Annotated in this window: 87 protein-coding genes and 2 pseudogenes (1 of these 89 running past the window's edge); 53 read left to right on the top strand and 36 right to left on the bottom strand. The window is 72.1% G+C overall.

Features of this window, described 5'->3' with window-relative positions; genetic code table 11:
- Nucleotides 1–131 precede the first annotated feature (131 nt).
- Together ABD324_RS01770 and ABD324_RS01765 are read left to right on the top strand one after the other, a co-directional pair.
- A complete protein-coding gene (locus ABD324_RS01770; RefSeq protein ID WP_344411721.1) occupies nt 132–1,001 on the top strand; it encodes a SigB/SigF/SigG family RNA polymerase sigma factor in 870 nt (289 codons plus the stop codon).
- A gap of 218 nt (nt 1,002–1,219) precedes the next feature.
- A complete protein-coding gene (locus ABD324_RS01765) occupies nt 1,220–1,717 on the top strand; it encodes a DUF6328 family protein (RefSeq protein WP_344411720.1) in 498 nt (165 codons plus the stop codon).
- Between the two features lie 10 nt (nt 1,718–1,727).
- Here the strand turns inward: ABD324_RS01765 and ABD324_RS01760 are convergent, their stop codons facing one another.
- The 4 genes from ABD324_RS01760 to ABD324_RS01745 form a co-directional block, all read right to left on the bottom strand.
- Nucleotides 1,728–2,270 (bottom strand): type 1 glutamine amidotransferase domain-containing protein, encoded by a 543-nt coding sequence (locus ABD324_RS01760; protein ID WP_344411719.1) that lies wholly within the window; start codon nt 2,268–2,270, stop codon nt 1,728–1,730.
- Between the two features lie 64 nt (nt 2,271–2,334).
- On the bottom strand, nt 2,335–2,493 hold the full coding sequence (locus tag ABD324_RS01755; protein WP_344411718.1) for a hypothetical protein: 159 nt from the start codon (nt 2,491–2,493) through the stop codon (nt 2,335–2,337).
- On the bottom strand, nt 2,490–2,813 hold the full coding sequence (locus ABD324_RS01750) for a PASTA domain-containing protein (protein WP_344411717.1): 324 nt from the start codon (nt 2,811–2,813) through the stop codon (nt 2,490–2,492). The genes ABD324_RS01755 and ABD324_RS01750 overlap by 4 nt, the downstream gene beginning before the upstream one ends.
- A complete protein-coding gene (locus ABD324_RS01745) occupies nt 2,810–3,820 on the bottom strand; it encodes a TIGR03557 family F420-dependent LLM class oxidoreductase (protein ID WP_344411716.1) in 1,011 nt (336 codons plus the stop codon). The genes ABD324_RS01750 and ABD324_RS01745 overlap by 4 nt, the downstream gene beginning before the upstream one ends.
- Before the next feature lie 87 nt (nt 3,821–3,907).
- Here ABD324_RS01745 and ABD324_RS01740 point away from each other — a divergent pair, with 87 nt between their 5' ends.
- From ABD324_RS01740 to ABD324_RS01725, 4 genes are read left to right on the top strand one after another with little or no spacing between them, the layout of a single operon-like run.
- Complete coding sequence (locus tag ABD324_RS01740) at nt 3,908–4,312, top strand: DoxX family protein (RefSeq protein WP_344411715.1); 405 nt, start codon at nt 3,908–3,910, stop codon at nt 4,310–4,312.
- A gap of 41 nt (nt 4,313–4,353) precedes the next feature.
- Nucleotides 4,354–4,959: an NAD(P)H-dependent oxidoreductase gene (locus tag ABD324_RS01735; protein ID WP_344411714.1), complete on the top strand. Its 606-nt coding sequence runs from the start codon at nt 4,354–4,356 to the stop codon at nt 4,957–4,959.
- Nucleotides 4,959–6,779, top strand: coding sequence for a thiamine pyrophosphate-requiring protein (locus ABD324_RS01730; RefSeq protein ID WP_344411803.1), 1,821 nt, complete (start codon nt 4,959–4,961; stop codon nt 6,777–6,779). The genes ABD324_RS01735 and ABD324_RS01730 overlap by 1 nt, the downstream gene beginning before the upstream one ends.
- Nucleotides 6,780–6,795: 16 nt before the next feature.
- Complete coding sequence (locus ABD324_RS01725) at nt 6,796–7,455, top strand: HAD family hydrolase (protein WP_344411713.1); 660 nt, start codon at nt 6,796–6,798, stop codon at nt 7,453–7,455.
- A 204-nt stretch (nt 7,456–7,659) separates the two neighbouring features.
- Here ABD324_RS01725 and ABD324_RS01720 read toward each other — a convergent pair whose 3' ends face one another.
- Nucleotides 7,660–8,709 (bottom strand): AI-2E family transporter, encoded by a 1,050-nt coding sequence (locus ABD324_RS01720; RefSeq protein WP_344411712.1) that lies wholly within the window; start codon nt 8,707–8,709, stop codon nt 7,660–7,662.
- Between the two features lie 583 nt (nt 8,710–9,292).
- On the opposite strand from ABD324_RS01720, the gene ABD324_RS01715 reads away from it, so the two are divergent.
- Genes ABD324_RS01715 through ABD324_RS01705 form a run of 3 tightly spaced genes read left to right on the top strand, consistent with a single transcriptional unit; the run spans nt 9,293 to nt 13,442 of the window.
- A complete protein-coding gene (locus ABD324_RS01715; RefSeq protein WP_344411711.1) occupies nt 9,293–11,989 on the top strand; it encodes an ABC transporter ATP-binding protein in 2,697 nt (898 codons plus the stop codon).
- Nucleotides 11,986–12,840, top strand: coding sequence for a DUF4397 domain-containing protein (locus ABD324_RS01710; RefSeq protein WP_344411710.1), 855 nt, complete (start codon nt 11,986–11,988; stop codon nt 12,838–12,840). The genes ABD324_RS01715 and ABD324_RS01710 overlap by 4 nt, the downstream gene beginning before the upstream one ends.
- A complete protein-coding gene (locus ABD324_RS01705; protein WP_344411709.1) occupies nt 12,837–13,442 on the top strand; it encodes a class F sortase in 606 nt (201 codons plus the stop codon). The genes ABD324_RS01710 and ABD324_RS01705 overlap by 4 nt, the downstream gene beginning before the upstream one ends.
- 2 nt (nt 13,443–13,444) lie before the next feature.
- Here the strand turns inward: ABD324_RS01705 and ABD324_RS01700 are convergent, their stop codons facing one another.
- The gene (locus tag ABD324_RS01700; protein WP_344411708.1) at nt 13,445–13,783 is read right to left on the bottom strand and encodes a phosphatase PAP2 family protein; all 339 of its coding nucleotides are present in this window, start codon (nt 13,781–13,783) and stop codon (nt 13,445–13,447) included.
- Between the two features lie 302 nt (nt 13,784–14,085).
- Here ABD324_RS01700 and tatA point away from each other — a divergent pair, with 302 nt between their 5' ends.
- The 4 genes from tatA (at nt 14,086) to ABD324_RS01680 (ending at nt 16,825) form a co-directional block, all read left to right on the top strand.
- A complete protein-coding gene (gene tatA / locus ABD324_RS01695) occupies nt 14,086–14,319 on the top strand; it encodes a Sec-independent protein translocase subunit TatA (protein WP_344411707.1) in 234 nt (77 codons plus the stop codon).
- A gap of 8 nt (nt 14,320–14,327) precedes the next feature.
- On the top strand, nt 14,328–14,723 hold the full coding sequence (locus ABD324_RS01690; RefSeq protein WP_344411706.1) for a twin-arginine translocase TatA/TatE family subunit: 396 nt from the start codon (nt 14,328–14,330) through the stop codon (nt 14,721–14,723).
- Between the two features lie 64 nt (nt 14,724–14,787).
- Entirely contained in the window at nt 14,788–15,660 is an 873-nt protein-coding gene (gene tatC, locus ABD324_RS01685; protein WP_344411802.1) for a twin-arginine translocase subunit TatC, read from the top strand.
- A 211-nt stretch (nt 15,661–15,871) separates the two neighbouring features.
- Complete coding sequence (locus tag ABD324_RS01680) at nt 15,872–16,825, top strand: ferritin-like domain-containing protein (protein WP_425565704.1); 954 nt, start codon at nt 15,872–15,874, stop codon at nt 16,823–16,825.
- A 69-nt stretch (nt 16,826–16,894) separates the two neighbouring features.
- Here ABD324_RS01680 and ABD324_RS01675 read toward each other — a convergent pair.
- Together ABD324_RS01675 and ABD324_RS37100 are read right to left on the bottom strand one after the other, a co-directional pair.
- Nucleotides 16,895–17,514: pseudogene (locus tag ABD324_RS01675) on the bottom strand (PP2C family protein-serine/threonine phosphatase).
- Entirely contained in the window at nt 17,423–18,154 is a 732-nt protein-coding gene (locus ABD324_RS37100) for a GAF domain-containing protein (protein ID WP_425565703.1), read from the bottom strand. Before ABD324_RS37100 ends, ABD324_RS01675 begins: the two are co-directional and overlap by 92 nt.
- Nucleotides 18,155–18,584: 430 nt before the next feature.
- Here ABD324_RS37100 and ABD324_RS37465 point away from each other — a divergent pair.
- Nucleotides 18,585–19,644 (top strand): annotated as a pseudogene (locus tag ABD324_RS37465) (carboxylate-amine ligase).
- A 73-nt stretch (nt 19,645–19,717) separates the two neighbouring features.
- Nucleotides 19,718–20,455, top strand: a complete 738-nt coding sequence (locus ABD324_RS01665; protein ID WP_344411704.1) for a hypothetical protein — start codon at nt 19,718–19,720, stop codon at nt 20,453–20,455.
- 82 nt (nt 20,456–20,537) lie between these two features.
- Here ABD324_RS01665 and ABD324_RS01660 read toward each other — a convergent pair whose 3' ends face one another.
- Nucleotides 20,538–20,720, bottom strand: a complete 183-nt coding sequence (locus ABD324_RS01660) for a YegP family protein (RefSeq protein WP_344411703.1) — start codon at nt 20,718–20,720, stop codon at nt 20,538–20,540.
- 443 nt (nt 20,721–21,163) lie between these two features.
- Between ABD324_RS01660 and ABD324_RS01655 the strand changes: the two genes are divergently transcribed.
- Complete coding sequence (locus ABD324_RS01655) at nt 21,164–22,246, top strand: IS110 family RNA-guided transposase (RefSeq protein ID WP_344411702.1); 1,083 nt, start codon at nt 21,164–21,166, stop codon at nt 22,244–22,246.
- A gap of 399 nt (nt 22,247–22,645) precedes the next feature.
- On the opposite strand, the gene ABD324_RS01650 is transcribed toward ABD324_RS01655, so the two are convergent.
- Together ABD324_RS01650 and ABD324_RS37090 are read right to left on the bottom strand one after the other, a co-directional pair.
- Complete coding sequence (locus tag ABD324_RS01650; protein ID WP_344411701.1) at nt 22,646–24,007, bottom strand: transposase; 1,362 nt, start codon at nt 24,005–24,007, stop codon at nt 22,646–22,648.
- A complete protein-coding gene (locus tag ABD324_RS37090) occupies nt 23,953–24,309 on the bottom strand; it encodes a transposase domain-containing protein (RefSeq protein WP_425565705.1) in 357 nt (118 codons plus the stop codon). Before ABD324_RS37090 ends, ABD324_RS01650 begins: the two co-directional genes overlap by 55 nt.
- 498 nt (nt 24,310–24,807) lie before the next feature.
- Between ABD324_RS37090 and ABD324_RS01645 the strand changes: the two genes are divergently transcribed.
- The 9 genes from ABD324_RS01645 to ABD324_RS01605 all read left to right on the top strand — a co-directional run bounded on the left by ABD324_RS01645 (nt 24,808) and on the right by ABD324_RS01605 (nt 31,920).
- Nucleotides 24,808–25,326: an Rv3235 family protein gene (locus ABD324_RS01645; RefSeq protein WP_344411700.1), complete on the top strand. Its 519-nt coding sequence runs from the start codon at nt 24,808–24,810 to the stop codon at nt 25,324–25,326.
- Between the two features lie 414 nt (nt 25,327–25,740).
- The gene (locus tag ABD324_RS01640; protein WP_344411699.1) at nt 25,741–26,046 is read left to right on the top strand and encodes a hypothetical protein; all 306 of its coding nucleotides are present in this window, start codon (nt 25,741–25,743) and stop codon (nt 26,044–26,046) included.
- On the top strand, nt 26,043–26,444 hold the full coding sequence (locus ABD324_RS01635; protein ID WP_344411698.1) for a ParB/RepB/Spo0J family partition protein: 402 nt from the start codon (nt 26,043–26,045) through the stop codon (nt 26,442–26,444). Before ABD324_RS01640 ends, ABD324_RS01635 begins: the two co-directional genes overlap by 4 nt.
- Nucleotides 26,357–27,253: a hypothetical protein gene (locus tag ABD324_RS01630; protein ID WP_344411697.1), complete on the top strand. Its 897-nt coding sequence runs from the start codon at nt 26,357–26,359 to the stop codon at nt 27,251–27,253. The genes ABD324_RS01635 and ABD324_RS01630 overlap by 88 nt, the downstream gene beginning before the upstream one ends.
- The gene (locus ABD324_RS01625) at nt 27,238–27,474 is read left to right on the top strand and encodes a hypothetical protein (protein WP_344411696.1); all 237 of its coding nucleotides are present in this window, start codon (nt 27,238–27,240) and stop codon (nt 27,472–27,474) included. Before ABD324_RS01630 ends, ABD324_RS01625 begins: the two co-directional genes overlap by 16 nt.
- A gap of 168 nt (nt 27,475–27,642) precedes the next feature.
- On the top strand, nt 27,643–28,548 hold the full coding sequence (locus ABD324_RS01620) for a bifunctional DNA primase/polymerase (RefSeq protein ID WP_344411695.1): 906 nt from the start codon (nt 27,643–27,645) through the stop codon (nt 28,546–28,548).
- 134 nt (nt 28,549–28,682) lie between these two features.
- Complete coding sequence (locus ABD324_RS01615) at nt 28,683–29,189, top strand: hypothetical protein (RefSeq protein ID WP_344411694.1); 507 nt, start codon at nt 28,683–28,685, stop codon at nt 29,187–29,189.
- Nucleotides 29,190–29,632: 443 nt separating this feature from the next.
- Entirely contained in the window at nt 29,633–30,886 is a 1,254-nt protein-coding gene (locus ABD324_RS01610; RefSeq protein ID WP_344411693.1) for a DUF932 domain-containing protein, read from the top strand.
- A 626-nt stretch (nt 30,887–31,512) separates the two neighbouring features.
- On the top strand, nt 31,513–31,920 hold the full coding sequence (locus ABD324_RS01605) for an effector-associated constant component EACC1 (protein WP_344411692.1): 408 nt from the start codon (nt 31,513–31,515) through the stop codon (nt 31,918–31,920).
- A gap of 744 nt (nt 31,921–32,664) precedes the next feature.
- On the opposite strand, the gene ABD324_RS01600 is transcribed toward ABD324_RS01605, so the two are convergent.
- A complete protein-coding gene (locus ABD324_RS01600; protein ID WP_344411691.1) occupies nt 32,665–33,108 on the bottom strand; it encodes an RrF2 family transcriptional regulator in 444 nt (147 codons plus the stop codon).
- A 545-nt stretch (nt 33,109–33,653) separates the two neighbouring features.
- On the opposite strand from ABD324_RS01600, the gene ABD324_RS01595 reads away from it, so the two are divergent.
- From ABD324_RS01595 to ABD324_RS01545, 11 genes are all read left to right on the top strand, one after another.
- Nucleotides 33,654–34,553, top strand: a complete 900-nt coding sequence (locus tag ABD324_RS01595; protein WP_344411690.1) for a TauD/TfdA dioxygenase family protein — start codon at nt 33,654–33,656, stop codon at nt 34,551–34,553.
- Nucleotides 34,554–34,620: 67 nt separating this feature from the next.
- Entirely contained in the window at nt 34,621–35,547 is a 927-nt protein-coding gene (locus ABD324_RS01590; protein ID WP_344411689.1) for a TauD/TfdA dioxygenase family protein, read from the top strand.
- Nucleotides 35,548–35,581: 34 nt separating this feature from the next.
- A complete protein-coding gene (locus ABD324_RS01585; RefSeq protein ID WP_344411688.1) occupies nt 35,582–36,622 on the top strand; it encodes an ABC transporter substrate-binding protein in 1,041 nt (346 codons plus the stop codon).
- Nucleotides 36,619–37,413 carry an ABC transporter ATP-binding protein gene (locus ABD324_RS01580; protein ID WP_344411687.1) on the top strand — a complete coding sequence of 265 codons (795 nt, stop codon included), beginning with the start codon at nt 36,619–36,621 and terminating at the stop codon, nt 37,411–37,413. The genes ABD324_RS01585 and ABD324_RS01580 overlap by 4 nt, the downstream gene beginning before the upstream one ends.
- The gene (locus ABD324_RS01575; protein ID WP_344411686.1) at nt 37,410–38,237 is read left to right on the top strand and encodes an ABC transporter permease; all 828 of its coding nucleotides are present in this window, start codon (nt 37,410–37,412) and stop codon (nt 38,235–38,237) included. Before ABD324_RS01580 ends, ABD324_RS01575 begins: the two co-directional genes overlap by 4 nt.
- Complete coding sequence (locus tag ABD324_RS01570) at nt 38,234–39,577, top strand: LLM class flavin-dependent oxidoreductase (RefSeq protein ID WP_344411685.1); 1,344 nt, start codon at nt 38,234–38,236, stop codon at nt 39,575–39,577. Before ABD324_RS01575 ends, ABD324_RS01570 begins: the two co-directional genes overlap by 4 nt.
- Nucleotides 39,570–40,916 (top strand): LLM class flavin-dependent oxidoreductase, encoded by a 1,347-nt coding sequence (locus tag ABD324_RS01565; RefSeq protein ID WP_344411684.1) that lies wholly within the window; start codon nt 39,570–39,572, stop codon nt 40,914–40,916. Before ABD324_RS01570 ends, ABD324_RS01565 begins: the two co-directional genes overlap by 8 nt.
- Nucleotides 40,913–42,520 carry an FAD-dependent oxidoreductase gene (locus ABD324_RS01560; protein ID WP_344411683.1) on the top strand — a complete coding sequence of 536 codons (1,608 nt, stop codon included), beginning with the start codon at nt 40,913–40,915 and terminating at the stop codon, nt 42,518–42,520. Before ABD324_RS01565 ends, ABD324_RS01560 begins: the two co-directional genes overlap by 4 nt.
- Complete coding sequence (locus tag ABD324_RS01555; RefSeq protein WP_344411682.1) at nt 42,517–42,912, top strand: 4Fe-4S binding protein; 396 nt, start codon at nt 42,517–42,519, stop codon at nt 42,910–42,912. The genes ABD324_RS01560 and ABD324_RS01555 overlap by 4 nt, the downstream gene beginning before the upstream one ends.
- Nucleotides 42,909–43,835, top strand: coding sequence for a TauD/TfdA dioxygenase family protein (locus tag ABD324_RS01550; RefSeq protein WP_344411681.1), 927 nt, complete (start codon nt 42,909–42,911; stop codon nt 43,833–43,835). Before ABD324_RS01555 ends, ABD324_RS01550 begins: the two co-directional genes overlap by 4 nt.
- A complete protein-coding gene (locus tag ABD324_RS01545) occupies nt 43,832–45,028 on the top strand; it encodes an iron-containing alcohol dehydrogenase (RefSeq protein ID WP_344411680.1) in 1,197 nt (398 codons plus the stop codon). The genes ABD324_RS01550 and ABD324_RS01545 overlap by 4 nt, the downstream gene beginning before the upstream one ends.
- A 26-nt stretch (nt 45,029–45,054) precedes the next feature.
- On the opposite strand, the gene ABD324_RS01540 is transcribed toward ABD324_RS01545, so the two are convergent.
- Nucleotides 45,055–45,261: a hypothetical protein gene (locus tag ABD324_RS01540; RefSeq protein ID WP_344411679.1), complete on the bottom strand. Its 207-nt coding sequence runs from the start codon at nt 45,259–45,261 to the stop codon at nt 45,055–45,057.
- A 148-nt stretch (nt 45,262–45,409) separates the two neighbouring features.
- On the opposite strand from ABD324_RS01540, the gene ABD324_RS01535 reads away from it, so the two are divergent.
- Entirely contained in the window at nt 45,410–46,435 is a 1,026-nt protein-coding gene (locus ABD324_RS01535) for an IS481 family transposase (RefSeq protein WP_344411678.1), read from the top strand.
- Between the two features lie 517 nt (nt 46,436–46,952).
- Here the strand turns inward: ABD324_RS01535 and cuyB are convergent.
- Together cuyB and ABD324_RS01525 are read right to left on the bottom strand one after the other, a co-directional pair.
- Nucleotides 46,953–47,678 carry a cysteate racemase gene (gene cuyB, locus ABD324_RS01530; RefSeq protein ID WP_344411677.1) on the bottom strand — a complete coding sequence of 242 codons (726 nt, stop codon included), beginning with the start codon at nt 47,676–47,678 and terminating at the stop codon, nt 46,953–46,955.
- A gap of 5 nt (nt 47,679–47,683) precedes the next feature.
- Complete coding sequence (locus ABD324_RS01525; RefSeq protein ID WP_344411676.1) at nt 47,684–48,823, bottom strand: Glu/Leu/Phe/Val family dehydrogenase; 1,140 nt, start codon at nt 48,821–48,823, stop codon at nt 47,684–47,686.
- Between the two features lie 241 nt (nt 48,824–49,064).
- On the opposite strand from ABD324_RS01525, the gene ABD324_RS01520 reads away from it, so the two are divergent.
- Entirely contained in the window at nt 49,065–49,973 is a 909-nt protein-coding gene (locus tag ABD324_RS01520; protein ID WP_344411675.1) for a MurR/RpiR family transcriptional regulator, read from the top strand.
- Nucleotides 49,974–50,003: 30 nt separating this feature from the next.
- Here the strand turns inward: ABD324_RS01520 and ABD324_RS01515 are convergent, their stop codons facing one another.
- Nucleotides 50,004–51,308 (bottom strand): aspartate aminotransferase family protein, encoded by a 1,305-nt coding sequence (locus ABD324_RS01515; RefSeq protein ID WP_344411674.1) that lies wholly within the window; start codon nt 51,306–51,308, stop codon nt 50,004–50,006.
- Nucleotides 51,309–51,311: 3 nt separating this feature from the next.
- A complete protein-coding gene (locus tag ABD324_RS01510) occupies nt 51,312–51,704 on the bottom strand; it encodes a RidA family protein (RefSeq protein WP_344411673.1) in 393 nt (130 codons plus the stop codon).
- 180 nt (nt 51,705–51,884) lie between these two features.
- Here ABD324_RS01510 and ABD324_RS01505 point away from each other — a divergent pair, with 180 nt between their 5' ends.
- On the top strand, nt 51,885–53,189 hold the full coding sequence (locus ABD324_RS01505; protein ID WP_344411672.1) for an aspartate aminotransferase family protein: 1,305 nt from the start codon (nt 51,885–51,887) through the stop codon (nt 53,187–53,189).
- Between the two features lie 54 nt (nt 53,190–53,243).
- A complete protein-coding gene (locus tag ABD324_RS01500) occupies nt 53,244–54,674 on the top strand; it encodes an APC family permease (RefSeq protein WP_344411671.1) in 1,431 nt (476 codons plus the stop codon).
- Nucleotides 54,675–54,689: 15 nt separating this feature from the next.
- On the opposite strand, the gene ABD324_RS01495 is transcribed toward ABD324_RS01500, so the two are convergent.
- The 4 genes from ABD324_RS01495 to ABD324_RS01480 all read right to left on the bottom strand — a co-directional run bounded on the left by ABD324_RS01495 (nt 54,690) and on the right by ABD324_RS01480 (nt 59,329).
- Nucleotides 54,690–55,844, bottom strand: coding sequence for a M20 metallopeptidase family protein (locus ABD324_RS01495; protein WP_344411670.1), 1,155 nt, complete (start codon nt 55,842–55,844; stop codon nt 54,690–54,692).
- Nucleotides 55,841–56,983, bottom strand: coding sequence for an amidohydrolase family protein (locus tag ABD324_RS01490; protein ID WP_344411669.1), 1,143 nt, complete (start codon nt 56,981–56,983; stop codon nt 55,841–55,843). The genes ABD324_RS01495 and ABD324_RS01490 overlap by 4 nt, the downstream gene beginning before the upstream one ends.
- Nucleotides 56,973–58,280 (bottom strand): type I glutamate--ammonia ligase, encoded by a 1,308-nt coding sequence (locus tag ABD324_RS01485; RefSeq protein WP_344411668.1) that lies wholly within the window; start codon nt 58,278–58,280, stop codon nt 56,973–56,975. Before ABD324_RS01485 ends, ABD324_RS01490 begins: the two co-directional genes overlap by 11 nt.
- Nucleotides 58,281–58,426: 146 nt before the next feature.
- Nucleotides 58,427–59,329 (bottom strand): MurR/RpiR family transcriptional regulator, encoded by a 903-nt coding sequence (locus tag ABD324_RS01480; RefSeq protein ID WP_344411667.1) that lies wholly within the window; start codon nt 59,327–59,329, stop codon nt 58,427–58,429.
- 258 nt (nt 59,330–59,587) lie between these two features.
- Between ABD324_RS01480 and ABD324_RS01475 the strand changes: the two genes are divergently transcribed.
- From ABD324_RS01475 to amaB, 6 genes are all read left to right on the top strand, one after another.
- The gene (locus ABD324_RS01475; protein WP_344411666.1) at nt 59,588–61,090 is read left to right on the top strand and encodes a sugar ABC transporter ATP-binding protein; all 1,503 of its coding nucleotides are present in this window, start codon (nt 59,588–59,590) and stop codon (nt 61,088–61,090) included.
- Complete coding sequence (locus ABD324_RS01470) at nt 61,087–62,145, top strand: ABC transporter permease (protein WP_344411665.1); 1,059 nt, start codon at nt 61,087–61,089, stop codon at nt 62,143–62,145. Before ABD324_RS01475 ends, ABD324_RS01470 begins: the two co-directional genes overlap by 4 nt.
- On the top strand, nt 62,142–63,275 hold the full coding sequence (locus ABD324_RS01465; RefSeq protein ID WP_344411664.1) for a sugar ABC transporter substrate-binding protein: 1,134 nt from the start codon (nt 62,142–62,144) through the stop codon (nt 63,273–63,275). The genes ABD324_RS01470 and ABD324_RS01465 overlap by 4 nt, the downstream gene beginning before the upstream one ends.
- Nucleotides 63,276–63,308: 33 nt before the next feature.
- On the top strand, nt 63,309–64,919 hold the full coding sequence (locus tag ABD324_RS01460) for an N-acyl-D-amino-acid deacylase family protein (RefSeq protein ID WP_344411663.1): 1,611 nt from the start codon (nt 63,309–63,311) through the stop codon (nt 64,917–64,919).
- 72 nt (nt 64,920–64,991) lie between these two features.
- Nucleotides 64,992–66,077 carry a saccharopine dehydrogenase family protein gene (locus ABD324_RS01455; RefSeq protein ID WP_344411662.1) on the top strand — a complete coding sequence of 362 codons (1,086 nt, stop codon included), beginning with the start codon at nt 64,992–64,994 and terminating at the stop codon, nt 66,075–66,077.
- On the top strand, nt 66,074–67,579 hold the full coding sequence (amaB, locus tag ABD324_RS01450) for an L-piperidine-6-carboxylate dehydrogenase (protein ID WP_344411661.1): 1,506 nt from the start codon (nt 66,074–66,076) through the stop codon (nt 67,577–67,579). Before ABD324_RS01455 ends, amaB begins: the two co-directional genes overlap by 4 nt.
- A 16-nt stretch (nt 67,580–67,595) precedes the next feature.
- On the opposite strand, the gene ABD324_RS01445 is transcribed toward amaB, so the two are convergent.
- The 4 genes from ABD324_RS01445 to ABD324_RS01430 are packed head-to-tail and all read right to left on the bottom strand — an operon-like array spanning nt 67,596 to nt 71,587.
- Nucleotides 67,596–68,042, bottom strand: coding sequence for a nitroreductase family deazaflavin-dependent oxidoreductase (locus tag ABD324_RS01445; RefSeq protein ID WP_344411660.1), 447 nt, complete (start codon nt 68,040–68,042; stop codon nt 67,596–67,598).
- A gap of 47 nt (nt 68,043–68,089) precedes the next feature.
- Nucleotides 68,090–69,529 (bottom strand): peptide MFS transporter, encoded by a 1,440-nt coding sequence (locus ABD324_RS01440; RefSeq protein WP_344411659.1) that lies wholly within the window; start codon nt 69,527–69,529, stop codon nt 68,090–68,092.
- Complete coding sequence (locus ABD324_RS01435) at nt 69,526–70,710, bottom strand: epoxide hydrolase family protein (protein ID WP_344411658.1); 1,185 nt, start codon at nt 70,708–70,710, stop codon at nt 69,526–69,528. Before ABD324_RS01435 ends, ABD324_RS01440 begins: the two co-directional genes overlap by 4 nt.
- 49 nt (nt 70,711–70,759) lie before the next feature.
- On the bottom strand, nt 70,760–71,587 hold the full coding sequence (locus ABD324_RS01430; protein ID WP_344411657.1) for a mycofactocin-coupled SDR family oxidoreductase: 828 nt from the start codon (nt 71,585–71,587) through the stop codon (nt 70,760–70,762).
- A 249-nt stretch (nt 71,588–71,836) separates the two neighbouring features.
- On the opposite strand from ABD324_RS01430, the gene ABD324_RS01425 reads away from it, so the two are divergent.
- A complete protein-coding gene (locus tag ABD324_RS01425; RefSeq protein ID WP_344411656.1) occupies nt 71,837–72,754 on the top strand; it encodes an LLM class flavin-dependent oxidoreductase in 918 nt (305 codons plus the stop codon).
- Between the two features lie 43 nt (nt 72,755–72,797).
- Here ABD324_RS01425 and ABD324_RS01420 read toward each other — a convergent pair whose 3' ends face one another.
- Complete coding sequence (locus tag ABD324_RS01420) at nt 72,798–74,633, bottom strand: flavin-containing monooxygenase (RefSeq protein WP_344411655.1); 1,836 nt, start codon at nt 74,631–74,633, stop codon at nt 72,798–72,800.
- Between the two features lie 184 nt (nt 74,634–74,817).
- Here ABD324_RS01420 and ABD324_RS01415 point away from each other — a divergent pair, with 184 nt between their 5' ends.
- The 6 genes from ABD324_RS01415 to ABD324_RS01390 all read left to right on the top strand — a co-directional run bounded on the left by ABD324_RS01415 (nt 74,818) and on the right by ABD324_RS01390 (nt 82,163).
- On the top strand, nt 74,818–75,417 hold the full coding sequence (locus ABD324_RS01415) for a TetR/AcrR family transcriptional regulator (protein ID WP_344411654.1): 600 nt from the start codon (nt 74,818–74,820) through the stop codon (nt 75,415–75,417).
- Nucleotides 75,418–75,714: 297 nt separating this feature from the next.
- Nucleotides 75,715–77,058, top strand: coding sequence for an MFS transporter (locus ABD324_RS01410; RefSeq protein ID WP_344411653.1), 1,344 nt, complete (start codon nt 75,715–75,717; stop codon nt 77,056–77,058).
- Complete coding sequence (locus ABD324_RS01405; protein WP_344411652.1) at nt 77,055–77,498, top strand: Zn-ribbon domain-containing OB-fold protein; 444 nt, start codon at nt 77,055–77,057, stop codon at nt 77,496–77,498. The genes ABD324_RS01410 and ABD324_RS01405 overlap by 4 nt, the downstream gene beginning before the upstream one ends.
- A complete protein-coding gene (locus ABD324_RS01400; protein WP_344411651.1) occupies nt 77,495–78,691 on the top strand; it encodes a thiolase family protein in 1,197 nt (398 codons plus the stop codon). Before ABD324_RS01405 ends, ABD324_RS01400 begins: the two co-directional genes overlap by 4 nt.
- Nucleotides 78,691–81,276, top strand: a complete 2,586-nt coding sequence (locus ABD324_RS01395) for a CaiB/BaiF CoA transferase family protein (protein ID WP_344411650.1) — start codon at nt 78,691–78,693, stop codon at nt 81,274–81,276. The genes ABD324_RS01400 and ABD324_RS01395 overlap by 1 nt, the downstream gene beginning before the upstream one ends.
- A 26-nt stretch (nt 81,277–81,302) precedes the next feature.
- A complete protein-coding gene (locus ABD324_RS01390; protein WP_344411649.1) occupies nt 81,303–82,163 on the top strand; it encodes an MBL fold metallo-hydrolase in 861 nt (286 codons plus the stop codon).
- Between the two features lie 58 nt (nt 82,164–82,221).
- On the opposite strand, the gene ABD324_RS01385 is transcribed toward ABD324_RS01390, so the two are convergent.
- The 10 genes from ABD324_RS01385 to ABD324_RS01340 form a co-directional block, all read right to left on the bottom strand.
- Nucleotides 82,222–83,796 carry an AMP-binding protein gene (locus tag ABD324_RS01385; RefSeq protein WP_344411648.1) on the bottom strand — a complete coding sequence of 525 codons (1,575 nt, stop codon included), beginning with the start codon at nt 83,794–83,796 and terminating at the stop codon, nt 82,222–82,224.
- A gap of 43 nt (nt 83,797–83,839) precedes the next feature.
- On the bottom strand, nt 83,840–84,727 hold the full coding sequence (locus ABD324_RS01380; RefSeq protein WP_344411647.1) for an alpha/beta hydrolase fold domain-containing protein: 888 nt from the start codon (nt 84,725–84,727) through the stop codon (nt 83,840–83,842).
- Nucleotides 84,727–85,560 carry an acetoacetate decarboxylase family protein gene (locus tag ABD324_RS01375; protein ID WP_344411646.1) on the bottom strand — a complete coding sequence of 278 codons (834 nt, stop codon included), beginning with the start codon at nt 85,558–85,560 and terminating at the stop codon, nt 84,727–84,729. Before ABD324_RS01375 ends, ABD324_RS01380 begins: the two co-directional genes overlap by 1 nt.
- Complete coding sequence (locus ABD324_RS01370) at nt 85,557–86,690, bottom strand: acyl-CoA dehydrogenase family protein (RefSeq protein WP_344411645.1); 1,134 nt, start codon at nt 86,688–86,690, stop codon at nt 85,557–85,559. The genes ABD324_RS01375 and ABD324_RS01370 overlap by 4 nt, the downstream gene beginning before the upstream one ends.
- Nucleotides 86,683–87,852, bottom strand: coding sequence for an acyl-CoA dehydrogenase family protein (locus tag ABD324_RS01365; RefSeq protein WP_344411644.1), 1,170 nt, complete (start codon nt 87,850–87,852; stop codon nt 86,683–86,685). Before ABD324_RS01365 ends, ABD324_RS01370 begins: the two co-directional genes overlap by 8 nt.
- Before the next feature lie 17 nt (nt 87,853–87,869).
- Nucleotides 87,870–88,643 (bottom strand): enoyl-CoA hydratase-related protein, encoded by a 774-nt coding sequence (locus tag ABD324_RS01360; RefSeq protein WP_344411643.1) that lies wholly within the window; start codon nt 88,641–88,643, stop codon nt 87,870–87,872.
- Between the two features lie 79 nt (nt 88,644–88,722).
- Nucleotides 88,723–89,451: a hypothetical protein gene (locus tag ABD324_RS01355; RefSeq protein WP_344411642.1), complete on the bottom strand. Its 729-nt coding sequence runs from the start codon at nt 89,449–89,451 to the stop codon at nt 88,723–88,725.
- Nucleotides 89,452–89,476: 25 nt separating this feature from the next.
- On the bottom strand, nt 89,477–91,399 hold the full coding sequence (locus ABD324_RS01350) for a flavin-containing monooxygenase (protein ID WP_344411641.1): 1,923 nt from the start codon (nt 91,397–91,399) through the stop codon (nt 89,477–89,479).
- Between the two features lie 198 nt (nt 91,400–91,597).
- A complete protein-coding gene (locus tag ABD324_RS01345) occupies nt 91,598–92,290 on the bottom strand; it encodes a TetR/AcrR family transcriptional regulator (protein ID WP_344411640.1) in 693 nt (230 codons plus the stop codon).
- 177 nt (nt 92,291–92,467) lie between these two features.
- Nucleotides 92,468–93,165, bottom strand: the 3' portion of a protein-coding gene (locus ABD324_RS01340; protein WP_344411800.1) for an alpha/beta fold hydrolase. Its footprint extends 298 nt past the window's final position; 698 of the gene's 996 nt are visible here — the last part of the coding sequence; the start codon falls outside the window, past its right edge; the stop codon is at nt 92,468–92,470.

The raw sequence follows: 93,165 nt of genomic DNA, 5'->3' as shown, positions 1-93,165 counted from the left end.
GGGACAACGAGGTCCGCGGCCGCTCGTCGATGACGCGGGCGCAGTTGGTGGAGGCGCTCGGGGAGCAGCTCGGCAGGGCGTCCTGACCGCTTCGCTCGTTTGACGATCCGGTCGATCGGGAACATCCGCAGGTGACCGCCCTCCTGGAGTCCCCCGGCGACCCGGCGCCGGTCTCGTCCTGCCGCACGGCTCTCGCCGACGTGCCCGCCCCGCCACCGACGGCCGACAAACCGCAGGCCAGGTCCGCGGAGTACGAGCACCTCATCCCGCTGCTGTTGCGCTACACAGCGCTCGCCGGGCCGGGCTCGGAGCGCGACTGGCTGCGCGAGGAGCTGATCCTCGGTTACGAGCCGCTGACCCGGCACCTCGCCCGCCGCCACGCGGGCCGGTTCCGCGACGTCGAGCCCGACCTGGTGCAGGTCGGGATGGTGGGGTTGATCACCGCGCTGGACAGGTTCTCCCCGGAGCGGCTCAAGGCCGACGGCGACCCGCTGTCGTACCTGATCCCGTGCATCCGCGGCGAGATCCTGCGCTGGTTCCGCGACAAGTCGTGGGCGATGCGGGTGCCACGGCGCCTGAAGGACCTCAGCGTCGCGATCAACCGGGCCACCGGTGAACTGACGGCCCGCCTGGACCGGGCCCCGCGCCCGAGCGAGCTGGCCGCCCACCTCGGTGTCGAGGTCGGTGAGGTGGTGGAGGCGCTCACCGCGCAGCTCGACCACAGCGCCACGTCACTGGACGCCGACACCGAACGTGAGGACGGCCGGTCGGCCGCCGAGACCATCGGCTTCCCGGAGAGGGCGTTCGACGCGATGGTCGACAGCATGTCGGTCAAGCCGCTGATCGAAGCGCTACCGGAGCGGGAGCGCGCCATCCTGCGGCTGCGCTTCTTCGAGGAGATGACGCAGTCGCAGATCGCCGCCGAGCTGGGTATCTCGCAGATGCACGTCTCACGGCTGCTGGCCCGCACCCTCCAGCAGCTGCGCACCGCGGTGGCCTGATCCCGGATCTCGCTCAGCCGGGAGCGTCCAGCGCGGACATCCAAATGCAGGCCCGAGGCGTCGTGGCGCTGGATCACGAACCGGGCCGCTTACCGGGCTGTCCGCCAGTGGGTTCCGGAAATCGCGGTGTCCCGCTTCGCGCGGTACTGGCGCAGCTTCTTGTCCGCCATTCTGGTCCAGTACCCGTCTGTCGCGTCGGCAATGCACAGGAGGAGCTCGTGGAACCGGACGCCGACTGGAACTCCGAGGCCCGGCCAGGGGAGACCGAGACCGAGCGTCTGGACCGCAACTGGGCGGACCTGCTGCAGGAGCTGCGGGTGGCCCAGACCGGTGTGCAGCTGCTGACAGGGCTGCTGCTCACCGTGCCGTTCCAGAGCAGGTTCACCGATCTGGTCGCCCACCAGCGGACGTTGTACCTGGTTACGGCGTGTCTGTCGGTGCTGGCAACGGGACTGCTGATCGCGCCGGTGCTGTTGCACAGGATGCTGTTCCGGCTGCACGCCCGCCGGGAGCTGGTCGTGGCGGCCCAGCGGTTCGCCGTCGCGGGGCTGGGCAGCTTGGCCCTGGCCGTGCTCGGTGTGCTCGGGCTGATCTTCGACGTCGTGCTCGGCGGCTGGGCGGGCTACGCCGCGGCGGGTGCAGGCCTGCTGGTGCTGGTCGTGCTGTGGCTCCTGGTGCCGCTCGGCATCCGCCGTGGCCTGTCGAAGGGTGCCTGAGCCTCAGGGGTCAGGTGGCCGCGAACTCCCGGACGATCGCGGCGCAGAAGGCGGGGAGGTCGTCGGGGTCGCGGCTGGTGACCAGGTTGCCGTCGATCACGACCTCCTGGTCGACCGCGTTGCCGCCGGCGTTGCGGATGTCGGTGCGCAGGCTGGGGAACGAGGTCAGCGTGCGGCCCTTGACCAGGTCGGCCTCGACGAGGGTCCACGGGGCGTGGCAGATCGCCGCCACGGGCTTGCCGGCGGACATCATGTCGCTGACCAGCTTGCGGGCGTCGTCGTCGAGGCGGAGGCGGTCGGCGTTGACGGTGCCGCCCGGCAGGATGAGAGCGTCGTAGTCGGCCGCGTTGGCGTCTGCGGCGGCCCGATCCACCGGGTAGGCCGCGCTGGGCGCGATGTCGGAGTTCATGGACCGGATGGCGGCGGTGTCGAGGGAGACGATCTCCACCGCCGCGCCGGCGTCGATCACGGCCTGGCGGGGCTGGGTCAGTTCCACCTCCTCGACGCCGTCGGTGGCGAGGATGGCGACGCGCTTGCCGTCGAGGGTTCCCATGGTGGTGCTCCTGTCGGTCGTTCGGTTCGTTGCGGGTTCGGAGCCGCCGGGCGGGGCCCCGGGCTCAGTCGGTCGGTTCGGGCTTCGGTTCGCCGTCGGGGGTGTCTTCGGGCGTCTGCTCGGCGTCCTCGTCGCGGGTCTGGTCGATCGTGTGGCCGAAGATCTTCTCCTCGAGGCGGTCGACGGTTCCTTCGGTGTCGTGGGGGTCGGGACGTCCGGTCATGCGGGTTCTCCTTCGCGGTCGTCGACGAGCCGGAGCGCGTCGGGCTTGTCGTGTGGATGGACCTCACCGGGCGCCTCGTCGGCGGGGGTGAGGGGTTGCGGGTCGACGGGATCCTCGGGGCCCGAGCGCCCGAACGTCACCCGTACCCTGCCGCCGGGCTCGATGTCGAAGCCGGCCTTCGGTTCCTGGTCGACGACGAGCGCGGAGACGTCGGCGGGGTCCCCGATGTCGCTGACGACGACCACACCGGACTCCAGCCCGAGCGCGACCGCCTCGGGGCCCGTGAGCCCCACCAGGGCGGGCACCATGGTGGCGCTCAAGAGGACCGCCGCACGGTGATCGCGGAGTCCTTGGGCTGCCCGTACTCCTCGCGCAGCGCGGGGAGCAGTGTCGTGCGGGCGAAGTCGAGATAGTCCGGCTGCATCTCCCCGCCGATCTCGACGAGTGCGACGTGCGTGAACCCGGCGTCGACGAAGGGCCGGACGGCATCGACGTGGGCCGAGACGTCCGGGCCGCAGGGGATCGCCGCGGCGACGTCCTCGCGGCGGACGAACTGCGTGGCGGCGTCGAAGCCGGCCGGCCCGGGGAGCTCGGCGTTGACCTTCCAACCACCACCGAACCAGCGGAACAGGGAGTGGGCGCGGTCGGTGGCCGCGTCGGCGTCGGGACCCCAGCTGGTGGGTAGCTGGCCGATCTTCGGCAGCTCTGCGCCCGCGGCGGCGTCCCACCGTTCCACGAGACCGGGATCGGGTTCGACGGCGACCATCGCGTCGGCCACGGGGGCATAGCGGTCGACGGACTGCGCGCCGGACACGGCGACGGCCAGGGGAACGCCGTCGTCGGGGAGGTCCCAGAGCTTGGCGGAGTCGACGCGGTAGTGCGGCCCCTCGTGGGTGACGTACCCGCCGCCGAGGAGCCGGCGGATGATCGTGACCGCCTCGTCGAGCATGTCCTGGCGGACGTCGGCGCTCGGCCACCCGCGCCCGACGACGTGCTCGTTGAGGTTCTCGCCGGACCCCAGCCCGAGGGTGAACCGGCCCTCGGACAGCAGCGCGACCGTCGCGGCCTTCTGGGCGACGACAGCGGGGTGGTAGCGCAGGATCGGGCAGGTCACGTAGGTCATCAGCGGGATGTGTTCGGTGGCCGTGGCAACCGCGCCGAGCACGCTCCAGGCGTAGGGGGCGTGGCCCATCTCGTCGAGCCAGGGGAAGTAGTGGTCGCTCATCACGGCGAAGTCGAAGCCCGCGCGCTCCGCCCCGACCGCGTCGGCCACGAGGTCCCGCGGTCCGCGCTGCTCGGTCATCAGCGTGTAGCCGAAGGAGGTCATACGGTCGGCTACCCGGACAGTGGCCGGTGTGAACGAGGGACTGGACGGGTATTTGGCGAGATCCATTGTCGACATCTGGAGGAACGCGTGGGTGACAGGCCCACCCGCGGTGAGGAGCTGGCCCGGTTCGGAGCGGGAACGGCCATGGCCTTCGCCGGGATCTCGCACCTGACCTTCGCCCGCGAGGAGTTCACGGCCCAGGTGCCGGACTGGGTGCCGATCGACGCCGACGACACCGTGCTGCTGTCCGGCGCCGTGGAGATCGCGCTGGGTCTGGGCCTGGTAGCCCTGCCGAAGGAGCGTCGGCGGATGGCGGGCCTGCTCACGGCGTTCCTGGTGGCGGTGTTCCCGGGCAACATCTCCCAATACGTCCACAAGCGGGACGGCTTGGGCCTGGACTCCGATCGCAAGCGGCTCGTGCGGCTGCTCGTGGAGCCGCTGATGTGGGCAGCCGCCCTGCACGCCGGTGGGCTGCTGCGCCGGAAGCGCTGAGGCCCTCGTTTGCTGCAACCGGGGGCGGGTATCGGAGCGGAATGCTGACCGCACTGGCGTTGAACTGCACGCTGAGCCCCTCGCCCGCCGAGTCGAGCACCCAGAAGATGATCGACGAGGTCCTGGCGGCGCTGGGGAAGCAAGACGTCACCGGGGACTCGGTCCGCGTCGTGGACCACGACGTCAAGCCCGGTGTCGAGGCGGACATGGGGCCCGGCGACGAGTGGCCCGCGATCCGGCGCCGGCTGCTGGCCGCGGACATCCTCCTCCTGGCCACCCCGACCTGGATGGGGCACCCGAGCAGCGTGGCCCAGCGGGTCCTGGAGCGGATCGACGCCGAGCTCTCCGAGACCGACGACCAGAGCCGGCCGCTGACCTTCGGCAAGGTGGCCGTCGTGGCGGTCGTCGGGAACGAGGACGGGGCCCACAAGATCGTGGCCGATGTCTTCCAGGGGCTCAACGACGCCGGATTCACCGTCCCGGCGCAGGGGTCGGTGTACTGGAACGGCGAGGCCATGCAGGGCGTCGACTACAAGGACCTCGACCGCACCCCCGATCCCGTCGCCGCCACCACCGCAACCCTCGCGGCGAACGCCGCCCACCTCGCCCGGCTTCTCGGCGAGAAGAAGTACCCCGGGCGGTCGTGATGGAGAAGCCCCGCACGGTAGGCGAGCACATCGCGCAGCGCCTCGCACGCTGGGGTGTGCGCCGCTTCTACGGCTACCCCGGCGACGGCATCGGCGGCATGGTCGCCGGGATCAGCCGGGCCGTGGCCGAGGGCGAGGCCGAGCTGGTGCAGGTCCGGCACGAGGAGACGGCGGCGTTCGCCGCCTGCGCGGACGTCAAGTACGGCGGCAGCCCGATCGGCTGCTGCGTCGTCACGTCGGGCCCGGGTGCGGTGCATGCGCTCAACGGCCTGTACGACGCGAAGATGGACCACATCCCGGTCGTGGCGCTGGTCGGGCAGTCGGCGAGCACGGTCCTCGGCACCGGCTACTACCAGGAGATCGACGCCGCGGCGCTCTACGCCGACGTGGCCGAGTGGACGCTGCAGGTCACCGATCCGTCGCAGGTCAACCATGCCGTGGACCGCGCGTGCCGGATCGCGTTGAGCCGGCGCACCGTCACCGCGCTGATCCTGCCCAGTGACGTGCAGCAGGCCGAGCCGGTGACCGAGCCGCCGTTCGCCCACGGCTATGTGCACACCTCGTCGGTCCCCAGCACCACTCCGCAGGTCCCGTCCGCGGCTGATCTCGACGGGGCCGCCGCGGTGCTGAACGCGGGGGAGCGGGTGGCGATCCTCGCTGGCGCTGGCGCCCTGCACGCCACCGCGGAGCTGACGGCGGTCGCGGACCGCCTCGGGGCGGGCGCGGCGAAGGCGCTGCTCGGCAAGACGGTTCTCGACGACCGCCTGCCGTGGGTGACCGGCGCCATCGGGCTGCTCGGCGCCCGCCCGAGCTGGGACCTCATGCAGGAGTGCGACACGCTGCTGCTGGTCGGCACGACCATGCCGTACGGCGAGTTCTACCCGAAGCCGGGCGCGGCCCGGGCGGTGCAGATCGACATCGACGGCGCGAACAACGGCCTGCGCTATCCGACCGAGATCAACCTCACCGGCGACTCCCGCGCCACCCTCGCGGCGCTGCTGCCCCTGCTGCACGCGAAACCCGACACGGCCTGGCGCGACCGCATCGCGGGCTGGAACCAGGCGTGGGAGGAGTACTCGGCGGAGCGGGTGGCTGCCGAGGCCGATCCGGTGAACCCCGAGGCCGTGGTGGCCGCGCTGTCGGACCGGCTCCCCGACGACGCCATGCTCGCCGTCGACTGCGGCACCGCCACCTGCTGGTTCGCCCGCGATCTCGCGCTGCGGCCCGGACAGCTCGCGTCGCTGTCCGGGACGCTGCTGAGCATGGGCGGCGCGATGCCGTACGTGCTCGCCGCGAAGACCGCGCACCCCGACCGGCTCGCGGTCGCCCTGATCGGGGACGGCGCGATGCAGATGAACGGGCTCACCGAGCTCGTGACCGTCGCCACGTACTGGCGAACCTGGACGGACCCGCGGCTGGTCGTGCTCGTCCTGAACAACCGGGACCTGGCGTTCGAGACCTGGGAGGTCCGCTCCGAGCTCGGGGACCGGCCGGACCCGAACATCCAGGGCCTCCCGGACGTCCCCTACGCCGACTACGCCCGGCTGCTCGGCCTCGACGGCCGCCGCCTCGAGCGGCCCGACGACATCGGCGCCGTCTGGGACGCCGCGCTGGCCGCGGACCGGCCATTCGTGATCGACGCCGTCGTCGACCCCCACGTCCCGATCATCCCGCCCCACGTCACGATCGAGCAGCTCACCAAGGCCCTGCGATCGCAGCTGCGGGGCGACGAGGCCCTGCCCGACCTTCTCAAGGAAGGCTTCCGGTTCACCGTCGGCGCGGCGACACGGGCGGTCCGCCGGAGATTGGGCGACGGGTAGCGGGTACCCGTCGGACATGGCCGAGCACATCGACACCGTGGTCCTGGACGTCGACGGCACCCTGGTCGACACCAACTACCAGCACGCCCTGAGCTGGTATCGGGCCTTCCTGCGGTTCGAAGTGGTGCTGCCGGTCTGGCAGCTGCACCGGGCGATCGGCATGGGCGGCGACCAGCTCGTCCCCGCCGTGGCGGGAGCCCGGTTCGAGGACGAGCACGGCGACGACGTCCGCGCGGCGTGGGCCGAGGAGTTCGAACCCCATCTCCGCGAGATCCGCGCCTTCGGCGGGGTCCGCGAGCTCCTCGCCGGGATCCGCGAGGCCGGGCCGAAGGTGGTGCTCGCGAGCTCGGGCGCACCGGAGCACGTCGAGGTCTATCTGGGCCTGTTCGACGGCCGGGAACTGGCGAACGCGTGGACGACCAGCGACGACGTCAACCGGACCAAGCCGGAGCCCGACCTGCTGGGGGCGGCGCTCGACCGTGTCGGCGGGCACCGGGCGGTGATGATCGGCGACTCGGTGTGGGACTTCGAGGCGGCCGGCCGGGTCGGGTGGCCGGGCTACGGGCTGCGCACGGGCGGCTTCTCGGCCGACGAGCTCCGCACCGCGGGCGCGCGCGCAGTCTACGAGTCGATCCCGGAGCTGCACGAGGCGCTCGTCCTGGGTCTGCAGGGCTGACCCGCCGGAAGCATCGGCGGCGCGACGACGGGTATACCCGGTGTGACCCTCGCGCGCCGCGCAGGGAACCGACCCGCCCCCCGACCGGATCCCGTGATCCGGCTGCTCGACGATCTGGCCGGGCGACCGGTGAAGTACAACGAGTCGACGGCCCCGCGGGCGAGCTACTCGCAGGCGGCCTGTTCGAGCGGGCCGGCGACACCCTCACCAACACCCGGGCCCCAGGCCGGGGCCGGCGGCGCGGCGCAGGCCTCGACCCGTCATTCGGGCGCCCAGCCGTCGGGTCGACCCGCTGCCTCCCCTCGACGACCTCGCCTGGTTCCGCCGCTCGGCCAGGTCGGCGAGGGTCGCAGGGACGGCCACACCTGGGGACCGATGCTCACGTACTGTCGTCAACGATGTCTCCGGACGTCGGGCGGACGCCGTGGCGGGGCGGCCACGAGCAGTCGCCATGTCCGGAGCGACCCGGCCACGGTACTGCGGAAGGCAGGACCGCCGGTCAACCCTGGTCGTTGGTGAGGTGCAGGCAGGGATCACTGTTCGCGCTGGCCCGGCGTCGAGCCATCGGCGGAACCCGCTCGCGTCGCGGCGTTCAATCTCGTCGACCAGGCTCTGCCGGACAGCCCGCGACCTCGCAGCGCCGGTCGGCCGGCAGGTCCTGGGGCCCCGGTAGCTGTCGGGTCTCTCTGTCGGGCGCTGACCGGGGTCACGGGACGTGCCCGAGGGAGGGGCGCAGTCTCTTCCGTCGGCCTCGTGACGCGGGTAGGCGGACCCGTACGGATTCGGCTGGATCCCGGCGAGCTGGTCCTGGCCGATCTTCAGGGGCCCGGTGGCCAGCCAACCGGCGACCGAGTCGACGGTGGTGCTGAGCTGGGCGGCGAGGGCGGGGACGCCGCGGACGAAGGTGATGACGACGAAGGTCAGGATCGCGCCGAGTGCCGCGAGCCCGGCGACCACCACCAGCGCGGTCGCGACGCCGCGCGGGACCCGCCGCGTCTGGAGCAGGGCGACGGCCGGCGACAGGAGGGCGGCGAGGAGCAACGCGATGGCCACCGGCACGACGATGGCCGCGAGGTACGCCACGACCTGCCCCAGGACGTACAGCGCGCCGGCGACCGCGAGGACCCGCCAGGCGATCGCACCGCTGACCCGCAGGATCCGGGGCACGCTCGGACCGACATCGTCCGGTGCCGGTGCCGGTGCCGGTGGGGGCGCGGTCGGCCGGGGATCGGGCGCGCGGACGGTCCTGGTCACTGTTCTTTGTGCTCCTCGTGAACGGGCCACGGCGCGACGGCGACGTGGGTGGCTCCGCCGGGGTCAGGAGCGGAGAGCGGCCGATGCCCGCAGGCCAGACCGCTCCGCCGCCGGGCTACCCGGTTCGTCCGGTTCACCCTTCCCCGCGACTGGCCCCCTGCCCGGCGCTCGCAGCGTCCGCGCCGGAAATCCACCGAATGGCGGAGCGAAAGGGGGTTTGAAATGCTTGTCGGCTGGTGGGGGAGCCTCATGTGATTGCCGGAAGAATCTCTTGCCCGGCGAGACGCTCCGCTGGACGGGTGGTCATCGGAGAAGGAATGAACCCCGGCGCCCCGGGCTCCCGAAGCACCCTGCAGAGCGCCGACGTGGGCGCTCGCCACGAGAAAGGTTCTGATTCATGAGCAAATGCGAGAAGAAGACCAACAAGTGGGGCTGGAAGCCGGGGAAGAAGGACTGGCGCTGGGAGAAGAAGGACGACTGCCGGCCCGAGAAGAAGCACTGCTGGTAGGTCGACAGCCTGCTGGGCGGCCCCGCGCGACAGGCGCGGGGCCGCTCCGGCGGTCCGGGAGGAGAGGGGGCCGGCATGACGACCACACAGGTCAGGCCGCCTGTACCGGCGTCCGGCGAGTCGTCCGTCACCAGGCTGCTGATCGCGGCCAACCTGCTGGAGGACGCGCCACCGGTCGGCGTGCGAATGATCTTCCGGCGGTTCTGGCCCGATACCCGGTCGTTTCGTGGACGCATCTGGCTGAGCCTCGTTTTCGTCGCCCTGGCGCCCGCGCTGAGCGCCGTCACGATCTATCTGTTCAAGATTCTCGTCGACGACGTCCTGATACCGCACGACTACCGTCTGTTCTTCGTGGTCGCCGGGATCTATCTGCTCGTCAGTTTCGCCGAGGGAATCGTCTCCTTCTACGACCAGTATCTGTCCACGTGGGTCGGTGAACGATTCGTCCTGAATCTCCGGCGCCGGCTCTTCGCGCACCTGCACCGGCTGTCGTCGGAGTTCTTCGAGCGCCGCCAGCTGGGCGACGTGCTGTCCCGGCTGACGGGTGACGTCGCGGCCATCGAGCAGCTCGTGCTGTCCGGGGTCTCCGAGGCCCTGACCTACGGGTTCCAGCTGCTGTTCTTTACCGCGGCGCTGTTCTACCTGAACTGGCAGCTGGCGCTCGCGTCGCTGATCGCCGCGCCGGCGTTCCTCCTGGTGGCGCGGTCGTTCTCCCGGCGGATCAAGGACGCGGCACGGGAGAAGCGCCGCCGGGCCGGCTCGATCACCACGGTCGCCGAGGAGAGCTTCGGCAACGCCGCCCTCGTCCGGGCCTACGACCGCCAGGCGGCGGAGGAAGCCCGGTTCGACCGGGAGAACACCGGAAGCTTCACCGCGCAGATGCGCGCCACCCGGCTGCAGTCGATGTTCGGCCCGATCACCGAGATCCTCGAGGTCGTCGGGGTGCTGCTCGTGATGGCGCTCGCCGTCTACGAGCTGGCCCAGAACCGGATCACCATCGGCGGGCTGCTTGTGTTCGTCGCGTACCTGACCCAGCTCTACGGCCCGATCCAGAGCCTCGGGCAGCTCACCAACACGATCTTCGCCGCCAGTGCGAGCGCGGAGCGGGTGATCGAGATCCTCGACACGGAGAGTGCCGTCGCGGAGCCCGCGAACCCGGTCCGGCTCGGCCGTGCGAGCGGTCTGGTGGAGATCCACGGGGTCGGCTTCCGCTATCCGTCGACGACCGCGCCGGCGCTCTCGGACGTCGACCTCACCGTGCGGCCGGGGCAGAAGGTCGCGATCGTCGGCGCCAGCGGCGCCGGGAAGTCGACGCTCGCGAAGCTGCTGCTGCGCTTCTACGACCCGACCTCCGGCTCCATCACCCTCGACGGGTGCGACCTGCGCGAGCTGCGGTCGGAGGACCTGCGCCGCAACGTCGCGACGGTGTTGCAGGAGACCCTCGTGTTCGACGGGACGGTGCGCGAGAACATCCTCTGGGGCCGCCCCGACGCGACCGAGGAGGAGATCGTCGCCGCGGCCCGGGCGGCGGACGCCGACGCCTACATCAGGGGCCTGCCCGAGGGCTACGACACGAGGATCGGCCAGCGCGGCCGGCTGCTCTCCGGAGGGCAGCGGCAACGCCTCGCCATCGCGCGGGCGATGATCCGGGACGCCCCGGTCCTGCTGCTCGACGAACCCACCACCGGCCTGGACGCGGAGTCCACCCGCCGCGTCATGGAACCGTTGACGCGCCTGATGTCCGGCCGCACCACCATCGTCATCTCGCACAACCTGCTCACTGTGACCGACGCGGACCGGATCCTGTTCCTGGAGGACGGCCGCGTCAGCGCGGCGGGCACCCACAGCCATCTGCTGGCGGCCAGCCCCGGCTACGCCCAGCTGTACCGCCTCCACGAGTCGCCGACGGGCGCCTCGGCGAGCGCGGGGGAGACCGAGCCGCCCGAGCCGTCCTCACCCGAGCCGGAGCGGCGCCCGACCGTCCCGACCACCCCCGCCGACGCTGCCGACCCGGTCGTCGACGCCGCCGCGGCGCGACCCACCCCGGCCCCACGGCGGCGCCTGACGATCGTGCGCCGCCGGGGCCTGGCCCTGGCGGCGGTCGCGACCACAGCGGTGCTCGGCCTGCTCCTGGTGCTCTTCCCGCAGCAGTGGACGGGCGGCACCGCGGTTTCGGCCGACCAGGCGCTCGCCACCTGGATCAACAGCGAGACCGACGTCGCCACCGCCGTCGACGCGCCCCCCGACGTCCGCGCGGAGCTCATCCGGAACGGCGTTGCGGCGCAACGGCTCGCGGCGGGCGGAGCGCTCGTCGTCACCCAGGGGCAGGCGGCGGCCGGCGAGCCGGTGGTCCGCTTCGGAGACGGGGACGGGGCGCTCACCGTGAGCAGGCCGGCCTCCGCGCCGGTCACGACCGGGCCGGAGCTCGCCGCCCGCGCCGCCGCCGGGGGCCAGCTGGTCGCCAACCCGAACGTCGTGGCGAGCCCGGCCGCCCGGGACGACCTGCAGGCGGGTCGCGTGGATCCGCGGGCGCTCGCGGTCCTCGCCGGGCTCGCCGGCCGTGGCCCGATCCGCATCGACTTCTTCCCGGCGACGCCCGGTGAGGACCCGGCTCTGCCCCGGCATCGGGTGGAGCTCGCCGGCCTCGACGCCGCGGCCCTGGGCTGGATCAGGGCGCAGCAGGCGCCGTTCGCCGCGGCCACCGCCACCACCGGCGCCACCACCGTCCTGAGCTGGGCGGTCCCGATCCCGGCCGAGCTGCTCGGCCGATGACCACCACGAGCACGACCACCCCGGAGACGAGGCACACGATGCGAAGGATCCTCACCGGCGCCCTGCTGGTCCTGACCGCCGCCCTGGGGGCGGTCCTCGCCGCGGCACCGGCCGAAGCCGCCACCGGGACCTACCTGCGGCTGGCTCACCTCTCGCCGGACACCCCCGCCGTCGACATCTCCGTCACCTCCTTCACCGGGCAGACGCTGCAGCTCGACGGGGTCGGCTACGGCAACGTGTCGTCCTACCGGCGCATCGAACCGGGCACGTACACGATCCAGATGCGGCCCACGGGCAACCCGGACAGCCCGCCGATCGTGTCCGGCACCCTCGACGCCGGCGCGGGCGGCGCCTACACCGCGGCCGCCCTCGGGCCACGCTCCGGCCTGTCCGTCCGGCTCCTCGCCGACGACCTGACCCGGCCGCCGGCCCACTCTGCCCGCGTCCGGGTGGTCCAGGGCGCCCAGTCCGCCGGGGCGGTCGCCGTGACCTGGAACGCCGCGCCGGTGCTCGGCAGCGTCGCGTTCGGGACCGCGACCGGATACGTCGACGTGCCGACCGGCAGCGGCACCCTCGGCCTGGCCCCGTCCGCGGGAGCTCCGGTGCAGGCGTCGGTGCGCTTCGACGACGGCGGCGTCTACAGCGTCCTCGTCGTCCAGGGCCCAGGCGGCCTCGAGGCCAAGGTCGAGACGGACGCGCTCGGCGTCGGCGACGCCCCCGTCGGAGGGGTCGAGACCGGGCTCGGTGGCACCGCCCCGTCGTCCCCCGGCCCGGTCGTCCCGCTCGCCGTCCTGGCGGTCGCCGGGGCGGGTGCCGGCATCGCGCTCCGGATCCGGCGCCGCGTGCGATGAGACGGGCCCTGGTCGTCCTCGTGCTCGGGATCGTGGGGTTCGCGGCGGCCGGGTGCGCCGCCGGCGCCGAACCCGCCCCCGCCCCGGTGGCCGCGGCTCCGCTGCCGGCTGTGTCTCCCGCCCCGGCCGCGGACCCGGGCCATGCGCCGCTGAGGGTGCGGATTCCTGGGATCGGGGTGGACTCCGCCGTCGTCGGGATCGGCGTCGACGGCACGGGAGCGCTCGTCCCGCCGGACAGCACCGCGGTCACCGGGTGGTTCACCGCCGGGCCCGCGCCGGGTGACGCCGGCCCGGCGCTGCTCGCGGCGCACGTCGACTCGAAGGCCGGCCCGGGCGTGTTCTTCCGGCTCCGCGACCTGCGGTCCGGTGACCTCGTCGAGGTCGTCCGCCGGGACGGCAGCACGGTGGCCTTCACGGTCGACGGCCAGAGCCGCGCGGCCAAGACCGCCTTCCCGACCGATCTCGTCTATGCCCCGACACCCGGCCCGGAGCTGCGGCTCGTGACCTGCGGCGGGGCGTTCGACCGGAAGGCCGGCAGCTACCTCGACAACGTCATCGTCGACGCGGTGCCGGCCGGGGAGTCCGGCTGGACGCTCGGGTGACGTCACCGGTCTCGCACCGGGCGGTGGGCACCGGCCCGACGCCCGTCCGCCGGGGCCGCGACGGCGATCACCACGGCCCGCAGCCCGGGCAGGTGGTGTACGAGAACCGCGGCCACGATGCCGACTACGACGAGTGAGCTCAGGGCGTGCCCGGAGGGCAGGGAGGCGTTGGTCTCGAGGACGAGCTGGGTGGCCACGTGCGGGCGCTGACGTGCGTAGAGGCCTTTGAGGCCGGCGACCAGCAGCCCGGCTCCGGCTCCGGCGACCACGACGACGACCGCCTGCCGGGCGTGCCGGCGCATCGGCAGGACGACGGCGGTCACAACGGTGAGGACCGCCATCCCCAGGGTGCCGCCGAGGTCGGTGACTGACGACCCGCAGGGCCGAGGTCACGCCGGGACGTGGTCGCGCCGGACGTCGAGGGGCGTCGTCGCACGGCGCGACCATGCGCTGCCGGAGCAGCGCTCGGCGTTCGTCCGGACCGCTGCCCCCGGTTCGATCCCGCCCGTCGGGCGGCGGGTATCGCCGTCTCACCGCCTGCAGCGGTCGGTCATGAACTGATCGCCCCGTTCCCCACGAACGTCTCGGCAGGGGAGGCGTCCGCATCTGCGGCGACTCCCCGCGACGGAAGAGGTCATGCTCCATGGGTTCACTCAGCCCCACGCACTGGTTGATCGTGCTCGGCGTCGTCGTCCTGCTCTTCGGGGCCAAGAAGCTTCCCGACCTGGCCCGTTCCGTGGGCCAGTCCGCCCGCGTGTTCAAGGGCGAGATCAAGGGGCTCAAGGACGACGCGGCCGTCCCCGGTGACGGCGAGGTGCCGGCGGCGGAGCCGGTTCCCCTCCCGGCGCCGACCCCCACCCCGATCCGCCACGACTAGGCCGGCAGGTGTTCGAGAGCGTCGGATGGGGCGAGATCGTCGTGATCGTGCTGGCCGGGTTGTTCATCCTCGGTCCGGAGCGGCTACCGGGTGCCGCCTCGTGGCTCGCCCGGAACATCCGTAAGGCCAAGGACTTCGCCGCGGGGGCGAACGAGCAGATCCGCAAGGAGGTCGGCCCGGAGCTCGACGAGCTCCGCAAGCCCCTCGCGGACCTCCGCGCCCCGCTGCAGGAGCTGCGGTCGCTCCGGAGCCCCCGCGCCGCACTGATGACGCATCTGCTGTCCGAGCCCGAACGGGTCAAGCCGGTCTCGGCCGTCCTGCCGGACACCGCCCCCGTGCCGCCGGAGCCCGCCGGCCCCGAATCCCCGGTCCCGACCCCCTCCTCGTCCGAGCCGGGACGGTAAGACCGTGGCCCTGAAGCTTCCCGCCCTGTCCCGGGCGTCCCGGCGCGGTGGGCCCGACGGGACGATGAGCCTGATCGACCACCTTTACGAGCTGCGGAACCGGCTCGCCGTCGCCGCGGTGGCCGTCGTGATCACGACGATCGTGGGCTACATCTGGTTCGAGGTCGGCTTCTTCGGTGCGCCGAGCCTCGGGGTGCTGCTCAAGGAGCCCTACTGCTCGCTGCCCGCCGGCTCCCGGGCCGTGGTCACCGCCAACGGATCCTGCACCCTGCTGGGTACCGGCCCGTTCGACCAATTCCTGTTGCGGCTCAAGGTCGGAGGGACCGCCGGGGTCGTCCTGGCCAGCCCGGTCTGGCTCTACCAGCTGTGGGCCTTCATCACCCCCGCGCTGCACCGCCACGAACGCCGCTTCGCCCTGACCTTCGTGTCGGTGGCGGTGGTGCTCTTCGCCGGTGGTGCGGTGCTGGCCTACCTCGTCGTGTCCCAGGGCCTGGCGTTCCTGCTCACCATCGGCAGCGAGGTCCAGACCACGGCGCTGACCGGCGACTCCTACTTCTCCTTCGTCATCGCGTTGCTGCTGATCTTCGGCGTGAGCTTCGAGCTGCCGTTGCTGGTGGTGATGCTCAACCGGATCGGCCTGGTCTCTTACGCGGCGCTGCGCAAGGCGCGGCGCGGGCTGGTCTTCGGGCTGTTCGTGTTCGCGGCTATCGCCACCCCGGGGCAGGACCCGATCTCGATGACGGCGCTCGCCGGTGCGCTCACGGTGCTCTTCGAGGGCTCGATCCAGCTCGCCCGGCTCCACGACCGGCGCACGGCCCGGGTCAGGGCGCTCGAGGGCTGGGACGCCTGGGACCCCGACGCGCCCTCGCCGATCGACACCTCCCCGAGCGGCATCACCCCGACCCCGACGGAGACCCGTACCGACGACGTCACCTGACCCCATCCGGCTCTGGCCGTCGCCTTCCCTGATCTGCCGAAATGGCATCGCCGCCTTTCGGCTTTTCCCTGTGGTCGTTTCATCGGAGTGCCGGAAAACGGCGGGATGCAAATTCACATTTTTGCGTGAACGTCGGCTACGGTGTGACGGTCCGTTCCCACAGTCAGGGCCGGGGGGCGCCGGCCAGGGCGCATAAAGTCCTGGAGAGAATGTGTTCGAGGGATTCAACAAGGCGTTCGTGAAGGACGCCATCGACCGCAGTTCCGAGAATCCGGTCGACCGCCGGCGGTTCCTGCGCGCCGCCGGGATGACCGGGGTCGGCGTCGCCGGCCTGAGCGTGCTCGGTGCCGGGGTGGCGTCCGCCCACGAGTCGCCCATGGCACCGGCACAGGGCCCGTCGGACGCGGCCGTGCTGAGCTTCGCGCTGAACCTCGAGTACCTCGAGGCGGAGTTCTACTTGCGCGCCGTGACGGGCAAGGGGCTCGACGACTCGCAGGTCGACGGCACCGGAAAGCTCGGCAAGGTGACCGGCGGCCACCAGGTGAAGTTCGAGACGAAGCTCGGCAAGCAGTACGCCCAGGAGATCGCGGGCGACGAGCGCGCCCATGTGGCGTTCCTGCGCTCGGCGCTGGGCGACGCCAAGGTGGCCCGCCCGGCGATCGACCTGCAGGACGCGTTCACCGCCGCCGCCACCGCGGCCGGAGTGATCAAGAAGGGTGAGAAGTTCGACCCGTTCTCCAGTGAGGACAACTTCCTGCTCGGTGCCTTCATCTTCGAGGACGTGGGCGTCACCGCGTACAAGGGTGCGGCACCGCTAGTGTCGAACAAGACCTTTCTCGAAGCGGCAGCGGGAATTCTCGCGGTCGAGGCCTATCACGCGGGCCTGGTCCGGACGGTACTGCTCGCGAAGGGCCTCGCGGACCCGGCCGGCAAGATCTCCGGCGCCCGCGACTCCCTCGACGGCAAATCGGATCTCGACCAGGGAATCGTCGACGCCAAGGGGCAGGCCAACATCGTCCCGACCGACAAGAACGGCATCGCGTTCTCGCGGAGTCCCGGTCAGGTGCTCAACATCGCCTACCTGAACCCGGCGAAGGTGACCTCGGGCGGGTTCTTCCCGGCCGGGGTGAACGGCACGGTCAACACCAGCGACGCCAACGGCTGACCCGGGGACTGACCATGCCGGCGGCCCTCGTCCCGGACGGGCGGGGGCCGCCGGCCGGGCGCCGTTCGGTCAGCTCGTGGCCGTCCCGTGGGGAGAAGTCTTGCTGCGCACCGCGATCAGCGCGATGTCGTCCTCGTGCGAGGCGGAGCCGAGCAGTGCGTCGCAGAGGTCGTGGAGGTCGAGCGCGGTGCCGGAGCCGATCTCGTCGATCAGCCTGGCGAAGGCCTCGTCGAGGTCGATGCCGCGGCGCTCGTAGAGCCCATCGCTGAAGATCAGCAAGGTGCTGCCGACGGGATCCCGAGCACCGGGTCCCGGGGACTGTCCAGGACGGTGGTGCTGCCGTCCGGGTGGAGGATCACGGGTGCGGAGTGCCCGGCGTTGGACCAGGTCACCGCGTGCCCTTCGGCGGTCGGCTGCGGGTCGACGCGGGCGTAGAGGCAGGTGGCGAGCAGGGTGAGCTGCAGCGTCCGGATGACGTGGTCGACAGCGGTGAGGGTCTGGTCGGGAGGGCCGCCGTCGTGGATGGCGAAGCCGCGCAGCATGCTGCGCACCTGGCCCATGACGGTGGCGGCGGTGAGGTCGTGGCCGGCGATGTCGCTAACGACCAGGCCGATCTCGCCGGTGTCGAGGGGGAACGCGTCGTACCAGTCGCCGCCGACCTCGTCGTGTCCGGCGGGGCGGTAGCGCACGGCGATGTCGAGGCCGTCGACGGGCGGCGGAGCAGTGAGCATGGCGCGCTGCAGGGTGAGGGCGGTGTTGCGGGCGGTGTCGTAGAGGTCGCCCTGGCGCATCGCGGCCCGCGGTCTGGTCGGCGATGAGCTCGAACAGTTCGAGGTCGTCGTTGCCGTAGGCGGCGCGTCCCGGGCCGGCGCCGAACGCCATGACGGCGTGGACGAGACCGTCGACGATCACCGGGACCATGGCGGTGCAGTGCACGCGTCCGTCGCGGATGGCGCCGTGGACGCCGGCGGCCGCGGCCCAGGGCGGGGGCCGGTCGGCGTCGTAGTGGAACACGACGGTCCGCCCGGCGGCGACGGCGGCGCTGGCGGGGTCGCCGCCGGTCCAGAGTGACGGCCGTCCGGGTGGTGGGCCGATCACTCCGGGCGAGGTCGGGGCGGTGATGCGCCAGGTCGGGATGGGCGCGGTCGGGGTGACGCCCGGGGCGAGCGGTCCGTCGAGGAGGTTGATCGCGCAGACGTCGGACAGCGCGGGGACGGCGGTGTCGGCGAGCGCGACGAGCTTCGCCTTGGTGCCCGAGACCTGGTTGGCGGCGGTGGCCAGGCACAGGAGCAGCTGCTCCCGGTCGGCGAGGGCGCCCCGGCGCCGCATCGCGGTCTCGGCGGCGGTGAAGTCGGAGCGACGAGGAGGATGCCGTCCGGCCGGCCCTCCGGCCCGGGGAAAGGGGTGAGGGTGACGGAGAGGAAGAGGTCCCGCAGGACGCCGTCACCGCCGCGGTCGAACCGCACCACGAGCGGGCCGGGCAGTTGGACGGATCGCCCGGTGGACCGGATGTCGTCGAGGACCGCGTGGAGGTCCGGGAGCGCGAGCGCCTTTGGCAGGGCGTCGACGGCACTGCGCCCGAGGAGGCCCTGGTCGCCGAGCCAGCGTCGGGTGACCGGGTCGGCGGTGGTGACGACGTGATCGGGGCCGGTCAGGATCGCGGTCGCGGTCCCGGAGAGTCGTGTAGGGACCACGTGGTCAGGCGCGCCGTCGGAGCCGTCGGGCACCCCCACCCGGCTACCTCCTGACGTCTGGGGCCGTGATCGTCGTCATCGTACGAAGCATCGCCCGGACCGGCCACGTGACAGTTGCTCGGCGGGTGGGGAGCGGCGGAGATGTCGGCGTCGGCCTGCTTGGACGCGATCACGAGCTGCAGGCCGAGCAGCTCGAGACGGGAACGCCGCCCTGCACGGGGCTCACCGAGCTCGCGGGGGAGCTGCGCTGGACGCGGGAGCGGACGCGGGACGTCTCCGGGCTCGCCGGCGCGGTGGTGGCCGCCCTCGGAACCTACCCGCTCCGGGCCGAGCCCACGGTGTCCGCGATCCCGCGGGCGCGGCGGATGGTGGAACGTTTCGGGATCACCGGCCGGGAGCAGCTCACCTGTGGCTGCCACGTCCACGTCGAGGTCGTCGACGACGAGGAGGGGGTCGCGGTCCTGGACCGGATCCGCCCGTGGCTCGCCGTGCTGCTCGCCGTCTCGGCGAACTCCCCGTTCCGGGCCGGCCAGGACAACGGCTACGCGAGCTACCGCGCGCAGGCCTGGCAGCGGTGGCCGTCCGGCGGGGCCCTACGAGTCGTCCGGCTCGGCGGAGGGGTACCGGTCCACGACGCGGGCGATGCTCGGCACCACGACCCTTCTCGACGAGGGCATGCTCTACTTCGACGCCCGCCTCTCGGCCGCGCACCCCACCGTCGAGATCCGGGTGGCGGACGTGTGCCGCGATCCCGACGATGCCGTCCTGCTGGCGGTGCTGGCCCAGGCACTCGTCGAGACCGCGGTCCGGGAGTGGCGTGCCGGCATGCCCCCGGCGCCGGTGCGCACCGAGGTGCTCCGGCTCGCGGAGTGGCAGGCGAGCAAGTGGGGGCTCGCCGGCGAGCTGATCAACCCGGCGACGTGGGCGCCGGCGCCCGTCACCACTGTCCTGAACGGACTCGTCGACCATCTCGCCCCGGTGCTCGCCGACCTGGGCGACCTGGGCGCGGTGCGGGACCTGCTCGCGGCGCCCCGCCGGCGGGGCACCGGTGCCGCACGCCAACGCGCCGTTCTCGCCCGCACCGGCGATCTGCGTGCGGTCGTACGGGACGCCGCGGTCCGGTGACGACGGGTCCGGCCCTCACGGTTTCGCCGCGCACGCATCCGGGCACAAGGAGACGGGAGTCCTCGGAGGAGGGATGAGCGTGCCGGGAGCCGATCGCGACGAGCGGTCACCTGCCCACGCCGCCGGGGAACCACGGCGCGGGGGTGGGTCGGAGGCGCGCCTGCCCCCGACAGTCGCGGTGCTCGTCGCGATCGCCCTCTACGCGCTCCTGCCCGATCCGCTGCAGCTCGGGCCGCGGTTCGGTATCCCGGTCCTCGAGGCGGTGCTGCTGGTCGCGCTGCTGGTCACCGACCCGCGACGGGTGACGAACGAGTCGCGGCTCTCGCGGTGGCTGTCGCTGGGGCTCGCGCTGGTGGTGGTGCTGTCGAACCTGACCGTGCTGGTCCTGCTCGTCGTCGGCCTGGTGGGCGGGCAGGCCGAGGATCCCGGCCGGCTGCTGGTGGCGGGGCTGCAGGTCTGGGCGACCAACGTGATCGGGTTCGCCCTGGTCTACTGGGAGCTCGATCGCGGCGGCCCGGTCGCGCGGGCCCGTCGCCGGCGGCGGGACCTGACCCCGGCCGACTGGCGCTTCTCCCAGGACGAGAACGACGACTCGGTGATCGAGGTCGCGGCCACGGCGTCCGGCCGGTCGGGCTGGGTCCCGGTGTTCGTCGACTACCTGTACGTGTCGGTGACGAACTCCAGCGCCTTCAGCCCGACGGACACGATGCCGCTGAGCAGCCGAGCGAAGCTGCTGATGGCCGCGCAGGCCACGGCCGCCCTGCTGGTCACTCTGATCATCATCGCCCGCGCGGTCGGCGCGATCGGCTGAGCATCGCGAACCCCGAGCAGGGTCAAGCCCCGGATTCGGCGCGCTCGATATCGGAGCCCGCCGAACCCAGAGATGGGTGCCCTCAGGAATCGACCTCGATGATGGTCGCCCCGGCCGCGGCGTTCTGGACGGACTCCGCACCCTTCTTTGCGTTCGCCTTGGACTCGTAGGCCTCACCGGAGGCGACGATCTGGCCGTTGCTGGCCTTGAGACGGAACCGGTACTTCCCGGCCCGGTCCTGGTAGATCTCGAATTTGCCCGCCATCTGCTCGCTCCTGTCTGAAGAGGACGTTGAGTGATCGTCGGCAGATTAGGCCGAATGCGCAGTCTGGCAGCCCGGAGCGGAAAGCCTGGTACGTCACGGCTGCTGGTCAGGTGCTGTTCCGGAGCGATGAACCGCACGTGACGGGTGGCGCTCAGGGCCGCGCCGGGCCGTGGACTGATCACGGTCGCCCTGCGGGCGAGGCCTGTCGGCCCTGTGGCTTAGACGGTATGAGGCGTGGTGTTCCTCCGCGTCGTGAGTGTGGTCGTCGCTCGTCGCAGGTCAAGGTCGTTCGTCCTCGCTGCGCTGCGGGCGCTGCACCTTGACCTGCTCCTCGTCGACGACTTCGTGGCCTGGTGCGGAGCAACGGCCAGGACTGAGGAGACCGCTCCGGCCGGGTGGGGAGTAGTCCTGCGGCGGGGATGTCGACGACGAGGAGGTCGGTCGTGGTGATCAACGCGCGGACGAGTGTGGGCCTGGACGTGCATGCCCGGTCGGTGGCGGCGTGTGGGCTCGACGGGCAGACCGGGGAGGTGTTCGAGCGGCACCTGGCTCCGAATGCGGCGACGGTGATCGACTGGGTGCAGAGCCTGCCGGGCCCGGTGGCCGTGACCTATGAGGCCGGACCGACCGGGTTCGGGCTGGCGCGGGCCTTCGATGACGTCGGGATCCGGTGTCTGGTCGCGGCGCCGTCGAAGCTGCAGCGCCCGGCCGGGGACCGGGTCAAGACCGACGTGCGCGACGCCCGGCACCTGGCCCGGCTGCTGCACCTGTCGGAGATCGTCGAGGTCGCGGTCCCGAGCCGGGAGCTGGAGGCGTGCCGGGACCTGACCCGTTCGCGGGAGGCGGCGCGGCGCGAGCTGATGTCGGCGCGGCACCGGGTGGGGAAGTTGTTGCTGCGCCACGGGCTGGTCTATCCGGACAAGACGGCGTGGACGTCGCGTCATGACGAGTGGCTGCGCCGGCAGCGGTTGCCGATGCTGCATTCGCAGATGGCGTTCGAGTCGGCCTACGGCGCCGTCGTGGCGGCGCGGGAGCGCCGGGACCGGCTCGACGAGGCGATCGAGGCGATGGCCGCGGACTGCGACCTGACCCCGGTGGTGCGCCGGCTGGGGTGTCTGCGCGGGGTGTCGACGTTGACGGCGTTTGCGCTGGCGGTGGAGATCGGGGACTGGCACCGGCTCTCGGGACGGACGATCGGGGCGTTCGTCGGGCTGGTGCCCTCGGAGTATTCCAGCGGGGCGACGAAGTCGCGGGGCGCGATCACGAAGACGGGCAACGGTTACGCCCGTCGGCTGCTGGTCGAGGCGGCGTGGCATCACCGCCGTCCTTATCGGACCTCCGCGCTCCTGATGTGGCGCTGGGAGCTCGCGCCACCGGCGGCGCGAGGCCGGGCCGAGCAGGGCAACCGGCGCCTACACGCTCGCTGGGAGGCGTTCGACGCTCGGCGCAAGCGGGCAGTGGTGGCCAACACCGCGATCGCCCGCGAGCTCGCCGGCTGGTGCTGGTCGCTGGCCGTCCTCGAATAGGACGCGCCCCTTGATCGTCCGGGGTTGTGGTGGTCGGAGCTGGTGGCAGCGCCTGGGAGCGGATGCACGACCGTGTTATGAGCAGCCACCACGGGGGATTCCTCGCGGCGGTGACGCTCGCGCTTAGAGCGGTGACATCGCTTCAGCCGAACCAGCCGTCCTGCGGTGACCAGCCCGCGAATATCAGACTGATGATGCGCGTCGAGAAGACACGCACACCGCTCTAACCAGCACGAACCCCGGACTCTGGCGGAGTGGCGCCCGTCGCCAGTCGACGGTGACGGGCGCTGCTTCGCCATGCCTCTTGACAGGACGGGCCTACATATCAGCACGGCCGACCTCCCGGTCAAGGGTGCTCCGCTTCGCTGCGCATCGCCAACGGCGACCAATGCCGCGAAGTTAAGTGCTTCTCCCCAGATCAAGAGCCATTCGTAGGAACGGGCCGGGCAGGGTGTAGAGCCCGGGCCCGGTGGGGTGCAGGAACCCGAGCCGGGTCCATTCGGCCAGCTGGGTGCGCATGTTGTGGTGCGGGATGTCGCCGAGCTTGTCCGCGAGCTCAGGGCCTGACCAGCTGCGGTCGAGATCGGAGGCGAGGATCTCGACGACGCGCTGACGCCGTGTCAGTGTGGCCGGTGGGCGCGGCGGTCGAGGTGGGCGCTGGTAGGCGAAGCGCCTGGCTGTGGCGGCGGGTTTCGACTCAGGTGTGTGGTGCTGGTCGACAGCGGGCGGGGCGGCAACGGTGATGCCGATCCCGAGGATCGAGGTCGAGACCCGGGGCCGGACCTCGTCGCGGACACGGAGCCGCGAGCGTGGGCTCTTCAGCGTCCGGTTGCTGTAGCGCATCCGGCGAGGCGGGAGCAGCGTGGTCAGAACCGTCCGCTCGAGCCGACCGAGGAGCCCTTCGCTCGTGGCGTGGGTGGTGATGATGCTGTCGTGGGCTGCGTGCAGGGCGGTGGTGAAGCTGGCCCGGTCCGGATCGAGAGAGGGATCGGTCTCCACGGCGTCGACCATCGCGGTGCGCAGCAGCTGATAGACCGTCAGCAGCGCCCAGACTTCCTGCTCGACCCCGGGTCGGTCGTGGGAGCGCAGGACGTGCGCGTCGAGCATGGTGTGGCGCAGCGCGTAGAACGCGGTCTCGATCTCCCAGCGTTCGTGGTAGAGCCGGGTCAGGGCCTCGGCAGGGAAGCGGTGTGGGTCGTGCAGGGTCGTGACCAGCCGGTAGAGCTCGCTCATCTGCGCGCCGTCGGCGCCGCGGACGGTGATGTGGGCTTCGATGATGCGGACCGGGAGCCCGGCGAGCACCGACAGGTAGGAGCCGTCGGAAAGGATCTGCAGCACTGGCGGTTTGCGGGTGGCGCTGCCGCGGATCAGCAACTTCGCTCCGGTCGCAGTGATCGCTGTCATCAGCGGGGCGGAGTCGTAGGCGCGGTCGGCGAGCAGCAACATCCCGGCGTCGAGACGGTCGAGCAGCCGGGTCGCGAGCAGGGATTCAGCGCGGTCGCCGTGGGTGCCCAGGGCACCGCCGATGACCGCACCGAGCAGGCCACGGGTGCCGGTCTCGACCAGACACAAGATCCGCAGGGTCGGGTAGCCGGCATAGGCGAGGCGGTAGTAGATGCGGCCGATCCAGGACCGGTTGCGGTCGCTGTCGGGGATCTTCAACGAGTTCAGGCCGTCGAAGGCGACCGTGCGCATCCCGGCGAAGGTCACCCCGGGTGTGCGGGGTTGGGCCAGCGGGCCGGCGACGATGTCGAACAACATCGCCAGGGGTGCCGGCCCGATCCGGCGCGCCGCAAATCGCGTAGCGCCTTCTCCGACACCGCCGCCACCCGCGGGCGAGGCGAGCCATCGCGACCGATGTCGGGGAGTCGGCCGCAGAGCTTCGCCCAGACCCGGGTAGCCCAGGTCGGGGAACAGGCCAGTGCCAGCACGAAGTACACCCCGCAGCGCGAGGGAAGCAGGCGTAGACGCTTCTGCAGTGTGTGGGTGCGGGCCAGGACGTCGTCGACGAGCTCGACAGGTAGATAGCGGGTCAGCTCACCGAGATGACCTGGGGCGAACACCCCGCGGGATGTCTCGGCGAGCACTCCGGCGGCGGACGCGGACGGCCTCGCGGCCGTGACAGACTGAGCGGGCAACGGGACCTCTGGTCGTGAGTGGACAGACTGTGATGGGTCTGACCGCCCTACCAGGGGTCCCGTCGCCCATTTGGTGCCTGCCGTGTCGACTCACCGGCAGGATCGGCAGACGGCTTCTCTCACGCGGCCACCCGATCACCGGACCGCCCACCCGCGTCCGACCGCTGGTCCGCTCGGGCTGCCCGCCCTGCTCGAACAACTACTGCGAACAGCTCTTGACCTGGGGAGAAGCTTCTAACTTCGCGGCATTGCTGCGGCGACGACCCTGCGGGTCGCCCTTGCGCGTGAGCCTCGCCGGGCGGAGTCGGGCGCGAACGGCAAGGGCGGGCGCTTCGCACCGCGCCCCGCAGCCAGCCCCACCAGATCGAAGAGCAAGTGCCCCAATCTTTCGGGCTGGCTGTCGACCCGTTCGGGAGGCCGCCAATGTCCACCACTGTCGATCGTGAGGAGATCCGTCGGGAGCTCACCCAGGACGAGCTGCGGGAGCAGCTGAGGATTCCGGTGCTGCGCACCGTGGTGCTCGACGGCCGGGAACTGTCCGAGCCGTGCCAGCACTGCGGGCATTGGGAGCACCAGCACGAGAAGGCCGTCCCGGTCGCCTGGCCTCTGGTGGCGGACGTGGAGCCGGATCCGGCGGCGTTGCGGACCGCGGTTCGGACGGTCGGGTTGCTGGTCGATGTGCTGGCGCAGCGCCGGGCAGCCAAGCAGCTCGCCGAGCTCGCGGAGCCGATGGTGCTGCGCTACATCGCCGCGGTCCGGCCGCTGCGTGGCGGGAATAACGGCGGAGCAAGGCTGTTGCGGGTGCATCCGGCGCAGCCGCACGAGGGCGCGGTCGAGGTGGCCGCGCTGGTCCGCCTCGGCGGACGCTTCCGGGCGCTGGCGGCATCGTTCACGCCTGCCGAGTCGGGGCAGTGGGTGTGTCGCACGGTCCGGATCTTGTGAGCCCGACGCGAGACCGGGTGGGGGACGGGTGTCCTCTGCCCGGTCAGCGGCGCGATGTCGACCTGGCGGACTGTGTTGTCCGGGTTGGGATGTCGCCGGCGGAAGTGCGTGCCGGCGCCGTCCCGCCCTCAGGGGAGGCTCAGGGCCGCCTCATGGGCCGAGGGGTGGCCGGCGGACCGCCCTGCGGGCGGGCTGATCTTGTCGAGAAGCGTCTTGGCCGGAGCTTGGCTGCGTCGGCCCCGCGGGACAAAGCCTGCGCGGCAGAGATCCTTTCGGCCCTTCGGGTCCGCTATCGCCCGAAAGCTTCTTGCAGCTTCCGGCTTGGTCCCGGGTCCCTGCGACGCAGCCGAGGCGCTCCCACGGCGATGCGGCATTCGCCGATCGCCCCGCTATCCGGCCAAGGGAGACAACACCATGCATCACGCTGACGACCTCGACACCCGCGACACCAACACCGCCGCCGCGGCAGCGGCCGGAGGTTTCGCCACCTCCTGCCCGGAGTGCGGCGAGGCCGCCTGCCCGGAGTGCGGCGAGGCCGCCCGCCCGGTCGCGCCGGTCAACTGGATCACCCCCGCCCGGCTGCCGCGCTGGTCGCACGCCTCCGACGGGACCGCGTTGTGCCCGGTAGTCGACCGTGACGGGTACCGCCCGGCGGACCCGGTGCAGCACCTCAACGACGCCTCGGTCACGCTGATCATCACCGCTGGGGGTGTGCGGTGAGCGTCGCACTGCTGGTGCACCCGGACGCGTTGGCGTTGCGGGACAATGTCCGCACCGACGCCCGCCTCGACCCCGCTTTCGTCGCCTCGGTGCGTGAGCGGGGGGTGTTGCAGCCGATCGTGGCCTACCCCGGCGACGAGGGTTTGGTGGTGGAGTTCGGGCAGCGCCGCACCCTGGCCGCGCGGGAGACCGGGCTGGCGTGGGTGCCGGTGTGGCTGGCCGACTCCCCGGCCGACGTGGACCGGCTGGTGGACCAGATCGTGGAGAACGACCGCCGCGAAGCCCTCACCGTCGCGGAGCGGGTCCGCGGGTGGGAACAGCTCGCCGCCTTCGGCGTCTCCGCCTCCGCGATCGCGAAGAAGACCGGGCATCCCCGCGCGGAGGTCCGCACGGGCTGAAGATCGCCGGATCCGAGCTCGCCGCCGGGGCGACGCAGCGGTGGGATTTCCTGACCCTGGACCAGGCGGCCGCGGTCGCCGAGTTCGACGACGACGCCGAGGCGGCGAAGGCGATCGTGGCGGCGGCCAAGTCTGGCCGGTTCGAGCACGCGGTGCAGCGGCTGCGCGACGACCGCGCCGAGCAGCGGTCGCTCGACGCAGCCCGCGCCGCCCTGGACGCCGCCGGGGTGACGGTGGTGGCGCGGGAGGAGATGGCGTGGCCTGCGGGGCGGCTGGACAACCACCAGCTCGACCTCGACCAGCACACCGCCTGCCCGGGGCACGCCGCGTTCCTGAGCTGGGGATACACCGACGGGCGCCGCGCGGCCGAGCCGGTGTTCGTGCGCCGCGACCTCGTCGCGCACGGCCATCTCGACCCCGACCAGCGGCCCACCGGTGCAGGGGAACAGAAGCGTCCCGCGAGCGAGGAGGAGCGGGAGGAGGCGTCGCGGCAGCGGCGGGAGGTGATCGAGAACAACAAGGCGTGGCGCTCGGCCACCACGGTGCGCCGCACCTGGCTCAAGGAGTTCACCGCCCGACGAACCCCACCGGCCGAGGCGGAGAAGTTCATCGCCGTGGCACTGTTGAGCACCGACCACACCGTCCGCCAGGCCCTCGAGGCCGGGTGGCCGCTGCTGCGTGAGCTGCTCGGGCACGAACCGACCGCGGAGGCCTACAGCCGTGGTCGTGAACAGCTGGGCCAGGTCGTCGAGCGATCCAGGGCGGGACCGCGAAGCGGGCGACGGTGCTCACGGTGGCGGCGCTGCTGACGGGATGGGAGGCCAATGCCGGGCCGCACACCTGGCGTCATGTCGACGAGCAGACCGCCCGCTACCTGACCCAGATGCAGACCTGGGGCTACTCGCTGGCTGACATCGAACGCCGCGCCGCCGGTCTCGATCCCACCAATCCCTCCGACCCCGATGGAGCAGTAATCGACGAAGCGACCCCGCCGCCGGACGACCCGGACGGCCAACCGGCCGTTGCCTGACGGTCACCAGGCCGGACCCGCCCGCCGACGGGCGGGTCCGGTCGACCGGGCGTCTGACCTGGTGGTGCACCGTGCTGCACGGTGCACCACCCTCCCGCCCTCGTCGCCGCGGACGATGCGCGCGAACCCGCCGCAGCAGGCTGCGGCGCCCCCGGAAGGAGCCTGAAGATGACCACGCGTGCACCGCACCGCCGAGCGCTGCTCGCGGCCGCGGAACGTGCCGCCGCCGCGGGCCTCCACGTGTTCCCCGTGAGGCCGGGTGGCAAGACCCCGGCCGTCGAGGCCTGGGAGACCGCGGCCAGCACCGACCCGGCGACGGTGCGCCGCTGGTGGACGGCCAGGCCGTACAACATCGGCCTGGCCGTCGGGCGCAGCCGGATCCTCGTCGTCGACCTCGACACCGCTCACAGACCCGATGACCGGCCGCCCCCGCACCTCGCCGGCTGCCATGGCGGCGCCGACGTGCTCGCCCGCCTCGCCCACTTCCACCGACACGAGGTCCCGACGACATTGAGCGTCTCGACCCCGAGCGGGGGCTCTCACCTGTACTTCCGGATGCCCTACGGGGTCGAGCTGCGCAACAGTCAGGGCCGGCTGGGGTGGAAGATCGACACCCGCGGTGCGGGCGGCTACGTCCTCGCCGCCGGATCCCGTCGCCACGACGGCCGCACCTATCGCGGCAACGACGAGCCGATCGCGGAACTCCCGGACTGGATCACCGAGCTACTCCTACCGGCCAACTCAGACGAGGGTGCTCCCGGGCTCGCAGACGGTCGCTTGCCGGCCCGCAGGGCGGGCGCCTACCTGGCCGCGATCGTCGACCGCGAGCTCACCGCGATGGCCGCGGCACGGTCCGGAACCCGGCACACCGCACGGCTGCGCGCAGCGCGCGTCCTCGGCCAGCTCGTCGCCGGCGGCGAACTCGACCACACCGCCGCCCACAACGCGCTCCTCGACGCGGCCTCGAACCACCTCGGCGCCGATACCAGCGTCCGCGAGATCGACCGCGACATCCGCGACGGACTGAAGTTCGGGATGCGCCGCCCACGACGGATCACAAGAGTGCGGGCGTAACGAATGCCGGCGGTGCGCCGTATTGATCGGCGAGCCGGTGCGGCGATCGGGCGCGGCCGGCGGGTCGCGGGTTACCGTGATCCAGATCGGACGATCACCACGACGGTGACGATGTCACGACATAGGAGATGATGTTGGCGAGCAAGGACACCACGACGGCGGCGCTGTCGATCCAGGGTGAGCAGCAGGAGCAGGAGAACGCGGGCTGGGTGAAGGCCTCCGAGGACGATGTCGATCTCTACGTCGACGGGGTCTCCGACGAGGTCCTGGCGTGTCGGGAACGGGGCCGTCACCTGTTCCCCACGATCCGCCAGGCCGGCATCCACTTCAGCGAGGTCGATGACGAGGGTCTGTTCATCCGCCGCCTCGCCTGCACCTGCTGTTTGCTTGCGCAGCGGGTGGAGCGGTGGGAGGGCGTGCGCCGGGGTGGGCGGACCCGGTTCGCCCGCGTCGCGTCGAGCCTGGTGTACCTCACCGGTCTGAACGGCGAGGTGTATCTCGCCCCGGCGGGGCGCGGTCATATGACGGCTCGTCAGATCGGCGATTCGGTCGCGTCGAAGGCCCTGGCGGGTCAGACCCTGACCGCGCTGCGTAAGGCGGCCAAGGCCAACGCCCGCGAAGCGGCGAAGGACAGCGCCTGATCGGGCCCCTGTGCGCGCGGCCGCCCGCGAGAGGCGGGGTGGTGAGCGTGGGGAGCCGGGATCGACCCCGCAGGGCCGAGCTCTGGGTGCGCGCGAGTCATCGGTTGATCCGGTCGATGCGAGGCGTCAACCCGGAGGGCGGCGGTGTGGTCGGGGATCGGTCCCGGGTGGTGAGGGCGTGGTGACTCTGCACCCCGGCCGTGGCTTGGTGGTCGATGCCTCGCTTGCCCGCGCCGACCGGGTGAGATCACCAGCCCGGGCTGGTTGGCTGCGGTCGGGGTGGTGGGGTGATCTCACGCCGGTCGGGCGAGCGCGGGGCCCCGCCCCGCCACGGCCTGGGGATGCGGGCGAGTCACGCCTCACCACACGGTGAGACCGCTCCCGGACCCGGCCACCGAGCCACAGTTCCGGGGGCGCCCGCCTCCTGCACCGGGGAGCTCGCCATGTCCGACACCCACCCCACCGACCCCGCCGGCACGGATCTTCTGGTCGGCCGCAACGCCCGCCTCCCCGAGATCGTCGACGTCCTGCGCGCGCAGCAGGAAGTCAAGCTCGACGTCGTCGCCCCCGCCCGCGACCTCCGGGCCTTCGGCGGTGACCTGCTCCTGGCCGGCGGCGACCACAGCCTGAGCCTGGACGGGGTGACCCGCCGCGACGCCACCCTCACCCCGACCTCGGCCGCCGACGGGGACCTGGCCGCCAAGCTCGGCATCCCGCTGGCCTATCTGCGGCGGCTCCGCCACACCAAGCCCGACCTCTACGACGCCAACGTCAACGCCTGGCTCGCCGACCAGCCTGATCGCCGCTTCCTCATCCGCGCCCTCCACGACACCGGCGCCGGCCGCCCCGGGGTGCTCCGGGCGGTGCTGTCGGACTCGTACCGCATCGTGGACAACCTCGACGTCCTGATGACCGCCCTGGCAGGGATCCGCGCCGCTGGCGCCGCCGTCGACATCACCTCAGCCGATCTCACCGAGACCCACATGTACCTCAAGGTTCGCTCCACCGAGATCGCCGAACACGCCCCCGCGCTGCTGGAGAACTACCGGTCCCCGTTCACCGGAGCCCGCGGCAGCGACAACCCCCTCGTCTGGGCGGGCTTCGTCCTGTCCAACTCCGAGACCGGCGCGGGCTCGTTCAAGATCGCCCCGCAGATCACCGTGCAGATCTGCAACAACGGCATGACCCTGACCCGCCACGTCCTCAAGGAGGTGCACCTGGGCGGGAAGCTGCCTGCCGGGCAGATCCGCTGGGCCGCCGACACCCAGCGCGCCGCACTCGAGGTGGTGACCAAACGTGCCCGCGATGCCGTCGCGACCTTCCTGGACCGGGACTTCGTCCGCGCTCAGATCGCCGAGATCACCGCCGACGCCGGAGTCGAGATCCGGAAGCCGGCCGAGACCATCGAGCACGTCGCCCGCACCCTGCACTTCACCACCGAGCAGCAGGACCTCATCCTCAACCACTTCATTGCCGGCGGGGACCCCACCTCCGGCGGGGTCCTGCACGCGGTCACCTCCGCCGCCCAGCTCACCCCGGACGCCGACACCGCCCACGAGATGGAACGCCAGGGCCTGCGCGCGATGACCCTCGCCGCAGCCCACGCCACCCGCGCCCACCGACCCGGCACCGGGGCCGGCAGCCGTGGCGCTGCCGGCCCCGGTGTCGGACCGGGACGCTGCTGGCCGGGTGGGTGAGCCCGGGCGTCGTGGCTGGGTGTGTCCTCCGGTGGCCGGCACGGCTGGACCGCCCGGAGGTCAGCAGGACGGGGGTGGGGCGAGCGGGCGATGAACCTGGCCGACCCATCCCGCCGAGACCGCGGCAGCGTCTCGAGGTCGGCCGGGAGTGGGGGGAGGGGTGGTCACGCCGGGATGAGCCAGCCAGAACCCCCGCCCGTCCCCTGCGGGGACCCCACCCCCGCCCCGCTGAGGCACGCCGCGTTCCAGCCGCACCGACCACCGGAGGACACGATGGCACTCACCCCCGACCAGCTGACCAGCACCCGACTCGACTCCCACCTCTTCGCGGCGATGACCGACACCGAGTTCGGCACCTTCTGCGAGCTCACCGACCTGCTGCACGTCGAGGCTGGTCCCGCGGCGACGGTCGCGGGCGCGCTGGCGACGATCCCCGACCTCGAGCCTCCTTCTGAGCGAGGCCGCTGTCCTCGGGGGATGCGACCTCCCCCGAGGGCAGCTCCCTCTGCGCCAAGGCAGCGAGGTGACCGGGGGCAGTTTGTAACGTGCCGCAGCGTAGGGCGAGCTATAGGAACACAATTGTCGCCGTCGGCTGGCGGGGAGATGCGTGCACGTAACGGAGAGTGGTGCTCGTCAACAGCGGCAGCGAGAGAAATATGAGAGAAGCCAAGCACTCGGTGATCTGTATCGAGCTTCGCCTCACTGCGCTCATCGACGACGCCTTATCGCTGCACGATGCGCTTGTCGCCGATAGCCACCTGCGCAGGTATGCGCAGGTTCAACTGGTACTCGCGCCTGAGGGGGCTGATCACCCGCCGACAGATGCCATTCGTGTCACGCTGCCACCAGGCGACCACGTGGGCGCACTCGGAAAGGTCTTGATCGAGTGGGTAAGCAGTCGACCATCGAACACTGAGGTGACAGTTGGGACGGTCGGAGGATCGGAAACCGCGGCGGCCACGGCGACGGTGACCCGGGAAACCGAGAATACTGACGAGCTGGTCGAGTGGGTTGTCCGCAACCCCGGGGAGTAGTCGACCGTCGAAGCCACCCCGGAGCAGGTCGGCGAGACCCAGCGCCGAGCCTGCCTTTGGGTGAGGTCTCCCTCCGCTGGGTCAACTGCTGGACTGCCTCACCCCACGGTCGAACACGGCTCGACGTGCTGACGGAGTTCAACTGGGGCCGCAGACAGGGCACAACGCGCTGAAAAGCAGTGCGAGACGATGCCGCGTAGATCCGCCGTTTCTCCAGGTCGCAGCAGGTTTCCAGAGGTGCCGAGATAGCTCCCGAGGTCTCGATCTTGGTCCGGCTTACAAACCTGCTCGTCCGCTCCACACCTCTGACCTGCGACGGCGACCGACAGGACCGTCGTATGGGGTGCATACGGGGCACATCGCTCGCGTACTGCGCTCCGCGCAGATCAACTTCGCCGTCTCCCAGATCCGGACGGCGGTAGTGAAGGTCCGCTTCAGCGAGGCGAGCGCGCGCGGATCGATGAGCCGCCGCCCCTGCCGGACGTCGTCCGGCGTCCTGGATCGGTGAGCTGGTCACCGCCGCAGTCGAGGCTTCCGCTTCGGACTCCGGCTGAGGGCGGTCGCGGCTATGTGTGGCATTGCTCGGTTCGCCTGGCTGGAGCAGGCCGTACCTGCCCGGTGCAGGAGGCATCAGCACTCACGTCCTGGGTATCGGCCAGGTTCCCTGAGCCTCCTCGGGCGCGAGGCCCTCGCACCGCCGACCGGCCAGGCACGTCGGTGCCTCTGTGTCGAAGGGTACGTCGATCAGTCCAGGCCGAGCCGGCTCAGCCGGTGAACTTCGTGGGGGAGGGTCCCGGTCACGACATCAGCGAGCGACACCGCCTCCAAGACGTCGCGGAGGCTGTTGCGGGCCGCCCGCCACACCGCGCCGAGGGGCTCTGCCGCCGTGGCGTAGGTGATGTCCTCGGGGCGCTTGCCCCGGATCGTCGTGAGCGGACCGTCGATGGTCCGGACGATGTCCGCCACCGAGATCTCCGATGCGGGGCGCGAGAGCCAGTAGCCGCCGTGGGCGCCCCGCTGGCTCACCACGAACCCGGAGCGGCGGAGCTCGCCCAGGATGCTCTCCAGGTACTGCTGCGGGATCTCCTGCTGAGCGGCGATCACCTCACTCTTCACCGGGCCGGCCGGCGCACCGGCGAGATGGATCGTCGCCCGGAGCGCGTAGTCGGCCTTCGCAGAGAGGTGCATCGACATTTCCGTCCTCACATGGGGAGCATGACGACCTTACCGGGGTCGCTTGTGGATGCGGACCGTGATGGCGCCGACGCGGCTCGTGGTCGAGCGTGACGTACGCGAGCCGGGATGCCACGATCGCGTGACGCACCAGACAGTCACCTGTTCGGCAGTGGGTTGACCGGTTCCGATGCGTGTCCTTATAGTCGACCAAGTCAGTCGACAATGCCAGTGGGTGCCCGGACGGGTGCCCCGAGCAGGCCGGGAGGAGGTCGCCGTGCGTCGTGGACCCGATCCTGTTCGCGCCGAGGGCGATCGAGTTGCGTGCCGCATGCTGCTGGATGCCTTCTGGCCTGGCCGGCGCATCCATCTGTTCGACGGCTTCTGTCTGCGGTCTTCCCGCGCCTGACGCTCCGTCCGGGCGTCGAGCCCCGGCGTGACCGACCGTCGGCCGGCTCCCTTCCCCGTGCCGATGCTCGGGCGGTGACCGGGCCTCGTGCAGCGGCGCTCCGCTGCCAGTCGACCGCTGCCGCATGTCCTGCGGCGAAAGGAACCGACCCATGACCTCGATCGAACCCGCGGCACCCCCGCTCACCTTCACCCCGGTCACCGGTGCCCTCGGTGCAGAGATCTCCGGAGTCAGGCTCGACGCCGATCTCGACCCCGGCACCGTGCGGACCCTGCGGGAGGGCCTGAACCGTCACCGTGTGCTGTTCTTCCGGGACCAGAGCCATCTGGACGACCGGGGCCAGACCGAGTTCGCCCGGCTGCTCGGTCCGGTCACCCCGCACCCCCTGTTGAACGGCTTCGAGGCGGCGGATCCGGTGACCCGCTTCGATTCCCTGGAGATCCGGGCCAACCAGTGGCACACCGACGTCCTGTTCATCGAGCGGCCGCCGGCGTTCTCCGTCCTGCGGGCGGTGTCGGTGCCCACGACCGGCGGCGACACGCTCTGGGCGGACACCGTGGCGGCGTACGCCCGGCTGCCCCGCCCACTGCGGGCGCTCGCGGACGAGCTGTGGGCCGTCCACAGTAGCGCGAACGACTACGTGCTGCGCGGTGACCGGCGGTCGTCGTCGCTCGCGGAGCGGCTCGAGGAGATCGTGTTCTCGGCTCGTCACCCTGTCGTCCGCGTCCATCCCGAGACCGGTGAGCGGGCGCTGCTGCTGGGGCTGACGGCGCGCCGGTTCGAGGACCTGTCGGGCAAGGAGGCCGCGCTGGTCCACGGCCTCCTGCAGGCGTACGTGGAGAACGCTGAGAACACCGTGCGCTGGCGGTGGTCCGCCGGTGACGTGGCGATCTGGGACAACCGCGCAACGCAGCACTACGCCGCAGCGGACTATGACTTCCGGCGGGTCATGCACCGCGTCACCGTCGACGGGGAGGCACCGCTGTCGGTCGACGGACGCCGCGGTGTCGCCCTCAGCGGCGATGGTTCGGCCTTCGCCGCCGCCGGCTGAGACCTCTCCTCCGCACCCACCACCGACCGGCGACCGCCGGCCGGGCGATCATCCCTGGAGCATCCCGATGACCACGTTCGTACCCGATGTGCAGAAGGTGGCGGGCCGGATCGGTGCCGAGATCACCGGTGTCGATCTCGCCGCGGACCTCGACGATGCGACCGTCGCCGTGATCCGGGGCGCGATCCTCGAGCACAAGGTCGTGTTCCTGCGCGGCCAGCACGCCCTCGACGACGCCGCCCACGAGCGCTTCACCGCCCGGCTCGGCCCGCTGACCGGGCACCCGGTCGCCGAGTTCGTCGACGGTGCCGACTACGTCCTGGAGATCGACTCCGAGCGCGGCCAGCGGGCGAACCTCTGGCACACCGACGTCACCTTCACCGATGCGCCGCCGGCCTTCTCGGTGCTCCGGGCGATCACCATCCCGCCGTACGGCGGCGACACCCAATGGGCCAACACCGTGACCGCGTACCAGAGCCTCGGCCCGGTCCTGCAACGGCTGGCGGACGAGCTGTGGGCCGCGCACACGAACGCGTTCGACTATACCGACCAGATCGAGGACGACTCGGAAGCGGTGCAGCAGAACAAGGAGCGGACCCGCCGGACCGAGTTCGTGACCGAGCACCCGGTCGTCCACGTCCACCCCGAGACGGGGGAGCGGGCCTTGGCCCTGGGCGCCTTCGTCAATGGCATCCGGAGTGTGAAGCGCGCCGACTCCGCCCGCCTCTTCGAGCTGTTCCAGAGCCACATCACCCGCGCCGAGAACACCGTGCGCTGGCGATGGGCGCCCGGTGACGTCGCCATCTGGGACAACCGCGCCACCCAGCACTACGCGCTCTACGACTACGAGGGTCTGCACCGCGCCGTCCGCCGTGTGACGGTCGAGGGCCGGCCGTTGGTCTCGGTCGCCGGTGAGACCAGCCGCACCGTGACCGGCTTCTCATGGCACGAGGCCCGCAGCCGGGCCCGCAACGGCGCCCCCGCCACCGTCTGATCCCCCTTCCCGAACCCCGCCCGCAGGAGACATCGTGCCCACCAGAACCCGCTCTCTCGTCACTGGGCTGACCGCCCTGCTCGCCGTGGCGCTCACGGCCTGCGGCAGCGGTTCCGGAGGCGACGTCGTGGCCAGGGCGGGGTCCGCCGACGCGGCCGCCGCAACCGCGTTACCGATCAGCTTCCAGACCACCCCGGGCCTGGTGAACCTGCCGGAGCTCGCCGATGCCCTCGGCTACTTGGCCCCGCTCACCCCGAACCGGGTCGGGGACGTCCAGGGCGGCCCGGCCGGCATCCAGGCCGTGGCGACGGGCGACGTCACGATCGGCGCCGCGTTCAACGGGTCGATCCTGAGCCTGGCCGCGTCCGGTGCGAAGGTGAAGGCCGTCATCGGGTTCACCGGCACCAACCAGGACAACAACACCGGGTTCTACAGCCTGGAGTCGAGCCCGGTCCGCTCGGCGCGCGACCTCATCGGCAAGTCCGTCGGGGTCAACACCAAGGGTGCCCTGCAGGAGGCGGTGCTCGTGGAGTGGCTGGCCAAGGGCGGACTCTCCAAGGAGGAGATCGCGAAGGTCACGCTGGTGCCGATCCCGCTGGCGTCGGCCGAGCAGGCACTGCGGCAGAAGCAGGTCGATGCGGTCGGGCTCTCGGTGTCCTTCCAGTTCGCGGCGCTGGAGCGCGGCGGGCTGAACAAGCTGTTCAGTGACCTCGACGTCTACGGCCCATTCACCTCCGGCTCGTACATCCTCAGCGACAAGTTCATCGGGGAGCACCCGGCAGAGGCCAAGCACCTCGTCGGCGCGCTGGCGAAGACCATCGACTGGTCGCAGGCCCACTCCACCCAGGAGATCCTCGACGTCTACACGAAGTACCTGAACGAGCACGGCCGCGCCGACGCCGCCGCCGCGCTGAAGTCCTGGAAGGGGTCCGGCCTCACCGCCCCCCACGGCACCCTCTCCGACGCGGACTTCAGCCCGTGGCTGAACTGGCTGGAGACCTACGGGACGCTCAAGCCGGGACAGGTGAAGGTCGCGGACGTGTTCACTAACGACCTCAACGGGACCCGCGGATGACGCCGCGGATCGAGGTCGCGGGCCTGACCCACGAGTTCCGATCCCGGGGCCGGACACCGACGGTCGCGCTGTCCGGTGTGGATCTCGCCGTCGGAGCGGGGGAGTTCCTGGTCGTGGTGGGCCCTAGCGGTTGCGGCAAGACGACACTGCTCGACGTCGTGGCCGGGCTGACCACGCCCACCCGCGGCGAGGTCAGGATCGACGGCGAGCCCGTGCGCGGCCCGGGGCTGGACCGCGGGATCGTGTTTCAGCAGTACGCGCTGTTCCCCTGGCGCACCGCACAGCAGAACGTGGAGCTCAGCCTCGAGGAGGCCGGCGGGCACTCGCGCCGCGAACGCGCCCGGCTCGCGCGCGAGCAGCTCGACCGGGTCGGTCTCGTCGGTTTCGAGGACCGCTATCCCCACCAGCTCTCCGGCGGCATGAAGCAGCGGGTCGCGATCGCGCGCAGCCTCGTCCACGGGCCCCGCATCCTGCTGATGGACGAGCCGTTCGCGGCGCTCGACGCCCAGACCCGGGAGGGTCTGCAGGCGGAGCTGCGCCGGCTGTGGCGCGAGAGCGGAACGACGGTCGTCTTCATCACCCACGGCATCGACGAAGCCGTCTACCTAGGACAGCGTGTCGCGGTGATGAGCCCGCGTCCCGGCCGGATCTCCGACGTGGTCGACGTCGACCTGCCCGACCACGTCTGGGCCGCCGGGGTGGACACCCGGTCGGCGCCGGAGTTCGCCGCGCACCGCAGGCACATCTGGACCCTGCTGCACGGTGGTACGGCAGGGGAGGTGGCGGCATGAGTGCCGGACTCGAGACCCGACCCGCCGCAACCGTCGAGACCTCCGCAAAGCAGGAGCAGGAGCGGAGGCGGGCGCTGGACAGCGGCCGGGTCCTGCTCCCGGTCGCGGGGGTCGCACTGCTCGTGGCGGCGTGGGAGCTCCTCCCACGCTCCGGCCTGGTCGACTCCACCTTCCTGCCGCCCTTCTCCGTCGTGCTGCAGACCTGGTGGGAGCTCGCGACGGACGGCACCTTGTGGCCGAACGTCGAGGTCAGCCTCGCCCGCTCACTGGGCGGCTTCGCAGTCGCCGTCGCCGTGGGGATCCCGCTGGGCCTGCTGATCGCCTCCTACCGCTGGCTGGCCCGGCTCCTCGATCCCGTCGTGGAGCTCTTCCGCAACACCGCGGCGCTCGCGCTGCTGCCGGTGTTCATCCTCATCCTCGGCATCGGTGAGACGTCCAAGGTCTCGATCATCATCTACTCGTGCCTCTGGCCGGTGCTGCTCAACACGATCAGCGGCGTCCGGGACGTCGATCCGCTGTTCATCCGCTCGGCGCGCTCGCTCGCGATGGGCCGGGTCACCCAGTTCCGCAAGGTGATCCTCCCGGCGGCGGTGCCGGCGATCTTCACCGGGATCCGGCTGGCCGGGGCGACGTCCATCCTCGTGCTGATCGCGGCCGAGATGGTGGGAGCGACCGCGGGGCTGGGCTACTTTGTGAACAACGCCCAGTTCAACTTCCAGATTCCGCAGATGTACGCGGGCATCCTCACGATCTCGGTGATCGGCCTGCTCTTCAACGTCGCCCTGGTCGCTCTGGAGCGGCATTTCTCGAGGTGGAAGCGATGAGCCGCGAGCTGCACCTGACCTTGTTCCCGCTCGGGGTCGGGCACCACGAGGCGGCCTGGCTCGCCGAGGGCACGGACCCGGCGGGGATGCACGGCCTGGCCCATTTTGCCGGGCTCGCCCGCATCGCCGAGGCCGCCGCGTTCGACGCCGTCTTCCTCGCCGACCAGCTCTCGTTGCGGGACATCGTCGAGTTCAACCCGCACGAGAAGCTGGATCCGCTGGTGGTGCTCGGCGCGCTGGCCGCGAGCACCGAGCGGATTGGGCTGGTCGGCACCGCGTCGACGACCTTCGCCGAGCCCTACGCCGTGGCCCGCCAGTTCGCCTCGCTCGACCATGTCAGCGGGGGCCGGGCGGGATGGAACATCGTCACGACCGCCGAGGCGGAGGCGTCGGAGAACTTCGGGGGCCCCGACGGTGTCACGCCGCGGCGTCCGCACGAGGAGCGCTACGCGCGGGCCGCGGAGTTCGTCGAGGTCACCCGCGGTCTCTGGGACGGCTGGGCGGACGACGCCCTGGTCCGGGACCGCGGGACCGGCCGCTACGCCGATCCCGCCCGGATCACTGAGTCCCGCCACCGCGGAGCGCATTTCTCGGTGCGGGGTCCGCTGAACGTGCCGCGCCCTCCGCAGGGTCATCCGGTCCTGGTCCAGGCCGGCGCGTCCGAGCCCGGCCTGGAGTTCGCGGCCCGCGTCGCCGAGCTCGTGTTCACCGCGCAGTACGACCACGACGAGTCCCTCGCCTTCACCCGGGACCTGCAGGCCCGGGCTGCGCGGCACGGCCGCCGGCCGGACGAGGTCCTCGTCCTGCCCGGCCTGATCCCGGTGCTCGGCGCCACGGAGGAGGAGGCTCGCCACCGGGAGTCCGCGCTGCACGCCCTCGGCGGTGGCGAACACTCGCTCGGCCTGCTGTCCTGGCTGCTCGGAGGGGTGGACCTGCGCAAGCTCCCGCTGGACGCCCCGGTGCCCGACGCGATCCTGCCCGCCGAGGACGAGGTGGGCGGGCAGCGGGCACGCTTCGCCCTGCTCGTCCGGCTCGCCCGCCGCGAGCGGCTCACCCTGCGGCAGCTGCTGCATCAGATCGCCGGCGGGCACGGCCATCGGGTGATCGTCGGGACCCCCGAACAGGTCGCCGCGGACATCGAACGCTGGTTCCGGTCGGGCGCGGCGGACGGGTTCAACGTGATGCCGCCCGTGCTGCCCGCCGGCCTGGAGGAGTTCACAGAGCAGGTGGTTCCCCTGCTGCGCCGTGCTGGGATCTTCCGTGAGGGTTACGCCGGCACAACGCTGCGCGAGCATCTCGGGCTGCTCCGCCCGGTCCGGACGGGGGAGCTCGTTGGCTGAGCTGCACCTGACCCTGTTCGTCAACGGCGTCGGGCATCACGAGGGCGTCTGGCGCTCGCCCCGCACCGATCCCGCACGCGCCCACGGCCTGGGATGGTTCACCGAGCTCGCCCGTACCGCGGAGCGCGGCCTGTTCGACGCTGTCTTCCTCGCCGACGTCCCGGTGCTCGCCGCGGGCGCGGAGCGGGACGTGCAGGAGCGTCTCGATCCGGTCTCCGTCCTGTCTGCCCTCGCTGGCACCACCGAGCGGATTGGGCTGATTGGGACGGCGTCGACCACCTACGGCGACCCGTTCACCCTCGCCCGCCAGTTCGCCACGCTGGACCACCTCTCTGGTGGGCGAGCCGGGTGGAACGTCGTCACCACCTCGATCCCCGCCGCTGCGGAGAACTTCGGCGCAGCGGAGCTGCCCGACCACGCCACCCGCTACCGGCGCGCCCACGAGTTCGTCGAGGTCGTCACCGGGCTGTGGGACGGGTGGGCGGACCACGCCCTCGTCCGCGACCGGGTCCTGGGCCGCTACCTCGATCCGGCGCGGGTCCGCCGGCTCGACCACCGCGGCGAGCACTTCTCCGTCCGCGGGCCGCTGAACGTGCCCCGCCCGCCCCAAGGGCGGCCGGTGCTGGTGCAGGCCGGTTCCTCCGCGGCGGGGATCGGGCTCGCCGCCCGGTTCGCCGAGACGGTGTTCACCGCGCAGTGGGAGATCGACGAGGCCGCGCGCTTCGCCGTGGAGCTGCGGGCGGCGATCGCCGTGGCCGGGCGCGATCCGGCCACGGTGCCGATCCTGCCCGGCCTCGTCCCGATCCTCGGGGGGACCGAGACCGACGCCCGCCGGCTGGCGGCCGAGTTCGCCGCGCTCACGGACACCGCGGTCGGGATCTCGTTGCTGCGCAACCAGCTCGGCGGGCTCGACCTGAGCGGTGACGATCTCGACGCGCCGTTCCCGGACGTCCTGTCCCGCATCGCGCCGTCCGCCCCGCAGCACCGGGCCCGGCTGCTGACGCGCCTGGCCGCAGCCGAACGACTGAGCCTGCGGGAGGTGCTCGGGCGGCTCGCCGGCGGGCACGGGCACCGCGTCGTCGTCGGTACTCCTGAGCAGATCGCCGCCGAGCTCGGGGCCTGGTTCCGGGCCGGCGCCGCGGACGGGTTCACCGTGATGCCGGCCGATCTGCCGCAGGGCCTCACCGACTTCGTCGACCACGTGGTCCCGCTGCTGCGGCGCAGCGGGCTGACCCGCCCCGACTACCGCGGCACGACCCTGCGCAACCACCTCGGGCTCGCCCGTCCGCAGGTGCCCATCCAGTCCTCGCCGGTGACGGCGGGAGAGGAGCGACGGTGACCGATCTCGACCTGGTGTGCGACGTCCTGGTGATCGGCGGCGGACCCGCCGGCGCGTGGACGGCGATCGGCGCGGCCCGGGCCGGGGCGGACGTGCTGCTCGTCGACAAGGGGTACTGCGGCACCAGCGGCGCTGCGGCGGCCGCCGGGGTCGGCGCCTGGTACGTCCCTCCCACGGAGGAGGAGCGCGAGCATGCGGTGCGTAGCCGGCAGAAGCTCGGCGGCGACCTCGCCGAGCGGGCCTGGGTCGAGCGGGTGCTCGACGAGGTGTGGGTCCGGATGCGCGAGCTCGACGCCTTCGGCTTCCCCTTCTCCGACACCGAGCGCCCCCGCGAAGACCTCGAGAACCCCGGCGGCATGGGCTACCAGCGCGGGATGAACTTCCTGCACCTGCAGGGCCCGGACCTGATGCGGGTGATGCGCCGCCAGGTTCGCCGGGCAGGCGTGCGGATCCTCGACCAGAGCCCGGTGCTGCAGCTGCTCACGGACGGCTCCGGCGCCGTCGTCGGCGCGCACGGGCGCCGCCGCCAGGAGCAGGTCGACTACCGGGTACGGGCCGGGGCGACGGTGATCGCCACCGGCGGCTGCGCGTTCCTCTCGCACGCCATCGGGACCGACGTCGACACCGGTGACGGCTACCTCTTCGCGGCCGAGGCGGGCGCCCACCTGACCGGGATGGAATTCTCCAACGCCTACAGCCTCGGCGCCAAGGGGACCTCGGCGTCGAAGGGCGCCCATTTCGCGTACGGCACCTTCACCCGTGAGGACGGCTCGGAGATCGAGGGTGCCGGGGTACTGCGCGGCCGCTCGGTGATCGCCCGCGCTCTGATCGACGGGCCGGTCTACTGCGTGTTCGACCAGGCCGACGACGCCGTGGAGCACGAGATGCGGCTGCAGCAGCCCAACTTCATGGGCGGGCTCGACAAGCTGGGCATCGACCCGCGCAAGCAGCGTTTCGAGGTCGATCTGATCCTCGAGGGCACGGTCCGGGGCACCGGCGGGATCGACGTCGTCACCGACGACTGCGCCACCGGCGTGCCCGGCCTGTTCGCCGCCGGTGACGCGGCCACCCGGCAGCTGATCTGCGGCGGGTTCACCGGCGGGGGCAGCCACAACATCGCCTGGGCAGCTGCCTCGGGCACGTTCGCCGGTACCGGCGCCGCCCGGTACGCGCGCGCCCACGGCACCGCGGCAGTCCGCACCCACGACACGGCCCGGGCCGGCCTGGCCGGCACCGGTGGAACGGACCACCGCGAGATCGTGCGGGCGGTCCAGGGCGAGATCCTGCCCCTGGCCAAGAACTACTTCCGTGCGGGGGACCGGCTCCGCGCATCTCTCGACGTGCTCGACGCGGCCTGGAGGTCCACGGTGGACCTCGGGCCGGACGCCGACGGCCGCAGCCATGCACGGTCCGCGGTGGCGCTCGCCGCGACTGGTCGGTGGATGTACGCCAGTGCCCTGGCGCGCACCGAGACCCGGGGCATGCACCGCCGCGATGACTTCCCGGGGATCGACCCGGCGCAGACCTCGAGGCTGCTCACCGGAGGGTTGGACGACGTGTGGACCCGCTGGGAGCAGGACGCGCTCCTCGGGGCGGCATCGTGATCGAGATCCTCTCGGGCGACCTCTGTGTGGACTGCGACATCTGCGTGAAGGTCTGCCCCACCAACGTCTTCGACGCCGTCGCCGGCGGCACCCCGGTGATCGCCCGGCAGCAGGACTGCCAGACCTGCTTCATGTGTGAGGCCTACTGCCCGACCGGAGCGCTGTTCGTCGCCACCTCCACCGAACCCGCGCCCGAGGGGGCCTGGCAGCGGGACGAGGCGCAGGTCGGCGCCCGCGGGATGCTCGGCAAGTACCGAGACGACCTGGGATGGAACCGCGGGCAGACGCCCCGTGCGGCCTTCGCGACCCCGCTGCTGGCGCAGAAGCACATCTCCGCCGCGGCCAGCGCCGCGCGCAGCAAGAACAACGAGATCGGACAGGTCCTCCCATGAGCACCCTCGCCGTGCGCCCGCTCAACGGCAGCCTGGGCGCTGAGGTCGGCGGTGTCGCCCTGGGCGGTGACCTCGAGCCCGACGACCTGGAGCAGCTTCGTACCGCGTTGCTGCGCCACCGCGTCGTCTTCCTCCGCGGGCAGGAGCACCTCGACGACGCCGGGCAGCTCGCGTTCGCGGGCCTGCTCGGGCCCACGACCGCGGCGAACCCGCTCGCCGAAGGTATTGGCGACGGCGCCGCCCACACCGTCGCCATCGACTCGAACCACCTGCGCGCCAACGCCTGGCACACGGATGCGACCTTTGTCGACCGGCCGCCGTCGGTCTCCGTGCTGCGGGCGGTGAGCCTGCCGGCCGTCGGCGGGGATACACTGTGGGCGGACACCGTCGCGGCCTACGAAAGCCTGCCGGAGCCGCTGCGGCGGCTGGCGGAGTCGCTGTGGGCCCGGCACACCAACGTCTTCGACTACACCGCGCACGAGGCGCCCGAGAACGCCGGGTTCTTCCAGTCCGGCGCCTACGCACAGACCTCGAACACCGCGGCTTTCGTGACGGACCACCCGGTCGTGCGCGTGCACCCGGAAACGGGGGAGCGGGCGCTGCTGCTCGGGTTGCTCGTCGACCGGATTCTTGGCGTCGATGCGCGGGACGCGGCGGACCTGTTGGCGCTGTTCCAGCGGCACGTCGAGCGCCCCGACAACACGGTCCGCTGGACCTGGGCGCCCGGTGACGTCGCGATCTGGGACAACCGGTCCACCCAGCACTACGCGGTGTCGGACTACCGCGAGCACCGGCTCCTGCGCCGTGTCACGATCGCCGGCGAAATCCCGGTGAACGTGGCCGGCGAGCAGTCCCGGGCAGTGGCCGGGGACGCGTCGACCTTCTCCGTCGTGCACACCCCGGCCCGGCGGGCCGCCGCATGACCGCCGTCCTGCCGCGCATCGGCGGCGACCGGTTCACCCCGCCCGGCTGGAACCAGGTGCTTTTCGGCACCGATGCCCGGCATCGCCTCGGCGCCACGGTCGACCGGCTCGGCGCGACCCGGGTCGTCGTGCTGAGCAGTCCCTCCGTGGTCGGCGGCACCCCGCTCGTCGACGATGCCGTTGCGGCACTGAGGACAAGGCACGCGGGTACCTTCGCCGGCGTCCGCCCGCACAGCCCCGTCGAGGACGTGCTCGAGGCCGCGGCGCTGGCCCGCAGGGTTTCGGCAGACGCGCTGCTGGTGGTCGGCGGCAGCAGTGTGGTGGATGTGAGCAAGGCTGTGGTGCTGCTGCTGGCCCACGGGTTCGACAGCGAGGAGCGGCTGCTGTCGTTGGTGGCGGCGCCGGACACGGCGGCTGTTCCCGAGGCCAGTGCGGCCGGCGGGCGGACGCTGCCGCAGATCGGGATCACCACCACACTCGCCGGCAGCGAGTTCTCCGGCGTCGCCGGCATCACCCACGCCTCGCTCGGCGTGAAGTACCTCTACACCGACCCGGCGCTGTTCTTCGACACGGTCATCCTGGACCCGTTCGCGACACTGGCGGTGCCGCGGGAGATCTGGGTGTCCGGCGGCATCAAGATCCTCGACAACGCGATCGAGGAGATCGTGTCGGCGGGCCGCCAGCCCGTCACCACCGCGCTCGCACTGGAGGCGCTCCGCACCCTGCCCGACGCTCTGCGCGAGTCCGACCGCGATCCTGGGGACCTGGACGCCCGGGCTCGGGCGCAACACGCCGCGTGGCTCACCGTGTTCGGGGCGCACAACGCCTGGCCCGGCCTCGGCGCGGCGTTGCGGCACAAGCTCGGTGCCCGCTTCGGTATCGTCCACGGGCACGCGTCGGCGATCCTCACCCCGCACCTGCTGGAGTTCCTCCAACCGGTGACCGGCCGGGAGAACATTCTGATCGCGCAGGCGCTCGGTGCTGGGGACGGTGCCGTCGCCGCCGACGCACCGAGGCTCTACGCGGCGCTCGTCGCCGAGCTCGGCCTGCCGAGCCGGCTACGGGACATCGGAATCCCGCAGGACAGCCTGCCTGAGATCGCGGCCGACGCACTCCTCCAGTTCGTCGCCCACCGAGGGCCGCGCCCAGTGTCGCAGCCCGAGGCCCTCAAGATCCTGCAGCGCGCATGGTAACGCGCCCGACGCCCGACGCCCGCTCCTCATCGGGCGCGGTCCGGATAGGCGGTCGTCTCGGTCAGCGCCGCGATCCGCTTCTGCCGACGCTGCCACTGCTCGGCCCATGTCCGCAGCCGGGCGACGGTGTCGCGACGGACTTCGAGTCGGATCGTGGCAGCGACCTCGCCGGACGGATGCAGCGCAACCGCGGTCAACGAGCTCTTGCGGGGGTCGATCCCGATAGTGATCACGGCTACTTCCTGTCGCCGACGAAGGGGAATCCCGCGGGGCAGCCTGCCTTGAAGGCGGCGGTCAACAGCAGGCCCCCGAAAGTCCTGGCCTGTGAAACTGACGGGGATGGTTGACACCTGGGTCTCTTGATCATTAGGAGACTCGTCTGTGAGTGATCCCCTCCAGGACCGCCAGGTGCGTCGTCGCCTGGCGGTCCTGCGCCACGCCGAGGAAGTGACCGGCAACGTCGCGATGACCTGCCGCTACTACGGCATCAGCCGCCAGTGCTACTACACCTGGCTCCGCCGGTTCGACGCCGAAGGCCCCGAAGGACTGCGCGACCGCTCCCACCGGCCCCACCACAGCCCCAACGCCACCGAGGCCGAGGTCGTGGAGAAGATCGTGCACCTGCGCCGGCACTACCACTTCGGCCCGGCGAAGATCGTCATGTACCTGGCCCGCTACCACGACGTCACGATCAGCGTGTCCGGCGTGTGGCGCATCCTCAAGCGCCTCGGCCTCAACCGGCTGCCTGCCTCCCAGCGCTACCAACGCCACGACCGCCGCTGGAAGCGCTACGAGAAGGCCCAGCCCGGGCACCGCGTCCAGATCGACGTCAAGTTCATCGAGGCCCTCCCCGGAACCGACGCGAAGCCGGGGAAGGAGGCGGCTGCAGCGCCCGCGTCGGCGTCGAGCTCGGAGCACATCGTGGAGACCACCGGGCTGACCGCGCGCCGCCGGCGCCGCTACTACCAGTTCACCGCGATCGACGACTGCACCCGGCTGCGTGTGCTCAAGGTCTACCCGCGCGCGGACCAGAAGACCGCGGTCGCGTTCCTCGACCACGTGCTGTCCCGGCTGCCGTTCAAGGTCGACGTCATCCAGACCGACAACGGCGCGGAGTTCCAGTCCGCGTTCCACTGGCACGCCCTCGACCAGGGCCTGCAGCACGTCTACATCAAGCCACGCACACCCAGGCTCAACGGGAAGGTGGAGCGCTCACACCGCATCGACGCCGAGGAGTTCTACCGGCTCCTCGAGGGCGTCGTCATCGACGAAAGCACGTCCTTCGACGACAAGCTGCGCGAGTGGGAGGACTACTACAACTACCACCGCCCACACGGCGGGCTCGGCGGCCAAACCCCCTATGAGAGGCTCCTCCAGAAGACCACCAAGCCCACCGCCCAGGCGTAACCAGCCTCTGTCAGTTGCACAGCGACACCTGCAGCCGAGCCGCCGTTCTGATAGCCCAGCGGGTGGTCGCCTCGGCGGCCCACCTGCTAAACGTCACCGAGCACACGCGGGAGCCAGAGTTGGGCGTGGCAACGCGCCGCCGGCGCCGCGCGGTCGAGTACTCGACGGAGGCCGAGGCTTGACCGCGCACGAGAGGAGGCCCGGAGCGACGTCGCACTGACAGCAAAGTGGTAGCCAGACCTGTAGCCAAGGATGGCTGAGACGCGGCGAACGGGGTGATACTTCGCGTGCGGGATCAGATCCCAAGAGAGCGTCTTCCCAGCTCAGAGGCTCCCTGACGAGATGCAGTGAAACCCCCTGTACGGGCCGCGCGTTGTTCACACCGAAGAGGTCACTGGTTCGATCCCAGTATCGCCCACTCGCCGAAGGCCCTGGTCAGGGCTCCGAAACGGAGTCCTGAGACCAGGGCCTTCGTCGTGGTCGGAGGTGCCCCGGCCCGTCCGGATCCGGCGCGCCCTCAGGGCAGGTCGGGGGCCGCCGGTAGCCCCAGCGCGACGACCCGCTGTGCCAGCGCCATCGTGGCGTCGACGAGCGGCAGCACCCTGCCGGCCTCCTGGGCGACCAGCGGGATCTCGGTGCATCCGGCGATCGCCGCCTCCGCACCGAGGTCCCCCAACGCCCGGGTCGCCCTGGCGACCAGTGATCCGGCGAGGCCGAGATCGCGGCCGCCCTTGACCATCGCGATGGCCGCGTCGACGTACTCGCCCTGATGGGGGTCGGGCAGGTGGACGACCTCGATCCCGTGGGTCGCCGCCGCCCGGTCGTAGAGGCCGGACCGGTGGGTGCCACGCGTGGCCAGGACGCCGATCCGGGTCACGGTCGGGGCGATCCTCCGTACGCGTGCCACGGCGAGATCGACCATGTCGAGAACAGGGGTGCCGCTCACCGCGCGGAGATCGGCCAGGTAGGCGTGTGCGGTGTTGCACGGGATGGCGATGACCCGCGCACCGCACGCCTCGAGTGCCCTCAGCCCGCGGACGAGCGCGGGGACCGGAGACGCACCGCCGCCCAGCAGCGCGGTGGTGCGGTCCGGTGTCGTCGGGTCGGCCCAGATCGCCAGTCGGACGTGGTCCTGGTCGCGTCTCGCGGCGGTCAGGTCGATGACCTTGCGGTAGAAGTCGGCCGTCGCGGAGGGGCCCATGCCCCCCAGTACCCCCACGAGGGGCCGCTCGCCGAGCGCCACGGTGCTCAGCTCCGGGCGATCTGTCCCCGGGCCGCCATGGCGGCCCGTACCCGGTCCTGCGCCATCTCCTGCGCCGTCTCGTGCGGGGGCAGGCCGCGGGCGAGGCTCCGGCGGACGACCTCGGCCGCGTTGGCGCGCATCTTCGCGGACACCATCGCCGTCACGGTCGCGGGATCGACGGTGAAGGGGGAGTGCCGTGCGTCCATCGAGTGCGCCGCCGCGACGATCCCGCCGGCGTTGGCGATGAAGTCCGGGACGAGCGCGACGCCGCGGGCGAAGAGGATCTTCCGGGCGGCCGGGGTCGTCGGGAGGTTGGCCCCCTCCACCACCAGCCGAGCTGTCGTGCCGGTCGCGACGTCGGCGTCGACGACGTCCTCGCGCGCGGCCGGGACCAGGATGTCGGTGTCCACGGTGAGGACGACCGACGGATCGAGGTGCCCCCCGTAGTGGACGACGCACTCGTCGCCGTGCGCGGCCCGGAGCCGGGCGAGCCGGGCGATGTCGAGCCCGTCCGGGTCCACCACGGCCCCGCACACCGTCGAGACCGCCGTGACGACCGCGCCGAGCTCGCCGAGCCGTTCGACCGCGGCCTGGCCGACCGCGCCGAAGCCCTGGACGGCGACCCGCGCCCCGGACAGGTCGAGGCCGATCTCGTGCGCGGCGGCCTCGGTCGCCTCGGCGACCCCGAACCCGGTGACGCCCAGCTGGTCGTAGGGCAGACCGCCGAGGCTCGCCGGCAGCCCGACCGCGGCGCCCCGGTCGCCGAGCTCGTCGACGAGGATGGCGGCGTCGAGCTCGCCGAGACCCATGTCGAGGCCGAAGACGTACTCCGACGGGACCTCGTTGGACAGGGCCCGCGCGAACGCCCGGAGGACGGACTCCTTGGCCGGCGAGCGGGGGTCGCCGAGGATGCCGGCCTTCGCCCCGCCGTGGTACAGGTCGCAGGCCGCCCATTTCCAGGTCATCGTCCGGGCGAGCCGCGCGACCTCCTGGACGTCGAGGGTCGGGCTCATGCGGGTGCCGCCCTTGCCCATCCCCCGAGCGGTGTTGTCGATCACGAGCACCCCCCGCATCCCGCTGCGGCGGTCGGAGACGCACACGACCTTCTCGGGTCCCCACTCGTCCATCAGCTCGAAGGTGTCCACGGTGATCAGGGGTTCTCGCTCGACGGATCCACCTGCCCAGCTTGGGCCGTCCGGAAGGGACGGTCGACCACGAGAGGTCGAGGATCTGTCGCCGTAGCCGTAGGAGATCTGTCGCTCGGCACCGGCCGCCCGCGGCACCGGTCCGCGCGGCCGGGGGCCTTCAGAGCCGGGGAGGGTCGCCACTGCCGCGGTTGTAGCGGGAACTACAGCAGTAGAGTTCGTCGTGGAGATTGTCGCCGACGTGACAGGGGGCCGGGTGGCCGACACCGACGAGCCGCATCGTGCCGGCGGCCGCAGGGCACGCCCCCCGGTGCTGCCGTCGGTCGCGGACCAGGTCCGCGACCGGCTCAGTGAGCTTCGCGGAGCGGAGCTCAAGGTCGCGCGCGCGTTGCTCGCCGAGTACCCCGGGGCCGGCCTGGAGCCCGCGACGGAGCTCGCGGCGAAGGCGGGCGTCAGCGCTCCGACGGTGCTGCGCTTCGCGGGCCGGATCGGCTACCCGAGCTACCCGCTGCTCCAGCAGGCGATCATCCGCGAGGTGCAGGAGCAGCTGGGATCCCCGCTCCGGCAGATCGCGCGCCCGGACCGGACGAGCCCGGACCACGACGTCGCCGAGGGTGCCAGCGCGGCGTTCAGCGCGATCGTCGCCACGACCCTGGACCGCCTGCCCCGCGCCGAGCTCGAGCGTGCCGTCGAGCTCATCGCCGATCCGAAGCTGTCGGTGCACACCGTCGGCGGGAGGTTCAGCCGCACCCTGGCCACCTACCTGGCCACCCACCTCGTCCTCCTCCGCCAGAAGGTCGGCCAGTTCCCGGACGCCGAGCTCGAACGCAAGGCCGCGCGCCTCGACCTCGGCCGCCGCGACGTCCTGGTCGTCTTCGACTTCCGGCGCTACGACGCCGACATCATCGAGCTGGCCCGGGACGCCCACGCCCGCGGTGCGCAGGTCGTCCTCTTCACCGACATCTGGATGTCACCGGTCGCCGACGTCGCCAGGGTCGTGCTCCCGGCCCAGGTGGAGGTCCCCAGCCCCTTCGACTCCCTCGTCGCGGCGGCCGCGCTCGTCGAGCTGGTGGTCGAGGCCGTCGTCCAGAACCTCGGCACCCGGGTGCCGCGCCGGCTCTCCGAGATCGAGTCCATCGACCCACGGTGAGCCCGGGTCCGGCGGCACCGCCGGTCGGGGTCACCATCCCTGGTAGCGCCCGACCGTCTCGTCGGAGACGGCACCGGCCTCGACGTCGGCGAGCGCCTGGTCGAGCAGCGCCAGTGCCTCCTCGACCTCGGCGGGGGAGATGACGAGCGGCGGCGTGATCTCGAGGACGTCCGAGTCCGGGCCCACCGGGTAGAGCACCAGCCCGAGCTCCCAGGCGCGGTAGCAGACCTTGGCCGCGGTGGACGTCGCGCCGAGCTGGACGCCCAGCGAGAGCCCGCGGCCCCGGACGTCCACGACGGCCGGATGCCGGCTCCTGAGCTGCTCGAGTCCGGCGCGGAGCTGGTCGCCGCGCGCCGCCGCCGCGCCCGCGAGGTCCTCCTCGACGATCGTCCGCAGAACGGCGCCGGCGGCGGCCGCGGCGACCGGGTTCCCCGCGGTGCCCAGCATCGTGAAGGCCTCGGCGGTGTCGAAGACGTGCGCCGGGCCCACCGCCGCCGAGATCGGCAGGCCACCGCCGAGCGCCTTCCCGAAGGTCACGACGTCCGGGGTGATGCCCTCGTGCTGGAAGGCGTGCAGCAGGCCCGTCCGGCCGAGACCGACCTTGACCTCGTCGCACACGAGCAGCACACCCGCCGACGTCAACCGCTCGTGCACGGCGGCGAGGAAGCCCGGCGGTGGGACGAGGACGCCCCCGTCCGACACGATCGGTTCGCAGAGCAGCGCCGCGATCGTGTCGCCGCGCTGCTCGAGGAGAGCGTCGAGCTGCGTCAGCGTCGCCTGCGCGTCCTCGGCCGCCGAGGGGCCGCTGGGGTAGGGGAGCAGCGACAGGTCACCGTCGGCCTGCTCGCCCGCGTCCACCATGAGCCCGGAGAACTGGCTGGATCCCGCGAGACCGCCGTGGTAGGAGCCGTGGAAGGCGAGGACCCCGGGCCGGCCGGTGGCGCGCCGGATCGTGCGGACGGTGGCCTCGTTGGCGTCGGAACCGCTGTGCCCGAGGTAGACGCGGCGTTCACCGGTGCCGGGCGTGCAGGCGAGCAGGGCCTCGGCGAGCTGCACGGCCTCGACGTTGCACGTCGACACCAGGCCGACGCCGGCCATCGCGGACATCGCGCGCGACACCGCGTCCCGCACCGCCGGATGCCCGTAGCCGAGCGACGCGATGGCCCAGGACGCGGACAGGTCCAGGACCCGGCGCCCGCCTTCCTCCACGAGCCGGCAGCCCTCGCCGGCGACCACCGCGAGGGGGAAGAAGCGCAGTCGTTGCGTCGCGGCCAGGACGGCCTGCTCGCGCCGGTAGAGCGCCGGCGCGTCCTGGACGAGCTGCGGATCCGGCACCGCCTAGGCCCCGAGCGCCAGGACCGCGTTGATCTCCACGAGCTGCCCCGGGAACGCGAGCGCGACCACTCCGCAGATCGTGCTGGCCGGCCGGTGGTCGCCGTAGTACGCCACGTGCAGGGCGGAGAACTCGCCGAACCAGGTCGGCAGGTCGACGACGACGGTGAAGTCCTGCACGATCTGCTCCCGCCCCGCCCCGTAGTGCGCGAGGACGCGGTCGATGTTCGCGAAGGTGCGCTCGACCTGGTCGGCGAACGTGCCCTCCACGAAGTTCCCGTCGGCGTCCCACGCCAGCTGGCCCGACACGTGGACCGTGTCGCCGACGCGGTAGCTCTGGCTGTAGCCGTAGGTCTTCTCGGCCTCGAAGCCGAACGAGTGGGCACTGACGATGGCCATGGCTGTCTCCCGGAACCTGTCGGCGGCGGTGGGCTGACGAGGGGCTGACGAGGCGTCGTGGTCGGGGTGCGGCCTGCGGCGAACCGTGGACCACGTCTGTACTTTACGTTACACTAGTCGGGCGTCACTCGTCAGATGTAATTCAAAATTTGTCCCCGCCGCTCATTCTCGAGGTGCTCGATGGGTACTGCTGTCAGCTCGACACCGACCTCGACCTGGGAGCGCGCGCGTCGCGTCATGCCGGGTGGGGCGTCCTCCGGCCATCGTGTCGGTTGGGACCAGGTCTTCGTCAGGTCCTCGGGCGCGCGACTGTGGGACGAGGACGGCCGCGAGTACCTCGACTTCCTGTGCGCCTGGGGTCCGATCGTCCTGGGACACGCGGACCGCCGGGTCAACGAGGCGGTGCTCGCGGCGACCAGCACCTGCGACCTCACCGGGGTGGGGCCGCAGCTGGGCGAGGTCCAGCTGGCCGAGATGGTGTGCGACCTGGTGCCGTCCGCGCAGAAGGTGGCCTTCTGCACCTCCGGGACGGACGCCGCGATGCATGCCGCGCACGTGGCCCGGGCGTTGACCGGCCGCCGCAAGCTGCTCAAGTTCCACGGCTCGTACCACGGGTGGAGCGATCATCTGGCCGTCGGGTGCGCGCGCAACGGCGTCACCGTCGACAGCCCGCTCGACAGCCCGAACGGGGGCGGCCTGCATCCGGGCCTGCTGGCGGACGTCGTCGTCGTGGAGTGGAACGACGTCGCGGGCCTCGAGCGCGCGTTCACCGACCACGGTGACGAGCTGGCCGCGGCGTTCGCGGAGGGCTACGTCCACAGCTTCGGCTGCGTCCCGCCGGCGCCGGGGTTCCTCGAGCTCCTCCGCGCCCTCTGCGACCGTCACGGAACCGTGTTCGTCATGGACGAGGTGAAGACGGGGTTCCGCGCGGCCCTGGGCGGCTACCAGTCGATCTGCGGCGTGACCCCCGACCTGACGATCTTCGGCAAGTCGATCGCCAACGGCTACTCCCTGGCCGGCATGGCCGGTACGGACGAGGCGATGAGGTACGTCGGGGCCTACGACACGGAGCGGGCCACGGTCGACGGCACCTACAACGCGTCGCCGTACGCGATCGCGGCCGCCAACACGACCCTCGAGATCATGCGTACCGAGGGCGTCGTCGACCGGCTGTACGCCCTCGGGGACCGGCTGCGGTCGGCGATCCGGGCCGCCGTCGACGACACCGGCGCCCGGGCGGTGGTCACCGGGCTCGGCTCCCAGTGGGCCGTGTACTTCCTGGACGAGGAGCCGCGGAACTTCCGTCAGGCGTTGCGCACCGACACCGGCAGGTACTCCGCCTACCAGCGCACCCTGCTGGCCGGCGGCGTCCTGGAGACGGTGGCCCCGACGTCCGACCGCCGCCTGTGCGCGGCGACCACGGAGGAGGACATCGACCGCGCCGCCGAGGTCTACCACGCCGCGCTGGCCGCGACGGTCTCCTGACCGTCGGAAGGCACGTTCCGTTCGATCGCACTTCAGACGCCGAGGGAGCATCGGATGAAAGCAGGCTCACCGAAAGAACAGCAGCAGGGACTCCGGCGCAACCTGCCGGTATGGGCCGCACTCGGGCTCTCGGTCGCGATGCTGGGCCCGAGCATGGCCGTGAACATCAACCCGCAGGCCCCGGCGGGCCACGTGGGCCCGGCGATCCCGCTCGTGTTCGTCCTCGCGATGGCCGGGGTCCTGCTCGTCGCCCACGCGTTCGCGCGGCTCTCGCAGCACGTCGCCCACGCCGGTTCGGTGTACGGGTTCATCGGCGCGACGATCGGGCCGCGCAGCGGCTTCGTCGGCGGCTGGCTCCTGCTGGGGACCTACCTGGCGTTCGCCGTCTGCACCGCGGCGGGCGCCGCCCTCTTCCTCGGCGAGTTCCTGACGACGGCGTTCGGCGTCGCCGTCCCGTGGGAGGCCGTGATCGTCGTCGTCGTGCTGGCCGTCGGCTTCCTCGCGCTGCGACCGGCACGCGCGGCGACGGCCGTCCTGCTGACCGTCGAGCTCGTGACGGTCGGCCTCATCCTGGTCGTCGCCGTCGTCGTGGTGGTGAAGGTCGTCAGCGGGGCGGGCCCCACCGGCGGGGCCGACTTCGGCGCCCTGTTCTCACTCCCGGAGGGCGCGGGTGGATCCGCGCTCTTCGTCGCGCTGACCTTCGGGTTCCTGTCCTTCGCCGGCTTCGAGGCCGGCTCCACCCTGGGTGAGGAGACCCGGAACCCGAAGCGGGCCATCCCCGTCGCGGTCCTGGGCACGGTGGTCCTCGCCGGACTGTTCTTCGTGGTCGTCACGAGCGCGGAGGTCCTGGGGTTCGGCACCGACGCCGGCGGGGTCGCGGCCTTCATCGCGTCGCCCTCGCTCGTCGGCGAGCTGGCCGACCGGTACATCGGCGGTCCCGTGGGCAGCCTGGTGGCCCTCGGAGCCGGCCTGAGCGCGTTCGGCTCGTCGCTCGCCTGCACCGTCGGGGCGTCCCGGCTGCTGTTCGCCATGGGACGGGACGGCTTCATCAGCGAGCGACTGGGGCGGACCACCGGATCGGGGGTGCCGCGGACCGCCGTGGGCAGCGTCCTCGGCGTCGTCGTGCTGGCGCTGCTCGGCCTGCGGCTCCTCGCCACCACCGAGGTGGTCGACGTGTTCTTCTGGAGCGCCACCATCGGGGCCCTGTCGCTCTTCCTGGCGTACCTCCTGTGCCTGACGGGCGCCGCCGCCTTCATCGCCAGGCGGACCTCCGCCTCGGTCTCGCGAGCGGAGATCGTGATCCCGGTCGTCGGGATCGTCCTCATCGGGTACGTGACCTACTCGAACGTCTGGCCCGTTCCGGACCCGCCGTACAACACGTTCCCCTACATCGTGGTGGGCTGGTTGGTCATCGGGGTCGTGGCCGTCGTGGCGGTTCCCGGCCTGGCCGAGCGCATCGGCCGGCGCCTGGCCGCCGAGGGCTGACCCACGAGGGCCGGGTCACGGCGTGGCGGTGGCGGCGACCAGCGCGTGCATCATGGTCTCCGCCACCGCGCGGACGTCCGCGTCGGTGGGCAGGAAGGTCGGCGCGTGCAGGCTCGACCGTGCCTCGGTGCCCAGGAACAGCATGGACGACGGCAACGACTCGGTGTAGAGCGCGAAGTCGTCGGAGCCGACCGACCGGAACCGGCCCGTGGTCGCGATCCCGTTGTCCCGCAGGTGCCCGGCGATCGTCGCGGTCAGGTTCTCGTCGTTGACGAGTACGGGATCGCCGCGATGGATCTGGACGTCGGCCTCGCAGCCGTGCGCGTGCGCGATGTCGACCGAGATCTCGCGCAGCCGTTCGAGGACCGCCTCGCGGACCGTGGGGGAGAGGGCCCGAACCGTCCCGCGCGCCTCGGCGGTGCCCGGGATCGTGTTGGCGGCGTGACCGGCCTGCAGCATGGACACGCCCAGTACCACCGGTTCCATCGGATCGACGGATCGCGAGGCGACGGACTGCAGCGCCATCACGATGTTCGCGAGGGTCACGACGGGGTCGTGGGTGCGGTGCGGGTACGCGGAGTGCCCCGACGTGCCGGTCACCGTGATGGCGAACTCGTCGGAGGAGGCGTTGACCGGTCCCGGCACGCACGCCACGACCCCCGGTTCGACGACCGGCTGGACATGCACGCCGATCATGCGGGAACACTCGAGCCGGCCGAGCAGGCCCGAGGCGAGGACGTCGCCTGCACCGGACGGGTAGGTCTCCTCGCGGGGCTGGAACACCGCCAGCAGCGGCGGTCCCGACGGCGTCGCGGCGACCGCCCGGAGCACGGCCCACAGCGCGGCGGCGTGGACGTCGTGCCCGCATGCGTGCATCACGCCTTCGCGCTGGGACGCCCACGGGCTGCCGGTCACCTCCTGGACCGGCAGGGCGTCGAGCTCCGCGCGGATGCCGACCGGTGCCGCGGGGCCGCCGACCCGGACCAGGATGCCGGTCTCCGCGACGGGGTGGATCTCGCTCCGGTCGGGCAGCATGCTCGTGATCAGCTTCGTCGTCGGGTGCTCCTCGCCCGCCACCCGCGGATCGAGGTGGATCTGGCGCCGCAGCTCCAACGCCCTGGGCAGCTCGGCGGCGAGCGCCGCGAACAGCGCCTCCCCGGTGGCGTTCACGACCGGATCCCGTAGACGCGCAGGGCGTTCTCGCGTCCGATCATCGTCGCGACGCGCAGCGCGTCGGCCGCCGACCAGTCGCCGTCGTCGACCCACGCGCCCAGGACCTTCCCCATGCCCCGCCGCCAGAGGTGCGCGCCCAGCAGGTGCAGCTCGGCGGGCCCCCAGGCGTCGGAGGAGAACAGGGTCTTCGCGAACGGGGCGAGCTCGAGGCTCTCCGCGATCACGGCCTCGGACCGGACGCCCGTGTAGTTGATCCCCAGCCCGACGTCGAAGTACACGTGCGGGAACACCTGGGCGAGATAGCCCGCGTTGCGGTGGAAGGGATAGCAGTGCAGCAGCATGACGGGCGTGCCGCTGCGCTCGACGAGCTTGAGCCACGCGGTCAGCAGCAGCGGGTCGCAGCGGGCCAGGTCGACGTCGGGGTCGCCGTAGCCGACGTGCAGCTGCAGCGGCAGCCCCCGGTCCACCCCCTCCCACAGGAGGAACCGGAGCAGGACGGGCGAGTCGACCCGGGGGACGCCCCCGCGGTCGATCTGCGCGAGCCAGGCCTCCGCGGCCCGGGTGACCTCGGCCGGCCCGGGCCGCTCCGGGTCGAACGCGAAGCCGTGCCGGTAGGCGATGATGCTCTTCGTCCCGACGGCGTCGGCGGTGCTCGCGGCCAGCTCCTCACGGAACGCCGCGATGATCTCCCCGGCGGACGGCCGCCGGGCGGCGACCGTCTCCAGGACCGACTCGAGCCGGACGATCTCGCGGGCGTCCGCGCCGGACGCGGCGGCCATCCCGGCGACGTCGAGGATGGCGTCCGCGCGGAAACCGGTGTCCAGCAGGTACGTGCCGACGCCGCTGGCCCCCAGCAGCAGGCGGTTGACCTCCGCCTCGCCGAGCTCCGCGCGCCGGGCGAAGTAGTCCGCAGGTGCCGCGTGGGGCGGCAGGCCCAGCAGCGGGGCGCAGTGCCGGCGGATCGCGAAGCCCACCTGGGAGTCCATCTGCGTCATGAAGTCCGGGATCGGCCGGTCGGACTCGGTGATGAGCTCCTCGAACGCACCTCTGTCGACAGTGGAGGCGAGCGCGCCGTGGACGTGGTGGTCGACGAGCCGGACGGCCGCGATCCCGGCCGAGAGATCCTCAGTGGACATCGGCCACCCGCCGGCACAGGGCCTCGGCATCGAGATCGGCGACCTGCGCGAGCTCGGACCGTTTGACCGCCAGGTAGGTGCGCAGCAGGACCGGATCGAGCCAGCCGGACGCCGTGACGTCGGCCTCCAGCGCTTTGAGGGCCTCGGCGAGCGAGCCGGGCAGCGCGGGGATGAGGGCGAGGTCGGAGGCGGACGGCTCCGCCGACCAGACGCGGGCCGGTGGCTCCTGCTCGATCCCGCGCAGACCCGCGAGGACCAGCATCCCGAGCACGAGGTGGGGGTTGGCCGTGGCGTCCGCGGCCCGGAACTCCAGGTTGAACGCCGCCGCGGCCCGCTCCGGATCGGTGGCGTCGACCGGGCAGATGCGCACGAACGCCTCGCGGTTGCGCTCCCCGAGGAAGATCCCGCCGGCGCTCCAGTGGTGGGGCCCCAGCCGTTCGAAGGAGACCGGGCTGGGCGCGGAGATCGCCGTGATCGCCGGCGCGTGGGACAGGATCCCCGCCGCGAACCGGGCGCCGACCTCCGACAGGAGACCGGGCCGCGCGGGGTCGAACAGCACCGGTGCCCCGGAGGCGACGTCGACCAGGCTCAGGTGGACGTGCACCCCGTTGCCGATCCCCCCGGGCTCGCTCATCGGCGAGAACGTCACCCGGCGGCCGTGGCGGGTGGCCAGGTCGCGGACGGCGGCGCGGAGCAGCACCGCCCGGTCGGCGGCCGCCGTGCCGAGGCCGGGGGCCACGGTGATCTCGTACTGGCCGCCACCGAACTCGGCCAGCCAGGTCTCCGGTTCGAGGCCGTTGGCCTCCAGCGTCGTGACGAGTGCCGATCCGAACGGCTCGGCGTCGCGGAACGCGGCCAGGGAGAACGGCGGTCGATCGGGGCTGTCGAAGAGGTGGAACTCGTGCTCGAACGACGCGACGATCCGCAGCCCGGCCCGGCTCTCCAGCCGGTCGAGGGCCGACCGCAGGAAGGTGCGCGGGCAGCACTCCCAGGCCGAGCCGTCGGGGTGCGTCTGGTCGGCCAGGTGGACGACCGTGCCCGGGACGCCCGCGACCGCCGGCAGCTCCAGCCGGGCGTCCTCGACGGGCATCAGCCGCAGGTCCCCGCTCGCGCCGAAGTCGTTGGGCTCGACGAGGTGCCCGAAGCCGTCGATCGCGAGGTTGGCGGGCACCCAGCCGACACCACCGGCCATGACCGCGTCCCGCGCGGTGAAGGGCACGGAGCGCCCGCGCAGGTGACCCGCGAGGTCGCACGTCGCGACGAAGAGGGTCGCCGGGGTGTCACCAGTGGCTGTCATGGGTCACCAACCTGCGAGTCGAAGTGGAGTCGTCACCCACCCGACGACCTGGTCAGCCGGCCGGGACCGGGGCCCTCCGGTCGCATCGTGACAGGAGAAACATACTATTCAGCATTGAGATTCTCAACTGATCTGAAACATTCGCTTCACGGGAGGGAGATGTCCCCGGTCAGCTCGTCGGCCTGTCGGATGCGGGTGGCCGCGGACGTGCCGAGCTTCGCGTGCAGGCCGGCCACCAGGACCTCGACGAGGGCCGTGGCCGAGACCAGGCTGTCGAACGGGCTGGGCCCCTGGACGCGGGCGGGCAGGACGACGTTCGCGACCTCCGCGACGGGGGACAGCCAGGGATCGGTGACGAGCAGGATCTGTGCGCCCTTGTCGTGCAGGGCCCGGGCCAGGTCGACCACGTCACGCTGGTACCGCCGGAAGTCGAAGACGACGAACACGTCGCGCCGCGACGCGTCGAGCACGAGGGGTCCGTCGCGATGGGGCGACATCGGGTGCGTGCGGGTGTCGGGCCGCATGACGCGCAGGTGGAGATCGAGGTACTCGGCCAGCAGGTAGGAGAAGCGCCCGCCGATGCCCGTGATGCGGTGCTGCTTGGCCGCCAGGAGGTCGACCGCGGCGCCGAGCTCGCTGAGCGGGAGCGCGGCGAGGGTGTTGGAGATCTCGTGCTCGAACACCTCGATGCTCACGGCCTGCAGGTCGCTGCTGGGCGACTCGACGTCGAGCCTGGGCAGCTGGGTCAGCGGCGAGGCCCGGCGCTGCTGGACCTCCTCGCGCAGGAGCTGCTGGAAGTCGCGGTAGCCCCCGACCCCGAGGCGGGCGATGAACCGGACCACCGTCGGCGGGCTGGCTCCGGCGCGCTCGGCGAGGGCCGCGGTCGACTCGAGTCCCGCGGTCGGGTACTTCGAGAGCAGCGCTCGCGCCACCCGCCGCTCGGCGGGCGAGACCTCGCCCATCACGGCGCGGATCCGGTCGGCCACGGCGACACTCGCCACGGTGCCGGGTCGGGGTTCCTCGGCGACGGTGCTGTCCTCGTGGGGCACGGCGATGGCTCTTTCCGCAGTGGATGGGTGCTCGGCAGTCTAGTCCCGGCGCCGAAACGAATGTTTCGGCATCGCCGGGTCCCGGCCGGGCTGGAACGGACGCGCGCCGCCGGGCCCACCCCGGCGACCTGCCCCGGCCGGGGCGTTTCGGCTGGGTAACGTTCTGAAACGGTATTGCCAAACTCGCCCGAAGGTCTACTCTACGAAACACATGTTTCTTGTCGTCGCCAGCGATGGCCATCCCGGGAGGGCAGCGCAGTGACCGCCGACCACCAGCCGGACATCGCCCTCGCCGGGGTCTGCAGGACCTACGGGTCGACCCGGGCACTGATCGACGTCGACCTCCCGCTGCACCGCGGGCGCATCGCCGCCCTGCTCGGCGAGAACGGGGCCGGCAAGTCGACCGCGGCCAAGATCCTGTGCGGGTTGGAGACCCCGGACGCCGGACAGGTGCTCATCGACGGGCGACCGGTGACCATCGCGGGGCCGCGCGGTGCCCACGCCCTCGGCATCTACCTGATCCCGCAGGAGCTCGCCTTCGTCCCCGACCTCACCGTCGCCGAGAACATCACGCTCGGCTGGGCACCGCACCGGCGCGGCTTCACCTCGCGGCGATCGATGGTCGCGGCGGCACAGGACCAGGCCGACCGATTCGGCTTCGACCTGTCCATGCGGCAGAAGATGAAGGACCTCGCCCTGGCCGACGTCCAGATGGTCGAGATCCTCAAGGCACTGCGGGTCGGGGCGCGGGCGATCGTCCTCGACGAGCCGACCTCCTCGCTGACCGAGGACGAGAGCGCCCGGCTCTTCGCGGCGGTGCGGCGGCTCGCCGCGGAGGGCACGTCGGTCACGTTCGTCTCGCACCGCCTCGACGAGGTGCTCGACGGCAGCGACCAGGTGCACGTCTTCCGGGACGGGCGGATCGTCGAGACCGTCGAGACCGCGGGGACGACCCGCGACGCGCTCCTCGAGTCGATGCTCGGCAAGCCCTTCCGGGTGAGCGCCCGGCCGCACCGCGCGGACGCCGACCGGCCGAGCGGGCTCGGCATCGGGGGCTGGCGATCCGACGTTCCCCTCCTCGAGGACACCACGGTGGACTTCAGGGCCGGCGAGGTCACGGTGCTCTACGGCCTGCGCGGCAGCGGCAGCGACCTGCTCGTGGAGGGGCTGGCGGGCGCCCGGCCGTTCCGGCACGGCTCGATGAGCGTCGACGGCCGAGCGGTCACCCGCCCGCGCAGGCCCGGACAGGCGCGCCGGGCAGGTATCGCCCACGTCCCGCCGGACCGGCGGCGCCAGGGGCTGATGATGAACCTCTCCGTGGAGGAGAACCTCGTGCTGCACATCCGCGGGCGCACGTCGGGGCGGGTGTGGCGCAGCCCGCGCGGCGAGTCCCGGCTGGCGCGCGACGCGATCGCGGCCTACCGGGTCCGGGTGGCCTCCCCGCGCCAGCTCGTGTCCGAGCTGAGCGGCGGCAACCAGCAGAAGGTCCTCCTCGCCGGACGCCTCGGCCAGCAGCCCCGGGTGCTGGTCCTGCAGGAGCCGACCCGGGGCGTCGACATCGGCGCCCGCGACGAGATCCACCGGATCCTGCGCGACTACGCCCTTCAGGGCGCGACCGCCGTCGTGTCTACCTCGGACTTCGAGGAGGCGCTCCAGCTCGCCGACCGGATGCTCGTGTTCCGGCACGGGCGGGTGGTCGGCGATCTCCGGGGCGATGCCATGACGACCGCGCTCGACCTCGCGAAAGGAAGTTCGACATGAGCGACGGAGCGGGCTCCGCACCCGGCGCCCTGGGCACACTCGGTCGCGTCCTGACCGAGCGGGCCAGACCCTCGCCGGTGATCGTCGGCGCCGGATCGCTGTGCGTCCTGCTGGTGGTCGCCTTCGCGGTGAGCACCGACCGGTTCCTGACCGCGGACAACGCCGGGGTCGTCGCGACCCAGGTCGCCGTCCTCGGACTCGTCACGCTCGGACAGATGATCGTGCTGCTGGCCGGCGGCTTCGACATCTCGATCAGCGGGGTCGTGCCGCTGTCGGCGGTCCTGTACGTGACCCTGTCCAACGCCGGGATGCCGACGGTCGTCGTGCTCGTCGTGGTGCTCCTGGCCGGCGCGCTCATCGGCACGGTGAACGGCCTGATCGTCACCAAGCTCAAGGTGAACCCCCTGATCGCGACGCTCGGCACGATGTCGGTCTGCCAGGGCTTCGCCTTCGTGGTCACGGACGGTCGCACCGTGCCGCTCGAGTCGGCCGGCGCCGGCTTCCTGGCCGACCGCACACCGTTCGGGGTCCCGGTCTTCGTGCTCGTGTTCATCGGCATCGCCGCGGCCCTGTTCGTCTACCTGAAATGGACCATTCCCGGGCGCGCGCTGTACGCCGTCGGCGGCGGTCCCGAAGCCGCGCGGCTGGCGGGCATGCGTGCCGACCTCACCAAGACCAGCGCGTTCGCGATCTCCGCGACGCTGGCCGCCCTCGCGGGCATCGTCCTGTCGAGCCAGCTGCTGGCCGGGGCGCCGTCGGTCGGCGCCGACATGACGCTGACCTCGATCACGGCCGCGGTGCTCGGTGGGGCGTCGCTGCACGGCGGGATCGGCGGCGTACCCGGCACGCTGCTCGGCATCGTCATCATCGGCACGCTCCGCGACGGCCTGGCGCTGCTCGAGGTCTCGGCGTTCTACCAGCTCGTCGCGACCGGGTTCGTCCTGCTGATCGCCGTCTCGATGGCACAGCTGAAGCTCCCCGCCAGGCGGCGGAGATCCCGGCCGGCACCAGAGAACCACGTTCCGGACAAGACCTACGAGAGGACGGCACGATGAGCGGATTCGGACGGCGCTGGGGGCTCGCGACGGCGTCGGTCGTCGTGCTGGTCACGGCGAGCGCCTGCGGCAGTGCGGGTGGCGGTGCGGGGGGCACCGCCGCCCCGGCGAGCGGCACCGCGAAGAAGGACATCAAGATCGCCTACGCGAACTACGCCGACAACTCCCCGCTCTTCGCCCCCATCACCACGGCGGTCAAGACGTCGGCCGCGGCGGCGGGGATGAACGCGAAGGTGTACGACAACAAGGGCACCGCGGAGACCACCCTGCAGAACGCCCAGCTGATGGTCCAGGACAAGCCCGACGTCGTGATCGAGTACAGCCCCGACAGCGCGATCGGCAAGTCGCTCTTCACGGTGTTCGACCGTGCCGGATCGAAGTGCATCGCGCTGAACGTCCCGGTCGAGGGCTGCCCCTGGCTCAACGTCATCAACAAGAACCTCGGTACGGCGGCCGGGCAGATGGCGTCCGACTACGCGAACAAGAACGGCTGGACCGGCGCCAACACGACCGTCCTGCTGGCCAACTCCGCGCGCGGAGGGGTCGAGGTGAACGACACCGTCCGGTACACGTACCTGACGGTCGCCGACAAGGTCCCCGGTTTCACGAAGATCACGCCCGAGCAGTTCACCGAGAGCACGACCCGCATCGCCGCGAACGCGATCGTCGTCGACGGTGGCAACACCCTGGACAGCTCGTTCGCCGCGGTGCAGGCGGCGCTGCAGAACATCCCGAACGACCAGAACATCATCTACTCGTCGGTCAACGACGACACCGCGAGCGGTGGATGGCGTGCGATCGCGGAGGCCGGCCGCGAGAAGACCTCGGTCGTCATCGGCGAGGGCGGCAGCGAGACGGCCCTCAAGCAGCTGCGCGACAACCCGCAGTGGATCGGTGAGGTCGACGCGCTGGTGTCGGTGTGGGGCTACTACGCCGTCGCGATGGCGGACGCCCTGGCCGCCGGGGTCAAGCCCCCGGCGCTGACCGAGCTGCCGTTCGTCGCCCTCACCAAGGACACCATCAACGACTACTACACCGACGACCTGACGTCGCCGAAGGCGCTGCCGAAGCCCGTGGACTCGAACAAGTACCTGTTCGGCCGGGGCATCCTCGAGTCGTACCGCAAGTAGCGACACCGCTTCCACCGAACCGGGAGGACCGACGTGAACGACGTAGTACTGAGGAACGCCTCCATCGCGGACGGCACGGGCTGCTCCTCCTTCCGCGGTCACCTCGCGATCAAGGACGGCCGCATCAGCGAGGTGTCGCTCGACGTCGGGCGGGTGCCGTCGGGCACCGAGGTCGTCGACGTCGACGGGCTGACGGTCTGCCCGGGCTTCATCGACATGCACCCACACTCGGACATGGCGGTCGTGCAGCCCGGCGACCACTCCGCGAAGCTCGCCCAGGGCGTGACGACCGAGCTCGCGGGCCAGGACGGCCTGAGCCTGGCGCCCATGCGACGCACGGGCCGGTTCCGGCTCCCGCTGATGGTCGAGTCGATCTACGGGCCGGTCGACGACACCAACAGCTCCTGGGAGACGGTCGGCGAGTACCTCGACGTCGTCGACCGCGGGGTGCAGGCGAACCAGGCCTACGTCGTGCCGCTGAGCAACGTGCGGTGCCACGTCATGGGCTACGACCAGCGACCGCCGACCCCCGACGAGCTGCAGGCCATGCGGGACCTGGTGCGCACCGGGATGCTGGAGGGCGCCGTGGGCGTCTCGACGGGGCTCACCTATCCGCCCGGCTCGTTCGCCGACAAGGCCGAGCTCATCGAGATCTGCACGGTCGTCGCGGAGCTCGGCGGGTTCCACGACACCCATCAGCGCAGCTACGGCCACCGCGCGTACGAGGCGTACGAGGAGGTCGTCGAGATCTCCGAGGCCAGCGGCTGCGCGCTGCACCTCGCCCACGCCGAGATCGACTTCCCCGAGAACTTCGGCCGCGACCGCGACCTCATCCGGCTGATCGACGACGCGGGGCGGCGCGGCGTCGAGATCTCCTTCGACATCCTGCCCTACGACCAGGCCAACACGATGCTGGCCGCGATGCTGCCCAGCTGGGTCCACGCCGGCGGCCCCGAGGAGACCCTGCGGCTCCTGCGCGACCCCGACGCACGGCGCAAGATCGCGCACGAGATGGAGGTCATCGGCTCCGACGGCGCCTACGGCGTGCCGATGGGCTGGAACCTGTTCGAGATCAGCTCGAGCGGCTCGGGGGAGCAGTGGGTCGGCATGCGGGTCGACGAGGCGGCGGCCGCGGCCGGCAGACCGACCGCGGAGTTCTACTTCGACCTGCTGATCGCCGACGAGCTCGACACCATGACCCTGATCCACATGGGCTACGAGCAGCACGTCGCCAACATGATGCAGCACGCGGCGTTCACGGCCGGTTCGGACGGCAACCTGCGGGGCCAGAAGCCCCATCCCCGCGGCTGGGGGACGTTCCCGCGCTACCTGGGCCGGTACGTGCGCGAGAGCGGCCACCTCCGGCTCGAGGAGTGCATCGCCCACATGACCTCGGTGCCGGCGCGGGTGCTCAAGCTCAGGGACCGGGGGCTCGTCGCCGAGGGCTACGCGGCCGACCTCGTCGCCTTCGACGCCGACACCGTCCTCGACACCGCCACCTACGACGACCCCCGCACGGCACCGATCGGCATCCCGCACGTGCTGGTCAACGGGGTCTTCACCGTGCGCGACGGCGTCACGTCGGAGGTTCGCGCCGGTCACGCGCTGCGGCGCGGCCGCGACACCTACCACCGGCCCGCCTGAGGCCCATCCCTGCGCACCACCCCGGACCGCCCGCGACCGCGGGCGACCCGGGCGCACTCGAGGAGACAGTTCGTGGAACGCATCATCACCAAGGTCGCCCTGTTCGGGCTCGGCAAGGTCGGGGCGCTCGTCGCCGTCATGCTCGGCGAGGCGGGGTTCACGGTCGTCGGCTACGACACCTCGCCCCGGACCGATCTCGGCTTCGACGTCGAGCCCCTCGACGTGCGCGACGGCGACGGCCTGCGGGAGTCGCTGAGCGGAGTCGACGCCGTGGTCTCCTGCCTGCCCTTCCACCTCAACATCGACGTGGCCGAGGCCGCGCACGACGCGAAGGTCCACTACTTCGACCTGACCGAGGACGTCCCGACGACCAACCGGGTCATCGAGCTGGCCGCGGGCAACCCCGCGGCCGCCTTCGCGCCCCAGTGCGGGCTGGCCCCCGGGCTGATCGGGATCGTCGGCGCCTCGATCGCGAAGACGTTCGACGAGGTCCGGTCCATCGAGCTCAAGGTCGGCGCGCTGCCGCAGAACCCGACCGGACTGCTCGGCTACGCCATCAACTGGTCGCCCGAGGGCGTCGTCAACGAGTACCTCAACGACTGCGAGGTCGTCCGGTCGGGCCACCGGCAGATGGTGCCGGCCATGACGGAGAAGGAGCGGGTCCTGATCGGCGGCATCGAGTTCGAGGCCGCGCTGACCTCGGGGGGTCTCGGCACGATGTGCGCGACGTACGAGGGCTCGGTGCGCCGGCTCGACTACAAGACCCTGCGCTACCCCGGGCACTTCGACCAGATGCACTTCCTGTTCGATGAGCTCAACCTGCGCGACCAGCGGGAGGTGGTGGGCCGCATGATGATCGACGCCAAGCCGCCGGTCGACGACGACGTCGTCTACGTCCACGCGGCGGTCGAGGGCATGAAGCACGGGGCCCCGCTGCGGGAGAACTTCGTCCGCGGCTACAAGCCGCTCACGATCTCCGGTCGTGCCTGGCGGGCGATCTCCTGGACCACCGCCGCGTCGGTCGTCGGTGTCGTGGAGCTGGTCGCCGACGGCGTCCTGCCGCAGACCGGTTTCATCCGGCAGGAGGACATCGGGCTCGACCAGCTGCTGTCCACCCGGACGGGGCGCCACTTCGCCGAGCAGGGGCACCTGGCATGAGCGACGTCGCGACGCAGGCCGGGGAGATCCTCGACCGCCTCGGGGTGGCCGATCCCTTCGTCGGTGACGGCGACCTGGTCGCCCGCTCGCCGATCGACGGCAGCGAGATCGGCCGGCTCCGCTCGCACACGCCCGAGGAGGCGGCCCACGCGATCGGCCGCGCCCACGCGGCGTTCGAGCGGTGGCGCACCGTGCCCGCGCCGGTGCGCGGGCAGTTCGTCCGCGAGCTCGGCGAGCTGCTGCGCGAGCACAAGGAGGATCTCGGCGCGCTGGTCTCGATCGAGGCGGGCAAGATCGTCTCGGAGGGCCTCGGCGAGGTCCAGGAGATGATCGACATCTGCGATCTCGCGATCGGGCTGTCCCGCCAGCTGCACGGGCTGTCGATCGCGAGCGAGCGCCCCGGCCACCGGATGATGGAGCAGTGGCACCCGCTGGGCGTCGTCGGCGTCATCTCCGCCTTCAACTTCCCGGTCGCGGTCTGGTCGTGGAACGCCGCCCTGGCGTTCGTGTGCGGCGACGCCGTGGTGTGGAAGCCGTCGGAGAAGACGGTCCTGACGGCCCTCGGCTGCCAGGCCCTGGTGCTCGAGGCCGGGCGGCGGGCCGGGGTGCCCGACGGCCTGTCGGCGGTGCTGGTCGGTGACCGCACGGTCGGCGAGGTGCTGGTCGACGACCCGCGGGTCCCGCTCGTCTCGGCGACCGGATCGACCCGCATGGGCAGGCAGATCGCGCCCCGCGTGGCCGCGCGCCTCGGGCGCACGCTGCTCGAGCTCGGCGGCAACAACGCCGCGGTCGTCGCGCCGTCGGCCGATCTCGATCTCACGGTGCGCGGCGTCGTGTTCTCCGCGGTCGGCACGGCCGGCCAGCGGTGCACCTCACTGCGCCGCGTCATCGTCCACGAGTCCGTGAAGGACGAGCTGGTGTCCCGGCTCGCCGCGGCCTACGCGACGCTGCCGATCGGCTCCCCCCTGGAGCCCTCGACCCTCGTCGGCCCGCTGATCGACGAGGCCGCGTTCCGGGCGTTCGACGAGGCCCTGGCCCGGGCCCGCGCCGACGGCGGCGAGCTCGTGACCGGTGGCACGCGGGCCGCCGTCGACGGGGGCGGGTTCTACGTCCGCCCCGCGATCGTTGACATGCCCGCCCAGACCGAGATCGTCAGGGCCGAGACGTTCGCCCCGCTGCTCTACGTCCTGACCTACGGCGACCTCGACGAGGCGCTCGCCCTGCACAACGAGGTCGCGCAGGGCCTGTCGTCGTCCATCTTCACCCTCGACGTCCGCGAGGCGGAGACCTTCCTGTCCGTCGTCGGCTCGGACTGCGGCATCGCCAACGTCAACATCGGCCCCTCGGGCGCCGAGATCGGCGGGGCGTTCGGGGGCGAGAAGGAGACCGGCGGTGGCCGCGAGTCCGGCTCCGACGCGTGGCGGGCCTACATGCGCCGGGCGACGAACACCGTCAACTACTCCAGGGAGCTGCCGCTCGCGCAGGGCGTCGAGTTCGGCTGAGGGCCGAGGTGGCGGCCTACCGCTCCTCGGTGCTCGGGTCGAACAGCACCAGCGGGATCACGCGGTCGGTCCGCGCGCCGTAGTCGTCGTACTGCGGCCAGACCGCCGTGGCGTGCGGCCACCAGTCGGCCCGCTCCTCGGGCGTCGCCGTCCGGGCGCGCAGCGCCATGACCTTCGGCCCGTCCTGCAGGAGCACCTCGGGCTCGGCGACCAGGTTCAGGTACCACTGCGGGTGCTTCGGGCCGCCCCCGGTCGAGGCGACCACGGCGTACCGGCCCTCCCGCTCGATGCGGACCACCGGGGTCTTCCGCAGCTTGCCGGACCTCCGGCCGCGCGTGGTGAGGATGACGCACGGCTGCCCGTCGAAGGGCCCGCTGTACGGGTCGCCCGTCTCCTCGTACCGCCGCACGTGGTCCTCCACGAACTGCGCGGGGCTCGGCTCGTAGTCACCGGTGAGAGCCATCGGTCGTGCCTTCCTGTGGGGTGTGCCGCCCGGGGGTGACGTCTCGGTCAACTTCGGACCACCGTCCGGGTGCGTAGAACGGGGATGAGCGCGGTGTAGACAAGGGCGAGTGCCAGCGAGGCGCAGCCCATGACGGTGAAGAAGGGGCCCCGGTTCCCGACGGAGAAGAAGTCGGCGCCGAGGGTGCCGCCGAGCGCGCTGCCGACCGAGACCGCGAGGTACAGGACCGCGACCATCTGCGCAGCGAAGGCGGCCGGAGCCAGGGTGGTCGCCGCGGAGAGCCCCATCGGGTAGAGCAGGAAGATCCCCAGGCCGGCCCCGACGACGTAAGGGACCAGGGAGAGGAGGGGAACGGTGCCCGGCGCCATACCGGCGAACGGGAGGAAGCTGAACAGGGCGAGGGCGATCGCGGTGAAACCGATCGGTGCCTTGACCGTCGGCGGGATCGTGAGCTTGTTCCTCGACCACAGGGCGGCGAAGACGATCGACAGCACCACCTCGGCCAGCGGGAGGGCGGACTTGACCCAGGGCGTCGGCACCGTGAAGTTGCCGATGCGGCGTTGTGCGAGGACGTCCGCGTAGACGACCAGGATGGTGTTGGCCGCGAGGGCGAAGGCGGCGGCGCACGCGAACCAGATCGGAATGAACGCGATCACCCGGGATCGCTCGCGCGACACCCGCGTGCTCGTGAGCATCATGACGAAGTATCCGACCGCGGCGAGCGCGCTCAGGACTGTGAGGACCGTGGACAGGTTGCCGCCGTCGACCAGGCCGGTCAGAGCGACCACGACCACCGCGACGACGGTGGCCGCCGTGGCTGCCGCGGCCCGCACGCGGCCGGACCGTGGCAGCGGGTTGCGGGGGTCGCCCGTGGGCAGACGCTGGCGCATCGCCACGTAGTAGGCGAGCCCCAGGGCCATGCCGACCGCGGCGGCGCCGAAGCCGTAGTGGAAGCCCTTCGTGGACTGCAGCCAGCCGACAGCGATCGGACCGGCCACCGCCCCGACCGTGATCCCGGCGTAGAAGACCGAGAAGCCGGCGTCCTTGCGGGGGTCCTCGTCGGCGTACAGCTCGCCCACGATGGCCGACGACGTGGCTTTGACGCCGCCCGCTCCCAGCGCGACGCAGACGCAGCCGACGAGCACGCCGGCCCGGCCGGGCAGGAGGGCCAGCCCCGCGTGCCCGACCATCACGACGACCGCGCTGCCGAAGAGGACTCGTTCGTACCCGAACAGCCGGTCGGCGAGCCAGGCACCGATGATCGTCGAGAAGTAGACCGCCCCGACGTAGGCGCCGGTGATGCTCAACGCCGTGGGCGTCGGGTAGCCGAGACCGCCGTCGGTGACGGAGGTATAGAGGTAGATCGTCAGGAGGGACTGCATCCCGTAGAAGGAGAACCGCTCCCAGGTCTCGATGGAGACGAGGTTGGTGAGCGCGAGGGGATGGCCGAGGACCTCCCTCCCGGCCCGCCGGGCGACCTCACTCATGCGCGTTGTCCGGCAACGGGTGCGCCGGTCAGCGCACGCAGTCCGGCCCGCACCTCGTCGACGAAGAGCGCTGGCTGCTCCATCGCGGCGAAGTGCCCGCCGGGCGACGGCTCGGTGAAGTAGCGCAGGTCGGGGAAGCGGGTCCGGGCCCAGCGTTCGGAGGCGACGAGCGCGTCCTTCTGGAACGCCGAGTAGGCGGTCGGGATCTCGACCGGCGTGAAGTCGGCGAAGTCGTTCTCGTAGCTCTCCCAGTACAGGCGGCCCGCGGACGTGGCACACGCGTTGAACCAGAAGACGCTGATGTTGTCCAGGAGGTGGTCTCGGCTCACGGCGTTCTCCGGGTGGCCCCCGCAGTCGGTCCACACCCGGAACTTCTCGAGTATCCAGGCGCACTGACCGGCGGGGGAGTCGGTCAGCCCGTAGCCGAGCGTCTGCGGGCGGGTGGCCTGCTGGACCGAGTAGCCGCTCTCCCACTTCCGGTAGGTGTCGATGAGCCCGAGCTGCGCCTGCTCCTGCTCGGTCGGCTCGCCGAGGGCCAGGAGCGCACCCGGGTCGCAGATCGCCAGGTTCAGGTGGATGCCCTGCACGGCGTGGGACTGCCGGATGCCCAGGCTCATCGTGATGCGCGAGCCCCAGTCGCCGCCCTGCGCGACGAACCTGTCGTAGCCGAGCCGCGCCATCAGCTCGACCCACACCTCGGCGATCTTGTCCACGCCCCACCCGGTGCGCGTCGGCTTGCCGCTGAACCCGTAGCCGGGCACGGACGGCACGACGACGTGGTAGGCGTCCGACGCGTCCCCGCCGTGGTTCGTCGGGTCCCGCAGCGGCTCGATGACGTCCAGGTACTCCGCGACCGAGCCCGGCCACCCGTGCGTGATGATCAGCGGTGTGGCGTCCGGGTGCGGGGACGGGGCGTGGACGAAGTGGATGTCCACACCGTCGATCGTGGTGAGCCCCTGGGGAAACCGGTTGATCCGGGCCTCGAAGCGCCGCCAGTCGTACTCCGTCCGCCAGTACTCGCAGACCTCCTGCAGGTAGCCGAGCGGGATTCCCTGCGACCAGTCGTCGACCGTCTCCCGGTCGGGCCACCGCGTCCGGGAGAGGCGCTCGCGGAGGTCGGCGATGTCGCTCTCGGGGACGGAGACCTCGAAGGGCGAGACGAGAGGGGAAGTGGTGGACATGACGGGACCGGCTCCTCTGCGCTGAGTGGGTCGACCTCTGGCGGTCGGGTTAGAGCGAACCGCCGGCGTCGACGAGCTGCGTCGAGCCGGTGATGTAGCGGCCGCCGTCGGAGACGAGCAGCATGACGACCTCGGTGACGTCCTCGACCTCGATGGCCGGCACGTCCATGCGGTTCATGGCCCGCGCGGCGACCTCGAAGTCCGCGCGGTCCGGGTTCTCCAGCTCGGGCCGGAACAGGCGGAAGACGGAGTCGTTGAGCACCATCTCCGTGGCGACCGTCGTCGGGTGCACCGTGTTGACCCGGATCCCCTGCGGGGCGAGCTCCTTGGCCAGCACGCGCATCAGGCCGACGAGCCCGGCCTTGGCGGCGGAGTAGTGCGCGGTGTTCTCGGTCGCGCGCACCGCGGCCAGCGAGCTCGTGAGGACGACCGACCCGCCCCGGCCCCCCTTCTCGATGTGGGGGACACCGGCCCGCAGCGTCTTCCAGACCCCGGTCAGGTTGACGTCGATCATGTCCTGCCAGACCTGCTCGGACATCTCCAGCGTGGGCGCGGGGCCCGAGATGCCGGCGTTGGCGATGACGATGTCGAGGCGGCCGAAGCGGGCGACGCCCTCGTCGGTCACGCTCTGCAGACCCGCCAGGTCCCGGACGTCGACGGACCGGGCGAGGATCCGGCCGCCCACGGCCTCGACGGCCTTCACCGTCTCCTCCAGGTCCTCCTTCGACGCCAGGGGATAGGGGACGGTGGCGATGGACTCCGCGGTGTCCACGCCGATGATGTCCACACCGGCCTCGGCGAGGCGGAGGGCGTGGCTGCGGCCCTGGCCCCTCGCGACACCGGTGATGAACGCGACCTTGCCGGCCAGTCCTGTCACGATCTCTCCTTGCGACGGTGGAAGGGTGGTGCTCGCCGACGCCGGTCGCGGCGCGCAGGAGGCGCGGAGGCGGTGGGCGAGAGCGACGGCGCCCCGGACACGGGCCGCATGCTCCCTGTCCCGAAGTCCGGGCGAGGAGACGGTATATCGTACTACTCTGGTACGCAACTAGCTGTCGCCGGAGTGCCGGAGCCGGTGCGGGGGAGCTCCCCGTGTCGCGGCGCGGGCCGGCGCGCCTGAGGAGGGCACGTGCAGATCGGGATCACCGCGACCGACGTCGACCGCGTGATCGAGGACGCCCGCACCGCCGAACGGCTCGGGTTCGACCTCGTGGGCTGCGGGGAGCACCTGTTCTTCGGGTCGCCGACCCCGAACCCGTTCGTCGAACTGGCCGCCGCGGCTGCGGTGACCTCGCGGGTACGCCTGGTCTCCACGGTCGCGCTGCTGCCGCTCTACCCCGCGGCGCTGGTGGCGAAGATGTCCGCCTCGCTCGACCGCGTCTCGGGTGGACGTTTCGAGCTCGGGGTCGGCGCGGGTGGGGAGTTCCCGCCCGAGTTCGCGGCCGCGGGCGTCGATCCCGCGTCCCGGTTCCGCCGGCTCGACGAGGGGTTGCGGCTGCTCAGGGGCCTGTTCGACGGGGGACCGACCACGTTCGCGGGCGAGTTCGCCTCGGTCGACGGGCTCGCGCTCGACCCGCCGCCGGTGCAGCCCGGCGGGCCGCCGATCTGGCTCGGTGGGCGCCGGTCGGGCGCCATGCGCAGGGCGGGCCGCTACGCCGACGTGTGGATGCCGTACATGGTCGACCCGGCGGCGATGCGGAGGACGCTCACGGAGGTCCGCGAGCACGCGGTCGCGGCCGGCCGTCCCGAGACCTCGGTGACCGGCGCCCTCTTCGTGTGGGCGGGTGTGGACGCCGACGGCGACCGCGCCCGGCGCGTCGGGACGGAGACCGTGAGCAAGGGGTACCGGCAGGACTTCGCCGGCCTCGCGGACCGCTACCTGGCGCTCGGCACGCCGCAGGAGGTGGCCGCCCGGTTCCTGGAGTTCGCCGAGGCGGGGGCGACCAGGGTGCTCGTGCAGCCGGCGTGCCCGCCGCAGGAGCGGGACGCCATGGTCGAGGCCCTGGCCGACGCCGTCCTGCCGCTGGTGCGGTCGGCGGTCGGGTGAGCGGCCCGCCCCGGCCGTGTGGACCACGGCCGGGGCGGGAGCGTCAGGCCTGCACCGCGACACGGTCCGCCGCGGGCTCGCCCCGGTAGCCGCTCGAGGCGTCGATCAGCCCGTCCTGGATCGCCGCGATGCGCAGTGCCAGAACCTGCGAGTAGATCCGGGCCGCCTGGAGCTGCCCGACCATGAACCACAGGCCGTCTTGCCCCGAGTGCCGCCACACGCTGCTCATCTCCCCGTCCGGGGCCACGCCGTAGACCGGGAGGCACCGGTCCGCGATCGGTCCGAGCAGGTCCCGGCTCGAGTCCAGGACGCCGTGGTACCCCGTCGCCAGGACGACGAGGTCGGCGGGCAGCGCCGTGCTGTCCGTGAGGACGATCCCGTCCGGGGTGAACCGCTCGACCCCGGCCCCCTGCTGCACGGCGATCTTGCCGTCGGCGATCAGCCCGGACGCGCCGACGTCGATGTAGTAGCCCTCGATCCCCAGCAGGTGCTTGGCCATGAGGCCCTGGCCGTCCGGCCCGAAGTCGAGCGCGAACCCGGCGCGGCGGAGCCCCTCGTGCAGCTCCCGGTCGGCCTCCGCGGCGATCCGGGTCGGCTCGACGGCCAGCGACGGCGAGATCCCGAACGGCGCCGAGGCGGCCAGGAGGTCGGCATCGGCGGTCGACGGGCCGCCCTCCAGGTAGAACGGCAGGAAGGTCGAGTACCAGGTGTCCGACCGCACGACGTAGGTGCTGGAGCGCTGGACGAGCGTCACCTCGGCGCCCTGCTCGTACAGGTTCTGCGCGACGTCGTGCCCGCTGACGCCCGCCCCGACGACGACGGCGCGCCTACCCTGCCAGGCCGCGCCGCCCCCGAACGCGGAGGAATGGACGACCTGGCCCGCGAACTCCGCGCGGCCGGGGAGCTCGGGGATCGCGGGTGCCCCGTTCAGGCCTCCGGCCAGGACGACGTGCCGCGGTCGCAGGACCCGCTCGGAGCCGTCCGCGCGCCGCACGGTGACCGACCAGCTGCCGTCCGCCTCGTCCCGGGTGAGCTGCGCGAGGGTGGACGAGGTCCAGACGTTGAGCTCCATGGCCTCGGCGTAGTACTCGAGCCAGCCCGCGAACTTGTCCTTCGGGGTGAACTGCGGCCAGCTCTCGGGGAAGGGCAGGTATGGCAGGTGGTCCATGCCGACCGGGTCGTGCAGGGTCAGGCTGGGGTACCGGGAGCGCCAGTTGTCGCCGATGCGGGCGTTGCGCTCGACCACCAGGGTGCTCACGCCGAGCCGGCCGAGCCGGGCCGCGACGGCGAGCCCGCACTGGCCGCCGCCGACGACGAGGACCTCCGGGTCGGTCGTGGCGAAGTCGGTCTCCGCGCGGCGCCGGTCGGTCCAGGTGATCCGGCCCGGGACCTCGCGGTGCTGGGTCCCCAGCGGCCTCCGCGACCCCACCGCCTCCTCCCGGCCCCGCAGCTCCTGCAGGGAGGTGAGGACGCCGAGGGCGCGCCAGGGCCCGTCCGCGCCCTCGGAGGACCCGCTCGTCGGGGTCCGACCCTCGGAGCCGGGCAGGAGGCGCACGAATCCGCGGCCCGAACCCGCCGCGGTGGCGAAGTCGAACCAGGCGACGATCTGCGCGGGATCTCCCGCGACGACCTGGACCACCGATCTGGGGGAGAGGTCGAACGCGGTCGCCGCGGTCTGCAGTGTGTGGTCCTCGACGGCGGCCCGGACGGCCTCGGTGCCGACGAAGCTCCTGATGTCCCAGGTGAAGGCGAGGAGATCCCGCCACCAGCCGCCGGGCTGCAGGAGGGTGTCGACGAGCTCCGGCGCCCCCGCGACCGCACGCCCGAAGCGCGCCACCCATTCCCTGGCGATCTCCTCGGCCTGCTCTGGACTCGTCATCTGATCTCCTTCGATCTGCGTGACACGTCGCCCCGACCGACGACGCCGGAACGATAGCGGACGGATCTGGTACGTAATAGGGCGTTCAGGTCGGGAGCGACGCGCCGCCGGTGGGGCCGGTAGCCTGGCGTCGCTCCGGTGGTCGGAGCGTGCTGGGGCCGGGGAGGGCACGATCTCGGAAGCCGTGAGCAGCGGGACCGGTCGGAGGGCTCGCCGCAAGGGCGTGTCCGTCGAGCGGATCGTCGACGTGGCGATCGAGGTCCTCGCCCAGGGCTCGGTGGACTCCCTGACCACCCGCGAGGTCGCCCGCCGGCTCTCGATCTCCCAGCCCACGCTCTACAGCCACGTCAGCGGCCTCGACGAGATCCGCACCCTCGCCGCGATCAGGGGCGTGACCGAGCTCAGCGGGCGGGTCCGGGCGGCGGTGCGAGGGCTGTCGGGCGACGTCGCGCTGGTGGCGATGGCGCGGGCCTACCGGGGCTACGTGCGGGAACACCCCGCGCTCTACATGCTCCAGCAGCGCGCGCCCTGGCCGCCCGAGTTCCAGGAGCAGGGGCTGGCGGCAGCCGAGCCGGTTCGGGAGGTCCTCCGCACCTACGGGCTCACGGAGGCTCAGGTCGTCCACGTCCACCTGGTCTTCCGCACCTCCATCCACGGGTTCGTCGACCAGGAGATCAACGACGCGATCTCGGACGTCTCGGACCCGGACACGAGCTTCGAGTACTTCCTCGCGATCCTGGCCGCCGGCATCCGTTCCCTGGTGAGCGGTCCCGATCATGGTTGACCGGGACCGGGGCCTCGCGGCCTGACCTCGACCGGGCTGCGCTCGGACGGAGGCTTGACGACCCCGGCGGGAATGCTACTGTCCTATCAGCGATAGCAAAAGGGTCTCCGCTGGTCCCGCTCTCACGTCTGCCGCGCCGATCGTCACCTCCGTCGGAGGTGCCCGGCTGCATCCGTACCCCGCAGTATCCGTACCCCGCAGTGAACGCCGTTGTTCCGAAGGGAATCCCGACATGACACCTGTCTGCGGACGAACCGTCCCCGTGGCCCACCCCTGCTCGCGTCGCCAGGTGCGACCGTGAGCGCGCCGGAGGCGGTACCGGTGGACAGTGCCCGGCTCGATCGCCGGGTCGCGCTGAAGATCATCCCCTTCGTCTTCCTGCTGTTCTTCGTGGCGTACACGGACCGGATCGCCCTGTCCTACGCCGGGCCGGCGGGCATGAACTCCGACCTCGCGCTGACCTCGACGGCGTTCGGGTTCGCGGCGGGGATCTTCTTCCTCGGCTATCTCCTGGTGGAGATCCCCAGCAACATCATCATGCAGCGGGTCGGGGCGCGCCGGTGGCTGGCCCGGATCATCCTCAGCTGGGGCATCGTCCAGGTGGCGATGGCGTTCGCGCCCAACGCCGAGATCCTGTACGTGCTGCGCTTCCTCCTCGGCGTCGCCGAGGGCGGGTTCGCGCCGGGCGTCATCCTCTACCTGACGCTCTGGTTCTCCAGCGCCTACCGCGGCCGGGCGCTCAGCCGGTTCCTCGTCGCCCCGGTCACCGCGTCCATCGTCGGTGCCCCGCTCGCGATCGGGCTGATCGCGGCCGGGAACTCGGCCCAGCTGTTCGGGCTGAGCGGCTGGCGCTTCCTGATCCTCGTCACGGGTGTGCCCGCGGTCGTCCTCGGCGTCGTGACCTGGTTCTATCTCGCCGACGGCCCGGAGAAGGCGCGCTGGCTCTCGCGGGCCGAGCGCGACGACATCGCGACGCGGCTCGCGGACACCCAGGGCCACGAGGTGAACACCGGCGGCGTCAAGGCGGCGCTGCGGGACCGCCGGGTCTGGCTCCTGGGCCTGTGCAACTTCAGCTTCGTGTACGGCGGCTACACGCTCACGTTCTTCCTGCCGACGATCGTCTCCGGCTTCCAGGCCCAGTTCAACGTGTCCTTCACGCAGATCCAGGGGGCGCTGCTGATCGCGGTGCCGTTCGCCGTCGGCGGCGCCGCGCAGCTGTGGTTCGGCCGACACACCGACCGGCGCGGCCACATCGGCGCCCACATCGCCGCCGCGTGCGCCTTCGGCCTGGTCGGCGGGCTCGGTGCCACGCTCGCCCGCGACCCGTACACCCTGATCGCCTTCATCTGCCTGATGGCCGTCGGCATCTACGCCGGTGGCACGCTCGCGCTGATCCTCGTGTCGAACCTCTACGTCGGGCCGGGCTCGGCCACCGCCATCGCGCTGGTCAACTCGATCGGCGTCCCGGCCGGCTTCGCGGGCCCGTACCTGACCGGCTGGCTCCGCGACCTGACCGGCGCGGAGAGCATCGGGCTCATCCTCGTCACGGTGCTGCTGGTGATCTCCGGAGTCATCGGCATCGTCTTCGACCGCCGTCGCCGCACCCCGTCCGCCCCGGCGCCACACCAGGAGGCCGTGTGACCGCATCCACCGACGCCCCGCCCTGGGAGCGCTACCCCCACCAGCCGATGGACGAGGACGACGTCGCCCTCTACGAGGGCTGGCTGGTCCGGGAGCTGCGGCTGCCCCGGTGCGGGCGGTGCCGCCGCTGGCACACCCCGCCCCGGTCGCTGTGCCCCTTCTGCTGGTCGGACGAGCTGGCGTTCACGCCGCTGAGCGGCCGGGGCATCGTCCACCTGGCGATGGTGCTGCACGTGGGTCCGCCCGCGCCCGGCGTCGAGTACCCCTACCCGCTCGTCACCGTGGAGCTGGCGGAGCAGCCCGGCCTGCGGTTCACCAGCACGGTGGTCGACGGCGACGCCGACCCCGCGGTGATCGGCTCGGCCGTCGAGCTGGTGTGGATCGACCGCGCGGGTGCACCCTTCCCGGCCTTCCGCACGACCAGTGGGGGAAACGCTTGACGCACAACGACATCCAGGACGTCGTCGCGATAGCCGGGGTGGGCTCCACCGGATACACGCGGCGGACCGGCCGGACGGCCCGCGCGCTCGCCGCCGAGGCCGCGGTGGCCGCGATCACCGACGCCGGTCTGGCCCGGGAGGACATCGACGGCGTCATCTCGTCGGCGGGCATGGGCAGCTGGCTGCTGTGCCCACCGGGAGCGGCGGAGATGGTCGCGATGCTGCGCCTGCCGGGGGTGACCTGGTTCGCCGACGGCGCCCCGGTCATGGTCAGCCCGATCATCGACGCCATGAACGCCATCCACTCCGGCGTCTGCGACACGGTCCTGGTGTACCACTACAACTACCGGTCGCCGTTCAACTCCCGGGCCCTGGCGGAGGACCCGTTCCGGCGCTCCGTGCGCGCCTACGACGACCTGCCGCCCGAGAGTCCGCGCAACGCCGCGGCGTACGCGGCGTGGGCCGGCCGGTTCCTGCAGGAGAACCACGTCGAGCGGACCCAGCTCGGGCGGATCGCGGTCAACAGCCGTACCAACGCCGCTGACAACCCGCTCGCCGCGATGCGGACGCCGCTGACGATGGAGCAGTACCTCGACGCCCGCCTGGTCCGGGAACCACTGGGCATGTTCGACATGGACCTGCCCGTGGACGGCGCGGAGGCGTTCGTGCTGACCCGGGTGGACCGCGCACGGGACCTGCCGCGTCCGCCGGTGCTGGTCCACGCCGCGGTGCAGGGGCTGGTGGAGACCGCCGGGGACGAGGAGCAACTGCCGTCGCTGGCGCGGCACGGGCAGGACGTCGTGACCGAGCAGCTGTGGAAGCGCAGCGCGCGCGGGCTCGCCGACGTCGACCTCGCCTACGTCTACGACGGGTTCACGGTCATCACGCTGTCCTGGTTCCAGAAGCTCGGCTGGTGCGGGCCCGGCGAGGTGTCGGGCTTCCTCGACCGGCACTGGGTCCCCGACCAGGGCCGGCTGCTGATCGACGGGCGGGTCCCGGTGAACCGCCAGGGCGGGATGCTCTCCGAGGGGGGTTCCCAGGGGGCGGGCTTCGTGCGGGACGCGGTGCACCAGCTGCGGGGGACCGCCGGGTCGCGGCAGGTGGCGGGGGCACGGACCGCCCTGTGCGCGATCGGTGGGTTCTTCTACAACTCCCAGGCCATGGTCCTGGTGAACGACGAAGGGACGCGGTGATGACCGCATTGTCCGCAGATTCCGGAGACTCCTTCCTGAGCGGGATTCGGGTGCTCGAGATCGCCGACGAGCTGGGGGAGTACTGCGGCAAGCTGCTCGCCGGTCTGGGCGCCGACGTGGTCAAGGTCGAGCCGCCCGGTGGCGAGGTCACCCGCGGGTACGGACCGTTCCGGGGCGACGTCGAGGACGTCGAGGACAGCCTGCACTTCTGGCACTACAACCACGGCAAGCGCAGCGTCGTGCTGGACCTCGACACCGACGGGGGCCGGCGGCGGTTCGGCGAGCTGGCCGCGGTCGCGGACGTCGTCCTGGACACCCGCAGGCGCGGTTACCTGGAGGAGCGGGGGCTCGGGGCCGACCGGCTGCGGGCCGCGCGGCCGGAGCTGGTCACCGTCCGGATCAGCCCGTTCGGGGACACCGGGCCGTGGGCCGACCGCGAGGCCGGTGACCTCGTCCACCTCGCCCTGGGCGGGGTCGTGATGAACTGCGGCTACGACCCCGGCCCGGCCGGCGAGTACGACACCCCGCCGATCGCCCCGCAGATGTGGCAGTCGTACCACATCACCGGCGAGATGGCCGTCATGGCGATCCTGGGCGCGCTGACCCATCGCCTCGACAGCGGAGCGGGCCAGCATCTCGACGTCAGCGTGCACCAGGCCGTCAGCGCGAACACCGAGACGGACATCCCGGACTGGGTGATGCTGCGCCAGGAGCACCACCGGCTCACCGGACGACACTCGATGCCCGCCTCGTCGGTGCCGTCGTTGGCGCTCACCAAGGACGGCCGGTACGTCATGCCCTACCGGACCTACCTGAAGAGCTTCGCCGCGAACTGGGAGGCGCAGCTGCGGGTGCTGCGCAAGTTCGGCATGCAGGCGGACCTCGACGCCCCCGAGTTCCAGGACGAGGACTACCGCTACGTCCCGCGCAACGCCGCCCGGATCAACCAGGTGCTCGACGAGTTCGTCGGCCGGATGCTGTTCGACGCCGACATCTGGCGGGACGCCCAGGCCGAGGGGCTGCCCTGGGCCCCCGTGCGCCGGCCGGAGGAGAACGCCGACGACGAGCACTGGCGCGCGCGGGGCACCTTCGTCGACGTGCGGCACCCGGAGCTCGACGAGACCTACACGTACGTGGGATCGAGGTGGTACTGCCCCGACGTCCCCTGGGTGGTCGGGACGAGGCCGCCGCGCCTCGGCGAGCACGCCGACGAGGTGGCGGCCGAGTGGGCCGCGCCCCGCGCCGCGGTGGAGCCGGCCGAGCGTCCGGCGCGCACGACCGCCCGCACGACCAGCGCCACGGGTGCGCCGTTCGCGCTGGCCGGGGTCCGGGTCCTGGACCTCAGCTGGATGCTGGCGAGCGCGGGCTCGGGGCGTTTCCTCGCCGCGCTCGGCGCCGAGGTGATCAAGGTCGAGCACGAGTCCCGGTGGGACGCGGTGCGGTTCGGGCAGGGCATGGCCCCGCCCGGCGGCCGGGCCCAGCGCGACGCGGCCACCGAGGCGATTCCGACCCCCGAGCCGACGGGGCCGGACTGCAACGGCATGTTCATGGAGGTCAACTCGGGCAAGCTCGGGATGTCGCTCGACCTCAAGCACCCGCGGTCGCGCGCCGTGCTCGAGGACCTCGTCCGGGCGTCCGACGTCCTGGTCGAGGGCTTCTCGCCCGGCACGATGGAGCGGATGGGCCTCGGCTACGCGCGGCTCGCGGAGCTCAACCCGCGCATCGTCTACGTGCAGCAGTCCGGGTTCGGCCAGTACGGCACGTACGGGCAGGCCCGCGCGTTCGGGCCCACCGCGCAGGCGTTCTCCGGTCTCACCGAGATGTCCGGGCTGCCGGAGCCCTTCCCCCCGGCCGGGATCGGGTACTCCTATCTGGACTGGTTCGGTGCCTACAACATGGCCAACGCCGTCCTGGCCGGGATCTACCGCCAGCGGCGCACCGGGGAGGGGTGCTACATCGATGCCTCGCAGACCGAGATGGGCATCTACCTGGCCGGCACGGCGATCCTGGACCACTCGGTGAACGGGCGGCGGTGGCAGCGCCACGGAAACACCTCGCCCTACAAGGCGGCCGCCCCGCACGGCGTCTTCCGGACCCGGGGCACCGACCGCTGGATCGCGCTGTCGGTCTTCACCCCGGAGCAGTGGGCCGGACTGGTCGAGGTCCTCGGCGAGCCGGCCCTGGCGGACGAGCGCTTCGCCACCCCCGCCGGACGGCTCGCCGCCGCCGAGGAGCTCGACGGCCTGGTCGCCGCCGCCGTCCGGAACCACGAGGGCCGGGCGTTGATGGACGTCCTGCAGGAGCGGGGTGTCCCCGCCGGGGTCTGCCAGACCGTCGAGGACCGCTACGACCTCGATCCGCAGCTGCGGCACCTGCAGTGGACGGTGGAGCTGCCGCAGCCCGCGATCGGCACCTGGCCGATCCGGCAGCTGCCCGTCGCGCTCGGCGCCACGCCGGCCGACGCCGGCGGGCCCTACGGGCGGTCCGGCCCGAGCTACGGGCAGGACACCGACCACGTCCTGCGGGAGGTCCTCGGGTACGAGGCCGCCCGGATCAGTGAGCTGCGCGCCGACGGCGCCGTCTGAGCGGCGAGAAGGAGAAGGAGGACGCAATGTCGCGACTCGAGTGGAAGTTCGGTGACGTCCGGGTGGCCCAGGTGACGGAGAACGTCATCCCGATGCCCGTCGAGGCCATCTTCCCCGGCCACACGGTCGAGCAGGTGCTGGCGCACAAGGACTGGCTGTACCCGCACTTCATCGACGCCGAGGGGCAGCTGCTGCTGCACATCCAGTCGCTGCTGGTGGAGTCGGCGGGCACGAGGATCGTGGTGGACACCTGCTTCGGCCCGGAGCCGCCGGAGGACTTCGCCATCGGCGCCGTGCCCGGCACGAAGTTCCTGGACGACATCGCCGCGGCGGGTTTCGAGCGCCACGACGTCGACCTCGTGGTCTGCACCCACCTGCACGTGGACCACGTCGGGTGGCACTCGATGCGCGAGGGCGACCGGTGGGTCCCGACCTTCCCGAACGCGCGCTACATCGTCAGCGCGCCCGCCCTCGAGGTCTGGAAGGCCCACGATCCCGAGGAGACCGCGTCCCACGGCCGGCGGGAGGCACTGGACACGGTGCTCGACGCGGGCCTGGTGGACGCGGTCCCCGTCGACCACCGGCTCACCCCGGAGGTCCGCCTGCTCTCCACGCCCGGGCACACGACCGGGCACGTGGCCGTGCTGATCGAGTCCGGGGGCGAGCGCGCCCTCGTGACCGGCGACCTCAGCCACCATCCGGTGCAGTGGGCCGAGCGGGACTGGGGACAGGCGGCCGACCACGACGTCGCCGAGGCGATCCGCACCCGCGAGTGGCTCATGGACGAGTACGGGGACACGGACCTGACGGTGATCGGCTCGCACTACACGGGACCGGTCCTCGGCCGTCTGTCCACGAAGGAGGGCGGGCGGTTCGTCGCGGTGTGACGTGCTCGCAGCGGAACGGGCCCGGGGTGGACGTCCACCCCGGGCCCGTTCCGCGTCCTCAGGGTCGCGCGGGCCGGCGGACGCCGAGCGAGGGGAGGGTCTCCGGCTCGCGGTAGGCGTCCCGCAGCACGCGCTTGTAGAGCTTGCCGGTCTCCTGCCGGGGCAGCTGGTCCATGAAGTCCACGGTGCGCGGGACCTTGTACGCCGCCAGTGTCTCCCGGGCGAACCGGGTGAGCTCCTGCGCCAGCGCGGCCTCGTCCGCCCCGGCCGCCGGCTGCACCACCGCCTGCACACGCTCGCCCATCTCGTCGTCCGGCACGCCGAAGACCGCGACGTCCGCCACGGCCGGATGCCGGATGAACGTGTCCTCGATCTCCTGGGGGTAGATGTTCACCCCGCCGGAGATGATGGTGAAGGAGAGCCGGTCGAGCAGGTAGACGTAGCCGTCCTCGTCGAGGTGGCCGATGTCCCCGCTCTGCGTCCACAGTGGATGCTCCGGATGCCGCGTCGCCTCCGTGCGCTCGGGGTTGTTGTGGTACCGGAACGGCATGTGGTCCCGCTCGAAGTAGATCAGGCCCGCCTCGCCGCGGGGCAGCTCGCGCCCGTCGGCCGGATCGCAGATGTGGGGGACGCCCAGGATCGGGCGGCCGACGGTGCCGGGGTGGGCGAGCCACTCCTCGCTCGTGCAGCACGTCAGGCCGGTGAACTCGGTGCCGCCGTAGTACTCGACGAGCACCGGGCCCCACCACTCGATCATGGCCCGTTTGACGCTCGGCGCCACGGGACCGGCGCCGTGGACGGCCGTGCGCTGCGAGGAGAGGTCGTACCTCGACCGCACCCCCGCGGGAAGCTTGAGCATCCGGACGAACATCGACGGCACCCACTGGCCGGTCGTCACGCCGAGCTCCTCGACGAGAGCAAGCGCGCGCTCCGCGTCGAACTTCCTCATCAGCACGGCGGTGCCCCCCAACGAGTGGGTGGCGCTGGTGTAGCAGAGGGGCGCCGAGTGGTAGAGCGGCGCCGGGGTGAGGAAGACGCTGGTCCGGTCCAGGCCGTAGATCGCCTGTGCGGACGCGTCCACGGCGAGAGGGGAGTCGAAGGGGGCGTCCGGGAGGGGGCGGCGGATCCCGAGCGGGCGGCCGGTGGTGCCGGACGAGTAGAGCATCCAGTCGCCCATGCGCTCGTCGTCGGACACCGGCCGGGCGGGTTGGGCGGCGAGGGCGGCGTCGAAGTCCTCGACACCGGCCACGGGTGCGCCGGCGGCGAGGAGCATCCGCAGCGGCGGCGGTGCCTGCGCCAGCCCGAGCGCGACGGCGATGGAGGACGAGACGACCAGTCCCTGCGCCCCGCTGTCGGCGAGCAGGTAGGCCAGCTCGTCGGACGTGGAGTACTTGTTGATCGGGACGAGGTACATCCCGCTGCGCAGCACCCCCCAGACGACCTGGTGATAGCGCAGGTCGGTCTCCATCAGGACCGCGACGGTGTCGCCCGCGCCCAGCCCCGCCGCGTGCAGCACCTGCGCGAAGCGCATCGACGCGTCGTCGAGCTCGCGGTAGGTGATCCGCTCGCCGGTGTCCCCGATGATCGTCGCCGGCTTGTCGGGCGTGCGGGCGACGCTCTCACAGAAGGTCATGTCCGAGTGCTCCTCGACGGCGGTGTCGGCAACGGCTCCGCATTCATGATCCGCTCCCGGACCGGCTCCACGTGTCCTCGCTCCATGCCCCCACCTCGTCCCACGCCAGTGTCGCGGCCTCGAGGCGGGGGGCGAAGGCGTGCCAGACGTGCACGACGTCCGGCCACCTGCGCTCGGTCACCTCGACACCCTGTGCGCGCAGCGCGCCGGCCAGTGCCGCGGCGTCGGGAGCGAGTGTCTCCGCGTCGCCGTACTGCAGGAGTACCGGCGGCAGGCCGCGCAGGTCGAGCCCCGCGGGCGAGACCTCGGCGGCCGGCCGGCCGGCCCGGTACAGCTCGACCATCTCGACCAGCTGCCAGGCCATGATCATCGGATCGAGGTCGGAGTCCGCCGGCGGCGAGCCGGCCACCGACCCGAGATCGGACCAGGGCGAGAGCAGGACCGCTCCCGCGGGCATCGGCAGACCGGCGTCCCGGGCCCCGGCGAGGGCCGCCAGCACCAGCCCGGCGCCGGCCGAGTCGCCGCTGACCAGGACCCGGTGCGGTGCGCACCGCGCCACGACGCGCCGGTACACCGCCACGAGGTCGTCGACCGCCGCGGGGAAGGGGTGCTCGGGGGCTAGCCGGTAGCGCGCCGCCAGGACCTCGGCGCGGCAGGCGCGGGCCAGCCCGGCCGTGACCGACCGCGCGGTCGCCGGGGAGCCCATGACGAAACCGCCCCCGTGCACGTGCAGGACGAGCCGGTCGGCCCGCGGCTCGTCGGGGACGATCCGCTCCCCGTCGGGGTCGGGGGCGATCCGGACACCCGGCTGTTCCGCGCCGACGGACGCCTCCAGCGACGCCCGGCGGTCGGCCAGTGGCGACCCGGGCCCGGGACGCCCGCGGAGCAGCGCGGCGCGGAGCCGGCCGATCGGCGTCGTCGCCGTGTCCATCAGGCGGTCCCGGCGAGGGCGGCGAGCGCGGCGTCGTCCCGGTCCAGGCGAGCGGTCCGGCTGCGCAGCAGGTCGACGGTGGCGTGCAGGGCCACCGCCGGCCGGGTCTCGACGACGGGGAGCCGGCCGAGCGCGCGGGCGGCCCGCGAGGAGTACGGCGCGGCGACCTCGTCGGGGGACCCGACGGTGAGCGATCCCGTGCCCGTCCAGATGCGCTGGTACTCGGTGCGGGCGTGCATGGCGACGGGGTAGTCGGCGTCCGGCTCGTCGCCGACGCCGGGGATGTACTTCCAGTGCAGCCGCACCATGTCCCGGCCCGCGGCGGCGATCCGGTCGAAGGTGCGCTCGGCGGCCGGTGTCATGGCCGAGCAGGAGCCCGACAGCAGCGGGGAGCCGTACTCCGCCACCGAGAACCCGAAGCTCTCGCGGGAGACGTCCGCGTCGGGGATCTGGCCGTGGATCTTGGGGGTGCCGAGGAACTCGCGCCCGACGATGATCGGCGCGCAGTCGGACTCCCAGATGACCAGCCCGAGCGGTGCGGCGACGGCGTGCCCGGCGCGGCGGTAGATCGCGGACGCGTAGACGGAGACGAGGTTGTACCCGCGCCCGCCCATCCAGGTCATGTTGCGGCACTGCTGGTAGTTCACGGTCACGACCGGCCGGTCGGGGACCTCGAGGCCCGGCGGGACCAGCGGTTCGAGCGCCTCGCGTTCGGTCACGAAGCCCAGGGCCGCACCGTGGACGGTGTAGCCGAGCTCGTCGTCGCGGGCCGGCGAGGGGCCGAACGCCACCGGCATGTCGTAGCGCACCCCGGTGTGCAGGCGGTAGCTCACGGCCGGGTCCCTCCGGCGGCCAGCAGCGCGCGGCCGAGCGCCTCGGACAGCTCGGTCTCGTCCCCGTACCAGCTGCGCAGCGCGAGCGACCGCATGTAGTAGCGGTGCAGCGGCAGCTCCTTGGTGAACCCGATGCCGCCGTGCAGCTGGATCGCGTCCTCGCAGACCGAGGGCCCGAACTCCGAGCAGTACGCCTTCGCGGCCATCGCCGCGGCCGAGAACTCCTCCAGGGGCAGCCCGGCGGCGTCCTCCGCGGCGGCGCGGCACACGTTCTCCGCGACGACGGTGCGGGCCGTGGCGGTGGCGGCGATGTGCTTGACGGCCTGGAAGGTGCCCACCGGCTTGCCGAACTGCTTGCGCACCTTGACGTACGCCACGGCGTCGTCGACGGCCCGCCGGGCGAGGCCCGCGAGCTCGGCGGCCAGCAGCAGCCGCGTCCACGCCCTGATCCGCACGATCAGCCGCCGCGCGGCCTCGCCCTCGGCGAGCGGGAGGAGCGTGGTGCCGGGGGCGACGGTCACGGCGGCGAAGCGGGAGCCGTTGGGCTGGATCTCGATCGGGTCCACGCGCAGGCCGGGCGCCGGCGCCTCGACCAGGGCGACCGCGGGCTCGGGACCGTCCGCGACGAGGACGAGGACGTCGGCCTCACCCGCGGACCGCGCCATCCCGACCGTGCCCTCGATCCCCGAGGGGCCGGTCTCGAGGCCCTGCAGCAGGTCACGCCACTCCAGCGACGCCCCGCCGTCGGCCAGGGCCACGCGCCGCTCACCGACCACGGCGTCGCGCAGCAGCGCGCCGGCACGCGGGTCGAGTCCGTCCGGGAGCTGCTCGAGCAGCAGCCCGGGCAGCAGGCACTGCTCCAGGACCGGCCCGGTCACGAGCCGTTCGCCGAACAGCGTGAAGAGCGGCACGAGGGCGGCCGGGCCGAGCCCGAGCCCGTCGGCGGACTCCGGCGCGCAGACCGCGAACGCGCCCAGGTCCGCCAATCCCTGCACGAGGTCGGCGGAGTCGGCCGGGTCGGCGGAGTCGAACCTCCTCGCCTGGTCGTCGTCGGTCGCGTGCTTGTCGAGGAACTGCCGGACGGCGTCGCGCAGCTCGAGTGCGACGGCGGTGGTCTCGTGCTCAGCCACGGGGGAGCCCCAGCATTCGTTCGGCGATGATGGTCCGCTGGATCTGCGAGGTCCCGCCGTAGATGCTGGCGGCCCGCGAGTAGTAGTGCTCCTTGGTCCAGCGGGAGGTGTCCAACCCGCGCACCGCGGTCGTGGTCGTCCGACCCGGCCCGACGAGGTCGACCAGCGAGGCGAAGATCCGCTGCTCGAGCTCGTTGACGGTCAGCTTGTCCACGGAGTCCATCGGGTTCGGCCCGGGGGAGGTGACGAGGCGGTCGATCGTCCGCCGCGTCTGGGCCTCCAGGGCCCGTGCGGCGACGGCGGCACGGCCCAGCCCCGCCGCGACCCGCGCGGAGGGGGAGGCGCCCGCCTGCTCGTAGTGCCCGCACAGCTCGGCGGCCGCGTCCTGGACGCCCACGGAGAACTCGATCTGCCGGCGCAGGGTGTACCAGCCCCGCTCGGTGCTCAGCGTGTCCTGCGCGATCGGCCACCCGCCGTCGACCTCGCCGACGAGGTTCGCGCGGGGCACCCGCACCGAGTCGAAGAAGACCTCGCCGAACTCCGTGTCGCCGGTCATCTGCACCAGGGGCCGGACGCTGATCCCCGGCGAGCTCATGTCCACGAGGAGGTAGCTGATCCCGCGGTGGCGGGACCCGGTGTCGCCGGTGCGCACGAGGAGCGCGCACCACTGCGCATAGGGCGCCCAGCTCGTCCACACCTTCTGGCCGTCGACGACGAAGTCGTCACCGTCGGGCACCGCACGGGTGGACAGCGACGCCAGGTCCGAGCCGGCGTCCGGCTCGGAGAAGCCCTGGCACCAGATGTCCGCTCCGGAGAGCAGCCGGGGCAGCAGTGTCCGGCGCTGCTGGTCGGTGCCGAACTTGTCGATGCTGGGCCCGACGACGTCGAGCCCGATCAGGCCGATCGGCTGCGGGGCGCCCGCGCGCGTGAGCTCCTCGGAGAACGCGAGCTGGTGCCAGGGGCTGAGCGCCTGCCCGCCGGCGTCGCGCGACCAGGTGATGCCGACCCACCCGGCCTCGTGGAGCGTGCGCTGCCAGTCGCGCAGCACCCGGAACCTGCCGTCGAGGTCCAGCGGCACCGTCGGGATGGTGGCCCTGCGGAGCCAGTCCCGGGCTCGCTCCCGGTACTCGCCGAGGTCGGGAGAGTGCACCGAGTTCGACATCGAGGTCTCCACTGTGCTCAGACGTCCGCGTAGCGCGGCGGACGCCGCTCGAGGAAGGAGTTGACGGCCTCCTTCGAGTCGGGGTGGCCGGACAGCTCCGCGGTGAGGGACTGCTCGTACTCGTAGCCCTCCTTCAGCGGCAGCGACTCGATCCGGTTGAGGCTGCGCTTGGCCAGCTTGACGGCCACCCGGCTGTGCCGGGTGATCCGGCCCGCGAACTCGCGGGCGGCCTCCATCAGCTCCTCCCGCGGTACGACGCGGGCGATGCCGCCGTACCGGGCGAGGTCGGCCGCCGGGACCCGGTCCGCGGTGAGGTGCATGCTCCGCACGACGGGGAAGGGGACCAGCCGGGCGAGGTGGCGGGCCCCGCCCATCGCCCCCGCGCCGATCTCGGGGAGGCTGAACACCGCGTCCTCGGCGGCGATGATCGCGTCGGCGGACGCGGCGAGCGCGAGCCCGGTGCCCACCGCGGAGCCCCCGACCGCGGCGATCACCGGGATCGGGCAGTCGCTGATGGCGAAGAACGCCGACCGCACCTCGAACATCCGCTCCCCGGTGTTCACCGGGTTCATGGTCCGGAACTCGGAGAGCTCGTTGCCGCCGCAGAAGTGCTTCCCGGCCCCGGTGAGGATGGCGGCCTTCGCCTTCGGGGCCAGGGACTCGATGCCGAGGAAGACCTGCTGGATCTCGCGGTACAGGGCGATGTCGACCGCGTTGACCGGAGCCCGGTCGAGGGTCACGGTCACGAGGTCGCCCTCCACGTCGACGTGGAGGCTGGTGAAGTCGGGCATTGCGGGTGGTTCCTTCCGTCGGGCGGCTCGCCCGGTCGTGTCGGAGCAAGGGGAGGGATGCCGGGGTCAGGGCCGGAACTCAGCGCCAGAACTCCCAGTCGATCATCGTGCGGAGCGGCCCGGCGAACAGCGGTCGCACCGCGCCCGAGGCCCACCGCTGCTCGACGAGCGGGCGCAACGCCGCGGTCGTCGCCAGCGGGTCCTCGTCCAGGTAGACGACCGTCGTGTACTGCGGACCACCGGCCACCTGCGGGCCCTGTTCCCAGGACCCGGACGAGCCGTACATCCACGCTCCCGCCGTACCCGGCCGGGCCAGCAGCGCCGGGTGGTGCTCACGGTGCAGCCACTGCAGCCACGAGGCGACCTCCGCCTCGTCGCCGACCGGCTCCTCCACGATGACGAGGACCCCGCGGTGCGGCCGCCACGGCACGACCTCGGCCGAGACGATCGCCGCCGGGGACGCGTGCCACGACAGGAGGGCGGGCATCCGCAGCTGGATCAGGTCGAGACGGTGGGAGTACCGGCCCTTCTCGGCCAGGCGGGTGCCCAGCTCGAGGAAGTCGTCGTGGGTCTGCTGGACCGGGTCGCCGACGAGGTAGTTGGTCACGTCCCCGACGCTCGCGAGCGGGCCCTCGGTGACGAGCCGGCCGTCCGGGTAGGCGCCGTCGGCGATGTAGCGCATCGCCAGCTGGATCCCGGGCAGCTGGTACTGCTCCGGCTGGTGGTCGAGCAGGTGCCACCGGAGGTAGTCCGGGCCGGCGTGCGGGGGTGCGGTGAAGCTGAAGAAGGCAGCCTTCACTCGGATCATGGCGGGCTCGCTTCCGGTGCGGTCGTCACGCCGTCTCGAAGTCGTCCAGGTCGGCGGATCTGGTCATGGTCCAGAAGTCGACGACGCGCCACGGCGAGTTCACGACGACGCGCCCGCGGGCGTTGCGGTAGTACGTGGTCATCCCGGGGTGCGCCCAGACCATCCCCGCGTGCGCCTCGTCGACACGTTCGTTGTACTCGTCGAAGACGTCCTTGCGGACCTCGATCCGCTGCAGGTTCTCCTCGAACATCTGCCGGAGCAGGTCGACGACGTAGGTCAGCTGGGCCTCCACGGCGAACATCAGGCTGCCACCGTGGCCCGCCTGCGTGTTCGGGCCGTAGAGGATGAAGAGGTTCGGGAAACCGCTGACCGACGTGCCCAGGTAGGCGCGGGCGTCGTCGTCGTCCCACGCCTCGCGCAGGGAGGTGCCGGACCGCCCGACGATCTCCACCGAGGCCAGGAACCGCACGACGTCGAAGCCGGTGGCGAAGACGATGACGTCGGCGGGATGGGGGCCGTCAGCGGTCACGACGGCGTCGGCGTCGATGCGCTCGATCGGGTCGGTCCGCAGTGTCACGTCGTCCCGGGTGATCGTCGAGTACCAGCCGTGGTCGAGCAGCATGCGTTTGCCGAACGGCGGGTAGTCCGGGACCACCCGGTCGAGCATCGCGCTCTCACCGAGGGAGGTGCGGACGTGGCGCTCCAGGTAGCGGCGCATCCGGGCGCTCTCCGCGTTGAGCGAGTGGTCGGGATCGGGCCAGTCGGGATCGATCTGCAGGGTGGGATAGGCCTTGTCGTTGAAGATCCACGCCTCGCGGATGCGCAGCCAGGCGCGGAACAGCGGCACGGCCTCCAGCAGGCGACGGACCGGAGGGGGGATCTCGGCGGCGAACCCGGGCTCGATCGGCGACGTCCACTGCGGCGATCGCTGGTACACGTCGACGTGGGCGGCGACACCGGCGATCGCCGGCACCAGCTGCATGGCGCTCGCGCCGTTCCCGATCACCGCGACCCGCCTGCCCTCGAGCGCGATGTCCTCTGGCCAGCGCGCCGTGTGCGCGATCCGCCCCTCGAATCCGTCACGGCCGGGGATGTCCGGGACGACCGGGGTGCCGAACGCCCCGACGGCGCTGACGAGGACCGTGCAGATCTCGTCGGTGGTCGAGCCGTCGGGATGGCGGACCGTGACCGTCCAGGTGCCCGCCACGTCGTCCCAGACCGCGCGCTCCACGGAGGTCTGCAGGGCGATGCGGTCGTGCAGGCCGAAGTCGTCGACGACGCGCTCGAGGTAGGCGAGGACCTCGTCGCGGTGCGCGAAGTAGCGCGACCAGTCGGCGGGGGCGAAGCTGTAGGAGTAGAGGTGGCTCGGGGTGTCCACCCCGCACCCCGGGTACCTGTTGACCAGCCAGGTACCGCCGACCCCGGCGTCGCGCTCGTAGATCCGGTAGTCGATCCCGAGCGCGTCCAGCTGCACGCCCGCGGCGATGCCCGACACGCCCGCACCGATGACGATCGCGCGGAAACCGGGCGGCGGCGTCGGTGGTGCCGCCTCGGCGGGGCCGGAGGTCCGTCCGGTGGCGTCGACGAGCATGCTCGCGCTCAGCGCCGTGCACTCGGGCGGCACGTCCTCGCCGAGCGACACGCTCAGCATCCGGGTCATCAGCTCGGCGGACGGCTCGGGGAGCGCGGGCGGCGTGCCGGTGAACCACGCCGCGAGGGCGGCCTTCGCCGCCTCGCGCACCTCCCGCTGCACCTCGTCGGGCAGGCCGCCGGTGTCGTCGATGCTGAGCCCGGGCGGCCGGCGGGGCCGGAACGGCGCGTCGAGCCAGCGCAGGTCGCCGGTCAGCTGCACGAGCACCATCAGGAGCGTCGGCACGTTGGCGACATCGACGGCGTCGAGCACTGCTCGTGGCGCGGCCCGTGGGGTCGGGTCGGGGCTCGGGGTCATGGGGTCCTCTTCTGGCCGAGGTGCGGCGCGTCCGGCCGGGTCGCCGGCACCGGGCGCCGGCGGTCGAACCACCCGGCGCGACGATCGTCGGACGGGATCGGGCATGGCGATCAGGCTCAGTGGACCTTATATCGTACTAATCTGGTACGCAATGCCGGTGCCCGTGTGACGACACCGGTGGGCCGCCCGACCCGGTGGCTACCGCGAGGTCGCCTTCGGCGCCGCGGCCCGCCGCCTGCGGGGTGCGCCCTTGCGGGTCTCGGTGAGGTCCATGCCGGCGCCCGCCACCGCGAGGTCGACGAGGGGACGGATGAACGCCTCCTGGGCGGCCTTGTCCTGCAGCAGTTCGGGATTGGACATCGCACGGGTGTAGACGGCGCCGTTGATGACCTCGAGCAGCAGGCTCCCGTTGACCGACTCCGCCACCTCGCCGCGCGCCACCGCACGTCGCACGATGCGCAGGGCCGCCCCGGAGAGGGGGCGGGCGACGCGCTCCCGGTAGAGGACGTCGAGCTCCGGATAGAACTGCGCCTCGACCTGTAGGCGTGCGTAGGTCACGCCGACGTCCGACGCCCACCACGCGAACAGCGTCCGGGCCCAGGAGTCGAGGTCCTCCCGGAAGCTCCCGTGGTCCGACGCCACGAACTCCTGGCTCAGCCGCTCGACGGAGGCCGCGAAGAGCTCCTCCTTCGAGCTCCAGCGCAGGTAGACGGCCGGTTTGCCGACCTCTGCCTGCCGGGCGACGGACTCGAAGCTGAAGGCGGCCCAGCCGTCCCTCGCGTAGCAGGCGAGGGCCGCGTGCATCAGCCGGCCGTCGATCGTGGCATCGCGCTTGCGGCCGGGCCGCCGGGCCCGTGCGGCGGGGGCGTCGGTGCGGCTCTCTGGGGTCACGGTCTCGCTCTCGCCTGTACGTGCCGGTTGCGGCTCGGTTCCACCCTGCGCTCGAGTCTGGCGGCCAGTGTACGGCGGGCCGGGTCGGCGACCGCTCCGATATCGGCCCCGGGCGCTACGTGATCATGACTCCCGTGGCGTGGGGAGAAGGTCGGGAGCGGCGGCCGTCGAACCTCCTCACGAGAGCGTCCGCTCGGCGAAGAGCGTGGTGCTCCGGCCCGGGGTCTCCGGAGCGGTGTCGGACCGCGCGGCAGGGCTCCCGGCGGTGTCCCCGGCGAGCGGGGCGAAGAACTCGGTGATCCTCGCGGCGGCGAGCTCCGGCTGCTCCTCGGCGATGAAGTGCCCGCACCGTTCGAAGATCCCGCCCTCGACCTGCTCGGCCACCGGCTCCCACGCCCAGCGGATGTCCCCCAGGCAGTGGGACGCGCCCCAGGCGCTCACCGGCACCGTGAGCCGGTGGTCCAGGCCGGCCAGGTTGTCGGCGTCCTGCCGCAGGGTTGCGGCGTACCACTGGCAGGCGGCGCGGACCGACCCCGGGATCGAGTACGACCGCACGTACTCCGCGATCTCGCTCTCGGTGAAGACGTCGGGTCGGTAGTTCAGGTCGAGGCCGGTCAGGAACCTGCGGAGGTACTCCCCGATGTCGCGCGAGACCATCGCGGCCGCCTGGTCGGGACGACCGCCCAGGAAGAGCATGTGGTGGAGGGCGAGCGCGTACTCGTGGGCGATCGGCTCGCCGGTGCGGAAGGCGTTCGGGAAGACGTCGAGGATCATCAGCCGCGCGACGAGACCGGGGTTGTCGTGGGCGAGGTAGAAGGCCACGGCGCCGCCCAGGTCGTGGCCGACCGCACCGACCTCCGCCAGTCCCAGGTGCC

The organism is Pseudonocardia ailaonensis (assembly GCF_039531635.1).
Classification (GTDB): domain Bacteria; phylum Actinomycetota; class Actinomycetes; order Mycobacteriales; family Pseudonocardiaceae; genus Pseudonocardia; species Pseudonocardia ailaonensis.
Note: the sequence above shows the minus strand (reverse complement) of the source record. Positions and strands in the feature narration are given on the sequence as shown.

Bases quoted from the DNA above. Each gene is read 5' to 3' on its own strand.
- ABD324_RS01760 (WP_344411719.1), bottom strand. From the start codon at position 2,270: ATGGGAACCCTCGACGGCAAGCGCGTCGCCATCCTCGCCACCGACGGC.
- ABD324_RS01755 (WP_344411718.1), bottom strand. From the start codon at position 2,493: ATGACCGGACGTCCCGACCCCCACGACACCGAAGGAACCGTCGACCGC.
- ABD324_RS01745 (WP_344411716.1), bottom strand. From the start codon at position 3,820: ATGACCTCCTTCGGCTACACGCTGATGACCGAGCAGCGCGGACCGCGG.
- ABD324_RS01735 (WP_344411714.1), top strand. From the start codon at position 4,354: ATGCTGACCGCACTGGCGTTGAACTGCACGCTGAGCCCCTCGCCCGCC.
- ABD324_RS01730 (WP_344411803.1), top strand. From the start codon at position 4,959: ATGGAGAAGCCCCGCACGGTAGGCGAGCACATCGCGCAGCGCCTCGCA.
- ABD324_RS01725 (WP_344411713.1), top strand. From the start codon at position 6,796: ATGGCCGAGCACATCGACACCGTGGTCCTGGACGTCGACGGCACCCTG.
- ABD324_RS01715 (WP_344411711.1), top strand. From the start codon at position 9,293: ATGACGACCACACAGGTCAGGCCGCCTGTACCGGCGTCCGGCGAGTCG.
- ABD324_RS01710 (WP_344411710.1), top strand. From the start codon at position 11,986: ATGACCACCACGAGCACGACCACCCCGGAGACGAGGCACACGATGCGA.
- ABD324_RS01705 (WP_344411709.1), top strand. From the start codon at position 12,837: ATGAGACGGGCCCTGGTCGTCCTCGTGCTCGGGATCGTGGGGTTCGCG.
- ABD324_RS01700 (WP_344411708.1), bottom strand. From the start codon at position 13,783: ATGGCGGTCCTCACCGTTGTGACCGCCGTCGTCCTGCCGATGCGCCGG.
- tatA (WP_344411707.1), top strand. From the start codon at position 14,086: ATGGGTTCACTCAGCCCCACGCACTGGTTGATCGTGCTCGGCGTCGTC.
- tatC (WP_344411802.1), top strand. From the start codon at position 14,788: ATGAGCCTGATCGACCACCTTTACGAGCTGCGGAACCGGCTCGCCGTC.
- ABD324_RS37100 (WP_425565703.1), bottom strand. From the start codon at position 18,154: ATGCGGCGCCGGGGCGCCCTCGCCGACCGGGAGCAGCTGCTCCTGTGC.
- ABD324_RS01665 (WP_344411704.1), top strand. From the start codon at position 19,718: ATGAGCGTGCCGGGAGCCGATCGCGACGAGCGGTCACCTGCCCACGCC.
- ABD324_RS01660 (WP_344411703.1), bottom strand. From the start codon at position 20,720: ATGGCGGGCAAATTCGAGATCTACCAGGACCGGGCCGGGAAGTACCGG.
- ABD324_RS01650 (WP_344411701.1), bottom strand. From the start codon at position 24,007: ATGTTGTTCGACATCGTCGCCGGCCCGCTGGCCCAACCCCGCACACCC.
- ABD324_RS01645 (WP_344411700.1), top strand. From the start codon at position 24,808: ATGTCCACCACTGTCGATCGTGAGGAGATCCGTCGGGAGCTCACCCAG.
- ABD324_RS01640 (WP_344411699.1), top strand. From the start codon at position 25,741: ATGCATCACGCTGACGACCTCGACACCCGCGACACCAACACCGCCGCC.
- ABD324_RS01620 (WP_344411695.1), top strand. From the start codon at position 27,643: ATGACCACGCGTGCACCGCACCGCCGAGCGCTGCTCGCGGCCGCGGAA.
- ABD324_RS01610 (WP_344411693.1), top strand. From the start codon at position 29,633: ATGTCCGACACCCACCCCACCGACCCCGCCGGCACGGATCTTCTGGTC.
- ABD324_RS01600 (WP_344411691.1), bottom strand. From the start codon at position 33,108: ATGCACCTCTCTGCGAAGGCCGACTACGCGCTCCGGGCGACGATCCAT.
- ABD324_RS01595 (WP_344411690.1), top strand. From the start codon at position 33,654: ATGACCTCGATCGAACCCGCGGCACCCCCGCTCACCTTCACCCCGGTC.
- ABD324_RS01590 (WP_344411689.1), top strand. From the start codon at position 34,621: ATGACCACGTTCGTACCCGATGTGCAGAAGGTGGCGGGCCGGATCGGT.
- ABD324_RS01580 (WP_344411687.1), top strand. From the start codon at position 36,619: ATGACGCCGCGGATCGAGGTCGCGGGCCTGACCCACGAGTTCCGATCC.
- ABD324_RS01575 (WP_344411686.1), top strand. From the start codon at position 37,410: ATGAGTGCCGGACTCGAGACCCGACCCGCCGCAACCGTCGAGACCTCC.
- ABD324_RS01570 (WP_344411685.1), top strand. From the start codon at position 38,234: ATGAGCCGCGAGCTGCACCTGACCTTGTTCCCGCTCGGGGTCGGGCAC.
- ABD324_RS01550 (WP_344411681.1), top strand. From the start codon at position 42,909: ATGAGCACCCTCGCCGTGCGCCCGCTCAACGGCAGCCTGGGCGCTGAG.
- ABD324_RS01545 (WP_344411680.1), top strand. From the start codon at position 43,832: ATGACCGCCGTCCTGCCGCGCATCGGCGGCGACCGGTTCACCCCGCCC.
- ABD324_RS01510 (WP_344411673.1), bottom strand. From the start codon at position 51,704: ATGGCCATCGTCAGTGCCCACTCGTTCGGCTTCGAGGCCGAGAAGACC.
- ABD324_RS01505 (WP_344411672.1), top strand. From the start codon at position 51,885: ATGGGTACTGCTGTCAGCTCGACACCGACCTCGACCTGGGAGCGCGCG.
- ABD324_RS01500 (WP_344411671.1), top strand. From the start codon at position 53,244: ATGAAAGCAGGCTCACCGAAAGAACAGCAGCAGGGACTCCGGCGCAAC.
- ABD324_RS01490 (WP_344411669.1), bottom strand. From the start codon at position 56,983: ATGTCCACTGAGGATCTCTCGGCCGGGATCGCGGCCGTCCGGCTCGTC.
- ABD324_RS01485 (WP_344411668.1), bottom strand. From the start codon at position 58,280: ATGACAGCCACTGGTGACACCCCGGCGACCCTCTTCGTCGCGACGTGC.
- ABD324_RS01470 (WP_344411665.1), top strand. From the start codon at position 61,087: ATGAGCGACGGAGCGGGCTCCGCACCCGGCGCCCTGGGCACACTCGGT.
- ABD324_RS01465 (WP_344411664.1), top strand. From the start codon at position 62,142: ATGAGCGGATTCGGACGGCGCTGGGGGCTCGCGACGGCGTCGGTCGTC.
- amaB (WP_344411661.1), top strand. From the start codon at position 66,074: ATGAGCGACGTCGCGACGCAGGCCGGGGAGATCCTCGACCGCCTCGGG.
- ABD324_RS01445 (WP_344411660.1), bottom strand. From the start codon at position 68,042: ATGGCTCTCACCGGTGACTACGAGCCGAGCCCCGCGCAGTTCGTGGAG.
- ABD324_RS01440 (WP_344411659.1), bottom strand. From the start codon at position 69,529: ATGAGTGAGGTCGCCCGGCGGGCCGGGAGGGAGGTCCTCGGCCATCCC.
- ABD324_RS01435 (WP_344411658.1), bottom strand. From the start codon at position 70,710: ATGTCCACCACTTCCCCTCTCGTCTCGCCCTTCGAGGTCTCCGTCCCC.
- ABD324_RS01420 (WP_344411655.1), bottom strand. From the start codon at position 74,633: ATGACGAGTCCAGAGCAGGCCGAGGAGATCGCCAGGGAATGGGTGGCG.
- ABD324_RS01395 (WP_344411650.1), top strand. From the start codon at position 78,691: ATGACCGCATTGTCCGCAGATTCCGGAGACTCCTTCCTGAGCGGGATT.
- ABD324_RS01390 (WP_344411649.1), top strand. From the start codon at position 81,303: ATGTCGCGACTCGAGTGGAAGTTCGGTGACGTCCGGGTGGCCCAGGTG.
- ABD324_RS01385 (WP_344411648.1), bottom strand. From the start codon at position 83,796: ATGACCTTCTGTGAGAGCGTCGCCCGCACGCCCGACAAGCCGGCGACG.
- ABD324_RS01380 (WP_344411647.1), bottom strand. From the start codon at position 84,727: ATGGACACGGCGACGACGCCGATCGGCCGGCTCCGCGCCGCGCTGCTC.
- ABD324_RS01365 (WP_344411644.1), bottom strand. From the start codon at position 87,852: ATGTCGAACTCGGTGCACTCTCCCGACCTCGGCGAGTACCGGGAGCGA.
- ABD324_RS01360 (WP_344411643.1), bottom strand. From the start codon at position 88,643: ATGCCCGACTTCACCAGCCTCCACGTCGACGTGGAGGGCGACCTCGTG.
- ABD324_RS01355 (WP_344411642.1), bottom strand. From the start codon at position 89,451: ATGATCCGAGTGAAGGCTGCCTTCTTCAGCTTCACCGCACCCCCGCAC.
- ABD324_RS01350 (WP_344411641.1), bottom strand. From the start codon at position 91,399: ATGACCCCGAGCCCCGACCCGACCCCACGGGCCGCGCCACGAGCAGTG.